This is a genomic window from Symmachiella dynata, from assembly GCF_007747995.1.
In the GTDB taxonomy this organism is placed as follows: domain Bacteria; phylum Planctomycetota; class Planctomycetia; order Planctomycetales; family Planctomycetaceae; genus Symmachiella; species Symmachiella dynata.
In genome coordinates, this window is the sequence record NZ_CP036276.1 from 1 (window position 1) to 115,343 (window position 115,343).

Here is a 115,343-nt window from a genome sequence, read left to right on the forward strand (position 1 = left end):
ATGAGCGTCAGCCCTGCAAAAGCCGAAACTGGTCGAATCGTTTCGAGGCCAATGCGCGTCGATTCGCACCTGCTGGTTTTGCCTGAGAACGCATTGGCATTCACGGCTGTCGAAACGCTTACAAAAACGCCGCACAGCAAAAACGCCCAGATCGTCTTTATTTATGGGCCTTCGGGGGTGGGGAAAACGCAACTGGCGCAGCATTTCCTGCAGCGGGTTCGCTCCGCCGACCGGCGTCCCTCGGTGATGTTCAAGCATGCGGCTGAGTTCATCGACGAATTCATCGAAGCGGCCCAAGCCAACAACATTCCGCAATTTCAACGATCCTTCGCAGCGATCAACTGTTTGGTGATCGAGGATTTTCAGGCGTTTGAAGGCTCCCCGGAAAGCCAGCAACAATTAGTGGCGCAAGTGGACCGCATCATCGGGCGGGGCGGGCAGATTTTGTTCACGTCGCGAAAAAGCCCAAGCGAACTCAAAAACAGCAACGAAAAATTGATCAACCGCTGCATTGGCGGTGTCTGCGCAGCCATACAACTGCCCGGTCTCTCAAGTCGCAAACAGTTATTGGCGCATTTCGCCAGCGTGGAAATGATTCCGCTCCCCGACGCGGCGGCGGAGATGCTGGCGGCGGAACTGTCGGTCTCGCCGCGGGAACTGCGGGCAGCGATCATTCAGGTCGAAGCAGCAGCGCGTTTGGGAGGCTGCCGGATCGACACACCGTTTGTCCGCAATTACCTACAGCATGAAGCGAAGCGGCCCGACCTGGGTTTATCGGACATCACTCGAGCTGTGGCGCGGCAGTTTGATATTTCCGTCAGCCGGCTTCGTTCCAGAAGTCGCAACCAGGAGTCAGCATTAGCGCGGCAGTGCGCGATGTATTTATCGCGTGAGTTGACGGAAAAGCGGTTGGAGGAGATTGGCCGCTATTTTGGGAATCGGGATCATGCGACGGTCGTCTACGCCTGTCGTCGGATCAAATCACGAGCGTTGGAGAGCGCGGAAATACGTCGCCATATTACCCAAATTCTCCAAGCTCTCGACACTTCTGCGGGTCCAGATTGTTAGTAACTTGTTGAGGAACTGTCGGTGAAATTGTGGTGAAAATGCGTGTTGATTTCAGTGCCTGAGTCACCGTCGATAACTGGCCAGTTGTTGACATTTTCTCCACGATTTTTCACCCAATTCTCAACAATCTCTAAACAGCGACATCAGCTGGTTGACGTTTTTTAAGTGTTTTCATATCATACACTTTCGTAAAATGATTGCCAAAGTTTCCACAGCAAAATAGGCGCCTTAATACTACTACTGCTAGTTTTAAATTAGCTATAAAGAAAAGGCGTCTTTCAGAGCAAAAATTGTGGGCAAGATGAAGTCGGGCAATGAGTCCGATTTGTGACTTCCCAATTTCCGATACCTATCGTTTTTATCAGGTAACCGTGTCGGCATGAAACTCACTTGTAACTGCGCGATTCTCGCAAACGCATTTCAGACCGTCAGCGGCGTCGTTCCTTCAAGAACTCCCAAAGAGATTTTGAAGAACGTGAAGCTGGAAGTCTTTGAAAATTCGATCGCCTTGATTGGAACGGACCAGGAAGTTGGCATTCGTTATGTGATTCAAGATGTCGACACGGCCGAAGCGGGCGAGTTGTTGTTGCCGGCCAGTCGGATCATCGCCATCTTGCGCGAGCTGCGCGACGATACGGTGATGTTGGAGTCGACCGGCGACACCGTACGCATCAAATCGGGGCACAGCGAATTTGAATTGCCGTTGGAAGATCCTGCTGAGTTTCCTTCCATCAGTGAATTCGACGCTGAGAATTATATCGTGGTTGAAGCTGCGACGATTCGACAGATGATTCGTCGAACGATCTTTGCGACCGATACAGAGAGCACACGTTATGCCTTGGGTGGGATCCTGGTTGAAACCGAAGGCGATACGATCAAACTGGTCGCGACCGATAGTCGTCGCTTGGCATTGATGTCGGCGAGTTGCAGCTACCAAGGGGAGCCGCCCTCACCGGAAAGTCCGCCGGTCATTCCTGCGAAAGCGATGTCGATGATCGAACGTTCGCTTTCGGATGACGACAAGGAAGTGCACATTGCCATTCGCGACAACGACATTTTGATTCGTTCCGGGCAATCCACGATTTATAGTCGTCTCGTCGAAGGTCGTTTTCCGAAGTACGATGCGGTGATTCCGAAACAATCAGAGGTTTCATTGCAGTTAGTGGTCGATCCGTTTTATTCGGCTGTGCGGCAGGCGCAGATCGTGACGGACCAGGAGAGTCGCGGGGTCAATTTCAATTTTGCACCAGGTTTGTTGTCGTTGGACAGCCGGGCTTCAACCGTGGGGCAATCGCGCGTGGAAGTGCCGATCAGTTACGACGGTCCAGAAATCAGCATCACATTCGATCCCCGTTTTGTGGCTGAATTTTTACGGGTGTTGGAACCGGAAAAACAGATCACGTTGGAACTGACCGACGGGGAAAGCGCGGCTGCATTGAAGACGGACGACGGTTACATCTACGTCATCATGCCGTTGTCGAGGGATCGTTAAAAATCATGGCAGCGCAAAATGGACCGGTGCATGTCTCGGCGGCTTTGAGTGAATTGATTCAGCGTCGTGGCTATGCGCGCACATTGGGCCAAGCGCAATTGCGAACTGTTTGGGAGGAGGTCGCCGGAGCGGACGTCGCCAAGCAGACGCGGGTCACAGGAATTAATCGCGGCGCTTTGCAAGTGGAAGTTTCCAATTCCGCATTGTTGAGCGAATTGGTTTCATTTGGTCGCCCTGGTTTGTTGAGAGCGCTGCGTGAACAACAACCGGAGTTGAACATCAAGGACTTGAAGTTTCGACTCAACGGCGGCATCGGCAAGTGAACGGCGGGATAACAGCTGTTCACACGACCGATTCCTCGCATGCCTTTCGGGACCGCCGGACGGTCCGGGCAAGAATGAGTCCATTGGCTTGGACGGAGAATAGACATTGAGTGAAGCATCAGAAAAACCAGCCCCGCAAGGGGGAGCGGAATACGGCGAAGCCCAGATTCGTGCGCTGGAAGGAATCGAGGGGATTCGCACACGGCCGGCGATGTATATCGGCGACACCGGTACGCGGGGCTTTCACCATTTGGTTTACGAAGTGGTGGACAACAGCGTCGACGAAGCGGTCAATAAACATGCTTCGAAGATTTCTGTCAAAATCAACGCCGACGGCAGTGTGACGTGTCGGGACGACGGTCGTGGGATTCCGGTGGGGCCGATGCCGGATGTCGACAATCGGCCGGCCGTCGAGGTGGTGCTGACGCACATTCATGCCGGAGGGAAATTCGATCGCGACAGCGGCTACAAAACCGGGACCGGCGGATTGCACGGCGTGGGGATTACGGCCGTCAATGCGCTGAGCGAATGGTTGGAAGTGGAAGTCCGCCGCGAAGGCTTTGTGTGGATGATGGAGTTTGCCCGCGGTGAAGTGACGACGCCGTTGAAAAAATTGGGGGCGACCAACAAAACCGGCACCAAGCTGACCTTCAAGCCCGATACGACCATCTTTGAAGAGTCGAACTTCAACTATGACACCTTGCACAAACGGATGCAGGAGTTGGCATTTTTGAACAAAGGCATCCGGATTCAAATTTCCGACGATCGCACCGACCAGTCGGAGGAATTCCTGTATGAAGGGGGGTTGGTGCAATTTGTCGAGCATCTCAACCGCACAGAGACTCCACTGTTTTCCGAAGTGATCGAAGTTCATGGCGAAGTCGAAGGGGTCGAGGTTGAGATTGCGCTGCAGTACAACGATGGGTTTTCTGAAAACGTTCGCACCTACACCAACAACATCAATACCATTGAAGGAGGGACGCACCTAAGCGGGTTTAAAAGCGCGCTCACGCGTACGCTCAATGCCTACGGCAAAAAGGCGAACCTGTTTAAGGATACGACTCCCAGCGGTGATGACTTTCGCGAGGGATTGACTGCTGTCATTTCCGTGCGTGTTCCCGATCCGCAATTCGAGGGACAGACGAAAACAAAACTGGGCAATAGCGAAGTCGAAGGCTACGTCACGACTGTGACCAACGATGCGTTGATGAAGTTCTTTGAAGAGAACCCCTCAACGGCCAAACGGGTCTGCCAAAAGGGAATGCTCGCGGCCGAAGCACGGGAAGCAGCACGCAAGCAACGCGAAATGGTTCGTCGTAAAGGTGCGCTCACGACCGGAGGACTGCCGGAGAAATTGCGAGATTGCCGGACGAAGGAATTGGCGATCAGCGAATTGTACCTGGTCGAAGGTGACTCGGCCGGCGGCTCGGCCGACACCGGCCGCGACTCGAACACCCAGGCCATCTTGCCGCTACGGGGTAAAATCCTCAACGTGGAGAAAGCGCGGCTGGTCAAGGTTCTCGACAACGCTGAGATTTCAAACATTTTTAAAGCGGTCGGTGTACCACCCGGTGCGGAACTTGAGGATGTCGAAAAGCGGCGGTATGGCAAGATCATTATCATGACCGACGCCGACGTCGATGGCAGCCACATTCGCACGCTGTTGCTGACGTTTATCTTTCGGCACATGCGGGAGTTGGTCAAGTCGGGCTGTATCTATATCGCCCAGCCGCCGCTGTATCGCGTCGAGCAGAAAAAGAAAAAGCGTTATGTGCAAACGCAAGAACAAATGATGCAGGAGTTGGTCACGTTTGGTTTGGATTGCAGTACGCTGCATGCCGCAGATGGAACCGTCTTCGCGGGTGATCATTTGACAGAGATCGTGGGCATGATCGCTGAACTCGAAGAACCGCTGGAGACGTTGGAGCGACGCGGAATTTCATTGCGGCACTTGGCCGCTGAGCACAAAACTGATAAAGGATTGTTACCGCGTTACCGGTTGTTTTTGGGACGCGAGCAACATTGGTTCAATGACCAAGAGGAAGTGGATGCCTTCTTAGCGAAGTGCAAAGAGGAGATCGGCGGCGAGTTGAACGTGGCCGACGAAGCTCTGACCGATCCTGGTGAAGAAAACGGTGAGAAACAACCTGTCGCCAAGACGACGTTGCAAGTGGTCGACTTGCACGAGGTGCGCACGATCAATCGTGTGTTGACGAGCTTGTCCGGTTTTGGACTGAAGTTGGATGACTTCGTTCCGGCTGAGATCAAGGATGGCGTCGTTGTCTTTCCGTTCCACGTCGAGCATGATGACAAACAGACCGACGTTGCGAGCTTGCGGGAATTGCTACCAACGCTCCGCGATATCGGCGAAAAAAGCAAAGGTCTGAAACTGACGCGGTTTAAAGGTCTGGGCGAAATGGACCCCGAAGAATTGTGGGAAACTGCCATGGATTCCAGCAGACGCGTCTTATTGCAGGTCACCATGGAGGACGCTACAGCTGCCGATGAGATTTTTCGGGTGCTAATGGGGGACCACGTGGAGCCTCGCCGCGATTTTATCGAAAAACATGCCTTGGATGTGCGCGACCTGGATATTTGATGTGCTGATCCCCGTCCCGAACCTGTCTCAATGATCACAGACAGGCTACAGGCTGGTCTTATTTCGGTACCGAACTCGGATTTTTGCCTTTTTATCGGGCAGGATTCCTGCTTTTGGGTAGTGGCTCGGTGCGGGTTGTTCCAGGGTTTCTACTCAGGCTTTCTGGGATCATCGGAGAACTTTATTGCTTATGGGTCGTTGCATCAATTAAGATGAATACTTGATGAAACCGGCCGATTTAGCGATGATCCATTCGTTCCTAGTCAGCGTTCACACATCGATCGCGACTGTTGCGACATTAAAACGAATCTGGCTGCGTTCACTTAACCGCTTTATTTCCAATTGTTTACGATCAGATGAGCGTCAAAAGGCTTGGGATAGTTGGACTTGGATTGTTGGGAACTGCTCTCGCTGAGCGGTTTGCAGCTGCTGGCTATTCTTTGCTGGGGTATGACCTGGACCCGGCTGCTCGTGACCGATTGAAAGCAATGGGAGGGCAACCGGTCCGTTCGTCACGCGATGTGGCGATGGGATGCTCGCGGATCGTGTTATGCCTGCCAAATTCCGATGTCGTCAAGCACGTCATTAAGGAAATGTTGCCTGTGGCATGGAGCTCGACGATCTTGATCGACACGACCACCGGCTTGCCTGAAAAAATGGTTGGTTTGTCGAAGATGGTTTCCAGCCAAAACATCGGCTATTTGGATGCGACAATCGGTGGTTCCAGCGCACAGGTTCGCGAGGGAGACGTGATTGTCATTGCCGGTGGTGAGCGCAAAGCGTTCGATGAATGCGGCGAGATCTTTGATTGCTTCGCGCGAGAAAAATTTTACGTCGGTCCCTGTGGTACGGGTGCCGAAGTGAAGCTGGCCGTCAATATGGTCCTGGGTTTGAATCGCGCAGCCTTGGCCGAGGGTCTGAAGTTCGCCGAGTCGTTGGGGCTGGATCCCGAAGAGGTGCTGAAGATCCTCCGCGTGAGTCCCGCCTATTCAACGGTGATGGATACCAAGGGGGACAAGATGCTTGAAGGCGATTTTACGCCGCAAGCCAAGTTGTCGCAGCATCTCAAGGATGTCCGTTTGATGTTGCATATCGGCGTTAAAAATGGGGCGAAGCTGCCGTTGACGCAAATGCACAAACGGATTTTGAAGAAAGCGGAAGTGGACGGTTACGGTGATGAAGACAACAGCGCGATCATCAAGGTGTATGATCCGTCGCCGAATGATAAATCGTGATGTCATGAACAGGTGACACCACTTGCAGAGATCACAATCGCCCGCGGCTACGCCGTGGGTTTTTTGCGTTTCAGGATGCGTACGATGCGAATCACCCAAGTTTTGGAGCGGACGGCGGCGATGAAGTCGTCGATTCGCAATTCCGTGATCGACTTTTCGCAGATGACGACATCTTGCGTAGCTGTGGTGACCGATGTCGTGCGCGACGGTCAGCCGGTGATTGGCTACGGTTTCAATTCCAACGGTCGTTATGCTCAAGGGGGGATCTTGCGCGAACGGATCATTCCGCGCTTATTGGCGGCCGATGCCGAGGCATTGCTGACGGACGATCAAACGAATATTTGCCCCTTCAAAGCACAGCAGGTGATGCTGGCGAATGAAAAACCGGGCGGACATGGCGAGCGATGCGTGGCGGTCGGCACGGTGGATATGGCGCTGTGGGATGCGGTCGCTAAGATCGCCGGTCAGCCGTTGTATCGCCTGTTGGCGGAGCGGTACAACAACTCACAAGCGGACGAGCGGGTCTATGTGTATGCCGCGGGGGGATACTACTATCCCGGCAAGGATCGTCGCGGTCTTCAAGAAGAATTGCGGCGTTATTTGGACATGGGGTATGACGCCTGCAAGATGAAAATTGGCGGCGCTACGTTGGACGAGGATTTGCGACGCATCGAAGCCGCCTTGGAAGTCGTCGGCAACGGGAAGCATTTGGCGGTGGATGCGAATGCGCGTTTTGATGTCGAAACGGCTTTGCAATATGCTGCGGCACTGGCGCCGTTGGGGCTCAAGTGGTACGAAGAACCGGTCGGGCCATTGGACTATGCGGGACATGCTGCTGTCGCAGCGGCGTATGAGGGACCGTTGGCGACGGGTGAGAATTTGTTTTCGATGGCCGATGCCCGCAATCTGATGCGGCACGGTGGACTACGGCCCGATCGCGATATTTTGCAATTCGATCCGGTGCTGAGTTACGGCCTCGTGGAATATCTGCGGACGCTGGAGATGTTGGCCGAGCAGGGCTGGAGCCGTCGTCGTTGCATTCCTCACGGGGGGCACCAATTCGCACTGCACATCGCCGCAGGGATGGGACTAGGGGGCAACGAGTCGTATCCAGAAGTCTTCCAACCGTTCGGCGGTTTCGCCGACGACAGCCCGATCGAGAACGGTTACGTCACATTGCCGGACCTGCCGGGGATTGGAATGGAACTAAAAGCGGAGTTGATGCCGGAGTTTGCGGCATTGGTGGCGGGGACGGTGTAGTCGGCCCAATCGTCGCATGCTGGTCGTTCGTGACCGTGCGCGCGTATAATTACGTAAGTGTTATTCACTGTCTCTATGGGTTTGAAGAACCTTTTCAATATATATGAACGGGATGTTTGCTGATGCGTGTGCAACTCGATTATGGGAAGACCGGGCTGGATGTGGAATTGCCGGATGACCGCGTGGCGGGGCTGTTGCAGACCCAGGATGCGGAGCCGCTAGCTGATCCACAAGCGGCGATTCGGGCGGCGATTGCGGACCCGACTGGCACACAGCCGCTCTCCGAGTTGGCGCGTGGGAAACAGACGGCCTGTATTGTCGTATGTGACATTACGCGGCCGGTCCCGAACAAACAGATCCTGCCGGAGTTGCTCTCGACGATTGAACAGGCGGGGGTGCCGCGCGAGGGGATCACGATTCTTGTGGCGACTGGGCTGCATCGTCCCAACGAAGGAGACGAGTTGGTCGAATTGGTCGGAGCGGACGTTGCGGAGAATTACCGCTGCGAGAATCATCACGGTAAAGTGCTCGACGAACATACGTATCTGGGAACCACCGAGCGGGGCGTGCCGGCTTGGATTGATACGCGGTATATCGAAGCGGAATTGAAGATCACCACGGGATTGATCGAGCCGCATCTGATGGCCGGGTATTCGGGGGGTCGCAAATTGATTTGCCCCGGGATTGCTGCGTTGGAAACGGTCAAGATTTGGCACGGACCGGATTTCTTGGAGCATCCCAAAGCGGACCAGGGTTTTCTGGAAGGCAATCCGGTACACGAAGAGAACACGTTGATCGCCAAATTGGCGGGCTGCGATTTCATCGTGAATGTCACGCTCGATAAGGAGCGTCGCGTGACGTCGGTGGTGGCCGGTGACATGGAAGAGGCGTTTCTGGCAGGTGTGTCGTTCATCGAAAAACATGTGAAAGCACCGCTGCCCGAAGCGGTGGATGTGGTCGTCACCTGCAGCGCGGGTTATCCGCTAGATACGACGTTTTATCAAGCGGTTAAAGGGCTGACCGGAGCGTTACCGATCGTCAAACAGGGGGGGACGATTGTGATTGCTGCCAGTTTGACCGAAGGGATCGGTAGTCCGGAATTCCAAAGTCTGTTCGACGACAATGCGTCGTTGGAGATCTTCATGGAACGGATTTTAGGTAAAGAGTATTTTGTGATGGACCAATGGCAACTCGAGGAACTGGCCAAGGTCCGCCGCAAAGCAAAAGTCAAATTTGTCACCGACGGTTTGCCGGCCGAAACGATCAACGGTTTGTTTGTCGAGTCGGCCGCCACGGTTGAAGAAGCGGTCGCCTCGTCGCTCACAGAATATGGGCCGGATGCTCAAGTGGCGGTGATTCCCCAAGGTCCGTATGTGCTGCCGACGGTTGGTGCGTGACGGTGTGTCGTTGGCAGCTTGTGAGGTTTTGTTTCACGGGTGACGCGTTTTGCACTGCTGGGCAAGCCAGCAGTGGCACCCGGTGAAGTGTTTGCTGCCGGAAGGGGAGTCATCAATTCATGCCACAATGGTACGAACAACTGCGCTCGCAAATGCCGGTGACACAGAAGTGGGCGTACTTCGACCATGCTGCCGTAGCGCCGCTGAGTTTGCCTGCGCAAAGGGCGCTGCAGGAGTGGGCGGCGGATTTGGCGGAGAATGGGGATGCGAATTGGGGTGTGTGGCGCAAAGAGGTGGAGCGCGTCCGCCGCACTGCAGCCAAATTATTAAATGCCAAACAGGCTGAGATTGCGCTGATTCACAATACGACCGAAGGGATCAATCTTGTTGCGGAAGGGTTTCCGTGGAGGGCAGGGGACAACGTTGTGCTCCCTGCGGGTGAGTTTCCCACGAACTTGTTTCCCTGGTTGAACCTAGCCGATCGCGGTGTCGAAGTGCGGCAAGTGAAGACGGAGAGGGAACGATTGGATCTGGCAGCGGTCGCAGCGGCGTGTGATGAACGGACGCGAATCGTGTCGGTCAGTTGGGTGGGGTATGCCACCGGTTGGCGCAACGATCTGGATGCGTTGGTGGAATTGGCGCATGGGCAAGGGGCCTTGTTGTTCGTCGATGCGATTCAAGCGCTGGGTGTGCAACCGTTGGATGTCGCGCAGACTCCAGTTGATTTCCTTGCAGCGGATGGGCACAAATGGATGCTTGGTCCCGAAGGGGCGGGTGTCTTCTATGTGCGGCGTGAGCATCTTGAACAATTGCGGCCGTTGGGCGTGGGTTGGAACAGCGTGAAACAGGCGGGGGAGTTCAGCGACAGTCGTTTGGACTTGAAGGAGACCGCCGGGCGGTATGAAGGGGGTTCGTACAACATGCCGGGCATCGCGGCGCTCGGTGCATCGCTCGCGCTGTTGAGCGAATATGGCGCTGCTGCGATTGCCGAGCGTATTGACGAGATCGGCAATCAGCTTTGCGATGCGCTCACCCATCGCGGGGCGACGATTGTCAGTTGCCGCGAACCGCTTCGTCGTTCGGGCATCGTTGCTTTTGATTGGCCGACAACGGAGCCGCCCGTCGAGATTCAGCGCCGCTGCCGAGAGCAGGGTGTGATCCTCAACACGCGCGGCGGCCATCTGCGGGTCAGTCCGCATGCGTACACCAACGCGGATGATATCGCGCAGCTCTGCGCAGCTTTGGAAGCAACGTCGTAACGGACGTGTTTCGCCGCCGCAAAATAGTTGCGACCGCTGCATTGCTTGTGGTCCCTATCATCCGCACGAGCAGACAAAATTGTTTGATACGTGCCGCAGGAATGCGTGGGCTATAGTTGTGAGTGGCAGCCGCGAAAGAATGCCGAATCAGCAGCGTTTCAGACTGAATTTCTGGCCAATTTCGTAGATGTCACGCCGATAAAAGATGCAGCGGGCGGTGCCGCTGCGCGCCCTGGTTATGAGGGCGATTCTCGTCTCGGAAAATTGTGTGTGTCGTTGTGGGAGAAAAGTGATGGCGGGCTTGCTGAACGGAAAACAATCAATGTGTCGGGTCGTTCTGCGGACGTTGGTCGTCACATTGCTGGCGTATTTTTGCGTAGGTCTGGGCACGACGACAGCGGCGGATCGTAAAGCGGATGGGGTCAAAGATTTCCCGAAGTATTCGGTGTTTTCCAAAGGCATTGAGAAATATTTCGGTCAGAAGCGGGGATATCGCGATGGCGATATCATTTCGCAGTCGGAGGTTCGCGAAGTGTTTCGCAAGTTGAAGTCGATGGGCTGGGTGGTCACCGACCAGAAGGAGATTTTGGCTCAGGTCTTGCCGGACAACGATTACATGGTCCGACAACTGCGCACCAAGAAGGGCCGCGTCTTCATGGCCGATCTGTCGAAGACACCCGCGGCGTATGACCGGTTGGAGCGGTTTCTGCGGTTGCCGTTGAGTAAGCGGGAATTTCGCGGTTTGCTCAACGGGCCCGATGGCTACAAGATGTTTTCGTATATGGTGACCTCACGCGGCGGCAAGGCATTGGGCCGGCAGCTTTCCAACATCAAACAAGGTCGCAATTTCAACAAGCCGACGGGGCATATTTACACCGTCGACCAGTTGGTGAAGCGACTCTCGGAAAGTTATGCGAACTACGTGGTGGGCCTAAAGCAGGCGGCGACGAAGAAATAACTTGTGGGATCGAGCCAGCCAATGCTCTCCCTAAGGTCTACCGACTAAAGCCTATGGACTCTTTCTCTCTCCGCTATTGTCGTGAATCGTAGTATCGGTTGAGAACGCGTACGCGGTAGACTTGGTGGGCGATGACGAAACCGATGACCCCCAGGACCGCGGCGTAGATCATGCCGTAGTGGATGAGAGCGATTTCTTCCGGGCGCAGCCAAGCGAATACGGCAAAGGCCATGATGGTCACGATCGTGGTGAACACGACCAATCGCACACGGAAGAACAAACCGGCGGCGGCGATGATCATGGGATAACCGATCAGTAGCGGTCCGACGGGTGGGTCGACGATGGCGAGTAGGATCGTCAGCAAAATGGCATCGGTCGCGCACCACGCAAAGCGGGCGAAATTGGCGAGGTGTTCTTGGTTGAGCATCCATTGAAACATGAACGCCGTTAGGCCCCATAATCCGAGCAACACCAGTACGTCACGGTGAAAGCTCCAATCGTATCCGTTGTAAGAATACTTGGCCTGCACGACGAGGATGGTCAACAACAGCGCCCCCAGCCGCGAAACCAAGGCCGGTTCGCGACGAGCCCAGCGGCGCAGTTGGTAGGCGAGTCCCACCGGCCGGGCTTCGACCGGCTCGCGTTTGAGAAAGCGGACCAAGTCGTCAGCTAGCGCATTCGCAGAGGCATAGCGTTTTTCGGGACGTTTTTCTAAGCAGCGCAGACAGATCAGTTCCAAATCGCGGGGGATGTGGCGATTGAGCTTGGTGGGCAAGGTCGGTTCTCCTTCGAGGACCTGCACCAACGTATCGAGTGGGTTGGGTTCCTGAAACGGCGGTCGACCGGTGAGCATTTCGTAGAGAATGGCGCCCAAGCTATAGACATCGCTGGCGGCGGTCACCGATGAGGCTTGACCGGCGGCTTGTTCGGGCGCCATGTAACTGGGCGTGCCGACGATCGTGCCGGTGCGGGTGAGGTTTTCTTCGGTGTTGAAAACTTTGGCTAATCCAAAGTCGGTGACGATCGGTTCGCCCTCGGGATCGATCAGAATGTTTGCCGGTTTCAGGTCGCGGTGCACGATGCCATGTTGATGCAGATAATCGATGGCCTGAGCAGCTGCGACAATGAACGCCGCTGCTTTTTCCGGAGCATAGATCCGCTTGGTCAAAGCTTCGGCCAAACTGGGACCTTCGACGAAATCCATGGCGAAGAAATGCTGTCCGTGTACCTGTCCGACTTCGTGCACGGCGACGATGTGCGAATGCCGCAGTCCGCCGGCGGCTTTGGCTTCTTCATAAAACCGGTGCACGTCGTCGTGCGAAGCGAGATGGCTGGAGAGGATCATTTTCAGCGCCACCGCTCGGCCAAGATCCGCTTGCCAAGCTTTGTAAACAACGCCCATTCCGCCGCGGCCGAGTTCCGCTTGGAGTTCATATTTTCCGAAGGGGCGGGGAAAGCCGGTTTGGAGTTGAACGCTCTCGGAGACGTTGAGGGGATTATCGGGTGGTGGGTCGGTCTGCAGGTGTTGCTGTTCGTAGTACACCAGCGTTTGTGATGAATCGTCCGCAGGAGGGGCTAACGAATCCAATCCCTCGAGGCATTTGAGCAACTCAACCAAGTCGGGGTGGTCCCGTTTCAATTGCGCCTGCTGTTGGTAGTCGCCGCGATTGAGCGCATCGTTGTAGGCATTCAGACGGGCAAAGAGGAGTTCCTCGTCCGGGTCGAGAGAATCGTCTGCGGAGGGAGCATCTGTATTCGACATAAATCACTGCCTATCTGTCGCCGGTTGTGTCGCGCGCCGATTCAATACTACTCCCATACTAAAACAATTCCTAGACGTGCGGCTTAGCCGCTTGGTGCGAGCTTCCGCTCGGGTTGTTATGGTCGCTCCCGTTGGTCGCTTTGGTTTTTGAGTCAGGGATCACCGCGCGACTTGAATGTGTCATTTGTCGGTCGATCGTTGAAACCGCGTCGCGCGTACCGATGTGGCTCAGCGGGAGCTTCGCCCTCCCGGATTGATGGTCGGTGCAATCTTCCTCACGCACAACGCAATTGTGACTGTTTATGCGACGTGCAAGTTGCATTGACGTGATCAACGGTTTTTCGAGAATGGAACTTCGCAATCAATCGAGGCATAGACAAAGGAGATGCGGGGCATGTTGATTGGCATCATTTCTGATTCGCACGATCACCTACCGAGACTGGAAGCTGGGCTGGAGCGGTTGCGAAAAGAAGGGGCTGAGTTGTTGATTCATCCCGGAGACATCATCGCGCCATTTGCCGCTAAGATTTTGGCGAGTTGGCAAGGCCCGTTGCATGTGGTTTATGGGAATAACGATGGGGAGCGGCGCGGACTGAAATCGGTGTTGCCGCAAATTGTCGATGGTCCGCTGCTTGTCGAATGCAAAGGGAAACGGATCAGCGTCGACCACTATCCCCCCGACGACGAGCATCCGCCGGTCGACGATGTGGATGTGATTCTGTTCGGGCATACGCACGAGGTCGTCAACGAGCACCGCAACGGCACATTGTACCTCAATCCGGGTGAAAACTGTGGATGGGTCCGCGGGGAATCGACAGTTGCTACGCTCGACACCGACAGCCTGAAGGCGGAGATCATTCGTTTGGAGGCGTAGACGGGCAGGGTAATTGGTTGTGGTGGACCATGGTCAAAAAACGAGTCGCCTGTATGTTCTGGTTGTCGCCGGTGTGGTACAACCGAATTGAGCAGTTGATTGCCTGAACCCCTCCTTCCACACGATTTGCTGAGACCGACCGTTGATCAGTCCTCCCGACAATCCGCTTGATGATCATAAGATCTACATGGCCAAAGCATTGGATCAGGCGCGTGCGGCCTATGAGGAGGGGGAAGTTCCGGTCGGGGCGGTGATTGTGCATGGCGGGCGGATTATTGCCGAGGCACACAATCAACGCGAAGCGCTGAATGATCCCACCGCGCATGCGGAGATGATCGCCATCACCCAGGCGGCTGAGGCGTTGGAATCGTGGCGGCTGCTGGATTGCGTGCTCTATGTCACGCTCGAACCCTGCCCGATGTGCGCCGGAGCGATTGTGCAGGCACGGATACCGGCGGTGACGTACGGGACGACCGATCCCAAAGCAGGGGCCTGCCAGTCGCTGTATACGATCACCAGTGACCCACGGTTGAATCACCAGTCGACGATCGTGGGGGGCATTCTTATGGAGGAGTGCCGGGACCTATTGAGACAGTTCTTTGCTGAACAGCGGGCGCTGGGCAAGAAATAATCCCGTTCAGCTGAATCGTGGAAAAGTCCCTCATCGAGGCGGTTTCCGTGGCGGTAGTCTATGATTCGGTACGTGGAGCGTTATAATTTCCGGCGCAGCTGCGCGATCGTGCAGCGGATTGACCGAGCGTGCCCATCTATAAAATAAATGGAGTGAATTGATGATGAAGTTACAACGCCTTTCTGTTCTGTTTTCCGCAGTCGCCATTGGCATGTTTACCATGGCCGGTTGTTCCGGGGAACCGGATATCGAACACCCCGACGTTCCCACCAACACCGAAGGCCAGCATGATCATGGCCACGAGGGTCCGCATGGTGGGCATATCATTGAATTGGGCGACGAACAATATCATGCCGAGTTGACGCACGATGAAGCGACCCACAGCGTGACCGTCTATATCTTGGATGGCAGCGCGACAAAGGCGTCGCCGATCGAAGCCGAATCGTTGATGATCAATCTGGTCGCCGACGGCAAGCCGATGCAATTCGCGCTGGCAGCCAAGCCGCTGGATGGCGAAGAGGGAGCCTCCTCACGGTTCACGTTGGAGAGTGAAGAGCTGTTGCATGAGATCGAAGAGGAAGGTTCTAAGCCGCAGCTGCGATTCACCGTTGGCGAACAGCAGTTCAGCGCCCCCATTGAGTTGGGCCATCACGATCATGATCACGGACACGCGCATGACGACCATGATCATGGCGAAGAGGGGCACGACGATCATGACCATGACGATCACGACGACAAACCAGCACCAGAGTAATCGTCCGCGTTACAGCCGTCTATAGATCGATTAAGAACTCGCCGCGCGTTCTCCTGAGAGGACGCGCGGTTTTTTTGTGCAGATACATTCCTCCCGGCAATCTTTCATAGCAATCAAGTGCATTTCGCCGTGGGGTAACACTCATCGGGTGGCAACGATTGCCAACGGCAATCGGTGTGCCGTAGGCACAAGACGCAGCAGTTTCAGCTGTCCCTGCCGACGCGACTCTACTCGTTTCAGAACGCGGAAATGGCGGCTTCTTGCGGGCTACGCTCGTCCCGATAGCGGAGTTCTCGCGGCGACCCGGTGTCGGGTGCGTTGCGACGCACCTTTCTCGCGTAGGAGGTCAGATTGTCACATCGCGATGTGGAGATGCTCGACAGTGGTTGTGCGAAAACCCTCACCCCGGCCCTCTCCCAGAGGGAGAGGGAGGTAGGATTGGGCGAAGAGATGCGCGCGAGAACGATGTCGAGCAACTGGATTGCGACCGGGGTGGCTACTTCAAAAGCCACTGTTGCAACAGAAGCAAGCCGCCGCTGCCGCTGAGCGGAATTGCCAGTGCTCGGAGGAGATAGTCCTCTGTCCACGCACGGTACGCACCGCGGTCCTCGCTATTGAGCGCCGCAACGATATCCTTGTAGTTGGTGTTGGATTTTGAAACGCCTGTTGGGGGATAAGCTTGATAGTCGGTGAGGATGCGAACGAACTTTCGTCGTATGATTTGTGCGTCGCGTCGCATGTACAGCGCTGCCCAAAACAACGTCACTAAGAGGACAGCCCACAGAACGATGATCGGTACGTTAATTCGCCAATCATCGAATGTGCCGAGTTGCGCAATATACATCACCAACAAAATGATAAACGGATATTGCAGTGTCTTACCGACTTCGTCGGTTCTGCGCGCGATCAGTTCTATCAACTTGCGAAACCCGACGACGTTGTCTCCGGTGCTCTGCAGCTTATCAATCTCTTTGATGGTTTTCCGGCAACGTCGCACGTGGATCAAAACGAACTGCGTCAACCAGATTAACATTGCGTAGGCAGCCAGTAGACACAACCACGCAACCCATCCGGCAACTGGACCGCGATAAGGGAGAAAGGGCCATGATTTCGATCCGAGCAACAGTAGTATGGCCACAAAAAACAAACAGGACAGGATCGCGGAACCAACAGCGCTGCTCCGCAACGCATGAAAAGTGGGCAGCGAATCGAACTGAAACTCTTGAAACGATTTCATCAGGTCCTCTTCGAGGTCTGATTTTAGGTTGTGGCTGTTTTCTTTGAGCTTTAGGTAGGAACGAATCAGCAGATATCCGCTGGTCAATGCCGAGAGAGCGAGCAAAATTGTCGATGGCCAGATGCTGATCCCTTCGAATAGGTCAAATGGTTCACCGTCGGCAGCGCGATGCTGGTGCGTGATGAGTAGCACGACACCAATGACCGCACTGAGAATCAAAATGGCGCTGACCATGTAGATCCAGATCGATCGTGGAACCTTTTCCTCGGCCGTATCACCAGTCTCTGTGGTGAGACGAAGCGGGATGTGAATTCCGAAGTGACTCAGGAGCATTGTCCACCCGGTCGTCCAAAGGTCGGCAACACCGCTTCTCACAGCCCGCGCAGTCTGCGCGATGTCCTTACGGACGTTGAGTTTGGGGGGCACCACGATCGCGACCAGAATGGCAAACAGAATCGCCGAGGTGATGAGCTTTGCTGATTTGTTGAACAGTCGGTCCAGGGTGAGCGACTCGCGGGGGCTGGGGGGATGGAATTTTGCTGAAAGGCTGCCCTGTGGCTTTTCTTTCCAGCTGGAAAAGATTTTGTCCCATTGTTTTTTATTTTTGGCAGCCGGTGAAATGTCGCCTCCGGTGGTTGTCAATTGATAGGGACCGTGGCGACCGATTTCAAACAGCAATGGTTGCAGCGGCTGAAATGTATCGCCCGGTTCCCAGAGATAACGTGGGGCGCCGACGAAACGATCGGCCGGAAAATTGGGGGCCGTTAAGAGTCCAACAGCCCGCCGGTCATCGGTTGCCAGCAACGTGGCCAGGAAATAAGAGGTTTGATAGCTGTTGCGAAACGGCGGCACGTCTCGCTGTAGGTCGGAGTGCAGCGTCAAACCGAAGTGCGACGCGACGATCACATTACGGGTCGTAGGATACTCCGTTTTTCTCCAAAAGTTTGCGTCGAGATCGGTGGTGAAAAAATGGGAATTTGGAAAGTTCTTGCGTATCGCACGCAAGATCAACAATTTGTCAAACACGTCGCTGCCCACAACGCCGATGGCGGTGATACCCCGCTTGCCGCTGTCCCGCAATTGTTGGTCCACTTCGGTGAGATGCCGTTTCAAGCGATCGAGATAGTCGTATTGCGATTTTCCTTCCGGTTCGATTGTGTCGTAGACCGGTCGGCCACCGTGATCCAGTTCATGTCGTTGCTTGTCATTCGAAGCTTCGGCATTTGCTTTTTGGTTGTGTGTTTCACCGTCTAACCCGCGGAGGTAAGCCACGGTTGTCAGGCTGGTGCTGCCGTCTGGGTTGGTCCCAAAAATGGCGCTATAATTATCGATGATCGCGCGGCCATATTGTGTGTCCCGTTCGGCAATCAGCACAACGTGGCAGTCGTTCTCACTTGCCCCGTCTGGTGGCCAGGTGTTGCGGAGTTGCAGTTCATGCTTGACTGCTTCGGCCAGATGCACGTCGGTACCAATTGTGCGGAAGACGATTACCCCTGAGGCGGTCTCAGTTCCGTCCGTAAAGGCGGTGAGCGCACCTTCTGTATTGGGGGGATCGGTATTGCGCAAGTATTGGTGCGCGATCGTGGCCATCGGTGAATAGATGCGGACATTGTCGACTAGGTATTTCCGATCGCCCAAATAGCCGCAAGGCAAAGACTTGGCTTTGCCTGACGCATTCAAGGCGGCTGTATTTTGGGCCGTTGGATTTTTGCTGAAGCAGTTCGGGTTGTCATTTTCGTACGCCATATCGAGCAAGACGTCGGATGTGGAGGGACCCAAAATGCGCACGTGCGCATGGATTTTTTTGTCCTTATCCTCATTCGGATCGGGCGAAAGTGATTGATCCAGGATTTGAGCAATCGTGGCCAACGGCCGGACGCCGAGTTGTCGTTCGTCGATCCAACAGACCAACACCGGGGTTTTGGGAATCGTCATTGATTCGCGGTCGCAAAGATTGCGTCCCGATTGACACGTGCAGCCGCTTGAACCGTCGACCACATCCGGGCAGGTGGTCTCGGTCGGTTTGTTATCCTCGAAAAGGCCGTTGGCAAGATTACCGACGTATAACTCAATCGGAATCCTAAATGCGACTTCCTCCGTCTTAGCTGCACCGAGACTGTCGACTTGAATCGGTAGTCGGACATAACTGAGCCGTTTGTGTAACTTCGGGCGATAATCACTCAACGACAAACCCGACACCACGGAATACCGAATTCGCATTCGACGTTCCCGGTCATCGCCATAACGGTCGCCCGGTATTAACACGGGCAAAACCACTAGGTTGGCGACGGACTTGGCGGGACCTTCGCAATCCTGCGTCGCCAAGGCGGTCCGCATCTCTTTGGGAAACTCTTCTTGGACCGCGTCGCGCAAGTATTTCCGCAACAACTCGGGTGAACCGTCGCATGGAGAATCGGCCGGCGCACAAGGATCGGTCTTCTGCTGAGTTTCATAAATCACCGACAGCGGATCTTCCCACAGTCGCGCGTCGACTGCTTGAATGCCCTTTAAAGTCGGGGGTGCGGGAAACCCAGTCGTATCGGCAGCGGGGGGACGGGCGGTCTTGAGTTCGGGTGTGAACGTCACGTAGCCATAGATAACCATCACGATGGCAATCGTGCTGGGAACGACCAAAGACGTCGACGGTTTATCAGACATCGGGGCAGGACCTCACGATACAAATTCAGCGTGAGGACCGTAACGAACGCTGCCTGCGTCGTCGAAACGATCGAAATCAGATGAGTTCGTTGCCGATTGCGAATGGCCGAAGCCATTGGATGGAAACCGACGAGACGAACAACTCTGTCCAGTGGACTATGGATGGCCCCTGGAATCAAGCACTTTTTTTCAAATGTCGCCGGCAATGCATTTAGGGAATGATCAAACTGCCATCATCGCGGAATTCAAATGCTCCCCAGGCGACTTCCCACAGATGGCCGTCGAGGTCACTGAAATAGCCCGAATACCCACCCCAAAAGGTATCCGCCGCCGGCTTTTCAATCGTAGCGCCTGCTGCTACTGCTTGCTCGAGCACCTGATCAACCTCTGATTTTTCACGCACGTTGTGCGCCAACGTGATGCCGGAGAACTGACCCCGCTCCGGCACAAGATCGGGCGAAACGTCCTTGGCCAATTTGTCTAACGGATAAAGTCCCAAGCAGGTGCCACCGGTTCGAAAGAAAATCACCCCTTGATCGGCCGTGTAGCTCGTGGGAAACCCCAGCCCATCGCGATAAAACTTCAGCGATGCATCGAGGTCATTGACGCCGAGCGTGATGAGACTCACACGAGGTTCCATCTGCATTTCTTCCCGTTAGAACATGGATCACCGAAAACGACGGCAAAGCCGTCGGTTTGGGTCTTACGAACCAGCAACCACTCCGTCGTCTGCCTACTGCCCTCTGTCTACTGCCTACTATTTCCTAGCCACCGACCACTCTTCCTTCACCCGTATCAACCACAGGTCGGCCACCTGACGAACCATTACCGCTAAGGCTCAACTTCCACCGGTACCGCTGCTCCCAGTCCCGCTGGTGTGGCGATGTGTCGCCTTAACGACTTCGTTGTGGACGAAAGGACTTCCAGCCGTTCGGTGTGCGTTTCGATTGCTGCGCAGGTCGATTCGAGATCGGGGAACAATCCGGTGGCGATTTTGCTTTGTGCCAGGGATTGGGCTAACTCGGTGATTTCGCGATTCAGCCCCTTGCGCAAACGGCGGGTGAAGAGCATCACCAACGTGCCGGACCAGAGCACCAAAAAGATCGCCGCGGTGACGTAATAGTCCATCGACTTGGGTGGAGCATCATTGACCGGCATGTCGTAAAAGAAATTGCGGGCCGGCCAAAACAGAATGTAACCGACCATCGACATCAACAACAATTCGTACCACCAACGCACAAAAAACCCGGAGTGCTTGTCTGCTAACCGGTCGATGAGTTGATCGACACGTGTCGTGGCGTCCCCGAGGAATTGATCCTCGAGCCGCGCTGCTTCGTTACGAAGCGAATCCAAATTGCCGGGTTGGGCGAGTTCGGGATCGAGTTTTGCGGATTGGACATAGCCGTTGATCACGACCTGTGACTCGCGGAGAGCGGAATCGTCGAGGCCGAATGTTGACAACCGTTCTAAGCGGCTTTCTGCGCGGTGTTCGCTCCGTTTTTCCGCTAACCAACGAACGCCTTGCGCAGCACCGATCAATGCCACCTGCGCCGAGGACCGTGCGCGAAACAATGTAAAACTAGCGATGAAATTGCCGAGGCCGTTGTACAGCCGCAGCACCGATGAAAACGGGCTCATGCCCCAGTTTTGCGTCACTGACGAAATCAACCGCCGCTCCCACAGATTGCGGCTGGAGAGCAATTCGTCGCACAATTGGTCCGACATCTTGCCGATCAGTTTGTGCCGCTGCTCTTGGAGAATCTCTTCCAGTTCCTGAAGTTGTGGTTGATGGGCGACAATGTTTTTCTGGCAATGATCGAGCGCCGACTGTACGAGGTCCACCAGATTGGCGCGGCGGATCAATGTCCGTTGCGAGGCTGCGAGTTGTGTGGTGAGCAGGTCCTGCAACCGGCCGAAATCACCTGAGGGGCGTTGCCCTGCTTGTTGTTCTCGTAAGGCCCGCAACGAATCGACAAAGAACACATCGGGGACTTCGTACCGGCCGTCGAGTTGTGAAATCCAATCGTTGCGAATGTCTTCGTCGACGTCCGCATGCGTTTGCACAAACAACAATCGACAACCGGTGGCGGCTTGGCCGAGTTCGTCGACGACGCGGGCGGAGCGATACTTTTGTTGCGTCGACGTGTAAATCAACACGTCGCAGTGCGGCAGCAGTTGATGCAGTTGTTCCAAGTTGCTGCCGGCGTTGGCCGCTTCGCTGGTATCGGGGTCGGGGCAATCGATGACGGCGATATCGCGGAGCACCGGGGTATCGCATTGGACAACATCGAGTTTGTCTAACGGCAGGCCGAGCATCTCGACGTCGGTTTGGGAATGGACGAGCAACATCGGGCGAATGGTGGTTGGCCGTTGGCGGGCACTGGGTGAGATTTCGCGGCCGACGAGCGCATTGACCAGCGCGCTCTTGCCGGTTCCCGTGCCACCGAACGTGGCGACGACCAGTGGCGATTCCAAACGGACGCGCAAGCCTTCGATCCGTCGTAACAAGCGGCGAACCAGTGCCTGCGATTGTCGCAGCGGTTCCCAACCGATTTCCGGCTCGACCCACTCGTTGAGTTTGGCGACAAGTTCATCGACCTGCGCGAGCATTTCGAGTTGGGCAAGTTCCGGAGCGGTCATTGGGTGAATGCGTCCTCTTGGGCAACTTTCGGGGAGGCAAATTGCGATCAGGCAATTGCCGCACCTGATTGTACCTTGTTAATTCGTTGCTGACACCGGGGATCTTAAGTGCTGGCCGAAAAATGAGATAGATCCATTTTCGAGTTCTCGCCGACTGTTGATGTTGCAAGGCTAATCATAACAAAGACTTGTAGCAAGAAGCGATATTTCGATTCCGGTGGTCGGCAATCTTGTTTTTGTTCGTGGTTTGTACCGCTTTTGCCATCCAGACTGCACTTTGAGCGCGGGCGGCTTCGTGGTACGCTCCGCCCGTCTCTCCCCCGTCAAAAACCGGTCTATTTGCAGGCTCTCGCACGTCATTTCCGTTGGCGGCAACCGAAAAAAATCGGCGGTCTGCATCAGGATCAGTCAACACTTTCGGCAGTTGGGCTATGAAGCCGTCGTTGGTCAACCAAATGCTACCGGGCGTCCACGGGACGTTGGTGATCGCGGTCTGCGCTGCTTGCCTGTCGCTCGCCGGTTGCCAGATGTTCGACGTGGAGACGTTGCGAAACCGCTTTGCAGTGTTGTCGGATCCAACCCCGGCGACGTCTCGACTGACCGATGCGATTGCCGATACGCTCAATGCCGATGCCTGGACGGCGAATCATGAATGGTCGCCGGTCACGGAACCGGGATCGCCGCTGCTTGGTCTGCGGGCTGCGCCGGAGCTGCCGCGGTGGTTGTTTCGTCCAGCGGTCGCCACCGGCAAGCCCTTGTTCATGGTGGAAGATGTGATTGCTGCTTATTACACCGAGGGCAATCAGGATTCGGTAGCGGCATCGACGGATCCGCGCTCGGCAATCGAACGGGAAGCGATCACGCAACTGTCGATCATTGCCCATCGCGACGATTTGGTGGGGTGGAATGCGGCGATCCTGTTAGCACACCGCGACGCCCGATCCGCGCGGCCGTTTGTGACGGTCTTGGCGCAACTGGTTGGTGATCCACCGATGATTGGCGACGACCGCAACGGCGAGAACAAGAAATCTACAATCGTAATCGGAAAAGCACCGCGGCCGATCTCTCCCGATATGCGGGCCGCCGCAGCCGAGGCGTGGTGTCTGGTTTTGGCGACCGCTGAAACCGATGGCGAAACGGCGATGGCGCTGCCGGGGCATTTGCTGGACGACATGCGACGTGGTCGAGATGCGCGGCAGATTTTGAAAGACGATTTGCCCATGTCGGTGGAAGGCGAATTGATTCGCGGTATTGGTCGCCGGGTTGCTCCGGTGCGGATTCGCGAACTGGCAGCACTCTTGAATCGTCCGCCGCAGACCGGTCCGCAAGCTTCCGGTGGTGACTTGCGGCGACAGGAATTGCATCGCGCCGCTATCGACGCATGCGTGCATTATGCAATGACCCAACAAGCCGCATCTGAGGAGCCGGTAAACCTGCACGATGATACTGTCTGGCCGCGAACGTTGTGGAATTGTGAAGACGACAACGATCCCTGGGTCCGGAATGGGTTCGGGTTGTTGTTGGCGATCACGAAAGATTCGCGTGCTTTGGAGGTCTTGTCGAAACAGATTGCCGATTCCAATAGCGACGTGCAACACCGCGCGCTGCAAAATCTGGGCGTGCTGCAGAACAAAGAAGCACGCGGCGAATTACGAGAGTACATGACGCGCGAGTCATTGTTGCGCAAAACGGCCATTCAAGGATTGGCCGCCTTTGGGGATACGGAACTTGTCGGTTACGTCGGCGATGAAGATGCACGCGTGCGGGAAGAACTGGCGCGACAACTGGCGATGTTTCCCACCGCCGCATCGGCTGCAGCAATGGCTGACCTGTTGACCGACGACGTATTCTCCGTGCAAGTGGCGGCGGTCGAAGGGGTGAAACACTGGCCCGATGCGTTGCTGTTGCCGTTGCTATTGCACGCGGGAGTGGATGGAAATTATCAAACGCGGGATAACAGTTTGGCGGCCTTTGCCCGCCGGACGGGCGTCGTGGTCCCGCCGTTCCGCCCGGATGATGAGTACTCGTTGCGGTGCGACCGCGCCACGCAAATTGCGGCGACAGCGGGAATCGCCTATCCACCGCTGCACGAGGCTTCCCAGGCGCGGGTGGAATCACTGACGCGCGTCGATACCGAGCGGGTGGAGGAAATCGCCCAACGTTTAAAAACCGCTGTCAGTCTGGGTGGCGCGGCGGCTGGAGGCTTTGAAATCGAGTGGTTCCGACGTCTGAAACCGGAGGACATGTCGTCGGTGGAGAAGGTGTATCACCGTAGCGAACCAGCGGCGCGGTCTTTTCTGTTGCGCGAAATTCTCCCGCACTTGGCGCCCGAATACGATGCGCTGTTGCGGATGGGCGATGCGGACGTCAAACGCCGTCGCGCCGCAGCGGCGGACTTGCGTAAAATCGGAAATGCGCGCACCTTGCCGGATATCGTTTTGGAACAATTGTCTGAACTGTTGGTTCGCGAAGAGGACACCGTGGTTTGGCGCGATGTGATCGCCGCCGTCGAGCAGGATACCAGCGAACCGGTCACCCGCATTGTGCAACTGGCGGTCAATCATCGTTGGCCCGATGTGCGGCAGCATGGTTGCGACTATGTGTTGAAACATGGACGGCCCGATTTCGCCGTTTGGATGCAGGCGCTGTTTCAGGACTCCAACCCGATGGTGCAACTGACGGCGATCCGGGCCGTCGGACAATGTCGCAATCAACGGGTTCTGGAAGACCAGGTGGATGACAAAGGCAATGTGACATTGATTGGCCTCAGGCGGCTGATGACGTCCTTCACGGGTGAAAAACATATGGCGGTTGTCGGCAGCATGGCGCGGCTGTTGGATCCCGGCGGACTGGACGAATTGAATCGAATCAGTTATTCCGGCGATTGGCGGACGCGTGTTGCGGCCATCAATGTGATGGCGGCCACCGGCCAGACCCGTTTTGTGGACCGATTGATCGATGTGCTGTGGCTGGACCGAGAGGCACGGCCTGAAGTGCATCAAGCAGCGCTGCGGGCGATTGAAGCCTTGATTCCGGCCGAAGAACACCCGGCGGAGTTGAATCGTTTGGCGACTCCCCAGCAACAAGCAGCGACTTGGCACGGTTGGTGGGAGCAACGTCGGCGAAAATTTCCGACAAATTCCCCACAATCGGCCGGAAACGGATATAATCGGCCACAACCAGCCGGACAGGCGGCGATGGCAGGCGCCATATCCCGTTGATGCCTGTCCGCAGGATTAGATTTGATCATGACCTTTTTGAAATGGACGCAACCCTGTTTTGCCGTTGGCAGAACGAAAGGATAAATCTCATGAGCGATGCTTCCGACAATCCGCAAAGCGAAAGCTTTCAAATCGAGTATCACGGCGGCTGCGTGTTGATCATCCCGGCGACGGACGTGGAGTCGATGCAATGGGATTTGATCGAACAGGCGGCCGACATTGTGATGACGCCGTTGCGGGACCTGGAAGTCCCGATGGTCGTCTTCGACCTGAGCGAAGTGAGCTACTTCGGCTCGGTCTTTTTGTCGCTGTTATTGCGATGTCACAAATTCGTCAAAAGCGCCGGCGGAGAATTGGTCCTGTGCGGCGCGAGCGAAATGGCCAAGGAGTTGTTGTCGGTGACAGCTCTGGACACGCTGTGGGCGATCTACGAAGACCGCGAAGAGGCACTGGAAGCGCTGGCGGGGTGACGGGCGGCTAGGGCCCGTGAAACTGGCGCCCCGAACGACATGGAGGTGAAATGCGTCGCAATCATCTATTTATGCTGGCAATCGTCGCATTGTTGTGTTCGTGCGCATCACAATTCGACCGCTCGCCCGATTGGGAAAAAGCGAGCGGAGATTGTTACTTCTATTGCGAAAAGTGCGGAAGTCTACAGGGTGGCATTTTCACCAAGGGTCCGATCAAGGAATTTGCCGGTGCTGGCAAAGAAAGCTGCATTCACGAATGGCAGGAAATCACACGCGAGCGATTTAAACAGCTGGGGACGGAACTTCATGACTGTGATTGGTCGCAGGAAATCCCTTTTTTCAGGGACGACTGGCCCCAGGCGCCACGGCCGTTAGAACAAATGCACGATCTTCCGCTGATGACTCCGGAAGATTCGTATGAGTTGGAGCAGCCGTAAGCGAGACGAATCATCGCTCGGGCCGAAGCAAACAAAAAACCGTCGACGAAATCTCGTCGACGGTTTTGCTCGTGGCATCCGCTATGGTGGAGTCGCCGCTCAAACGCGTGAACCGTTTTCGACCCCGATGTGGGGACCGTCTACTTTGTGTCCACTGGAATGCCATGAAGTGTCACGCGGTGGACCATGCGCGGCCCGCTTGAGGCGTTGGTCGATTTCGTCACCGAAACGGACATTGTGGTAGGCGGTTGCCTTTTCTTTGCCTTGTTCGGTCAATACCAAGCACGTTCGGCGACGGTCGCGGGCTAACGTTTCGCGGGTAATCAATCCACGGCGTTCTAAGCCGCGAATGGAGAGGGCGAACGAGGCGCTGGCGAAGTTCTTATTCAAGTCGCCGGCCTTAATATCGTTCTCCGGATCGTCACTGGTGTGGAGATGTTGTCCCCAGGCTTCGTACAAGTGAATCAAACAATCACAACGGTCGTTGCAGGCTGCGATATAACGCAGCGTAAATATCTGCTGGTAAGATAATCCTCGAGACATTATATGGTTCCTCCGCGCAATGAAACGAATAAGGGGCTATTAGAAAGTCCACCGGACCACTCGCGGGCACGACGTACCCGCGAGTTGGTCTCATTTGGATAGCGGTGTGCCCGCACGTCCTTACACATCACGCGACGGAGGGAGGCTCAACCGGCAGAAAAACTGGCAAGATTTAGCGATTTTCCGAGAAAATCGTGGCGTTGTGCCGACAGCCGCTCCCCCGTAGGGGTTGCACATTCTAGCCCAGGGTAAGCGGCAAAGCCGCGCCACCCTGGGTGGGAAGGGTATCGACGTCGCCCAAACCCTGAAAGGGTTTTTCATTGGGAAAAACGGCCGATATCGGGGTGAATCAACGAGTGGACAACCCCTTCAGGGTTGGGCAAAGCTGAGGACGCGATCAAACCTAGGGTGCGCTCACTCCGTTCGCGACCCTAGGCTATGATGTCTAACGCCTTCGGCGTAGAGCTTGTGCCCAAAGTCCGTGTCGTGATCAAGACCGATAGAATCGGCATTACCGCTAGTGATGTGCGTTTCTCAATTTGTCGCAAGCACTCGCACACTCAGCGCTCGATTCCCAGCACGATCTTGCCGACTGCTTGGCGGTTGATAAAGACGTTCAGCGCCTCGACATATTGCTCAAGTGGGAAAACCTGTGATATCAATGGCTTGAGGCGGCCTTGTTCGTACAGGTCGAATAGCTCTGCGCAATTTTTTCGGCAGAGTTCCGGTTCTCGGCGGCGGAAGTCGCCCCAGAAGACGCCGACCAGTTGGCAGCCTTTGAGCAGCGCCAAGTTGGTGGGGTATTTGGGGATCGTGCCGCTCGTGAAACCGACGACGAGAATCCGCCCTTTCCAATTCACGCAGCGGGTTGCTTGATCAAACAGGTCTCCTCCGACTGGGTCATAAATGACATCGGCTCCTTTGCCGCCGGTCAGATTCTTGACTTTGTCCTTGAGCGCTCCATCGCCGTAGTTGATCAACTCGTCCGCGCCGTGCTGTTGGGCGATCGCCAATTTTTCATCGGTGCTCGCGGCGGCGATGACGCGTGCGCCGAATGCTTTGCCGATCTCGACCGCAGCCAATCCGACCCCGCCGCTAGCGCCCAGCACCAACAGCGTTTCTCCGGGTTGCAAATCAGCGCGTTGTTTGAGAGCGTGATATGAGGTGTGGTAGATCAACCCAAATCCGGCAGCTGTTTCGAAGTCCATGGCATCGGGTATCGGGTCGACCGCTGTTGCGTCCGCCACGACGCGCTGAGCCATGCCGCCGATTCCCGGCAGTGCCATGACGCGATTGCCGACCTGAAAGTCGGTCACGCCTTCACCCACCTGGGCAATGGTCCCGGCAACTTCGGCTCCCGGGATGAATGGGAACGGGGGTTGGAATTGATACTTTCCGGCGATCTGCAGCGTGTCGGGAAAATTCAAACCCGCAGCATGGATATCGATCAGCACTTGCCCGGTAGCGGGTTGTGGATCGGGGATCTCTTCGAGGGTTAAGTTTTCCGGCGGTCCATAGGATTTACACAACACGGCTTTCATAGCGACTCACCTTGCCTTTCCGGCGGTACCCGAATGACGATGCCTATTGACGCAATGTCATTGTAGGCACTGTCGCGACGAAGTCCCATGCAGGAGACGATCGTTTATGCGGACTCGTGATGGTGCCGCAACAAACGTGCGGTCACTATTAAGCCGACCGCTGCGCCTATGGTGCAGAGCAGGGCATCGGACACGTCGGGGGTGTGGTGGCTGTTGGGCACTTGCGCGACCTCAATCAACATGCCCAGCGCCATGGTATAGATCAGGCACGCTGTCCAGAGCATCCAGCGGGTTTTGCGCGTGGCTGTCGGATAGTAGACCGTCCGCGCCAAGATCGCGCCCAGCGGCAGGAAGAGCAAGGTTTTTCGCAGTATTTCTGTCAGCGCGCGGAATTGGGAAACCGTCAATAAACTGGCGCCTGGGACGCGCAGCATCTGTTGAAATCGTTCACGCACCAGTGTGCGGTCTTCGATCAGTTCAAAGGGGAGTGAAAAGTATATGACGAGGATCAGCGAATAAATTCCCGTGATCAACAGCCAATGCCAAGTTCGCAATCCCGAGTATGGCGCTGTTGCTGATTGATTTCGCGGCATGAGTGCATGCGTGATCGCCGCCCCGCTGGCGACGCCGATCGTGCCGGTTATCAAGTCGGTGGCATCGGTGAAGCGGGACATGACCGGCAGTTGGCAAAGTTCGACCAGGAGCACGATTCCCGCCCCGACGAAGATACTCTCAGGTAACGACCGTAGCGTTCGTCCAGGTGGTAACCAACCAATGGCCGCCAAGGCGCCGACCGGCACGAAGACTAAGACATCGGTGGAGAATTCGCCGAGCGTCTGCCAATTCCATTGCGTTTGTGAAAAGGGAATCAACACAAACCGGTTGCTGACGAGTTTTTCGTAAAGTTCTTCTGGATGGATGGTCAGATTCAGTGGCAGGACGGCATAAATCACCAGCCCTGCGAGATAGGCCTGCAATAGCCAACTGATCTGCCGCCGGGTTCCGGTTTGTCCCGAATAGGTCCGTAACCAGGTCGTAATGGTTTCGCCGGCATACCACCACAAACCGATCCCGATCATGGCGCCGAGGCATTGCGCAATGATGTCGGCGTTGGAGTAGTAACGTTTGGGCAGCCAAAGTTGTCCGACCTCGAGACAAATGCTCAGTGCCAAACATCCGACAAGAATCGTGGGGATCGATAGCCACCAATGCAACGGGCGGCGGCGATCGACACTCGAGGCGCCCAACAGGCAAAAGCTGATGGGCACAAACAACAGCACATTGGTGGCCCAGTCGGAGCGGTCGATGCGTCCGAAGGCAATCAGCGGCTCGGCCCGGATGATCTCCCAGGCCTCAGCGGTGGAGAGCGTGATGGTTTCAAACGGCACCCAGGATCCGTACACCGCGATGGTTATGAAGAACAAAGCCAATGCGGCGTAGTGAGTGCGCCGCGGAGCAGGAGCGACGACAGGGCTGGGCATATTACGAGTCCTACCTCACCGCCGGTCCGGGTCGCGGAGCATCGGTTCCAGTTCTTCGACGAAGTCGTTGACGTCCTTGAATTCCCGGTAGACCGAGGCGAAGCGCACAAAGGCGACTTGATCGACGCCGCGGAGGATATTGAACACACGCTCGCCGATGTAGGGTGAGGGGACCTCGCGTTCAAAATTCTGATAGACGTCCGTTTCGACTTTGTTGACGATTTCCTCGATCTGCTCGTCGCTGACCGGTCGTTTGAAGCAGGCCTTTTCTAGTCCGGCGCGAATGTTGTGCCGATCAAAGGGGACGCGGTTGCCATCCTTTTTAATCACCTTGAGGGGCGCTTCTTCGACTTTTTCATAGGTCGTAAAACGGCGGCCGCAGTCCAGGCATTCGCGTCTCCGGCGAATTGCGTGATCCTGACTGGCTCGTGAATCGGTGACTTTGGTTTCGTCGTGGTGGCAAAAAGGACACTTCATGAGAAGCGTACTCCGCATATCTACAGGTCGTTTCAAATCCGACGGATGCGTCACGCGAATGTTGTGATTCACAGTCGCGACGACAGGCGCACCCAGGTTTTGAAACTGGATCTAGGCAAACTCGAGAACATTTCTCCATCGGAAACGGCGCCGGATGGGTTTCCGGTGGAGAAATCTCCCAACTCGTTATCCGCCAAGTACTAGCGTAGCTGATGCGCAGACTGTTTTCCAGAGGGATTGCCCCCGTCAAGCTCGGGCGACCGTTTCTGACGTGGAGAACGTCGCTGGCAGAGCCTCGTGCCGGAGCTGCTGTTGCACATATGTCAACTAAAAATGGGCGTCGCCCTGGGGGGCGCGCCCATTTGGTCTGGAAGCAGCGACGCGGTCTGTGACCGGTGTGCCATGCGAGGCGAGAGAAGAAAAAGGTGACGGTTTCAGGGTCGGTGAATTTTACGAGTCGACTTGAGGGGATTGGGGAAGTGAATTCGTGGGGTGGGTTAAAAATCTCTCAACTTAAGGCACAGTGAGGTCTCTCAGGTCTCACCATGTTTTTGTCGGATCAGCGGGGTGACCCGACCACTTCTACATTAGAGGAGCCCGCAAAAAGCGGCCTTCCACAGAAACCGTCACCAATGGGTCTATAACGTTGTCTTGTACAAAATTTCGTTCAATCAACTGTCTGTTTGTATTGGATTCCGCCAGGATGCATTTCTTGATGGGATCGCTGTGTACGACGGCAAGCCGTCGGTTTGGGGTTTTACGTTCCGACGCTTTCCAATTTGGATTTCCTTACGCGCACTGTTTGAGCCGGACTTCTTCGGCGTTGAGTGAGACGATGGTAATCCCGAATTTATTGGCCAGTTGCACGACCTCTTGTTCGTCGAGCAGGATGGTTTTGTCACTTTCGATGGCCAATACTTTGGCCCCGGACTCATGCATGATTTGTATTGTTTGGATGCCGACAGTGGGAACGTCAAACCGCATGTCCTGTTGAGGCTTGGCGACTTTGACCACGGTGAACCCCCCTTTTTTGCACAACTCCCCAGCCCGACGGATCGCCTCGTCTGTCCCTTCGATGGCTTCGACGGCTAACACGGCTGTTTCGCGGACGGCGATACTTTGGCCGACATCTAACCGGCCCATCTCCTTGGCCAACTCCCAGCCAAAGTTGATATCTTTCCATTGCGAAGGGCTAGGTCGTTTTTTCGTGAGGAATCCATGTTTCACGACGATCTCCGGACAGTAATTCAGGGCGGATTCAAAAATGATATTGTCGCGCGCGAACTCTTTGATCACGGCTAACAATAAGGTGTCGTCTTTTTTATCGCGTGCGGCGTACGTCATCAACATGTGTGCGGCCCGCCAGTCGGGAATCATCCGTAACCAGCGGTAGGGGTGAAAGAGCACGACCTTTTCGATCTTGCCGGCCATGACCGCACGATCGACGCCGACTTTTTTGAAACGGCGAATGGCTTTGCCGACCTTAGAGATGGCCACGCCCACATACGTGTCGCAAACGTCGGCCAACTCCTCTGAGGCCATGCCGAGCACGCCAACAGCGTGTACGGAAATGCCTTGCCGCCGCGCCGCTTGTGCGAAGACGAAGGGGAACCGACCCGCGCCCGCCAGCAAGCCGATGCTTTGCGGCGAACTTGATGGTATGTTGTTGTTGGAACTATCCATGTCGCTGTGATGAACTAACAAGTGTTTTTTTGGATTTTGTGAACGAAGCGTGAATGACCTGTTATCCCGCCTTGGCTAACGGTGAGTTGTCGTCACCCAATTGCGATAACAATTCCGCCACGTCTTCAATTCGTGATTCCATTTTTCGCACGCGCCGCGCCATTTCCGGCAGCTTTTGCATGGCCATGATCGAACGCATGCCGTCCCGTTCAGGCTGCACCGGCTGTCCGACGTAGGCTTGTCCGCCCGGCAGATCTTTGTGTACGCCCGACTTGGATGCCAGCTTGGCGCCGTCGCCGATATGCACGTGATCGGCGACACCGACTTGGCCGGCACACATCACATAGTCGCCTGTGGTCACCGATCCGGCGAAACCGACCTGTGAGGCAAACACGTTGTGCGCGCCCAGCACGCAGTTGTGGCCGATCATGATTTGATTGTCGAGTTTGGTACCGTGGCCGATTTTTGTCGCACCAATCATGGCCCGGTCGATCGTGGTCCCGGCACCGATTTCGACGTCGTCTTCGATGATCACTGTTCCCAGTTGGGGAATTTTTTCAAACGCGCCGTTTTTGAATTGGTAACCGAATCCGTCCGCTCCCAAGACAGCGGTCGCATGCAGGATCACGCGATCGCCCAGTGTGACTTGATCGTAGAGCACGACATTGGCATACAGCGTACACCCGTCGCCGATCTGGCAACCGGCTCCGATCGAGACGCCGGGATGAATGTCGCAATTGCTGCCGATGATCGTCTCAGCCCCGATCGACGCGCCTGGATAGACGTTCGTCCCGGGACCGATGGTGGCGGTCGGGTCGACATAGGCTTGGGGGGAGACGCCGATTTCGAGTCGCGGCCGCCGCGGTCGGAAATGTTCCAGCACGCTGCAAAAGGCGGTCAGCGGATCCTCGACAAAAATCAGCGGGATCGACAGGGTTGCTGTCGTGGCGGCATCGGCCAACGACTTGGAGATCAACGCAGCGCCGGCGGCGCTTTGCGGGAGGAGCCGCAAGTTGGCTTCGTCGATCGCAAAGGTAATGTCTTGGGCACAGGCGTCGACTGTCGATTGGGCGCCGGTGATTTCTTGGCCGGCATCGCCTTGGACCTCGCCACCGACTAACGCAGCCAATTCAGCGATTGTCGCGGACATCGATGGATTCCTTTCCATTTCAAACGAGCGACATCAGTTTTGTCGCCATCGTCCGTGAATAATTTGAGTGACTCGAGTATCCCGTTGAGAAAATTTGGTAAGCCTCGTCCGTGTGGGCTAGATGCTTTCCAATTTCTCCAATGTTGATGAGAGACATTTTCAAAGGGAGCCGTCACAGGTACAGGGACCGCGCAGGACTCCGCTCATGGGGTTTGTACGCGAAATCTCAAAAGTAACGCAAGACCTGTTTTGGGATCAGCCGCAGTTTCCGTGATTCGGGGCTAGAAACGGCCAACGGCGATTGCCCGGCCGCCGCGGATTTGCGATACTGGGTGATTATCTCAAAAGTTGTCCGCCTCCCGGCTGGGAGCGGTCGTTTTTAGTGGAAATGAATATCGTCATGCCCGTCAGAGGAATTCGCGGCGCCACGACCGTCGACATCGATACCCCCGAAGAAATCCGTGCCGCTACGCGCGAATTGCTGATCGCGGTGCTCAAAGCCAACCAGGTTGAGCAGTTCGACGAGTTGGCGTCGGTGTTTTTGACGACTTCGCACGATTTGACCTCGGCCTTTCCCGCCGCAGCCGCCCGTGAATTGGGTATGGACCTGGTCCCGTTGTTGTGCGCTACGGAAATCGCTGTCCCGGGAGCGATGCCCCGCTGCATCCGCGTCCTGATGCACATCAACACCGACCGGTCGCAACAAGAAATCACACACGTCTACCTGCGCGAGGCTCAGAAACTTCGCCCGGATATGAGTAGCGCTCAGTAGCGATGATGTGTGAGTACGGGTGGAGGGCAATCGCACTGCTGGGCAAGTCAGCAGTGGCACCCGACGTTTGGTTTGTTACCGGCGTCTAAAACGCGGCGTCGACCGATATCTCGCCGATGATGGCTGTCTTGGTGCTCCATTCGATGTGCTCGTCGGAACCACTCTCGGGCATCTCTTCGAAGGGGATTCCGCGTTCGTGCATGACGTTTGTCAGGTCGGCCAGTGGATCTTGTGTGAGATCGGCTGGAAATGCGGCATCGAGCCATTCGCGGTGTTTGCGGACCAGTTGCAGGTTTTCCGGCGGCACCTGCAGCAGCACCTTGGCCCGGTTGACGACTGTTAACCAAGCGGCTTGGGTCAAGATTTCGTGGGCGCGGACGTCGCTCAGTGAGGAGAACGCCGTTTTGTCGGCGGTCAGAATGGTGACGTGTTGTTCTCCCGCCGCAACAATCGCCGCCAAATCATTCCGCTCGTCCGTTGCATCGGCTGTGAGTGCCGCTCCGAGAGTCAGTGTTAAGCTCACAAACTGCTCGGGGGTCATCTGCTCGCGCCGCAGCGCGCGCATAAACTGTTTGTTGATCGGCAGTTGCCGGGCGATGAGTTCCACTGACCAGCGGTCTTCGAAGGCGTCGTTCTCTTGGCGAATCAAGTCTTGAATCGGCAGCGTGCGTTCCTGCGTCCAGTGGGGCCGCGGAAGCAATGTCGAGGGAATCTCCGGGAGCTTTTTGTCCGGCAGGCTGTTGATGATCGATTGGAACGATTCAAACTCTGCGGGCGAAACCTTTTCGTCGATTCCCTTGGTGGTGTGCACAATCTCTTCGCCACCACAGCCGCAGGTGAAAGCGGTGAAGAGTGCAAAAAGCACTGTCGATCGAAATACTGGTTTCACAATCTCATTCCTTCAAACATCCCAGAATCCACAGCGAGAATCAGCCGGCGATTCCCGGCCCGTCGCGTTCGCTGAGGAAGTCAGCTTTGCCTTTGTTAGACGATATCGGAATTCGGCGCGTCTGACCGCCATCGCAGGGGACTTTCTGCACCCACTGGCGAGACTGTGCGGAACGTCGAGCGGCGCAATTCGCCTATGGCGAATATCCCGATCCTGGCGGATGGGGTGGTCTTGCGGTCTGTTCGGCCTACGGCATTTGAAAACCGTGCACGCGCATCAGCATGGCGATTCCCACCGCCAATTGCAGGACGAACACGGCAGCCCAGCGACTGCGTTTTGGCAGGGAACTTGGTTCACTGTCGATGGCGAGGCTTCCTGCGGCCAGCCACACCAGCCAGGGCATCAGCAGGATCCACAGCCGGGCTAGCTCGCCCATGTTTTTGCCGCTGATCCACAATAGTCCCCCCACGCACAAACAGGTCCAGACGAGTCCGGCGAGTCGCGCGCGATAACCGGGGCGGAGCATTCGCAGTCCGCCGAGGATCGCACAGCAGGCTAAAGGGATGCCGGCGGCGATACAAAACTCCAGTGGATTCACGGCCAACCATTTCCAATAGGTGCGGGGGTATTCGGCATAAAAGCCGGCATGGTTGCGATAATTCCAAATCCAAACCGTGAGTAAGTTGATGCCGGTGACCCACCACAGTGCGACTCCCGGCAAGAGGAATCCGATGGCTGCCCAGGTCTTGCTAAACCAAAGTTTGGCCATAGCGCCCGGCACGCGCTGTTCCGGATTGCACAACCAACCGCGCCAGAGTGTGATGATGCCCAATCCGACCCACACCGGAATGATCGCCAAGCTACAACTCAATCCGATCAACAAAATGCCGCCGGCGAGTAGACTTCTCCAGGCGGAACGTTGTTCCCAGCCGGTGAGCCAGAAGTACCAAATCAAAACCCCCAGCAACGGATAGAGCGCGTCCGATTTGGGCAGAAACAACGCCAGTGCCGGGACTGTCGGCCACAACGAGACCGCGAGCCAGGCGGTCTGCTTGGTGAAGTCTCGGAGGATCAGCAGGAACAACGGGATGACGGTTGCTGCCGCCGTGAATTGCGTGAGCAGCGCCGCCAACCAGATGGCGGCTCGATGTTCGGGACGCATTGCCTGCGGGGTGCTTGCGTACTTTTGGGCGATGAGGTCCATCGCGTCGGAGAACGACGCCGGTTCGGTAAAGCGAAGCCATGCGGTCAGGTTGGGGGACGAGCGGCAAGTTTCGATCAGCCAATGATAAGCGATGAACAGTCCCGGTGGATGCGTTCCCACATGCAGCACGTCTCCCTCGGCCATCAAGGTTTCGTAGCCGCTGAGGAATTCATCGAAGTCTTGTTCATGATCTCGGGCCATGGTGAAGTAACCCGATGCGCCCGGATAGTAGAGGACCCAGGCGGTCTTGGAAAATCGCCGGTCCGCCGGCGCCGCGTCTTGTGCCACCCACAGCCAGCCAAATCCGAGCAGGACCATTCCGCACAACCACAGTCCGGTTTCGAGACCCCGGCATTTGGCGATGCGGGCTTCGCCTGTCCAGACATAGGTAAAATAAATCGCCCCGCAGACGCCAGCCATGATGAGGGTCAAGCCCCAATCGAGCGGGGGACCGATGCGATCCCACACCCACTCACCGGGAATACCCAGGGGAATGTCGGTGAACCAAATTGCGCCCGTGACGAGGAGCGACAATAGGGTGAGTAAGACGATGAAGCGAAAGGATTTCATTTTCACATTATGAATGACGCGGCCCGGAGATCAAACCACTATTGCTCTTAGAGGTAATTGCCAAGTCATGGACTTCTGTTGCCTACTAAAAAAACCCCGCCGTGTGATGGCGGGGTTCGTGCGTTTCTTCAACAGCCGCGACCGTCAGTCGACGGAGCGGATTTGAACTTGGGAATTGAGCGTCTTGCGAATCCGCTCTTGGCAATCCTGCAAGTGGGCGCGGGAATAGTCGTCCAATTTCAGGTTTTCCTTACCCAACACGGCTGTGATTTGGCGGTCCAAATCGGCCAGATGCAAGCGGGCCAACGTCCGTGCATCTTCGGGCATATCCACGCCGCTCAGTCGAAACGGGCTGGTCAGTGTCCACATGGACGTTCCCGGCATATTGACGACGTCGGCGAATTGCTTGACCGCTAAGCGTTGCAGGTTGCGGCGGAAACTGGAGATATACGGTTTACGATTCGTAAATTCGCCTCCGGCTTCTTGGGGTTGCCACTCGCTGAAACAGGCCTGGACCAAGGTTCGCAGGTGTTCGGCCAACGTGTAGACATCAGCCCCTTCGGGGACCTTCAACTCGCTGTCGAGCAGTCGGGCCAACGTGATTTGGTGCAAGAGCCGGTACAAAATCCGCGATTGCATCATCGCCACGAATTCGTGAATCGGATAATCCAAGCGGATGTAATTCCGGACGCCCCAGTGATTCCACCGCGTGGCTGCCAGGTAATTCAAGATCTCCGGCGGGAAGTTTTGCGTGCTGAAGGCCGATTCGGCCAACAGTTTCATCGCGGCTCGTTGCCGTTCCGGTTCGACCAGTTCATAGGGAGCCCGTGCGTCCTTGGAACCTTTGTGGTCGCGGTTGACGTACACGCCGCCGGGGAAGCGTGCGGCGAAGTAGGCGGTTCGCCAGTATTCGCTGAACAACATGCCAAATGCTTGGCGGGCACGTTGGTAGCCGTCGCCATCTTCCACGGTTGTCTCCACAACTTCCGGCCAGAGACTGGCAGCGGTTGCCATTTGCCGTTGAGCAAATTCCAACGGGTCTTTGCCCAAGTCGAAGCGATTTGACAGTGGATCGGAATCGTAACTGCGGGTGTCTTCATCGGTGGCGAAATCCAAAGCTGGTTCGGTGGAACGCGCTGCAACGGCTTTGAGTTCATCACCTTTTTTGTCGGAGTAGCCGTATTCGATGGCCCAGTAGTCATAAGGTCCGATCGTTTGCGGGAAGTACAAACCTTGCTTTTGTCCTTTGGGGACGATATTGGCCGGTGTGTAATCCATCACGCTCGACACGGTTCCTTCAGCGGCCCCTTTTTCGGGATCGTTGATTTCTTCCAGTGTCTTCCAGGCGCTCGCTTTGAAGTTGTGCCGTAACCCGAGCGTGTGCCCGACTTCGTGCATGACGACTTCTTTGAGTGCTTGGCCGATGAATTCCTCGGGGAGTTCGCCTTTTTTCACAGCGCCGGTCCGCGACATCAATACGGCGGCCGAAAAGCCCATTTGGTGTTGCAATCCGTTGCAAAGCGAACAACCTTGGCCGGGTAGATGACGGTGTTGCGTTAATTCATGAGGTTGCGCCGCACTCTTGTGCCGTTGATTGAGGAATTGGCCGATCGGCAATTCCTCATTGGTCAGCGGATCGCCCCCCATCATCATGGCGACGTCATTGGAGGAGAACGTTTCATATTTGGTCGACCAATATTTCAGGAAATCGGCGTCGAAAATGATATCGGCGTCGAGGATTTCGCCCGTTTTGGGATTCACCCGTGACGGCCCCATCGCGAAACCGGCCTCAGCTGTGATCCAGCGGAAGGTGTTGTAGCGGATGTCTTCGGGATCGAAGTCGAAGCCTGCTTCTCCCTGCCGTCGGACGTTGATTGCTTCATAATAGCCGAGCTTCTCGAAGGCTTTGTTCCATTCCTTGAATCCCTCCAGGACATAGGGGAGCCAGCGGTGGGGAACGGTTTCTTCGATGAAGAAGGTAATTTGTTTCTTGGGGACGGAGGTCGGCCCTTTGTCGTCTTCTTTTTGCAGATTCCAGCGATTGATGTAACGAATAAAGTGCTCATCTTCGTCGCTGGAGAAGTCCTTAATCACTGTGGTGAAATAGCCCACGCGGTCGTCCGCGAGACGCGGCTTATAATCCGATTTCCCCAGTTCGCTGATGCTGTGATGGACTTGCACGGTCACACCGCGGGGATCGACAATCGCATCGGACGTGCCACGGCCTTGATAAACGGCGGCAACGCGCAGTTCGACGTTTTTCTCAAACGCCTTGACCTTCTCCCAGGTCGACCGGTCCGAAGCAAAGGCATAGCCAATCGAACGGCCGATGCCGGCATCGTCGCTCATGAAAATCTTGGACACATCGACCAAGTGGCTGGAACGGTCGGTATCCAGAATCGGCAATGCGTAGAGGACGCTGTCGCTGAACGCCAGTTTGAGGGCGTCGGCGGTTGGCCCCTTTTTGCTGGCTTTGTAGCGGACATTGCGGCGAATCACGTGGATTTTGTCGCCTACTTTTTTGAATGTCCAGAGTGCGTCGTCGCCGAATCCCCAGCTCATGCCTCCGAGAACGGAACCGACGCCGATGCCTTTGGCGATCGAGGTCGAGATCAGATATTCCTTGCCCAGGTCGCTGGCTTTGAGATCGACCAAAAGTTTTTGGTCTTTGTGGTACATGGTCCACATGCCTTCGATCTTGGTTTTATCCTTGATCTGTTTGTCGAATTTCGACTCTTTCTTAGCCGCCGCGGCCTCAGCGGCATACAACGGGCTCGAAGCGGCCAATATGGCGATAACGAGCGACCAGGCGCATGGTTTTAACATAGTCTTCACTCTCCAAATATTCGTGAGACGCGACGATCGGTGAACCCGAAGGTCGGGATGTTGCCCAATCTGGGAAATAGGGGGGAATCGCACCAATCGGAATAAGTCGTGCGTTTGCTCTATTCTACGTGACAACAATACTTTATGCCACTGGAAGTTGGAATGTTGGGGTGGTGATGCAATTTCCGTGACATGGACAGTCTGTTGTATAAGTACGACAGGATGTAAGCGTTTGCGCGGTAAGATCTTTGGAAATTTTGTAAGAATTTCTAGCCCACCGCGGTTCGTTTGAGCGAGTCACCATCCCAGTCCGTTGCCACGGATCTTGTCCTAACCTGCTGTCCAACATAAGATTCCGTTCGAACCGCTTCTCAGCACACCGCCGCCGACTCTTCGCCGTGTCCGGTGAGAAGAGGCAGCATTTCGTTTACAGCAGTGCGGCAATTGGCGTAAACTAGTGTTCGACCGCCCATTGGGAGATGCCTCTGTTTCGTGAGTTTACAACTACGGGGGGCAGTGCGGAGGGGAAATGAACGACAGGAACGAGGCACATGCGGATGCGGGATATCTATAGTCATGGGGAATTTCGGTTGTCGATCGAGATTTTCCCCCCCAAAACCGAAGCGGGTGATGCTGCGCTTTTTGAAAATCTGCAACGGTTGGTCGATTATCGTCCCGCCTTCGTTTCTTGTACCTATGGCGCTGGCGGCAGCACCCGGACGCGGACCATCGATCTGTGCGCCGAAATTCAAATGCGATTTGCTTTGCCCGCGACCGCTCATCTGACGTGTGTGGGTGCGACACGTGAGGAATTGCATCAGTGGCTCAACGAAGCGCGGCAACGGGGGGTGAAAAACATCATGGCACTCCGCGGCGACGCACCGGCCGGGGCGGAGACCTTTCCGCATGTCGAGGGTGGGTTGCGGCATGCCAACGAATTGGTCGAATTGATTCGCGGTGAATTACCTGATCAGGGAATCGGTGTCGCCGGGTATCCGGAAATCCACCCTGAGGCGCCCAACGCTGACGAGGATCTGGTGAACCTTCGCCGCAAGGTCGACGCTGGTGCCGATGCGGTGTTTACACAGTTGTTTTTTGCCAACAAGCATTTTTTCGAATTTCGCCGTCGGTACGAACAGGCCGGGATTACCGTACCGCTGATTCCAGGCATCATGCCGATTACGAATTTCGAGCGGATCAAACGGATTACAAAAATGTGCGGCGCGGCGTTTCCAGAGACATTGGCAACCAAACTGGAAGCAGCCCAGGACGACGAACAGGCGCAATTTGATATCGGTGTGGAGTACGCCGTCGGGCAATGTCGCGAGCTGATGGACAACGGCGTTCCCGGCATTCATTTTTATGCCTTGAACAAATCGAAAGCCTGCGAAGCGATCCTTAATGCGCTGGATTATCAAACGGCGACATGAACCGATATGCGGGCACCGATGTCAGAACCTTCGAGCAGGCTAAACTTCTGTTGAGCTGTTTTCGGGGGATGGTTATTCGTACTACATAGAAAGGTGCGTCGCGACGCACCCTACGTGACTGCTCGCGACTTAGGGTATCCTCAGATTTCAATACGAGGGTGCCACTGGCTTTGCCAGTGTTTTGCAAGCATCGCACACTTTTGAAGTTGCACTGGCGAAGCCAGTGGCACCCAGTCTAAATAATAAAATCGTGACAAGCCATTGGTTGTCGTACATTGACGGCTCGGCGGGAGTCTCGCCCTCTCGGAGTCTTTACATTTTTCTAATTCGCGCGTTTTTATGGTCGCAATTTTATGGCATCTATGACTGCTGTTTCCGATACCGCCGCTCAACTTCGTGAGTTGTTGCAACAGCGAATTCTCGTACTTGACGGTGCGATGGGGTCGTTGATTCTCGCCGAACGTCCCAGTGAAGAGGATTATCGCGGCGCGCGGTTTGCCGATCACCATAGTGATTTGAAAAACTGCAACGATATTCTGGTGCTCACACAGCCGGCGATGATCGAAGGGATTCATCGGCAATATCTTGAAGCGGGCGCGGATATTATTCTGACGGATACCTTCAATGCCAACGGGGTCTCGCTGAAAGAATACGACCTAGAGCAATACACCTACGAACTCAACAAGACGGCGGTAGAAATCGCGCGGCGGGCGACCGAAGAGTTCACGGAGTTGACGCCTGACAAACCTCGTTTCGTCGCCGGCAGCATCGGTCCCATGAACCGGTCGTTGTCGGTCTCCCCGGATGTGAACGATCCCGGCAAACGGTTGGTGACCTTCGACGAAGTGGTTGAGGGATACACCGAGCAACTGCGGGGGTTGATCGATGGTGGAGCGGATATTTTGTTGCCGGAAACGGCGTTTGATACGTTGAACATGAAGGCTTGCCTGTTCGCGATCGATAAGTATTTTCGCGAACACGATGTCAGCCTACCGGTGATGATTTCCGGGACGATCACCGACGATAGCGGTCGCACGATGACCGGCCAAACGATCGAGGCGTTTTGGACCAGCATCTCGCATTTCGACATGCTCAGTATTGGGTTGAACTGCGCGCTCGGTCCGGAGAAGATGCGGCCCTACTTGGAGTCGATTTCGCAGATTGCGCCGTTCTACGTGAGTTGTTACCCCAATGCGGGGCTGCCCAATGAAATGGGCGAATTCGATATGACGCCTGCGGAGATGGCCAAGACGCTGCGAGAATTCGCTGACAATGGTTGGTTGAACATCGTGGGTGGTTGTTGCGGCAGCACACCGGCGCACATCCGCAAAATCGCCGACGCGGTCGCTGACATTCGACCCCGACCGGTTCCGACAGTTTCCAAGTGTTCGACCTACAGCGGCTTGGAACTGCTGGAGATTCGTCCTGAGACGAACTTCATCATGATCGGCGAGCGGACCAACGTCACCGGTTCGCGAAAGTTTGCGCGGCTGATCAAGGAGGAAAAATACGACGAAGCGCTCAGTGTCGCTCGCGATCAGGTCGAGGGGGGCGCGAACATGATCGACATCAACATGGATGAAGGTCTGATCGACAGTGCAGCAGTGATGGCCAAGTTCTTGAATCTTGTCGCCGCTGAGCCAGATATCTCCCGCGTACCGATCATGATCGACAGTTCCAAATGGTCGGTCATCGAAGCGGGCTTGAAATGCGTGCAAGGCAAAGCGGTCGTAAATTCAATCAGCCTCAAGGAGGGGGAAGAGCTCTTTTTGGAGCAGGCGCGTAAAATTCATGCCTACGGCGCCGCCGCTGTTGTGATGGCGTTTGATGAAGAAGGCCAAGCGGCCGATGCGCAGCGGAAAGTCGAAATCTGCAAACGTGCCTATGACCTGCTGACACAAAAAATCGGTTTCCCGGCTGAGGACATCATCTTCGATGCCAACATTCTGACCGTCGGAACGGGGATGGAAGAGCATGCCAACTATGCTGTCGAATTTATTGAAGCGGTCCGACAGATCAAACAACAATGTCCCGGTGCGAAGACTTCCGGCGGCGTGAGTAATGTTTCGTTCTCGTTTCGCGGCAATAACGTTGTCCGCGAAGCCATCAACGCGGCGTTTTTGTATCACGCGATTTCGGCCGGGTTGGACATGGGCATCGTCAATGCCGGCCAATTGGAGGTCTATGAAGAAATCGAGCCGACGTTGTTGGAGTACGTCGAAGATGTGCTGCTCAATCGCCGTGAGGATGCGACGGAGCGGCTGATTGATTACGCCGAGCAGATCAAGGATCAAGCGACAGGTCAGGCCGAAGTGAAAACGGCCGCTTGGCGCGAGGAATCGGTTGAGGAACGGCTCAAGCATGCATTGCTCAAAGGCATTACCGATTTTATTGACGAAGATACAGAAGAAGCCCGGCAAAAATACAGCCGCCCGCTGCACGTGATTCAGGGACCGTTGATGGACGGTATGGCGGTCGTGGGTGAGCTATTTGGTACCGGAAAAATGTTCTTGCCGCAGGTCGTTAAAAGTGCCCGCGTGATGAAACGCTCAGTGGCCTACCTGACGCCGTATATGGAGCAAGAGAAAATTGATCTGGGCATCGCGGACGAAAAAGCCCGCGGCACGATGGTGATTGCCACCGTCAAAGGGGACGTACACGATATTGGCAAAAACATCGTGGCGGTCGTGCTGCGCTGTAACAACTTTGACATCGTCGACCTAGGCGTGATGGTCGCAGCTGACAAAATCATTGACAAGGCGATCGAAATCGGCGCCGACCTGATTGGACTGAGCGGATTGATTACACCGTCGCTCGACGAGATGGCGCACGTTGCCAAGGAGATGCAGCGGCGTGGATTGAAGATTCCGTTGATTGTCGGTGGAGCGACGACGAGTGCGAAACATACGGCCGTTAAAATTGCGACGCAATACGATCAGATCGTTGCGCATGTGGGCGATGCGTCGCTGTCGGTGCCGGTGATGGAAAACATTCTCGATACAGATAAGAAGGCGGAGTTCGATGCGAAGAACCGCGCTGCCCAACAGCGTGACCGCGAAATGTTTGCCGCACGGCAGCAAAAGAAACTGATTTCATATGACGAAGCGGTCGCGGCGCGATTTCCCACGGATTGGTCGAGTGCCGAAATCCAACAACCGAGTTTTACCGGCACCAAGGTGCTGAAAGATTTTCCGTTGGAGAAGATCGTTCCCTTTATCGACTGGTCACCCTTTTTCCAGACCTGGGAACTGCGCGGCAAGTATCCCAAAATCCTCGACGACCCGAACATGGGCGTCGAGGCGCGTAAGTTGTTCGACTCGGCCCAGGAATCCTTGGCGGAATTGATTGCCGGGAAACAACTGCATGCGGCGGGTGTGTATGGTTTTTGGCCGGCCAATTCCGTGGGCGATGACATCGTGCTCTACACCGACGAATCCCGCAGCGAGGAGGTCACGCGGTTCCATACGCTGCGGCAACAATGGGAGCGGAAGGGGCAGGAGCATTATTTTGCGCTGTCTGATTTCATCGCTCCGCTGGAGAGCGGCCGCATCGATTACCTGGGGGCCTTTGCTGTGACGGCTGGTTTGGGAATTGGTCCGATCGTGGCAAAATGTGAAGCGGAACTCGACGACTATCAATCGATCATGACCAAGGCGCTGGCGGATCGCTTGGCGGAGGCGTTTGCCGAGTTGCTGCACCAGCAAGCGCGGCGGGATTGGGGATTTGGAGCTGTCGAGGAACTATCGAGCGACGATTTGATTGCCGAGAAATACCGCGGCATCCGACCCGCGCCGGGTTACCCCGCCTGCCCCGACCATACAGAGAAGCGGATTTTGTTTGATCTGCTCGATGCGGAAGCGCAGACGGGTATCGAACTGACGGAAAACTTCGCCATGCTTCCCGCAGCGGCTGTGTCGGGACTGTACTTCGCGCATCCGCAGGCACGGTATTTCTCCGTCGACCGGATTACCAAAGATCAAGCCGAAGCGTACGCTGCTCGCAAGGGGATGCCGTTGGCGGAAGTTGAGCGTTGGTTGTCGCCGAATTTGGGGTATGAGGCGTAGTCACGGCGCTCTCTGTGCAGGTTGAGCGACTCGGGTCGCTGTGCGCAAATATTGCTTTCGGTACTGGCGTCGTTTAAGCTGGGGGTCTGCGCAGTGGGGCAACAGTCGGGGTGGTTGTTGCATGGGCACTGAACGCTTCGATCACCGTCAATCCGCGCGAAAGGCTGCTTGCAATGATGCGACTCTCAACCACGGGCCTGATCCTCTTGCTGTTGACGGCGGTGCTGCCTGGTACCGGGTTTTCTGCTGGGGAAGAGGCGGCTGTCACCCCCATCTCCAAGGTCACAGTCTATCCGCTGGCCTATGGGATACGGGCGGGTGATGACACTCCGTTTGGCGTATGTCATTCCATACCGATTACGGTCGGGGGAGCTCCTGAGGGCGAAATTCGTATTGGAATTTTTGAAGACAAATTGTCCGGCGCCAGTCCCATGTGGCGTGCGGCAGCCTGGCAGGCTTCACTCACAGCGGCGCAGTTACTCGATTTTAATCCGCAGGCGATGCAAGCCACGTTCACGGTGGAAGGCAAGATCGACGGTCCCAGCGCCGGCGCTTTGTTGACGATTGGTGTGCTTTCGGCCGTCCTGGGTGATCCGCTGCGCGACGATGTGACGATGACCGGCACGATCAATCCCGATGGCATGATCGGTCCGGTGGGTGGGATTCCGTTTAAGATCGAAGGGGCTGCCCGGGCGGGCAAAACGACTGTGTTGATTCCCGCGCACAGTCGGTTGGAACTCGACCCGCGGACCAAAGAGATCGTCGATCTGATCGGGCACGGAGAAAACATCGGGGTGAAGGTCATTCCGGTCAATGACATCTGGACGGCTTACAAGATTTTCACGGGCAAGCCGCTTCCCCGTCCGGAAGCCAAGGAGTTGCCGACGGTCTCGCCGAAGATGAGCAAGCATGTGCTCAAACATATTCCCCGGTGGAACAAGTTGTACAAATCGGCCCGTGAGAAATATGTCTCTTGGCCTGATTTCGGGCATCCCGAGTACGCTAACCAACAGTTGGCTTCGGCGGATAAAATTAACAAACAAATCAATTCGCTGTTGGTCGAAGGACAGTTCGCACCCGCATACTGGGACGCCGCGTGGTCGGCCGCCTTGGCTTGGGTGGCGCATGAAGTTGGACGGTATCATTACTCCAACAACGCCTATGGCCGCGATGCGGCTGTCAAATTGATGTTCCAAGACCAGTGGTTGGAAAAGGAAGTCGACACGACGGCGGCGGCCATCCGTTTTTATCGACCGCTGACGTTCGATCAACTCTCGATCTATATGGAAGCCTGCAACGCGTTTTTCACGGGGCTGTGCTACCGCAGTCTGGCAAATGTCATCCGTGAAAATTTGCCGGACGATCCGGACGTCGCGGGTGTTTGGATCGTGGCGGTTGCCGAACAGCACGTTGTCTGTTGGCTGAACATGAAGCTGGCTCGCGATTATCTCGAACTGGCGGATAGTTATGAAGGAACACCGATTCCCGAAGGCGCGCCGGTGAATGAACTTTCGAAATTCTTTTTGCGAAGTACTGAAGCTGGGTTGTCGATGGTCAACGAGCTTGAGGTGAAGAAGGTCGCCAAAAAATACAAACTCAACAACGACGCAGCCATTGCCGCCTTATCGCTGAGCGACCCGGCATATGCCATGGCCCAGTTGGGCATGAAACAGATCATTCCCAGCCTGCCCAAGTATTTTGGCGAAGGAAAACAACTGGAATACGCGCGATTGGCAGCGGCGATTGGACTGCATACGCGGGCGGCGATGCTGATCGCCAAATACTACTCGCTGGGGGTGGAATTGGACGACAACTACAATTTCGTGCGGCTCAAACGTGAGCGGGCATTGGAAGATTGGTTGGACGACTCGAAAGACCAAGCTCAACGCGCGATTACCGGGCTAGGCGATGCCGGCATCGATCAAACGACTTGCCTGCAGATTTTCTCCATCGCACGCATCTACGAAGGTCGCAGCGCCACCGATCGGATCGAAGCTTTGGGGTATTACTTCACCACCAACGTGCTAGCACAGGTGCTGCAACGGTTAGCTGCCGGCGACCATGTGCCCGAACTCGATGTGCCCCAGCCAGCCCCGCTGCCCGCCCCCCTGCCGGCGCCGATTCCGCCACCCTCTGAGGAATAAACCTCCGCGCAAAGTCTGCCGGTTGTTTGATCAACTGCGTTGGTGCGGACATCGCCTCGGATTTTCGCCTTTTCATCGATTGAGGACACAGCCATGTCGCCTTGGGAACGCTATCAACTGCAACATTCGCGGAGGACGTTTCTGGGTCGGGCCTCGGCCGGGATGGGGACGTTGGCTCTCGGCGCGTTGCTGCAACCGTCGTTGTTCGCTGCCGGCGCGAGCGATGCCGATTCGGTCCCCCAATGGAACGGCGTGGTGCAGCCGCTACATTTTCCGCCCAAATGCAAACGCGTGATTCACCTTTGCATGGCGGGGGGCGCTTCGCATTTGGAGACGTTGGACTTCAAACCCAAGCTGGCGGAGCTGGACGGGCAGCCAATGCCCAAGTCGTTCACCGAAGGCCAACAGATCGCACAACTGCAAGGGCAGCGTGACAAACTGAAATGCCTCGGCCCGACGCACGCCTTTCAAAAATTCGGCGAATCGGGTCAACAGATCAGCAGTATCCTGCCGCACATTGGGTCGATTGCCGATGACATTTGCATCATCAATTCGATGCAGACGGACCAGATCAATCACGATCCCGCGCATACGTTGATGAACACCGGCACCAGCATTCCCGGACGGCCGTCGATGGGATCCTGGCTGCTGTACGGGCTGGGCAGTGACAGTCAGGATTTGCCGGGCTACGTGGTGATGACGTCTGTCGGCGGCGGGCAGTCGCAGCCGATCGCTTCGCGGCAATGGCATAGCGGATTTTTGCCCAGCCAATTTCAAGGAGTCGAGTTTCGCTCCAAAGGGGACCCAGTGCTGTACGTCAACAGCCCCGGCGGCGTCGCCTTAAAGCAGCAGCGTCAAGTCATTGATGCGGTGCAGCAGCTCAATCGTCTGGGCAACGAAAAGTTTCACGATCCGGAAATCGCCACGCGGATCAGCCAATACGAGTTGGCGTTCAAGATGCAAACCTCGGTTCCCGACCTGATGAACATCGCCGGTGAGCCGAAACATATTTTGGAGATGTATGGCACCGAAGGGGGGGACGGTTCGTTTGCGTCGAATTGCCTGTTGGCCCGTCGTTTGGCTGAACGGGGGGTGCGGTTCATTCAACTGTACCATCGTGGCTGGGACCATCACGGCAACATCAAAAACGGAGCAGCGGTCACGGCCAAACTGGTCGACCAAGGCTCAGCGGCGCTGGTCAAAGACCTCAAACAACGCGGCATGCTGGATGATACGCTGATCATCTGGGGTGGCGAATTCGGCCGCACCCCAATGGCGCAAGGCACAGGGCGTGACCACCATATTAAAGCCTTCTCCACGTGGTTGGCCGGCGGCGGCATTCAAGGGGGCATCACCTACGGTGCTAGTGATGAATTGGGTTACGCGGCTGTCGATAAGGTCACGCACGTCAATGACCTACATGCCACGATGCTGGCGCAATTCGGAATCGATCACGAGAAGCTAACGTACCGCTTTCAAGGTCGCGATTTCCGCTTGACCGATGTGCATGGGCATGTTGTTCAGGATATTTTGGCGTAGCGGGCGGTTAGGTTGTTTCATTAAAAAAGGCCGCGCGCAGAGACGCAAAGAAAAAGAGGGTTAACAATTAAACCTCTTTGCGGCTTCGCGTCTTTGTGTGAGGCATTTTTCTTTTCTTTTTGGAAACGAACAGACGCCATGACGAATCAGATATCCAACCGTCGTGAATTGTTGCAGTCGGGGGCGCTGTTGGCGGCGGGGGGATTGTTGGGAGGGGTGGCGCCGGTTCGTGCTGCGGAGGCGGCGCCGGGGTTTGATGTTCCGCCAATTAAAATCACCGCGGTGAAGACCTATTTGTTACGGCACACTTTGCAGCGGGCGTTTGGGGTGTCGGTGTCGGTTCCGTTGGATAAAACGCGTTCGGCGCTGCTTGTGAAAATCGAAACCGATACGGGACTCGTTGGGTGGGGCGAGACCGCTCCGGTGAATGGGACGCAGGGGGCGATTGATGATCAACTCGGTCCGCGGCTGATCGGCAAGAATCCATTGATGCATCGGCAATTGTGGCGCGCGTTGTGGGGTGCGAATTTTGGTGATGCGCTAGCTGTGGGAGCGTTGGACATAGCACTGAATGACCTGCGCGGCAAGGCCTTGAATCTGCCGGTCTCGGCGCTGTTCGGCGGGCGGCTGCGGGATCGTGTTCCGGTGTATGCCTCGGCGATGAATTATGTCGCTGGGCAGGAGCCGGAGACTCAATATCCCCGGGAAGCTGAGGCCCTGGTGAAACAAGGTTTTCGCGCGCTGAAGATGCGGCTGGGTCGGTATTCGGTCGCTCGCGAAGCCCAGGTGGCCGCAGCGGTTCGGCAAGCGGTTGGCGCTGATGTGAAACTGATGGCCGACGGCAATGCGGCTTATACGTTGACGTCGGCACTGCGAATGGGTGAGAAACTCAACGATCTGGGATTCGAATACTTTGAAGAACCGTTGCCGCAATCTCCCAAGTATGCCGGTTATGATGAACTGCGGCAGAAGCTTCCGCTCGCTTTGGCGGCCGGTGAAGCGGTCGACTCGCGCGGCAGCGCCAAGCAATTGATCGACCGCCGCGTGATGGACATCATTCAACCCGATGTCAGCCTGTGCGGGGGGATTGGCGAGGCGTTGTTCATTTCCGAACTGGCCGCGCTCTCGGGAATCCGCACGATTCCACACTGTTGGGGCGGCGCGATTCTGATCGCTGCCACGGTCCACCTGCTGAGCCTCATGCCCGACCCACATTGGGGCTTCCCGACCGACACGCCGATGCTGGAATTGGATCAATCGGAGAACCCTTGGCGAACAGAGATCGTCGCACAGCCGTTGGAACAGCGGGAGGGCTTTGTCGCGGTTCCGACCGGGGCGGGGTTGGGGATTGAGGTGGATGAAGCGGCGGTGGAGCGGTATGCGGTTTGATTCTTTCAGACGAGGATTCGGAGTATGAGATTCATAATCTATTGTTTGATTCCGCCTATATCGCTTGTCGTTTGCATGGGAGCAGGTTGGGCGATTGATTCGATGGGTAACGGCCCATTGATCGCAGGGGTGTCGCTTTATCTTCTGAGCCCGGGATCGTGGAGTGCGGCTTTATTACCGATCTTCTATATCAGCAATGTCGCTTTGAGCGAAAACAGTCGAATCACGCGATGTCGCTTTGTGGTGATCGAGATCGCATTGTGTTTTAGCCTTTGGTCTGCGTGCTACAAAATAGCGGTGCCCGGTTGGCGCTAGTTGTGTAGGTCAGGCCGCCGCCTGACGCTTGGGCCTTGGAGGTCCCACGTGAAATTCGTCAGGAGGGAGCCTGACTTTCGGCGATTTACCGAACGAACGTCGAATACGAGAGGGCATTGTCTCATGCTTTGGACTGAACCAATAAAATCGACTCTAGGAGGGTTTTCCGCAAACTGCCTGGAGCGCGTGGTGTTCGCCACATACAAATCATACATGCCTGACTCCAGGTCGATGTGTAATGACTTCGATTTGCAAGTAATCTATATAGGTGCGCCGGATAAATTCTATATTGTCAGGATGTACATCACGCGCGCCAGCAATATAGAGATAGCAATGCTAAGTTATGGGGCTTTATACTTCGACGACCTGTTTATTGACGATGTGTCGGGTAGGCAGATGGAGGGAGTTAAGTATCACTTTGCAGATGAGGGGGGCAATTTCTCGTTCTACTGCAATGAGGTTGAGGTGAAGTCAATCCATGAATATGAAAATGATTCATTAGGGCGGCAACTCTGGCCGCCTGACGCATCGGCCGGTGGACGTCCCACGTGAATTCGTCAGGCGGGAGCCTGACCTACGGGTTAAGGGAGAATCACGCGTTGAAATTTTGGAACGTTCTAGTGTTCATCGTGGCTATGATTGTCGCGATTGGTGTCGGGCTGATGTTGTATGTTTCTGGATTTGCCGGAGTTGGATTTTCCGGCGGGATTCTTCATTTCGATTTTCACGGAGGCAATACGTCGGGGTCAACCATACTGTACATTGAGCTGCCAGGTTTCGTGTTGTGGGGTGCTTTGGCGATTGTCTGCTTTGGGGTCTGGTGGATAGCGCTCCGATTGTGGAAAAGGTCGCATTAACGCGCCGGCGACTTACGAAACCGTGTTGAACGGCGTCTCACTTACTGTGGAGTAACTAGGAAAGGGTGTCACATGCTGTTTCGAATTCAAGTCGTTGCATGCTGCCTGATGATGACTGCGGGGTGTGGAGCGCAGTCACCCGAAGCCAAGGCGTTGCCGTCGGCGAAACGTGAAGTGAGTACTACTCGTGAAAAAAACGATCAACCCAAAAACGGGGAAGATGGTAAGCCACATGCTGCGGAGGAGGCGGCGGTTTTAAAAAACGGCATGTTATTGGAAGAGGCTTTGGATTTGCTCAATTCTGTAGGAGTAGATCCCACATTGTACGAACCCGCGATCGATGTGAAAGGAGCTGTGGAGTGGAAAATGTTTCTGTTGGGTGTGCGAGGAAATGACGAGTTTTTTCTTTTGGCGACCCGAACCGCTGGAGAAGAAGACTTGCGCATTCACGACATGTATTGGTATATCAACGGAGTTAACGATAGGAGATTAGCTAAGGGAGCCAGAAAACATGTTCATCAGAAGGTCAGTGAAATCTCCCTGAGCGAATTGGTAGACGAGCTATCCATCCAAGTTCCGTAGATCTCCCAGCTGTCCGGCCTACTATCACCGCTCCTTCAAAAAAACGAGACGAGAGAAATGATCCAAGACGTTTTTCCGTATCTCCGCATGCGAAACGCCGGGGCTGCGATCGAGTTTTATACGACGGCCTTTGGTGCGGTCGAGGAATTTCGTCTCATGGATCCGGGCGGACGTATCGGGCATGCGGAGTTGAAGTTTGGGACCTTCACTGTGATGTTGTCCGACGAGTATCCGGAATATGGTATTCAAGGCCCCGAGGCGTTCGGCGGCTGTGGGACCTCGATCCATCTGCATGTGGACGATGTCGATTCCATGACGCAGCGCGCGGTATCCGCCGGCGCTAAGATCGTGATGGAACCGAAGGATCAGTTTTATGGTGAGCGGACATCCAAGATACTCGATCCGTTCGGACACGAATGGCTGCTGGGCTCGCACATAGAGGATGTGTCGCGGGAAGAAATGCAGCGACGCTTTGATGAGTTGATGGCCGAATAACGGCCCGTGTCCCGCGGCCACTAGCTGCTGCGGTTGATCGGCGTGTTGGCCGTCACCCCCTCAGGTGTGAAATCTGACCGACGAGGCTTTCGTCGGACGCGTGGGGTGTGAGACGTTCCCAATGCTTTCCTTAGGCGAGTTTGGCTGGCGCCACCATTCGCCGTGTTTGCTGAAATCTCTCAACCAAATTGCGCGCGTTGAGATTGTGCGTTTCTACGTTCGCAACGAATTCATAGGGAACTCTTCATGGTTGCATCAATTCTTCATCTGGCTTGGATAGGTTGCCCCTGAAAGATGATGGAATGGTGGTTCACGACGTGAATAGTGCGCAGTGAGGGACTTATGAAAAGACATGTGATGGTTGGTCTTGCGCTGGTGGTGTTGGGAGCGATTTCCGGCTGTGGAGAGAGTGGGCCGGATTTATCATCGGTGACCGGAAGCGTGCTCTATCAAGGCAATCCGGCTGCCGGAGCACTGGTGATTTTTAATCCGGTCAGTGGTGAAAAGGGATCTCTCAAACGTCCGAGCGCGCAGGTGGCGGACGACGGCAGCTTCCAATTGTCGACGCTAGGTGCTGCCGATGGTGCGGCGCCTGGGGATTACCTGGTGACCGTGCTCTGGCTGGAAGGAGGCGGGGGTTCAGAAGGTGAACAAGGGTTGGGTGCGTCGCAAAGATCGAAAGCGGGCGGGCCGGATCGACTGGGGGGCCGCTATTCGCGTCCGGAAAGTTCAGGTCTGAAAGCCACGATCGTCGCAGGCGAAAACGTGCTTCCGCCATTTGAATTGAAGTGACGGTGGATTGAAGTGACCGTGGTTCGAGCCACTTATTCCGTTCGCGGGCCGAAGAGATGCCAGTGCGAGAGAGTCGTGGTCGCGTCGCTCTGCTTGCAATTTTCGATTTCGAGCACTGTCTCCGTGCACCGTAGCTGTGCACCGTACAAGAGGTTTGAAAAAACCCACAGTCGCATTCCGCTGATTTAGATCAACAAGTCTGCCCAACAAGCATATCTGGGTTTTGATATCGGTATTAATAACATTCTTTAACTTTGAGGAGGAATTTCGTATGAGAACGCAGCTCGAACGATCCCGCTCGCGGGGTTTCACCTTGATCGAACTGTTGGTGGTGATTGCGATCATTGCGATTTTGATCGCCTTGCTCCTGCCAGCTGTTCAACAAGCCCGCGAAGCAGCCCGCCGCACGCAATGTAAAAACAATCTCAAACAGCTCGCGCTGGCAGCACACAACTACTACGACTCGCACAGTTGCTTTCCGCCTGCCGGCATCCACACGGTCGACATCGACCCCACGTTGGCGTGGCACTCTTTTCATACGTACATCCTGCCGTATATCGAGCAAGGGAATTTGTACGAAACCATCGCGATCGACCAGACGATTTATGCCAATTTGCCCGCTCCGGTTTCACCCCTGGATATCCGTGCCGGTGAGCAGCAGATCAGCACCTTTCGGTGTCCCTCGGAGCCGGGCACTGGCATGGGTGATTATGAAGGACAGATTCCTGGAATTCCCGAAGGAGTCGTTGTCCTGGCTACAACCGACTATGCAGTTCTTGACGGACTGGGGACCGCGTTCGCCGCACTCATTAGCCCGGATACTCCGAGTGGTGAAACCGGGCTGATTCGATTCAACCGTGCGATGCGATTTCGCGATGCGACCGATGGAACAAGCAACACAGCGTTGCTCTGGGAAGATGCCGGACGTATGGATGTGTGGGAGTTGGGCAAGAAGGTGGCGGGAGAGAATTCCAGCGGAGCATGGATGGATATGCAGACAGAATTTTACATCCACGGTTCAAATCTCGATGGTAGCGGTGGTCGCTGCGCCATCAATTGCACCAATGAAGATGAGATCTATTCGTTTCACACGGGGGGAGCTCAGGTTGCCATTGCTGACGGCTCGGTGCATTTCATTTCGTCGAGCGTGGACTTTGGTGTGATCGCGGCTTACGTGAGTGCCGCAGGTGGCGAGATTCCAGGCGCCGCCTTTTAAACGGCACGCGGGCAAGTCCGGTGTTGAGGCCGGACTCGGATCGGCTCCCATCCCAGTGGTTGTACTGCGGATGGGAATCGCGGTCGCAGAACAGGCTTTATTCGATGTTGCCGTCCTTGCTCTGGACAATCGGCAGCAATCGTGAATCCTGCAGGGCCGCTGTTCGATGGCCTAGGCCTGCCAAGTATTCGGGATTCGAGGCGAACGCCATGAAATCGGCCAGCGATCGTTGCTTGACCAGCATGACCAAATCCCATTGTTCATGATCGGGGCCAATGAAAAATGGCCCGCCGGTTCCCATGAACATCAATTCGCCGCCACTGCTTTTCAAAAATGGTTGTGCATGGTCGATGTACTTTTGAAAAGCTGCTTTTCCGGAGATGGCGGCCTCTGGGGCGATCTCCGGATGGGCTGCATAATCCGCGATGTCTTTGAAGCGGAGAAGATTGAGCATCACGACTTCACCGGTCAGACCGCGAGAAAACAGCTGGGCACCGGCTTGTTGTGTTGGTTCTAAAAAGTATTCGTCCATGCCTGCTCCTGGTGATTTTCAAAAGTACGCCGCTTGTGGGACAACGGCATCGATATCAGGTTCGCTATGAGGGGCATGTTGGATAGATCAAGCAGTCACCTGACGCAATACACCGCTGGATGTCCCACTTTGTTTCGTCAGGCGGGAGCCTGATCTACGGGGTTTTTGGTTTTTGTTTGCTATCCGGTTCAAGCAGGGTGGCGATTGTTTGGGTGTAGATGCGGTGGCCGAAGTCGTTGGGGTGGTTGACGCCGTTGCCGGTTTGGTCCCAGTCTTGTTTACGGTTTAAAATCTCGGTCCAGATCGATGTGACATCGGCCAGGGCGATGCCCGGTTTGCAGAGTTGGGCCAGGGCGTCGCGGTAAGCGGGGAATAGTTCTTGCTTCAGAGCGGTCCAATCGCGATTGCCCAGCATCGAGGCGACCAGGATGAATTCGGTTTCGGGGAGTTGTTCACGAATCAGGTCGATCATTTTTTGCGTGTTGGCTTGATACTCCTGAGCGGACCGACCGGAGGAGTCGTTCATGCCGAATGCTAGAATCACCAGGTCCGGTTTGGATTCGATGACCTTGTCGATTTGCGTTAGCCCCCAAGTCGTGGTCGTGCCGCCTACAGCTAGGTTGGTGAGTTCGACGGGTGCACCGAAACGCGATTCTAAGTGGATCTGCAAAAGTTCGGGATAGGCGGGTTGAAAGGGAGGAGCCTTGCCCAGTGCTGAGGAATTCGCCCCGGCGGAGATGCTGTCGCCGATGAGCACGATGGAGAGGGGTTGTTTGTTGGTCAATTTGCCGACAGTTCGCGGCAGCGCCTGCGCGTCGAATTTGGGGAGGGGGGACTTCCATTGATCCGCTGCGTGTTCGTAGGTGATGCAGGTTTGCATGTCGGCATATTCCAGCACGGCGCCGAAAAAGATCTCGCCGTTACCGTCGCGATGCGTTAAGCGAAATCGTTGCGAGCCGGTCGGGCGGCGCAGGTCTTGGGGAGTTCGCGAGGCGATTCTTGAACCGGCCGGTAAAACGATCTCGCGCGAACCAGGTTTCCAGGTGTAGTCCCGTCCTTCTTCATAGGTCATGTCGCCGGCGGAGTTCTGGACGGAGACGACTTTGGTTACGGGGAACAGCAGACTGGCTTTGGCGCCGCCGGTCTGCGGATCTTTGATGAATAAGACCGATTCCCCTTCGACGCGGTCTCCCTGCCAGAAGGGCCGCAGGAGTTCGGGGGCGTATGTCCAGGAACCCGGTTTCGGCTCCTCGGCATAGACGACGGCTTGCATGGCCAGTAGCAGCATGATGACTGGGCGAATACGGCGCAGGTCTGTCGACGTGGGGAGAAAGCGTTGGGGAAGCATGATGTGCGTCTTCTAGGAGCGGAATTCGAAAGGGTTTTCGGTACGTTCGTCAATGTACGCGACGGTTCAGCGGATGACAACGCCTTTGGCCCTGCGGACCAGAGTGCTTGACTTGCTGTGAAACGGACGATCAATGGCTTACACTTTTTTAAGCAACCTTTGACGATTCCCCGAACTGAATTCACTGAGGTAAATCAGCGACATCATGCCGTTTTGGAAATATCAATCGCGGGCCATTCTGGCCGCGCTCGTGGCGACCGTTTTTAGTGGCACTTTGTTTGCAGCAGAAGAAGCACCGCTGTTGCGGAATACCGAAGCGGGTTCGCCGCCGTCGGCCGAAGAGACGGTGGAGCGGATTCAGGTTCCGGACGGGTTTCAGGTCACGCTGTTTGCGAGTGAACCGGACGTCCAACAGCCGATCGGCATGACGACCGATGAACGGGGCCGATTGTGGGTTGCCGAAAACTATACCTATGCGGAGCACCCGCTGGGATTCGACAAGACGCAGCATGATCGCATTGTGATTCTGGAAGATACTAATGACGACGGTCAATTTGATGTTCGCAAGGTCTTTATCGATGACCTTCAAAAACTGACTAGTGTGGAAGTCGGCATGGGGGGCGTCTGGGTGTTGTGCGCGCCGCAATTGCTGTTTATTCCCGACCGAAATCACGACGACGTTCCCGACGGACCACCGGAAGTTGTGCTGGATGGGTGGGATGAAGGTTCGGTCCGGCACAATATTGTCAACGGATTGCGCTGGGGGCCGGATGGTTGGTTGTATGGGCGACATGGGATTCTGGCGACGTCGTTTGTCGGTCCACCCGGTGCTTCGGCGTCTCAACGCCGCAAATTGAATTGCTGCATCTGGCGGTATCATCCTACGCGCAAGGTGTTTGAGGTGGTTGCTGACGGCACGACGAATTCCTGGGGATTCGATTTCGACGAACATGGCGAGATGTTTTTCATCAATACGGTGATCGGCCATCTGTGGCATCTTGTGCCCGGCGCGCATTACCGCCGCATGTATGGAGCCGATTTCAATCCGTACGTTTACGAACTCATCGAGCAATGCGCGGATCATTTCCATTGGGACACGGGGGAAGTGTGGCATCAGATCCGCAAAGGGGTCAGCGATACCACGTTGGCCGCCGGCGGAGGACATGCGCATAGCGGGCTGATGATCTATCAGGGGGACAATTGGCCCGAGCGTTATCGCGGGACGATGTTGACGCTCAACTTTCACGGTCGGCGGATGAACAACGATCGTTTAGAGCGTGACCAAGCCGGCTATGTGGGAAAACATGCGGAGGATTTGTTCATTGTCGACAACCCTTGGTTTCGGGGACTCGATTTGATCACGGGGCCGGATGGGGGTGTCTTTATCGCCGACTGGTCCGATAGCGGCGAATGCCACGACAACGATGGAATTCACCGCACATCAGGTCGGATCTACAAGATGACCTATGGGCAGCCGCGGTCGCTTGTTGGATTGGATCTGGCCAAACTGAGCGACTTAGAACTTGTCGCACTGCAGTCTCACGAGAATGCATGGTATGCCCGCCAATCGCGACGGCTGTTGCAGGAGCGTGCTGCTTTGGGACAGGAGATGCCGCAGGTACGTAAGGCGTTGTTGAAAATGTTCGCTGACGATACCGACGTAACACACCAACTGCGAGCGATGTGGTGCCTGTATGCGGTCGGCGCGACCAATGAGGAGTGGCTCCGCTCACAACTCGATGATGACAACGAGCATGTCCGCGTGTGGGCCTTACGTTTGTTGGCGGATGAGGGCATGTTTAGCGCACCGACGATTGTGAAAATGCGCGAACTGGCTCAAGCCGATCCGTCGGGCTTGGTGCGGTTGTATTTGGCCTCTACGTTACAGCGGCTGCCGTTGGAAAGTCGTTGGGACATCGCGGACGCATTGGCGCAACATGCGGCGGATGCCCAAGACCGGGCCTTGCCGTTGATGATTTGGTATGGAATCGAACCGGCGATTCCCACCGATCCGGGTCGATCAATCGCCTTGGCGGAACGGAGTAAGATTGGGTTGTTGCGACGGTTGATTGCTCGTCGACTGACCAGCGATTTGGAATCGCAGCCCGTAGCGGTCGACCAATTGCTGCAGCTCATTGGGGCAGGGAACGATGCCGAGTTTCAATTGGATATTTTACAGGGCATGAATGGCGCCTTGCGCGGTTGGCGAAAAGCACCGCAGCCGAAGACCTGGCCCCGTGCGGCGGAGATTGTGTTTTCGTCCGCTCCGGAGAAGGTGCAAGAACAAGCCCGGCAATTGGGGGTGGTGTTTGGGGATGGCCAAGCGATTTCGGAGTTGCGCGACATTGTGACGGATACCGATGCCGATGCGGAGACGCGGCGGAACGCCTTGCGGTTTTTGGTCGATGACCGTTCCCCCGAGGCGTTGGCGTTGCTGAAACATGTGTTGGGCGATTTGGTGTTGATGAATGAAGTCCTCCGCGGCTTTGCGGCGTTCGATGATCCTCAAATCCCGCAACTGATTTTACAGCGGTATGCCCGACTCGAACCCAGTGCGCGGGAAGTGGCCATCGCGACACTTGCTTCGCGTCCTGCTTCCGCAAGTGCGTTACTGAAAGCAATTGCGGATGGAAAGATTGAAGCCTCGGCAATTTCCGCATTTCATGCACGGCAGATTCGCAGCTTTAAAGATCCGGCGCTGAATGAAGAGCTCACCAAACAGTGGGGCGCTTTGCGTGATACCTCCGAAGAGAAGGTGAAACGCATTGCGGAATTGAATGCGGCGCTCGCTCCTGAAAAGCTACAAGCCGGCCATGCGGGTAAGGGGCGCGTGCTGTTTGAGAAAACGTGCAGCAACTGTCACGTGCTCTATGGTGCGGGAGGACGCGTCGGTCCGGACCTGACCGGTTCCAACCGGCAGAATTTGAATTACCTGTTGGAAAACATTGTCGATCCCAGTGCTTCGGTAGGGCAGGAATTTCAAGCGTCGGCGATTGTGCTGAATGACGGCCGCGTCGTGACCGGTGTTGTCATGGCGCAATCGGACCGCACTTTAGAGGTGCAAACGGAAAAGGAACGCTTAGTGATCGATCGATCGGATGTGGAAGAGGTTGTGAATCAAAAGATGTCTCTCATGCCGGATGGTTTGCTGAAGCAACTCAAAGCCGAAGAGATCCGCGATTTATTCGCTTACCTCACCAGTCGATCTCAGGTCCCGCTGCCGTCGAAACCGTGATGGCCTTTGGGCATTGCAGGCGGCCACCACGTTGAATTCGCTGGTCGGTGCTTCTCCTGTCGGGTAGAATGACAGGAGAGGGCAATGACTTTCATGAACACTCCAAGGTGACTGATTTGATGGTGCGTGCAATCCGATTTTGCGGATGTCTGATCTTGTTCGTGGGCGCTGCGGTTTTCTATGGAATAGAACTGCAAGCCGAGGAGCCGAGCAAACCGACCGGCGCTAAACAGGATTCCACGGAGAAAGTCTCGTTTCGCCGTGAGATACTGCCGTTGCTCTCCGAGCGATGTTTTCTTTGTCATGGACCGGATGAAGGGACGCGCGAGGCGGAGTTGCGGTTGGATCTTGCGGAAGAAGCGACGCGGGATCGCGATGGGACTTTTGTGATCAAACCGGGAGACCCCGCCGCCAGTGAAATATTGGCCCGTCTGACGGCTGACGATGAAGCCTTGATCATGCCTCCGTCCGATTCGGGGCATGAGCCGTTGTCGAAATCACAAATCGAAAAAGTCCGCCGTTGGATTGCCGAAGGGGCCCAGTGGTCGCGGCATTGGGCCTTTGTTCCGCCGGAGCGGTCGGATGTTCCCACGGTAAAAAATTCCGCTTGGGTGCGCAATCCCATCGATGCATTCGTACTGCAGCGGTTGGAACAAGAACAGCTTGCTCCGACTGCCGAAGCCAAACGGGTGACATTGTTGCGGCGGTTGAGTCTGGATTTGATCGGGCTGCCGCCGACTGTCGATGAGATCGACGCGTTCTTAACAGACGAATCGCCGGCTGCGTATGAGCGGCAAGTCGAACGGTTGTTGGCCTCGCCGCACTATGGAGAGCGTTGGGGGCGGATCTGGTTGGATGCGGCGCGTTATGCCGATTCGGATGGATTCGAAAAAGACAAACCGCGCGAGGTGTGGTTCTATCGCGATTGGGTTATCAAAGCATTGAACCGTGATTTGCCTTACGACCAATTCATCATCGAGCAAATCGCAGGCGACCTGCTGCCGAACGCTACGCAAGATCAGATTGTGGCGACCGGTTTTCTGCGCAATTCGATGCTGAATGAAGAAGGGGGGATTGACCCCGAAGAATTTCGCATGCAAGCGATGTTCGACCGCATGGATACGGTTGGCAAATCTGTGTTGGGTCTGACGGTGCAGTGCGCGCAATGTCACAGCCACAAATATGATCCGTTTACCCATCACGATTACTACAACATGTTCGCGTTTTTGAACAACTGTCATGAAGCCCAACCGACGGTCTATACAGTTGCTCAACAACAGAAACGGGACGACATCTTTCGCCGGATTAACGAGATCGAAGAGCAACTCCGCGCGACTACTTCGGATTGGCGAGAGCGGATGGCGGCTTGGGAAGAACAGGTTCGGGGTGATCAACCACAGTGGACGATGCTGCCGATCGAGAACGCCGGCAACAATTCGCAGCGGTACTTACAGCAGCAGGATGGCTCGTTATTGGCGCAAGGTTATGCTCCGACGCGCTCGACGGGTCAGTTTTCGGTGACCACTGATCTCCCGAGCATCCGCTCGTTTCGATTGGAAGTGCTCAACGATCCGAACCTGCCGGCTGGTGGTCCTGGTCGCGCGATGAACGGGTTGCTGGCGCTGTCGGAATTCAAAGCTCAGGCGGTCAGCATCGATGATCCACAGCAGAAAACCGACATCAAATTTACGCGGGCGACTGCGGATTTCAGCAATGATCACCGGCAGCTTGGTCCGCCATATACCGATGGGAAAGATCCCAAGGCGGGTATTACTGGTCCTGTGGAATACGCGATCGATGGCGATCAGAAAACCGCCTGGGGAATCGATGCCGGGCCGGGACGCAGAAATCAGCCGCGCAAAGCGGTCTTCGTTGCCGAAAAAGACGTTGCTTTTCCGGGAGGGACCAAACTGGTCTTCAACTTGGCACAAAGTCATGGCGGTTCGAATAGCAACGACAATCAAACATTGAACCTGGGGCGGTTTCGTATTTCAGCAACCGATGTGGAAGCAGTCGCAGACCCACTCCCGGCTGCAGTGCGAGAAATTCTTGAGGTGCCGATGGAAGACCGCACCGAATCGCAAATGCGTACGGTGTTTCGTTATTGGCGGACTACGGTCGCTGACTGGAGCGCTGAGAACGAGCAGATCGAAACTCTCTGGAGCGAGCATCCCGAAGGGACGACGCAATTTGTGCTGCGGGAACGTGATACCGAACGTCCCACACATCTGTTGGACCGCGGCGATTTTCTCAAACCGAAAGATATCGCCGATCCAGCTGTGCCGGAATTTCTTAATCCGCTCTCCCAAGGCAAGCCGGTCAATCGACTGGCCTTTGCAAAATGGCTGGTGGATCCGCAGTCTCCCACGACGGCGCGCTCGATTGTGAATCGGGTCTGGCAAGCGTATTTCGGGACCGGTATTGTGGATACCCCCGAAGATTTGGGATCGACCGGGAGTCCGCCGTCGCATCCTGAGCTGTTGGATTGGTTGTCGGTGGAACTGGTGGAGCAGGGGTGGAGCCTGAAACATCTGCACCGTCAGATTGTGCTTTCCAATACCTATCGACAAGATTCTTCGGTCACAGCGGAACTACTGGCCCGCGATCCGGCGAATCGCCTGCTGGCTCGTGGCCCGCGTTTTCGTGTCGATGCTGAAGTCGTCCGCGATATTTTTCTTGCGGCAAGTGGACTGCTAGAAAAGAAAGTGGGTGGCCCGAGCGTCTTTCCGCCGGCGCCGGAATTTCTCTTTCGTCGTCCGGCCAGCTATGGCGATAAGACTTGGAATGTGGAAACCGGCCCGCAACGTTATCGCCGCGCGCTTTACACCTTTCGCTTTCGTTCCATTCCCTATCCCGCTTTACAAGCCTTCGACGCACCGAGCGGCGAGATCGCGACCGTGCGACGACCGCGATCCAATTCGCCACTTCAGGCACTCACAACGCTCAACGAACCGCTGTTTTTCGAATGTGCGGAAGGGTTGGCGCAACAAACGATTGCACACGGTGGCGAATCGGACCAGGACCGATTGGATTACGCGTTTCGCAGTTGCGTTTCCCGCAAACCAACACCGGAGGAATCCGCCACGCTGCTTGAATTTCTCGATGAGCAAACTCAGCGACTCCAGGACGGGTCACTCGATCCGAAACAGATTCTGGGGAATCAGCAGGGGGACACTTCCGAGCTGCCGGAAATTGTTGAACAGATTCAATTGGCTGCCTGGACAGTCGTGAGTCGCGTGCTGCTCAACCTTGACGAAACCATCACGAAAGAATGAATGATCCGATGCCCTCTTCATTAAATTCTGACAATCTGAACCAACGCCTGACTTCCCGTCGCTGGTTTTTACAGGAGTGTGGGATCGGACTGGGTGCCGTTGCGCTGGGGCAACTGCTGGATCAAAAGGCCGTTGCAGCCGATGCGCTCGCGCCCAAGCAGCCACATTTTCCAGGGCGGGCGAAGAACGTCATTCAATTGTTCATGGGGGGTGGCCCCAGTCATTTGGAGCTGTTTGATCATAAACCGGCGCTCGCCAAGTTCGATGGGCAACTTCCCCCGGCCGATCTGATTAAAGATTACCGCGCGGCCTTTATTAGCCCCAATTCCAAACTGTTAGGCCCCAAGTTTAAGTTTTCAAAACATGGGGAATGTGGGGCGGAACTCTCTGAACTGTTGCCGAATATGGCAGAGGTTGTGGATGAGATTGCCATCGTCAAATCGATGGTGACCGACGCGTTCAATCATGCGCCGGCGCAGATTATTATGAGCACCGGTTCGCAACAATTTGGCAAACCGAGCCTCGGAGCCTGGACGACGTATGGACTGGGATGTGAATCGCGCGACTTGCCGGCGTTTGTGGTTCTCAGCTCGGGAAATAAAGGTCCCAGCGGCGGGAACGCCAATTGGGGCAGCGGGTTTCTGCCGACCGTTTATCAAGGCGTATCGTTTCGCAGCACGGGTGAGCCAGTCTTGTATCTCTCCAACCCCGCCGGTGTCGATCAGCAACTGCAACGGGACTCGTTGGATGTCATCACGCAGCTCAACGAACGGAAACAACAAGAAGTCGGTGATCCGGAAATCGCCACGCGGATCAATTCCTTCGAGATGGCCTATCGCATGCAATCCAGTGCTCCGGAGTTGATGGACATGAGCAGCGAGCCGCAGCACATTCTGGAGATGTACGGTGCGGAACCGGGCGTGCCGTCATTTGCGATGAACTGTTTACTGGCGCGGCGGATGATTGAACGGGGCGTACGGTTTGTGGAAATGTTTCACGAATCATGGGACCAACACGGTGGATTGGTCAAAGGTCTCAAGCAAAACTGCGCCGACACCGAACAAGCCTCCGCCGCCCTGGTCAAAGATCTCAAACAACGCGGATTGTTGGATGAGACGTTGGTGATTTGGGGAGGCGAATTCGGACGCACGCCGATGGTTCAAGGCAGTACCGACGGCCGGGACCACCATCCCAATGCCTTTTCGATGTGGCTCGCCGGCGGCGGCGTCAAGGGGGGCGTGACGTTAGGGGCCAGCGACGATTTCGGCTTTAATGTGATTGAAGACCGCGTCCACGTTCACGATTTACACCGCACGATCCTGCATCTGCTGGGCTTCGATGGGAATCAGCTCACGTTTCCCTATCAGGGACTTGATCAACGCTTGGTCGGCGTCGAACCGACGCGTATCGTTAAAGAACTGTTGGCCTAATTGCGTGCCTGTCGGTGATTCGAGCATTTCTCTGTTGAAGTTGGGTTTTCGCTATTGGGGGCCGACTGCATTCTGGCCCATCCGTGCGCATGCGGAATGTTCCTGTTGTGTTCGGGAATGGAATCTCTGTATATTTCGGCTCGTCTGAAATATTCCTGTGAACGATTCGTCGTCCCCTACCCTAGGAACAAAATATGCCTCGTCGTTGCCGCCGTTCCATGTTTGCTGTTATTGCCGCTTCATCAGCATTTGTTGTGATGCTGGCCGCTCCCGTTGCCGATGCGTGCACGCGTGCGCTCTATTTTGGCAAGCAAGCCCAAACCGTGACCGGTCGCACCATGGACTGGAGTGAAGATATGCATTCCAACATGTGGATCTTTCCACGTGGATTGGATCGCGAGAGCGGACTGGAGCGAGGGGGGCTGAAATGGACCAGCAAGTATGGGAGCGTCGTGACTTCGGTCTACGAAGGCGCTTCGGCCGACGGGATGAATGAGAAAGGGCTTGTGGCCAACTTGCTGTACCTTGCCGAATCGGAGTACACCGACCCGGGTGACAAACGGCCCGCACTGGTCATTTCGTCCTGGGCTCAATATGTACTTGATAGCTTTGCCACTGTTGAGGAGGCAGTCGCTGACGCCCGCAAAGAAGCCTATCGCATGGTCACCGTCACTCTTCCCAACGGCAAAAAAGGGAATGTGCACCTCGCGATCTCCGATCGATCCGGCGACTCAGCGATTTTCGAATACCTGGACGGCAAACTGGTGATTCATCACGGCAAGCAGTATCAAGTCATGACCAACTCACCCTCCTACGATCAGCAACTGGCGCTGAACGCCTATTGGAAAGAAATCGGCGGAACCGTGATGCTCCCCGGGACCAACCGGGCTGCCGACCGTTTTGCGCGGGCGTCCTTCTACATTAACGCCTGCAAACAGTCCGCCAATCCTCGCGAGGCGGTAGCCAGTGTCTTTAGTGTGATGAACAATTGCAGTGTGCCGCTGGGGATTACCACGCCGAATCAACCCAACATCTCATCGACATTGTGGCGCACCGTGGCGGACCAGAAAAATCGGGTCTATTACTACCAAAGTACAATCAGCCCCAGCTTGCTGTGGGTGGATTTGGCCGATATCAACTTCGAATATGGGTCGGGCACCCGCAAGCTGTTGATGGATGGGAACCCGAACCTCGGCGGCAACCAAACGGCCAACTTCAAAGAGGCTGAGCCGTTTAAGTTCCTCGCACCGTAGGGACGTGCCCTGATTGTTGCGTTGTCGTTCGACTGGGTTTGTAGTCGTGAATTCGCTGGTTTGCTTTGAGCGATCGGTTGAAAACGGGTGCCACTGGCGGCTTGTCCGCCAGTGCAAACCGTGTGACCGGCTAATAGACTGCCGAGCAAGCCAGCTGTGGCACCCGACCTCTTGGATGTGGTTTGGTTTTACAGCGCGCTCTGTGTCCGACCGATTGCCGGTCTGCCATACCTGGGGCCAAATCGTGAAGCCGGTTCGTTGCTCTAGCGTCCTTACCAGTTGGACGCGCACGTCGGGCGTGGTTATTCTCAGCGAGTCCCTGTGTGAACTCCAAGGAGAACAACCATGCATTCTGTTTGCCTGTTGATTGCCGCTCTGAGCATCGGCTTGGAGCGGCCCGATGTTGAATATCAGGTGTTTCAGTTTCCAGCGAATCAGATTCCGCGGATTGATGGCGACGCCGACGATTGGTCGATCGTTCCCGAGTCGTACACGATTGGTACGAAAGAACTGCGGGAGACGGTGATTGGCCTGGGCGACAAGCACGATCCGGACAATCTTGATGTGCAGGTCAATGTTGGCTGGGTGAAAGGGCTGAATCGGCTCTACTTTCTGTATGAAGCCCAGGACAATTATTGGGACTTTGCCCGAGGGGATTTGCACAACGATATATTCGAGATCGTCGTCGACGGTGATTTGTCGGGCGGACCGTTGATTCGTCAGATGCATCCCAATCCCAAGCTCCGCGACAAATTGGACACGCATTTTCAGTTTCACGGTGTGCATGCGCAAAATTACCACATCTTCACGCCCGCCGAGGGGAAGGACTGGGCCATGGTTTGGGGCGCGCAGCCCTGGATCAAGGACTTGCCCTACGCCAACGCAGCTTGCAAGTACAACTTCAAGCATGGCGAGAGCGGGAAACTTGTGCTGGAATTTTTCGTAACGCCCTTTGACTACGCTCCCCCGAACCCCGCCCGGTCCGTGCCGTCGAAACTTGTGGAAGATAAAAAAATTGGCCTCTCTTGGGCGGTGCTGGATTACGACGACGAACAGGCCGAGCGCTATTCCGGTTTTTGGAACCTGTCGCACAAGACGACCATGTACGGGAATGCTTCGGACTTGGTCGCGTTTCGATTGATGCCGTTAGAAAAGCGATTTCGCAAGCCGGTCGAAGCGGATTGGTCATTTCAGGTGATCAACCGCGTGAATCGAGATGTGGCCTTTCGCGATCGTTCGTATGGCGACATCACATCATGGCGGTGGGAGTTTGGTGACGGGACCTCCTCGACCGAGCGCCACCCAACCCACCATTACAAAAAGCCGGGCGAATTCATCGTGACGCTGCACGTTGAGGGGCCGAAAGGCAAGGCGAAGCTCGCAAAAATCTGGGACGTGACGCTGCCGTAGCAGGCGCGAATTGAGTGCGAGTCATCACAATACCGCGCTGCAATTGCCTTTCCGCGTCCCGGGAGGGCGAAGCTCCTGCTGAGCCGCATCGGGCAATTAGCGTGGTAAAAGGTGTAGCTTTCCATAGATGAGGCAAAGCCGAAGGGTTCAGCGCGGCTCGACAGGAGTCTCGTCCTCCCTGTTTTGAGATGGCACCCCGCACTGCGCTACAAAGAGTTTATGTGTTGGGAGAAGTGTAATTGAAATAATTGGTACAGGCTGAACTTTCGTCAGGATATGTCTCGAAAACCTGCGGGAATGTTTCTATTGGCCGTCGCAACGAACCACGATCCACCGACTAAGTAAACGCTACCCTGCAAATGCGTGGGCTGTTTATTTGCGAATTCTTTGTCAAGGACGACAAAATGTTGCGAGTCGTGCGACCATCTCGTTCCACAGTTGCCGTTGGTTGTGGTCTGTTCCTTCTGCTTGCGCTCACTGCGACCCAGGAGGCATCCGCGCAAGGTTTTGGGCCGCGCATCGGTATTCATGGGCAGACGCGGCAGAATGGTGTCGATGACAATTATTCCGACCTGCGCGCCTTCATTCCATTTGGCGACGAAGAACGGTTGTTCTTCTTTGACACGCGACTCTTAGCCGACGAAAACTCCGATCTCGGCTACAATCTCGGGGGAGGTCTGCGCGGCTACCTCGAAGGCGCCGATGCTGTCTGGGGACTCAACGTCTTCACCGACCAGCGTCAGACTCCTTATGCAACTTACCGCCAGATGGGCTTTGGCTGGGAGTTGTTTTTTGATGAGCTGCAATTTCGCAACAACTTTTACATGCCCATCAGTCACGATCGTACGGTCCTCTCGACGTATTCGACCGGGATCGTTGGTGGTGGGTCACCGATGTTGCGGTTCCAGGATTACTTTTTGCTGTACGGCGGCACGTACGGGCAAGAGTCTGAGATCGAGCAATCGTTGCGTGGCTTCGACTTCGAGGTCGGGGGACCCTTAACGGACGACCGGATCAATTGGGGTGTGCTCAGCGGGTATGTCGGCGGCTACTACTACGATAACCCGAGCCTGCAAGACGCGCCCGGCATCACCGGACGGTTGAACGCCAATTTCTCCAACAGCATCGACGTGAACCTAGGGATTCAACACGACCGCTTTTTCAAAACGCAGGTCGTGTTCGGCATGACGATCTATTCCGATTTGTTCAAACGAGATCGGCCCATGTATCGCGATGTGGTTCGCGATCGTATGGATGATCCAGTTTATCGGAAATCGGTGATTACCGTCGCGCGGGGGACGATCGACGCAGGTCCCATCGATTTAGAAGAGCGTCTGAAAAACCCCGATGGGACCGACTTGCGGATTGTGCACGTCAACAGCGCCGCGGCGGATGGCGGAGACGGTACGTATGAGGAACCGCTCAATGATGTGAGTGGCGTGGAGCCGGTTTCGAAAGTCAACGACATTGTTTACTTGTACTCCGATAGCACTTTTGACGGCCAAGGGACGTTGCGACTGCGGGATCGCCAACGTTTGTTGGGCGAAGGTGGGGGCGCGGTTTATGAAATCGATACGTTGCAATTGGGCTTTGTGACGCTGCCGGCGGGCAATGGTTCGGGCGGAGCGATTCCGATCTTCCAGAATTCGATGGGACCCTCGGTCGCGTTGGCCAGCAACACGTGGGCGACGAACTTTACGATCAACGATCCGCAGTCTGGGGCGGCCATCATTGGAAACCATGCCGCAAACGCGTTGGTCGATAACGTAACGATCACTACAACAGGGGACAGCGTCGAAGGGATTTATCTGACCGGTAACTCATCGGTGACGGCGGGCGAGAATACGAACATCACCTCCTTGGGAGCCAGAGCCTATGGGGCTTACGTGCAAGATTCGTCTTCGTTGATCTTCAATAGCAGCAACAATATCAAGACGGCTGGACTGGAAGCCTATGGTGTGTATGCGGTCGATTCATCGTCGGTGACGATTGGTAATAAAAGTAACATTGAAACTTTGGGCGCCGAAGTTCACGGTATTTTTGCGGATGACAATTCCTGGGTGACCCTCGACGGTGGCAGCACGGTTTCCACCGCGGGGCTTGATGCGCACGGTATCTATGCCGAAAACTCCTCCCGGGTGTCCGTCGATGGCCAAAGTCGGATCTCAACCCTGGGAGTGTTTGCACACGGTATCGAAACGGTAGGGTCCTCGACAGCTACAGTCGACAACGCCAGCCGGATCACCACCTACGGCGGCTTTACGCACGGTGTCCGTGCAGCAGACTCGTCTAAGGTGACCATCGACAACGGTAGCGAAATCATCACCAAAGGGGGCGAAGCCTACGGGATCCTGGCCGAGGATTCCTCCAAGGTGGTGGTCGACCATGAGAGTACGATCGAAACAGCAGGGGCTGATTCACAGGGGGTTTATGCGGACAACTCCTCAACGGTCCGCATCGACAACGGCAGTCGCGTGACGACCGCTGGAATCTTGTCAGACGGTCTCCAGGCGATGGCTTCCTCCCAAGTAATTGTCGACAACAATAGTCGCATCAACACATTGGGAGCCGATGCTGTGGGCATCTGGTTGGATGATTCCTCGAAGGCCACTGTTGATAACGGTAGCGAGATCAACACATTGGGTCTCGATGCCTACGGTGTTTATGCAACCGACTCGTCGGAGTTGATCGTTGATAACGACAGCCAAATCAACACGGCTGGCATCGGGGCGTATGGTGTCTTTTTGGAAGATGGCTCGTCGGCCAAAATCGATCACATGAGTGTTGTCACCACCACGGGCGTGAGTGCTTACGGCGTGATCGCGGAAGATACGTCCTCGGTGACGGTCGACAATGACAGCCGTGTCATTACCCGTGGACTGAGCGCGCACGGTATCTATGCGGACAATTCTTCGGAGATCAAGATCGATAATGGGAGTCGAGTGACCACCAATGCCGGATTGGCTGACGGTATCCATGCGGTGAGTTCCTCCACACTCCTTGTGGACAATAATAGTCGTATCAAGTCCAAGGGAGTCGATTCGCTCGGTATCTTCCTGGATGACTCGTCGGGTGCCGTGATCGACAACGATAGTGAAGTGACGACCGTGGGACTACGGGGACTCGGCATTTTTGGGGACGACACGTCTTGGGCGATTGTTGACAACGGTAGTTTGGTCACCACCGCGGGGATTGATGCTCATGGTGTTGTGATGACGGATACCTCGGCGTTGACCGTCGACAATAGCAGTCGGGTGGAGACCGGCGGCGGGGGAGCGTTTGGCGTCTATTTGCAAGATTCCTCAACCGCCATCATCGACCGCATGAGCCGAATCAACACGTTGGGAGCCGCCGCTTATGGCGTCGTTGCTGAAAACTCTTCGGAATTGACGGTTGACCGCAGCAGTCGCGTGAACACGGCTGGGCTGGGTTCGCACGGCATTATTGCCGCCGACACTTCGGTGGTGACAGTTGACCGCAGCAGTCGCATTAATACGTTGGGGATTGGTTCTTATGGAATCAGCGCGATCGACAACACAACAGTCACCGTGGACAATGCCAGTGAAATTAACACGTTGGGATTAGATGCAGTGGGCATTTTTGCAGAGGATTCCTCGTGGGTCTTGGTTGATAATAACAGTATCATCACGACCTTGGGGATCGACGCGCATGGCCTCTATGGAATTGAAGGTTCGACGTTGATCGTCGACAATGAAAGCCGCGTGAATACCTCTGGCGGCGGTGCCTTTGGTGTCTTTTTACAGAACACCTCGACCGGCACAATTGACAATGAGAGTCGTGTCACCACTAATGGGGCGATTGCCTACGGCGTCGTCGCCGATGACACGTCCGAAGTCACAATCGACAATGGAAGTCGAATCACAACAAACGGGTTGGATTCACATGGTGTCGTTGCTAACGATACCTCGGTGGTACTCGTCGACAACGGAAGTGAGGTTAACACTCTCGGGGGCGGTGCCTATGGCATCGGTGCCTTCGACGACTCCACGGTCACGGTCGACCGTGCGAGCGAAATCAACACCGAAGGAGTGAGCGCCTATGGAGCCGTAGCGGCAAGCGGATCGACGTTGACGATCGATAACCTCAGCTCTGTCACCACCGACGGGTTAACTGCACATGGCGTTTTCGGATACAACACCGCTTGGGTGACGATCGACAACGGCAGTGTGATTACGACCAACGGAATCTCCGCACGTGGTGTTTCGGCGTCGGACGGCTCTACGCTGGTTGTTGACAATGCGAGCAGCATTACGACAAATGCCGACTCGGCATTGGGTGTCTATTTGAACGGGACAGCCGCGGGGACGATCGACACATTGAGCAGCGTGACGACGCACGGTGTGTTCGCCACCGGCATCGCGGCAGGAGGTTCGTCGACGTTGACGATCGACAACGCCAGTCTTATTACGACCACCGCCGCCGACGCAGTGGGGATCTTTACCGAGGACAGCGCCTGGGTGATGGTGGACAATGGCAGTCGTGTCACCACCAGTGGACTCCGCGCTCACGGTATTTATAGCGAGGATGACTCGACGCCCTTTGTTGATAACGGAAGTCAGATCTTGACCCATGGTGTATCCGCAACGGGCATCGAGATCGTGGATTCCTCCGAATTGACCGTTGGCAATGCAAGCACGATTACGACCAATGGGATTTCTTCGATTGGAATTTACGCACAGGAATCCACAACGGCGACGGTGGACGGATCGACCATTACGTCTTTACTGTCCAACGAGATCTATGCGGAACGCATACTTGCCGGGGGCGGCAGCCTGACTTTGCAGGTCACCAACAACGTGCTTGATGGAGGAAGTGGAACGGTATCGCTATTCCAAGCTCTGGGTGGATCGATCATCGTGGATGGTTTCGCCGACAAGGCCAGTTTCGCCGCATCCAACGGTATACCGACCGGCAATGTCACCGACATCGGCAACATTGTATTTGTTCCCTAACGGTGTCGGTATTCAGGCCCTCCGGCGCAGTGCCGGGGGTATTTACTTCTGCTGCGGCGTTCCCGGGATGTGGCGGGGGTGGGGATCGCCGGGTGGGGTGGCGCGTGTTAGGAATTCAAACAAGTCGGCCATTTCCTGTGGCTTGAGTTGAGACTCCAGGTTCTCTGGCATCATCGAGAGTTTGCTCACGATGCGTTCCTCAATCTGGTCGCGGGGGATGGTCTCCAGTTTGCCGCCTTGTACTTTGAGAACAATCCGCTGCGCGTTGTCCTCTACCACGAGACCTGTCACGACACGCCCTTTGGTCGTCACAATGATCGTGGCCCGATAGGCGGCGCCGATCACCAAACTGGGGTCAAACACATTAGAGAGTAACTGCTCATAAGAAGCCCGACCGTTGACGGTGATGTCCGGGCCCAGGTCGGCCCCTTTGCCGTGAATCGTGTGACATTGGCCGCACAATTTGTGAAACACTTGCTGCCCGGCAGCAGCGTCGCCGGGTGTTTTGCGGAGAAATGTTCGCATTTGGGCCAGTACCTTTTCGCGATTGGGATCACGCTTGGTCCGCACCGTGCCCCAGACCGACCGCACCGATTTGACCAAATCCTTATCTTTGCTGGCAAGCAGCTTGCGGACTTGGTTGACGTTGATTGCGTTGGCTGGGATTTTCTTTTCGTCGATAGCGGTGAGCAGCTTTTTGCTCCAGTGACCACGGTCGGTGAGTCGTTCAATCGCATCGGGTTGCAGATCCGGTTCTAAGCCGGGATACGCTGCCAGAATCACGTCCGCCACGCCGGGATCTTGCATTTGCCCCAATGTGGCGATGATCGCAGCGCGAAACTTTTGCGCATGCTGTTCGGGATCGGTCAAGATTCCCTGTACAGTCGGCAGGATTGTCTTGTCGTTTTGCGAGGCAAGGACCTCCAACGCGCGGATACGTTCCGGCGTGGGTTGTTCGGCCGATTCAAAGAGTTGGCGGCAAATATCCAGCGATGCCTTATCACCCCAGGACGCAGCCAAAATGACGGTATCAGCCTGCGGCGGCATTGCGTCGCCAGTGAGCAACGATTGCACCTGGGGTTCCAATATCGTGCGGAGTCGCGACAAGCGGTCGCCGGCCAATTCCCCGGTTTGAATCCGCTTGGCCAGCACAATCAAAGAATCATTGGGCGCGGCTTGGTCGCCGTCGGCAGCGATCAGGGTGCTATAGATCTGTGCCGCCGATTCCGGGCCTCCTTGTTCGACGGCCAGCAGGCGATCCAATAGCCGCGGCAACAAGGCCATGATGTTTCGATCTTGCTGGAAATCACGCTGCGTCAGCAACTCAATAAATTGCTGCGGATGTTCATCCAATCGGGGATGCAGGTTTTGCCAAACGATGTGTGGAATCAGTTGATCGTTGTCGCAATGCGATAGCACGTCCAACAGTACCGGCATCGTGTCGAGGTCGTCGATCTTCGGGGCGGCGATGGCCACTTGGAGTTGGACATCGGGTGAGTCGTCGCTGGCCAGTGCTGCGATCCGTTGGTCGATTTCGTCCGACACGTCGCCATAGTTTCCAGCAGCACGCACGCCCCATGCGCAGAAGGTGGCATCATCGTGATCCAACAGCCGGCGGTGGAATGGTTCTTCCAACGCCCCAGTGCCAATCAAGGCCCACAACGCGTGCAAACGGGTTTTTCGGGGTGCGTCGTTGTTGAGGCAAAGCTCCTGCAGCTTGCGGTTGGTGGTTGCGTCGTTTCGTTCCGCCAATAGTCGTTGCGCTACGCCACGAAAATAATCATTCGGTCCGCTTAACCGCTCGATCAACTCATCTCCCGATTCGCTTGCCATGTCAAACGACTCGGCACGCGGGGTGTTGTTGTAACGAATGCGATATAATCTGCCTTTCAGGCGATCGACGCCCGGCGTGTCGCGGCGCGCGTCCTGATAGCAATGGTAGCGATCGTACCAGTCGAGGACATACAGGCAGCCGTCAGGCCCAGTTTTTTGTGCCACCGGCATGAACCAGACATCGTTGGCCGTGAGGAAATCGGGGCGCGGCGTGGCGAAATAGGTCGAGCCCTTCCGCTCCAGCACATCGACATTGAGACATCCGCCATGGATATTGCCCATGTACAAACGGTTGCGGTACTCCGGGGGATAGGCGTCGCTGTCGAAATAGTGAATCCCGCAGTAGGCCGCTTTTTGATGCTTGTGTTTGACAATCGATTGCAGTTTCCAAGTGAAGGGCGGATAAGGGCCTCCTTGGCGATGGTAGTAACCGGTCTCGGTCAGATGCCACAGGTGGTCGATCACACACGCGCTGATGAATGCGCTGCCTTCTTCATCCCAGGTAACGCCCCAGGGGTTGCTGGTCCCTTCGCAAAACAGTTCGAATTCGCGCGTCCGCGGATTGATGCGAAACAACGCACAGGTGAAGTCGAATTCCTTGCCGTTTTGCCGCACATGACAGTGATTGAAGACGCCATTCAGGCCGTACAAATAACCGTCGGGGCCCCAAGTGAGTGAGTTGGGCAATTCGTGCGTGTCGTCGCGACCAAAGCCGGTGACGACGACCTCTGTCGTATCGGCTTTCAAGTCGCCGTCGGTATCGCGGAGGAATAGAATATCGGGCGCATTCGCCACCCAAACGCCGCCGTATCCCACCGCAATGCCCGAGGGAATGTTCAGCCCGTCGGCAAAGACCGTTGTTTTGTCGACGCGGCCGTCGCCATCGGTATCCTCTAAGACTTTGATGCGGTCGCGGCCCTTGCCGGGGGATGACCGTGGGTATTCCACGCTTTCGGTGATCCAAATCCGGCCCCGCTCGTCGAACGTCATCGCCACAGGGTTGATGATATCCGGTTCGGACGCCACCAGTTCGACCGTGAAGCCCTCGGGAACCGTCATCTTGGCAATCGCCTCTTGCGGCGAGAGCGGTGGCCCGGGGGGCTTGTCCTGGCGACGCGGAATGATCGGCGGCGCAGCCACAAGGGGAATTGCCAGTTGAGTGAGCGCGACCAAAAACAGCAGTATCAACCTCACCGCGAGCATACGTTCACCTCAAAGATGTCTCATATTGTCTGTGTTGTCGTTTTTCAGTCGTCACGAATTGCTGAGGACCTCACTTGGTCACACTCTGCTATTCAGCCTGTTCGCGAACCGCACTCAATCCGCCGGCCAACGCTTTTTGGTAGATCCACAGGTCGCCGCCAAACGCGATCATTTGAAAGCCTTGTTTGATCAGTGCGGTGGCGTTGTCCACACCCTCAGCCATGAAGCCGCCGATCTTGCCATGTTTGTGGGCGGCTTCGAGAACCCGGCTCACGGCGGATTTGAATTGGGGGTGATCGAATTGCGCGGGAATTCCCAGTGAATTGGAAAGGTCGAAATGGCCGATCCACAAAACGTCGATGCCCGGTACGGCAGCGATCGCATCGGCATTCTCAACACCCGCCGCCGTTTCGATTTGCGCAATCAGTTGTTGTTGCGAATTGGCGCTGTTCATTTTTTCAACAATATCACCACCTTGGTAGTCGTCGTGGGCGACGCCAAATGCAGCTCCGCGACGACCGGCGGGGGGATACTTCGAGCTGCGGACAATCAATTCCGCCTGTTCGGCCGTTTCCACCATCGGCACCATGACTCCCATCGCGCCCATATCAAAGATCCGTGCGATGAAGTGATATTCCGTGACCGGTACGCGGACAATCGGGACTGTTCCGTCAGGTGTCGTCGCCATCAACATGCGGATTGACTCGACGCTCCAACCGGTGTGCTCCATATCAAAGACAATAAATTCCGCCCCGGCAGCGGCAGCAATGCGAGCGATTCCGGTTGAGTTGAATTCAAAGACAAACGTGCCGAGCGAATAGTCGCCGGTGGCTAATTTCCGTTTCACAGGGTTCTCTTGCATGATCTTCCCTTCATTCGGAACTCGCAGTCCCGATCTGTGTGAGTGATTGGCACGATGTGTTTTTGCCACCGGAGCGATGGCGAGGAGACGTTGCCATCGAGGAAAAAAATCTCGCTCAGAAATGTCATCTACGAATCTGGTGGCACAGGTCGCAATCCTCGATAATACCATCTAAATTATTGATCAAACACCGATGGATCACAAGCAGCAACTGCTGTGGGTCTCTTGGACTTTCCTGCTCGGTTACTCTTAGAGGTTACAGAAATGAACAAATGTGGAGCCTTGGTTCTTGCGACCATCCTAGTTTTCCTGGCTGTCACGGTGCCTGCTTCAGCGGCAGATGCCACCGGGCGTCCACGGGTGATAGTGACGACAGACGGTGAAGTGGACGATCGCTGCTCGATGAACCGCTTCTTGTTGTACGCCAATGATTGGGATATCCGCGGGTTAATTCATTCCAGTTCGAAACATCACTGGAAAGGCAATGCGCAAGACCCCGGCCACAGGTGGAATGACGTCTCTTGGTTGGACAAGCAACTCGCCGCTTATGAAGCAGTTTATCCCCAGCTCAAACAACACGCACCGGGCTATCCCACGGCTGATGAGCTACGGAGCCAAGTGTTTGTGGGCAATATCGAACTCGAAGGGGATATGCGCGAAGCGACACCGGGATCGAATCGTATTGTCGAAGTCCTGCTGGAAAAGGACCCCTCGCCCGTATGGCTGCAGGCCTGGGGAGGTGCCAATACAATTGCCCGCGCGCTGAAGACGATTGAAGAAAAGTATCCCAACCGCGTCGAAGAGGTTTCAGCCAAGGCCAAAATCTTCTTGATCACACATCAAGACAACACGTATGACACGTACATCCGCAAACAATGGCCGAACGTGGAAGTCTTGCTCAGCAATTACCCTTCCTTCGGCGCCATTGCCTATGGCTGGGGCAAACTTCTGCCGAAGGACGAAAAAAAATATTTCGGACGCGTTTGGATGCGAGAAAACCTTTTAAAAAAACATGGCCCATTGTTGGATCTGTACGAACACAAGGAACTCCGCTTTCGCTCCGAAGGAGATTCCCCCGCATTTTTGCATGTGATCAACACCGGTCTGCGTAGTGATGAGCATCCCACGTATGGCGGTTGGGGCGGCCGCTTCTATCAAGCCAAGCCGCATTTGTGGAGGTCCGTGGATGGCAAGCAACCGGGACCGCATTCGATCAGTCGTTGGGCAATCGATTTTCAAAACGATTGGGCTGCGCGGGCCGATTGGTGTGTGAAAGACTACGAACAAGCCAACCATCATCCGGTTGTCACCCTTCGGAACGAGCAGGATATCACAGCCTCACCGGGAGCGAACATCGTGCTCGAGGCAGAAGCCAGCGACCCCGATGGGAACACGCTGCAGTACCAGTGGTGGCCGTATCAGGAAGCGGGCACGTATCCGGAGTCGCTGACGATTGAAAATGCCGAGGCGCCGCGCGCGACGTTTCGCGTACCCGACGATGCCCAACCGGGGCAAACCATGCACCTGGTTTGCACGGTGAGCGACAACGGCACTCCGCCCTTGAAGAAGCATCGACGCGTGATTGTGACCTGCGGACCAGAATGAGGTGACATCCGCGGGATGTTGCGCCTTATGGGCTCACCGGTGTGGAGATCCGTGCCTTCCAGGCGGGGTAAACATCCGTTTTCAAATGCACCGGCCAATTGCCGTACCAGCCATAGCCAACGCGGCGTTCGAGTTTGACGTCGGCCAGGCGATAGACTTTGATGCCGTCGCGATTACAGAAAAAGGGCCGGTTGGTTTCGATTTCGTAGAAACGGGTCCAAATCGGTGGTGCTTGTGGGTCCTGGACTTCGATCCGATCGATCTTGGCGGTAAAGCCTTCAAAACGGACCGGCGTGATCGGAACGGTCTTGATTCGTAGCCCTTCGATTTTGGATGCTTCAAACCAAGCCATTGCACTCTCGACAGCTTCGATGACTTCCGGGGACGGGTGGGGCAATTCCATCAAAAACCGGACCACGCCTGTGCTTTCTTGGGGCGTGATCGATGGGAGTTCGTAAGTTCGTGCGCGGACGGGTGCGAATGTGACATGGTCGTGCTGCTGACACCAGGCAGTTTTACGGCCATTGACTTCAATCTGGCATTTCAAGGTCGCGTCGATTGCCTGTTCCAGCGAGCGGTCCAACCGAGCGCGCAGTGGGAGGTCTAGCCATGCAAAGTCCGCGCTGCCGTTGCGGATTTTTAGCAGCAACCTCATCACTCCCACCATCACGTCGTCATTGAAGGTGATGGCATCGACATCCTTGCCCCGCCACCCGCCGGTCGGCCGTTGTTCTCGGAGAAGATAGTCCAAACCCTTCACCGCTGCCTCGCGATAGCGCGGCAGTCCGGTGGCTTGATAGACCCGGGCTAGGTACTCGATTTGTGGGTACGTGTTGCGGTTGTCAAACGTACTGCGGCCGAGAGAGCCTTTGCGGATTTTGCGGATTTCCTCAACATCGATCTCGGCCAGCCAATCCAAGTTAGCGGGCCATCCGCCATCGGCGTTTTGATATCGCAACAGGTTTTCCGCGATATGCACGATTTGCTCGGGGCGATACCGTTGGTCATTCCGGCCACGACCATCCTTCATTTGCCAGTGGTGAATGCTGTCTCTGAACAGGGACAAATCGATCGGCTCGTAGGTCCCCTGAAGAGCCTGTTGCAGTTTGGTGTCGGCTTCGTCAGCCCGGCAGGCGACATGGTTCATGACCGTACCGACCACGCAGACTGCGAGTACAATCGCACTCTGTCGATACCCTTTGAAATCAGGCCACATGCCTCGTCTCCTTCGTTTTTTGCGTCAATCTTGTGGGCAATCGTCCGGTTTCAGAAATTTCCTGGGCGCGTTGTCCGGTAGGGATCGCACGCTGCGACCGCAAGCGGTCGGTTTGGGGATTTTGAGAGTCACGCCAGAATATCTGTGTTTGATCGGTGTTCAATCTGTGGCTAAAAAAATGGCCATCTTTGGTTGAGGATCCGCTGTATTGCAATCTTAGTCGGTTCGTGAAAGGCTCACTATGCCTGCGGAAAAATCGTCGAGGAACCCATGACGCTCTTTCCAGGCTTTGAGGCGGGTGGTTAAGATACTGTCGGTGTCCGGGCTTGCCGGAACTGCCGAAGGAATGCGACCCGGACGTCCGATTTCCATCAAAACAGACGAGAACAACATGCGCACCAGCCATCGAATTCTCGCCGCGATTTTTATTGGCGGCGGATTACTCTTTGCCACGATTTACGCGAGACAACAACCGATGCCTGAATCAAACAAACCGGAACCGACCCCTCAAACCGATGCCGTCGAACCGGCGGGTCCCGCTGCGACGGAAGTTGCGACTTTCGGCGCCGGCTGTTTTTGGTGTACCGAAGGGGTGTTTCTGCAATTGAAGGGGGTCCAGTCGGTGGTCTCCGGCTACACGGGCGGTCAGGTGCCCAATCCGACCTACGAGCAAATCTGCACCGGCAGAACTGGACATGCGGAGGTGGTGCAGATAACGTTCGACCCGTCCGTGGTCACGTTTGCCGATTTGCTAAAAGTCTTTTGGCAAACCCACGACCCGACAACGCTGAACCGTCAAGGCAACGATACCGGCACGCAATATCGTTCGGCAATTTTCTATCACAGCCCAGAGCAACAACAACAGGCGGAAGCGTACAAAAAACAGCTCGATGAATCGGGGGCATTTGCAAACCCGATCGTCACCGAAATCGTGGCTGCTCAGGAGTTTTTCCCGGCCGAGGATTATCATCAAAACTACTATGATCTCAACGAGCAACAGCCGTACTGCCAATTCGTAATCCGACCGAAGATCGAAAAACTCAAGAAAGAGTTTCAGGACAAATTGAAAACCAATTAGCAACAGGTTCCCTGTGGGGGATATCCAGGCTGCGGTCAATTCTGTTCCCTGTGGCCGATGCCCCCTGCACGATTCGTCCCGACATTCCCAACCTCGACCCGCTCTGATTTTTCTACCGTGCTGACTAGGAATGACTCAACGTTATGCAGAACCTCCGAACGATTTTCGCCGTCGCTTCGCTTCTATGGATTCCCACTGTCGCGATGGCGGATTCGGCCATCAAACCGTCTCCGCAATTACCCGCGACGATGCCGTGGGACTTGGAAGCGCTCAGTCAGCCGCCTAGCTTTGAATGGGTTGATGAGCAGAGTCCCGTGCGGTCGTTGTTTTATGCCGGTGAACCGTACGGCGGCCAACCGACGCGGGTCTTCGCTTCTTACGCCACACCCGGCACGCTGGCGGGCGATTCGTCGCTCGACAAAAACCTGCCCGCTGTGGTGTTGCTGCACGGTGGGGGTGGAACGGCGTTCAAAGAATGGGCGGAACTGTGGGCCAAGCGGGGTTATGCCGCGATCGCAATGGACTTAGCCGGGCATCGGCCGGTTGAAGGAAAAAATCCGCACGATGGTCGCAATCGCACACGTCTGGATGATGGCGGACCGAATCAAGGGGATGAAGAAAAGTTCGGCAGCATCGACAAGCCGGCCAAGGAGCAATGGCCTTACCATGCGGTTGCCAACGCGATCCGCGCGCATTCGTTGATTCGCAGCTTTTCCGGCGTTGATCCCCAGCGCACAGCTGTCACGGGAATCAGTTGGGGCGGATACCTGACCTGCATTGTGTCAGGCGTCGACAACCGCTTCAAAGCTGCTGTCCCCGTCTATGGCTGCGGATTTCTACAAGAGAACAGTGCCTGGGTCCCGCGTATGGCAAAGATGGAACCGAAGCAACGCGAGCGTTGGGTGCAACTCTGGGATCCTTCAAAATACTTGCCGGCCGTCTCGATGCCGATCCTGTTCGTCAACGGCACCAATGACTTCGCCTATCCGCTGGATAGCTACATGAAGAGTTTCGACGTCGTCCCCAGCCCCAAGCAATTGCGCGTCACCGTGAACATGCCGCACGGCCATCCCCCCGGTTGGGCTCCGCAGGAAATTGGTCTGTTTGTGGATCAGCACCTGCGCGGCGCCGATCCGCTCCCGAAGCTCGACATGCTGATGGTCAAAGACGGCCAAGCATCGCTCCGCTGGCAAGGCCCCAAAAAGATTACCAAGGCAGAGCTGCATTACACGACCGACACCGTGGAAATCAACAAGCGGAAGTGGAAATCGATTCCCGCGAAGATTGAAGGGCAACAGGTCGTGGCCACAGCTCCTCCGGAAAACGCGACGGTTTGGTTTTTCACAGTGCAGGATGAGCGCGGCGCCGTCGTCAGCAGTCGCGTGACTTTTTCGGGTGAGAGCCCGTAGGTTTGGTGTAATTGGCATGAGCAACAAATACGACGATGCGATGAAACGGCTAGAGGCGGGTTTTCTATTGAGGTCGTCGCGTCGAAGCAAAAAACGCGGCACTTGTCAAAGATACGATAGTGCTCTTCCGTTAACAGAACACGACTTGCTGCAATTAGAAACTATCCTTCCTGATCCGATTCCAGACGGTTATCGGCATTTCCTGCAATTTTATGGCGATGCCTGTTGGCGATCGAGGCAATGGAAATGCCTGCTCATTGATGAGCCGGACATCACCTTGAACGTGTCTTATTTTTTTGGAATTCGCGAGAATAGCTGTTATCCATTACGGCCTGAATATGAAAACAATGTTGTTCAGCACGATATGCTGCCACGGCTATTGCCAATTGCCCAGGGCGACGGAGGGACGTACTGTATTTCTTTGAGCGGTGATGACCGAGGACAAGTATTTAGTTGGCATACCGACGACGTCGGTCAAGAGGTGCTGGATGGTGAAACTGTCGTGATTTCAGACGGGACGTGTTTTGTAGCGTATTCGTTTGATGAATTCCTGCACCAGATTTACCTTATAGATTGACGCTACAACCCGTGCGGCTCGGATATGAGTATGAGTACGACGCCCAGGGTAATCGCACCGTCATTCATGAGAACGTCATGCAGATCGGCTCGCCCGTTTACTACGATCACGCTCAATGCGACTGAAGTTGCCAATTCTCCCGCAAAATCAGCAAAATCGCATCGGAAGAATGTGGCGGATTCGCCTTTATGGCTCGATCATTTCCCGGCAGGTTCGTATCATTGGAGTGTGGCTTTGGTCCCGAAGGGTAGTCGGGGTCTGCCCAGCAAATTCGGGTGCTGCCGGGATGACAGCCTGCTCCCGCAACCGGCAGCAGCAGTGATTAGCGATTCAAAAAGAGCGAAACACGTTCACGGGATACTCAATAGACCTTGATGGCCAGTAGGCAAGGGGAATGACGATGGGGACGGCTAAGTTGGTTCTGGACGGTCAGGAATACGAGCTTCCAGTGATTACGGGATCCGAGGGGGAGCGCGCGGTCGACATCACCAGTCTCAGGTCCGAAGCCGATATCATCACGCTGGATTCCGGGTATGGAAACACCGGTTCCTGTGAAAGCGCGATCACGTTCATTAACGGCGAAGAGGGAATTTTACGGTATCGCGGCTATCCCATCGAGCAGCTTGCCGAATCCGCCACCTTCCCCGAAATCAGCTACCTGCTGATCTACGGCGAGCTTCCCAACCAAGAACAATTGTCGAATTTCCGTCAACAATTGACCTTTCACAGCATGATCCACGAAGACATGAAAAAGTTCTTCGAGGGTTTTCGGCCGTCTGCGCACCCGATGGCGATTCTCTCAGCCATGGTCGCATCGATGTCGACCTATTACCCGGAACTTGACGAAGATGACGACATGAATGTCATTCGTCTGCTCGCCAAAGCCAAAACCATTGCCGCCTACGCCTATAAAAAATCGATCGGCCAACCGTTTATCTATCCCCGGGATGATTTGTCTTACTGCGCCAACTTTCTGCACATGATGTTTGCCATGCCGACGACGACCTACGATGTCCCGCCGGAATTGGCCAACGCCCTGAACATGCTGTTGATTCTGCATGCGGATCACGAACAGAATTGCAGTACCTCGACGGTGCGGATGGTCGCCAGCAGCCAGGCCAACTTTTTCGCCTCGATTTCCGCCGGCATCGGCGCCTTATCGGGACCGCTACATGGCGGGGCGAATCAAAAGGTGTTGGAAATGTTGGAGATGATTCAGCAAGATGGCGGCGACTATATGAAGTATGTCAATCTCGCCAAGGACAAGGACGATGAGTTTCGTCTGATGGGCTTTGGCCATCGTGTTTATAAGAACTTTGATCCCCGCGCGACGTTCCTCCGCAAGGCGGCCGACGATGTGATCAAAACGATGGGTATCAACGATCCGCTGCTGAATATTGCCAAGGGCCTGGAAGAGGTCGCTCTCAGTGACGAATATTTCATTGAGCGTAAGTTGTATCCCAACGTCGATTTCTACAGTGGCATTTTGTACCGCGCCATGGGAATCCCCCCGGCAATGTTCACAGTGATGTTTGCCCTGGGGCGTTTGCCGGGTTGGATTGCGCATTGGAAAGAACTGCGGCAAGATCCCGGCAGCCGCATCAATCGGCCGCGGCAAGTCTACACGGGACCCAACGAGCGCACCTACGTGCCGATGGACCAACGCTAACGGTCTGTGATCAAACCCATGGGACAGCCTTTTTGTCTGCAGCAAACTGGACTGGGGAGTTTCACCAAGCGATCGATCCTGCGCGAATTTTCCGGCAATAAAGGACAGACATGAAACTGAGAATCTTCGGCATCAATGAACGATCGATGTTGGAGTCGCTACCGAAAACCAAACTGTCGGCTGAATGGGTCGACGATGAGACACATCGTTGGATCGATATCGAAGATGCCACGGCCGACGAACTGAAAGAAGTCTTCGCGCCTTACAAGCTACCCGCATCCATTCTCACAGCTTGCCTCGCCTCGGAACGGACGGCGCGGTTTATTTCGCGGCGCGATGCATTTTATCTTGAAGTGCCGACACATCTCGGCTGGGACGTGTACCCCAAACCGTACGTTTCCATCCTGTACTTGCCGACAACCGTGATCAGTATCCATCGCGACGTCGTGCATTCCATCGAGGACGTGATCGATGACTTAAACGAGGAGGTGCAGTTGTTCGAACGAAGTGCATCGGCATTGCTGTATCATTTATTGACCTCCATCGGCAAGAAAAACTTGGATGCCGCTCTCGATGTCCGTTCAGAGGCCGAAGAACTGGCGATGGAACTCGACCGCGACCCTGAGCGGATCGATCCTCAGCAGATTGCCGAGATGCGGAGAAAGATCAGCCACCATGCGACAGTGCACGACGACCATACGTATTGCGCCGGCGTCTTGCGAACCGTGGAGTCGAAATCGTTACAATTCACCGGGACATCGAGACTATTCAGCGAACAATTGCATCTAGCAGAAATGTCCGGCCAAATGATCGCGGGCGCTCAATCTCGCGTCGCAGACTTGCAGGGCACCTACGACGCGACCGTTCAGCAAAAAGTAGAAAACCGCTTGCGGATGTTGACGCTGCTTTCGGCAATCTTCCTGCCATTGACGCTCATTTCGGGCATTTACGGCATGAATTTTACCGACTTGCCCGGCATGGGGATCCCGACCGGATATCTGATTGTCATCGGCATCATGCTGGCCACCGTGTTCGGAATGGGACTGTATCTGAAGCGCAATGGTTGGTTTGATTAACGGTCGCGCACAGAGGTAACACAGAGTTCCAGCGTAACTTTCAAAAATCCCAAACCGACCGCTTGCGGTCGCATTGTGCGCCCCCCACCGGACAACTTGTCGATGTAAATTCGGATAGGAAACAAATGGTTCCTAGTTGGAGGATGATCTGCCAATGCTAGTCAATCCGCAATGATCACCCCAAAACCTCCAGCACAGCAGCGCCCATTTGTTCCGTCGACAGACTATTGCCGCCAGCGGCGATGTCGGCCGTGCGGTGGCCGGCGTCTAGGACTGCTTCGACGGCTGCGTCGATTACGGCGGCTTCTTCCGTCAAACCCAGCGAATGGTGTAGTGCCATCGCGGCAGCCAAAATTGTGGCGAGCGGATTGGCGATGCCTTTGCCGGCGATGTCCGGTGCGGAGCCGTGAATCGGTTCGTACAACCCCGGTCCTGATTCGCCCAACGACGCCGATGGCAACATGCCCAACGAACCGGGCAGCATACTTCCTTCGTCGGTGAGAATGTCGCCAAACATATTGCCGGTGACGACCACATCAAAATCACGCGGCCGCGAAATGAGGTGCATGGCCATCGCATCGACCAACACGACGTCGTATTCGATGTCGGGAAATTCGTCAGCCATCACCTGCGCCGCCACGCGGCGCCACAGTCGTGAGACTTCCAGCACGTTGGCTTTGTCGACCGACGTCACGCGGCCGCTGCGCAGTTGGGCCGCTTTGGCGGCGAGCCGCACGATGCGGGCGACCTCTTCGGTGTTGTAGACCATCATGCTATAAGCTTCTTCGCCGCTGGCATGCGGCTTGACTCCCGAGTCGCCGAAATAAATGCCGCCGGTCAATTCGCGCAGGAAGAGAATATCGGTCCCTTCAATGATCTCGCGCTTCAGCGGCGAAGCATCGATGAGTTGTTTGTATGGTTTGATCGGTCGCAGATTGGCGAACAGTTTGAGTTCTTTGCGGAGCGACAACAGCCCCGCTTCGGGACGGGTTTTGGCGTTGGGGTCGTCCCACTTTGGACCGCCGACGGCCCCCAAAAGAATCGCATCGGCGTTGCGGCAAGCGGCGAGTGTTTCGTCGGGCAGCGGCGTGCCGTGGCTGTCGATGGCGTTTCCGCCCATGGGGCAACTGGTGAATTGAAACGAGTGCCCAAACCGTTTGGCGACGGCTTCTAAAACCAGTTGTCCTTGTTCGATGATCTCCGGTCCAATTCCATCGCCCGGCAACAACACAATATTTGCATCCACAGCCATTCAACCTTTCGCAAGCAATAATTTACATCACAACGTCTCATGAATCCCCCAATGTAACGCTGAGGAGGACGAAACGCCAGAATGCGGGCGTTGGGGTTGAAAGCGGGACCCACAGGTCCGGCTACGCGGATCGTTTTTGGGACGTTCTGTTGGCAGCGGGTTTCAACCAATGCGGGCCGGTGAGTTCGGCGGCGGTTTGGGCTTGGTCCAGGCGCAGGCTGTGTGGGAAGGTGTCGGCGCGGTCTTCAACCCGTTCGATATTCGCGCCGAGTTGCCGCAACTTCAGTTCCAGCCGCTCATAGCCACGATCCAAATGATAAATGCGGCGGATGGCTGAATCTCCCTGGGCGGACAGACCGGCGATGACCAGTGCCGCACTGGCGCGTAGGTCAGAGGCCATGACGGCGGCGCCGCTGAGTTGACCGGCGCCGCTAATGATGGCCGACGGACCTTCGCGGCGAATCACCGCGCCCATGCGGGCCAATTCGGCGGCATGCATGAAACGATCGGGAAAGACCTTGTCTGTGATCACGCTGATGCCCGGTGCGCAGGCGAGCAGCGACATCAGTTGCGCTTGCACATCGGTCGGGATGCCAGGGTAGGGCAGGGCGATGCAATCCGCAGCGTGCAGCTCTCCATCGGTTGTGATACGGAGACGGTTTTCGCCCACGTTGGCAATCTGCACACCGATTTCTGAAAGCTTTTCGAGCACCGCCGTTAAATGTTCGGAGCGTACGTTTCTCAGCTCGACATCACCGTTAGTTACGGCGGCGGCAATCATCAACGTGGCGGCTTCGATCCGGTCGGGAACGATGCGGTGTGTTGTGCCGGTCAGTTCCTCGACGCCATCGATTTCTAAAAACGGCGTTCCCAGCCCGGAGATACGGGCGCCCATATTGTTGAGATAATTCCCTAAGTCGACGACCTCCGGTTCGCACGCGGCTGATTCGATTGTTGTTTTTCCGCGGGCTAAGGCAGCGGCGACCATGATGTTGCAGGTACCGGTGACGGTGCTTCCAAATGGTCCGCCCAGATAAATCCGTGCGCCGCGCAGTCGATCGGCTTCAGCGATGACGTAACCCCGCTCAACTCGAATATCGGCGCCCAAAGCGGCAAGGCCTTTGAGATGCAGATCGATGGGACGGTCGCCGATGTTGCACCCCCCGGGCAGCGAGATGCATGCGCGGCCGCGGCGAGCCAACAAAGGTCCCAAAACGCAGACACTGGCCCGCATGGTGCGGACGAGTTCATAGTCGGCGGCATGGGGCTGGGCATCGACGACTTCGAGTCGCAAGTCACCACTCGCATCGCGATCGACCTGCATACCCAGCTCGGTGAGCAATTTGCACAGCGTGCGAACGTCGACCAGATCGGGGACATCTTGGAGCACCGACGGCCCGTTAGCGGCCAATGCAGCCGCCATGATCGGCAAGGCTGCGTTCTTAGCGCCGTTGACCGTGACGGTTCCCGCCAGCGGCGTTCCACCGCGTATCACAAACATGTCCATCCCTGGACCTCCTCGACCTATCTGGTCAAGACTTGTATTTGTATCTTCAAAGCCGCTCTGCAACCGCGACGCGCGGGCGATGGGCTAAATCGTTGACGATCCGTGCCTCACGATAATCGCCGCTGGCGGCAATCAATTCAGGCAGAACGTTACCTTGTTCGGCGCCGATTTCCAACAGCAAAAACCCGCCTGATTTAAGACGTTGGCCGGCTTCGGCAAGAATCCGGCGGATCACATCCAATCCATCCGCTCCTCCTGCTAGCGCCAAATGGGGTTCGTGATCACGGACATCGGCATCGAGCTGGGCCAATTCGGCATCCGCAATATAGGGCGGATTACTGATCACAAAATCGAATTGTGCCGCCGAATCCAGCGGTGCGAAGAGATCCCCTTCGCGAAAATCGATGCGTTCAGCAACATTGTGCGCGGTTGCGTTCTTGACGGCGATGTTCAACGCGGCGGGGCTAATATCGACGGCCACAATTTTGGCGGCGGGTAAATTCGCCGCAGTGGCGACGGCAATGCAGCCCGAGCCGGTTCCCAGTTCGAGGATCTGCGTCTCTGGCCGGCCGGCCGCTAATGTCAGCAATTCCAGCACCAACGTCTCGGTATCGGGCCGCGGAATCAACACGTCGGACGAAACATGAAAATCGAGTCCGTAGAATTCGCGGTGTCCGACCAAATAGGCGACCGGTTCCGCCTGAGCGCGGCGGGTGACAAGTGCCCGCATGCTGGCGCGGACTTCGTCGTCAAGAACCTCGTCGTAATGCGTGTACAGCTGGATTCGTGGACAGCCGCGGGCGTGGGCTAACAGGATTTCGGCGTCCAGCCGCGGCGTGTCGCTGCCATGTTTCTTCAGATGCCCGGTGGTCCAGTCGATCACGCGACCGACGGTCCACGGCTGGTCGGTCCCGGTCGTCGTTCGTGCGTCTGAACTCACAGGTTAGTCATCCGATTATCACGGCCGGAAAGCGAAGCCGAAATGTGGGGCGGGTTGCCTGGGGGGCGATTACTTGCCGTTCTCTTCGCTGCCGAGGCTTTGCAAACGTTCTTGGCGGTCGAAGGCCATCAAATTCTCAATCAATTCATCCATGTTGCCGAGCATGATTTGATCCAGCTTGTACAACGTCAGATTGATGCGGTGATCCGAGAGGCGGTTTTGCGGAAAGTTGTACGTCCGAATCCGTTGGCTGCGATCGCCGGAGCCAATCAGCGTGCGGCGCTGTTCGGCCCGTTCCGTTTGCGCCTGTTGTTGTTTCATTTCCAACAACCGACTTCGCAAAACCCGCATCGCTTTGGAACGGTTTTTATGTTGGCTTTTTTCGTCCTGGCAACTGACGACCGTATTGGTGGGCAGGTGAGTGATGCGTACGGCGCTGGCGGTCTTGTTGACCTTTTGCCCGCCCGGACCGCTGGCAAAATAAGTATCGACCCGCAATTCGTCGTTGCTGATCTCTAGCTCGACTTCATCGGCTTCAGGCAGCACCGCGACGGTGGCGGCGCTGGTATGAATGCGGCCTTGTGTTTCCGTATCGGGAACCCGCTGCACGCGATGCCCGCCGCTTTCGAATTGCAGTTGCATGAAGGCGCCTTCGCCTGTCACCGAAAAGGTGATGGCTTTGATGCCCCCGACTTCCGATTCACTGCGGTCGAGCTCTTCCACCTTCCAGCGGCGATTTTCGGCCAAGCGTAGATACATCACGAACAGGTCACGCGCAAAGAGCGAGGCTTCGTCACCACCGGTGCCGGCGCGGATTTCCATGATCAAACTGCCCCGCGTGGCAGCGTCACCGGCTGTCACCAGGTCTTCCAGGTCCACCTGAATCGCCTCTTGGCGAGCGAGCAGTTCCTGCAGTTCGGCTTCCGCGTATTCACGAGACTCGTCGTCTTCTTCCTCGTCAACCATTTGACGGGCGGCGAGGACGTTTTCTTCGAGTTCCTTGTACTCGCGGACCATCAGCGCGGTTTTGGCTAAGCCGCCATGTTCGCGCTGGATCTTGAGCAGTTGAGTCGTATCGGAGAGGATTTCTGGATCGATGAGAAGTTTTTCCAACTCCTCGAATCGTTCCAGTTTTTGCTCCAAGCTGGGATACATGATTTTCACTTATCGCGACCAAGAGAGACTGGCGGAAGATCATCGCACATGGCGAGTCCCTTCGTTGCCGCCAAGTCTCTGGACCTGAAGGAAACGGCGCAGGCGTTTTCGGGCAATTCGCACACAACGGCGCGGACCCCGGCATGGCCGTGGGCGCTAACCTTCAGCCGCCGCTTCTTCGGTCTTGCTATCTGCCGCTGCGTCGTCTTTTCCTTTAGACGCTTTGCGGCGTTCGTCCCAACCATATTTTTGTTGGAATTTCTCGACGCGACCCGCACTGTCGACGTACTTGGCTTTGCCCGTGTAGAACGGATGCGAGGCCGCACTGACCGGAACGGTGATCAATGGGTAGGTCTTGCCGTCTTCCCATTCGATCGTTTTGTCTGACTTGAGCGTCGACCGCGTGAGGAATTTTTCGCCGCACGAAGCATCCAAAAAGACGACTTCGTGATAATCGGGATGAACGTCTGCTTTCATCGTAGTGCCACCATCTGTTGTTCAAGTACCGGGAAACCGCCGCATGGGTGTTTCGACCGGTGTCTAAATCGCCATTGAAGCGGACCGGCTAACCAAATAGCCGCCGACTTCAAAAAATTTGCGGAATATCCGGGCGCAGCTTCCGCCCGGGCAAGTCGTAGTGTACGCATGCCGACGCCCGACGACAAGCGACAATCGTCGCCCAGCGCCTTCCGCGACCAGTTTCCCACGGATCCCCTAACCAACCTGAGACGATTGGGAAGCGAAAACATGGGATGTGTTTGCTGTAAGTCTAATTAAAGCAAAGGCTTAAGCCTGATTGAGTCTCGCCCGAGAATTAAACGTCCGCTTGCGACCAGGTGCCATCGACTAACCGCCACATCCCCCCGCCGGGGTGTTGATCCTGCAGAGCGAGTGGTAGACGATGCGGGCGGATGTTGTCGTAGCACTGCAGCATTGAAAAACGGTGGATGCTCGCGGGAATTCCCACAGCGGTGAAGACCGGGTGTCCCGTCGCCGGGAAGGGGCCGCCGTGGTTCATCGCCGAAGAGACCGCCACGCCGGTCGGCATTTTGTCGTTGAGCAATCGTCCCACGTGCGGACGGACGGCTGCTGCTAGTTGGTCGTAGACGTCGTCGTCGCAACCGCCGGTGTCGCTATAAATCGCGCCGGTCAGGTTGCCTTCCAGGCTGTCCGCGATCGCGGTCATTTCGTCGATGTCTTCGGCAATGACCAACAGCGAACAATTGCCGAACGCCTCGGTTTGCAAGCCTTCCGGATCGGCCAGGAATTTGGCACCGTCGACTTTCAGCAGCGTATTCTGATGCGAGTAGCCGCTGCCCCCTCCCGATTCACCGCCGGCAATCACATGTGCCCCTGCGGATTGCAGAGCGAAGATGCCCGATGCCATGCTGTGCTGCACTCCCTCGCCAAGCAACGTCCCCACCGGGGCGGAGTTGAATTTTTCGGTGACCGCGGCGATGAATTCTTCAGCAGCTTCACCGGCCGGCAGCACCACAACTCCTGGATTGGTACAGAACTGACCGGTTCCCATCAGGCAACTGCCGGCGAACTCTTCGGCCAAGTCTTGGCAGCGTTCCTCCAAAGCGCCCGGTAGGACGAAGATGGGGTTGATGCTGGATAACTCCAGATAAATCGGCTTGCCGACTTTGTCGGCGGCTTCCTTGAGATACAAACCGGCCGAACGCGCGCCGGTATAACCGGTGGCTCCCATCATTGGGTGCGAGACCAGTTTTGCACCGTCGGCGTGATCGCAGCGATAGATCAATTGCACCAACGCCGGGGGCATGTCGGTTTCCAGCGCCGCTTGCAAGGCTTCTTCGGCAAAGATGCGCGTTGTGTTGGGGTGCGACGAATGCCCTTTGGCGATCACCGGATTTCCCGCTGCAATCGCTGCTGCGAAGTCCCCTCCCGAGATCCCGTTAAAAGCGAAGGGAAAGTTATTTGGCCCAAAGACCACCACCGGCCCGATCGGTCCGTACATCGCACGGATGTTGGTCGCCGTATCGATCGTCGCGGTCGTCCAGGTCCCTTCGCGGGCAGCGGCGGCGGCGAGACGGAGTTGATTGGTTGTGCGGGGCAATTCGATACCCGCCAACCGGCCATCCTTGGGAAGGGCGGTTTCGAGATTCGCAGTCGTCGCCAATTCTTCGGAACGCGCATCAATACGGTCGGCGTATTTCTCCAGGAATGCGGCAAACCGCGCCCCCGGCCAACCCCGCATTAGTTTGGCAGCCTCCGCGGCGGCATGAATCGCTTGTTCGATTTCCCCCCAAGGACTAACCGGGAAGAGATCCGGCAACGGTTCGGCCGTCGTGGGGTTCGATGCTTGAAAGGTCTCGGTGCCGGTCGAAGCCGTCCATTCGCCGCCGATGAGTACGGGGTGCGTGGTCATGGTCGTGGGTCCCATTTATTAATGACGATTGATCGTGGAATTTTCTGGTGGATCTGAACCGACAGCATACCGGGAGATGTTGGTGGGGCGAAAGGTATCGCTGAAAAATCGGTGAGTTTCGTGAAGCGAAAAGAACCACGAAAGAAACGAAACACCTAGCGCTGCAGAGCTGCAACCAAACAGGGTCGCTATTTTCTTAGCCACAGATTGAACACGGATCAAACACAGATTTCCGGCCGTGACTCCCCAAAATCCCAAACCGACGGCTTGCCGTCGCATTGTGCGTTCCGTGACAGACCACGCGCCGGCTTAATCTGTGATACGAAACAAAGGGGGTTTGAGTTAGTGGATGATTTAAAACGCGTGTGAATCCGCGAGGACCTACGGAAGCCGCCGCATAAAATACGCGTGTGGCGCGCAAATTATGACTGTTTGCAGTACGAAACAATGAACGAACCACGCCGGTTCACCGGTGTTTCCGCGCGGCGGTATTAGGCCCGCCGTTTACGGCGGGTGGGAGGAGCGGGTTGTTGGCCGCCGTTGAGCCTCGTTCACGAGGCTCCTCGCTGCCTGGGGTTTGGGGTCTGCGGTGAGGGCTGAAGCCGTTGCGTCGAGAATCCCCGTGAACGGGGATCGACATACGTAGGGAGCGGCGGATTGCAAAACCCACCGTAAACGGTGGGCCTATGACCCGCTTTCAGCGGGGCAAGTCCCGTAAACGGGACTGGAGTGCGGTCGGTCGAACAGTCTGAGCAGGGCGATGTTTGCGGCGACTTGTCGGGATAGGCAGAGTCGGCTGGATCTCCTAGAGTATGACTCTCGCTAAACCTGCCAGACTCCCTCTCAGCAGAAAAAAGACCATTGAATCCACTTCACACAATCGAACAACGAATCGCTCCGTTGAAGGACGCTTTGCTCAATCATCGCATCTACGCCGAAATTGATCGCATGGATGCGTTACGGCTGTTTATGGAACATCACGTCTTTGCTGTGTGGGACTTCATGTCTTTGCTCAAGGTGCTGCAGCGGCAACTTTGCTGCGTCGAAGTCCCGTGGATACCAGCCGCCGACCCACAGGGCTGTCGCCTCGTGAACGAGATTGTGCTTGCCGAAGAGTCCGACGAGGATGGTCGAGGCGGAATTGCCAGCCATTTCGAGCTTTATCATCACTCGATGAAACAGTGCGGGGCCAACACCGCTGGGATTGACGGTTTTCTGAACGAATTGCGACAAGGCTCCCAGAGTCTGGCTGCTTTGGAATCGCCAGAAGTTCCCCCAGCGGCTCGGCGGTTTGTGCAGCAGACCTTCAAACTCATTGAGACGGGCAACCTATGTGCCGTTGCTTCGGCGTTCACGTTTGGTCGAGAGGATTTGCTGCCGGAAGTTTTTCAACGCATCGTGGATGAGTTGAATACACAGGGAGGCGGCACCTTGGAAGATTTCAAGTATTATCTGGATCGACACATCAGCCTGGACGGTGACGAGCATGGTCCAATGGCGACCCGCCTACTGCAGTCTCTTTGCGGTACCGACGATTCACTTTGGAAAGCGGCTGAACAAGCCGCGGTTGATTGTTTGGTGGCGCGGCAAGAACTGTGGGATGGAATCTGTGATGCGATCAGCCAGAATGAGTCGTCGCGGTGAAGCCACCCAGTTGCAGTAGGCCCGGCTGTGCCGGACGATTGCGGGAGCGATTTGAATGAACTCTCGACCATGCTCCGAGAGCATCCGCCGGCCAACAGCGGCCAATAAAACCGGCCCTACACGAATGCGGTTTTAACCAGCCTGCACGCTACGAGACACCAGAAATTGGCGGAATCATCAGTGAGAATTCGTCGTACAGCGAAAAGAATGCATCAATCGCGTCGTTAACTGGTGTAAAGTTTTTCGGGTCTCGCACGCCTCCTACCGATGAGGCTTCCACATCTTCTAAGGTGACCTCCGGAACGATTGCTGGGATGTCATGCTCCGGACGAATTTCGTCCCGAATGTTCCAAAGCAGGCGGCATATCTCGTCTCGTTGAATTGCTCCTGACAACCATAGCTTGCGCAGGTATGAGGCGAAGATTGATGCCCCAAGGTAGTTCGTCGTCATGCCGGGGACATGGCATAGACCGCGCAGCATGTCTTCCGTAGATTGTGCGAACGATATGTCGATCATCCATTCGTAGGCGATGTCAGACGACGCGATCAATCCATCGACCCAGGCAGTGACATCCGTTAGCTGGACCAGACGACGATTCGAGTCAGAGTACTGAAGCGCTAGTCGATAAAACTCAGCAATATCTCGATTCGTGGGCGTCATGGTTCGTCTTTCTGTTGAACAGGCACTCCCCCTCACCAGTGCATCACAAACCCGCCGTCGACGTTGATCGTTTGACCGGTCACATGGGCGGCGCGATTGGAGGAGAGGAACACGACCATGTCGGCGATGTCCTCTGGCGTTTGCCATTGGCCGAGCGGGACCACGGCTTTGATTTTTTCTTCGGCCCAGTCTTCGTAACTGCGCTGTTGATCGGGCGGTTGCTGTTCGTTCCAGGCTTGCCAGACGCCGCGGTTGAGCGGGGTTTGCACCATGCCAGGGCAGACGCTGTTCACGCGGATGCCGTGCGGCGCCAAATCTTTGGCGGTGCATTGGGCAAAGTTGATCACAGCTGCCTTGGAAGCACTGTAGGGCGGATCGGTTTGCGAGCCAATTTGTCCGGCGACCGACGAGATAAAAACGATCGTGCCCGATTTGCGTTGCTTCATCGGTTCGGCGACGGCGTGGGCGACGTGGACGGTGCCCATGATGTTCACCTCGAGCGTCGCCCGCCAGTCAGACGGCTGTAAGTTCGTAAATGGAAATCCGAACTTTCCAGACCCGATGGCGGCGCAATGCACCACATGATCGATTGGCCCCAATTCCCGGGCGGTGGCAGCCGCCGCGTCCAGGACCTGGGCTTCATCGCAGATGTCGGTCGCAATACCACAGGTGGCGACACCGCATTCGCTCGCGAGATCCGCAGCAGCGGTGGTGACGTTTTTCGCCAGATCCCAAATGGCCACGCGGGCTCCTTCGGCGGCGAATCCGCGGGCGACGGCCAAACCGATGCCGCTCGCGCCGCCGGTAACGACGGCGACATGATCTTTGATATTCAGTTGCATCGAGGATTCTCTTGAATCGGGACGAAAAAATTAACTACGGCTGGGCCAAAGCGGTTGGCTGAGTATAAAATGCTAGAAGCATGACAAGCAATCGCTCACAATCCGATGACGGCGCACAGGTCGCAAAAAGCCCGCCTTTGACGGCGCTCTGGTGCGCGGTAGCAGTGGTCGTAGCGGCGCTAGGCATTTACCTCGCCGGCGTCGCTGCAATGAGCGCCTTTACGGGGATTGCGACGGACAATTTTTTTTGGCTTTGGTCGTTTCTAGCGCATATCGTGCTCGGCGCGGTCTTCACCGTAGGGGTATTGGTGATTGCGGTGCGGCGCTGTTTGCGTGGGTACCGTGAGCGTGACTGGCGGATGAAGTCCGTCTGGGCGGTGGTGGGCGTGCTGATTTTGTTTGTATTTGTTTCCGGCGCCGCATTATTTCGCGACGGCCGGGAGCTGCAAATCGCGAAATCGGTGTGGCGTCCTATTTTGTATGCGACGCACGTTGTCGTGCCGGTGCTGTTGTTGGGACTTGTGCTGGGGTTTCGCCGTTTAATATTTGGCCAGCGGCGCTGGGGGGTGATTCCATTCGTGGGGGCGACAACGCTCGGCGTGGCGGGCTTGGCATTTCTGCACGGGCAGGCACCCACGACGGAAGTCTCCGTGGCGCCCGAAAACGATAAGCTGTCCTATTACCCCGCGCTCGCTCGTACGGCCTCGGGTGATCCGATCCCGGCAACCGCGTTGATGCGCGATGCGGAATGCAAAACCTGCCATGCGGATGTGCATGCTGATTGGCAGCAGAGCGCGCATCACTTTAGCTCGTTCAATAATCCGGTCTACTTAGCGGCGGCACTGGAAACGCGGGCCGATGCGATCAAAAAGTATGGCAACGATCAATCGTTCAACTTTTGTGCCGGCTGCCACGACCCGGTCCCGTTGTTCAGCAATTCGCTCGATGCCGCTTTTGACGATCCACAAAACCCAGTCGCTCAGGCAGGGCTGACCTGCACGGCGTGCCATGCAATTACGGAAGTCGCACACGGAGCAACAACCACAACCCGAGGGAACGCCGATTACACGATCGCCCAGCCACGGCAATATCCACTCGCCGGCAGCGACAACGAAGTGCTAAGTTGGTTGCATCGGCAATTATTGCTGACCAAACCGGCAATGCACAAACAAACATTCCTCAAACCGGTGCACAAGACACCGGAGTTCTGCGGGACCTGTCACAAAGTGCACTTGCCCGAGAAACTCAACGACTACAAATTCGTGCGGGGACAGAACCATTACGATTCGTTTGTGCAAAGCGGCGTTTCAGGGTACGGGGCGCGGAGCTTTTATTACCCGTCGCACGCTGCCGAGAATTGTGCCACCTGCCATATGCCGTCACGGGAATCAGACGACCTAGGTGCCACCGATTCCCGTATCCGCAATCACCTCTTCCCCGCCGCTAATACCGGTTTGCCGGCGCTGCGCGGCGCGGAGGACGTTGTCGAATTGCATCGCAACGTTCTCGAAGGGGCATTGCGCGTTGATCTGTTTGGAATTCGCGAAGCAGGCCGTATCGACGGGCCGTTGCATGCACCGCTGCGACCGGAACTTCCTGAATTGAAACCAGGTGCGACGTATTTGTTGGAAGCGGTGATCCGAAATTTGTTGGTGGGACATCACTTCACTCAAGGGACAGCCGACTCGAATCAAATCTGGTTGGACATCCGTGTCACCGACGGCGCGGGAAAAGTGATCGGCCGGAGCGGCGCTCTCGACGAGGACCGGCGTGTCGATCCTTGGGCGCATTTTATCAATGCCTTTGTCGTCGACCGACAAGGAAATCGCATCAGCCGCCGCAATGCTCAAGACATCTTTGTGCCGCTCTACAACCACCAAATCCCACCAGGAGCCGCCCAAACGGTGCACTACCGTTTCACACTGCCTGAAGACGTCACAGGGCCGGTGACGGTGGATGTGCGGTTGCGGTACCGGAAGTTTGACCGCGAGTTAATGGATTTTGTCAGCCGTGATTTGCAGCGGCCTGAATTGGCGCAGTTCGATTTGCCGATTGTCGACATTGCTGAAGACCAAGTCGAATTTGCCATTGAGGATTCACCGGCAGAAATCGTCAATCTTCCGGTGGATATCCCCGTCTGGCAACGTTGGAACAATTTTGGAATTGGACTGTTGCTCAACGGACAAGCGGAATTACGGCAGGCGGAATCGGCATTTCGTGCGGTTCAGCCGCTCGATTTTGGGCAGGGTTCGGTCAATCTGGTCCGCGTGTTACTCAAGGAAGGACGTTTGGCCGAAGCGGCTGAACTGCTGGCGGGGCTGGATTCGCGCGACGATGCGTCTGTGAATTGGTGGACGCTCGCGTGGCTGAATGGCGTGCTGCAACATCGGTTGGGAAATTTAGAAGCAGCTGAGGCGCATTTGCGGCGGATTCTCGAAACCAAAGATGCCGAATTGGCGGAGCGTGGGTTTGATTTCAGTCGCGATTATGTCGTGCTGAACCAGTTGGGCGAAGTCCTCTTTGATCGCGCCCGGCTTTGCCGAGCCCCGTCGGAGGCCAAAGAACGTGAGAGATTCCTGCGCGCAGCGGCAGACATTTTCCAGCGCACATTGCAACTCGATACTGAAAACGTTGTCGCACACCACAACCTGTCTCAATTGTACAAGGAGCTGGGGGACGACGAATCGGCGCTGGCCTATTGGCACAATCACTTAAGATACAAACCGGATGACAGTGCCCGCGGCGAGGCGATTCGAGCCGCGCGCGAAAAATACCCCGCTGCCAACCATGCTGCCGGGGATGTGGTGATTTATGATTTACAGCGTCCCGGCGGACCGGGGCGCGATGCGGAGTAAGGACTCTCAATTCACGGAGACCCTTGATGCCATGAAAAATGTAAAACTTCAACACTGGCTGATCATGCTGCTGGCGGTCGTGATCGGGCTGGTGATGTTTTTCTGCCTAGCGCCGGTACCGAATTCCAATGACGTCGACGAAGCTCCACCGCCGCCCCCGCCTGTGGTTCCTGCGGAACCAGCAGCAACGTCGGACCAAACCCGCGCGCCGCCTCCAACGGCGCCGGTCCTGCCGGAGATTCCCTTCACCGACATCACGGAGGAAGCGGGTATTGACTTTGTGCACCAAAACGGTGCCGCTGGCGAAATGTTGTTGCCCGAAACCATGGGCAGCGGCGCGGCGTTTTTCGACTATGACAACGACGGCGATCAAGACTTGTTGTTGGTGAACGCCACCGCATGGCCGCACGCGCCCTCGCAATCCTCCACGGCGACTTCCGTTCTCTATCAAAACGACGGCCACGGGCATTTTGAAGATGTGTCCGCTGCCGTTGGGTTGAACCTGAACTGTTATGGAACGGGCGTCGCCGTTGGGGATTTCGATAACGATGGTTGGCGGGACCTGTTTATCGCCGCCGTCGGTCGCGATCATCTGTTTCGCAACAACGGTGGAGAGTTTGAGGAAGTCACGACCAAAGCAGGTGTCGCCGGCGAGGAAACCGCCTACAGCAGCAGTTGCGGTTGGTGGGACTACGACAATGACGGCGACCTCGATTTGTTTGTCTGCCATTACATTGATTGGTCGCGCGCGTCCGATTTAGCGCAGAATTTCTCGCGAACCGGCGGCATGCGGGACTATGGGCCGCCGCTCGATTTTGGAGGGACCTTTTCGAAGTTATTTCGTAACGATGGAGCGGGGCAATTTTCCGACGTCACCGCTGCCGCCGGAATCGAAGTCCGATCTTCCACGGGACGTCCGTTGGGAAAGTCGCTGGGGCTGATTCCCGTGGATGTGGACAGCGATGGTTGGTTGGATCTGATCGTGGCCAACGATACGGTGCGCAACTTTTTGTTTCACAATCAACAAGACGGTACGTTTTTGGAGATCGGGGTGCGGGCGGGGATTGCCTTTGACAATTCCGGCAATGCGCGGGGCGGCATGGGGATCGATGCCGGTTTCTTGCGAAATGACACGTCGCTGGCGGTCACGATTGGGGACTTTGCCAACGAAGCGTCGGCGCTGTTTGTGGCGCGGCGACCGCTGTTGTTTGCGGACGAAGCCACGATTAGCGGACTCGGCGCAGCAACGCTGCTGGATTTGACGTTCGGCACGTTTTATTTTGATGCCGACCTCGACGGACGGCTCGACATCCTGGCTGCCAACGGGCATATCAGTTCGCAAATCGAACGCGTGCAAACCAGCCAAACACACGCCCAAGCTCCGCAGTTGTTTTGGAATGCCGGTCCAGGCGCGCCGCTGGAGTTCGTACCGCTCACAGCCAAGCAGTGCAGCGAAAATTTTGTCAAACCAATCGTCGGCCGTGGCGCCGCTTATGCCGACATCGATGGCGACGGCGATCAGGACGTACTCATGACCGCTACCGGTGCACGCCCACGCTTGTTACGCAACGATCAACAGACCGGTCATCATTGGCTGCGGTTGAAGCTAGTCGGCACGAGAACCAATCGTGATGCGATTGGCGCCCGGGTGGATGTGCATGTGGGGGATACGACATTTACTAAGCAGGTGATGCCGACGCGGAGTTATCTATCGCAGATGGAATTGCCGGTCACGTTTGGACTCGGCGCGCGGGCCACCATCGATAAAGTCAACGTGCATTGGCCGGGCGGCGTCGAACAGGTCGTTGACGATCCGCAAGTCGATGCACTGAATGTCGTGACACAACCGCGGTGATGTGAGGACCCCAAAGGGGGAGTCCACCCTGGGTAAATCTGGGAGCATTCTCCGTGGTGGGCGGATTGAAATACCCCTTCAGGGTATGATCCTGATGGTCCCGTCGTGAACCTGGGGTGCGCTCACTCCGTTCACGACCCCAGGCTATGGTGAAAAACGCCTTCGGCGTAACAAGCTGGGTCCGTATAATCATTGTTACATTTCAGTTGATAGGAATCGCAGCGACCAACGGGAGCGACCTATACAAGTCGAGCGGTAGCTCGCACGAAGCGGCTGTGCCGCGTGGAGGTTATTCGTTTTCGCGTCGCCATTCGACTTGTAGCCGCTCGTAGTCTTCCAGCGTGTCTAGGTCGAGCAGAATGTGGTCGGAGGGGACGGGGAATTCTTGGACGTGGGATTCATGGTCGTGGACCAGCCGATTCAGCCCTTGGTGCGGGGGAATGCGTGGGACTTCGTCGGACAATTCCCAGCGAAACAGTGTCGGGTGGCCGCGACGGCCTTCGTGCGTGGGAATTAAAATTGGGGCCGCACCGGCTCGCCAGCTTGCTAAAAGAGACTCAACGATTTTCGCATCGACCAGCGGATGATCGGCGGGTATCAACATCCAACCATCATCGGCGTTGGGATGTCGTTCCGTGGCGAGATAGTCCAATGCGTATTGCACGCTCTGCCGCATGTCGGCGGGATCGTTTTCTGGGCAGACAACCTGTGCACCGGCCGCTTCGGCCGCTTCCTGCAGGGTGGTGTCGTCCGGGCGGACCACAACGATCACGTCGTCCACGCCCCCTGCGCGCAGGGCGCCGACCAATCGCGCAATCACTGTTGAACCGCCTAGCGGCAATAGCAGCTTAGGCCGGCCCATGCGCCGACTCCGCCCCGCCGCTGGTAGCACGGCATAAATCCGCCTGTGACTCACCGTGAAACTCTCCTTGTGACTAAAACGTACACCGATTCCGTAGGTCATGCTGTGCATGACGATGCTTGGAGAAGCGTTGCTCTGTCGCGATTCGTCATGCACAGCATGACCTACGAGCTGAAATCGACGCCAAGCTTACGACTTGGGCTTGTTCACCGTTGCTAACTCCTTGGCATAGGTTTCTGTCATACCGCGCAGCCGCTCGGCAATCAACATTCGCAGTTTTCCCGGCCGCAGCACCTCAGCTTGATCGCCGTAGCCCAGGATCCACCAAGATATTTCATTCAGTCCGTCGACGGTGACGGAAAAATCCATGGTTTCGTCGTCGTTCCAGGTCACTTTTTGTGTTTTGTGCCAGCGAACTTCAGCCACATTTTGTGCCACCATTTTCTGAAATCGAACCACGACCTGTTGGCTTTTTCCCGGCTCGCGAATCAAATGCCAAGCGTTGCCTAAATAGCGCTCTAGGGAAAACCGTGGAGGGATTGTGTAGGTCCGGTCCAGCAAATCGGCGGCCAATACCCGGCCTAAGTTAAACGTACGGACTTCCCGGTGCATCGTCGAACGGCCGATCACGTACCAACTGCGGCGAATGAATAACAGGCGATACGGATGCACGACGGTGGAAATGTTCTCCCATTCGGTCAAGCTTTGATACTGAATCCGGACACAGCGCCGCCGCGAAACGGCCTTTACAAACAGATCGTAATACGACCGGTCGGCGGAGAGGGGGTTGTGTGAATCGAGTCGGACCGCCAATGTTTGCGAAACGCCGTTGAGTTGGTCGCGGAGGTGTTGTGGCAGATTGCTGGCGAGTTTTAAAGCGGCGTTACGTGCACCGTTTTGAAACGGCACGCCGCCGTCTCCATCGGCCAGTTCGTAGCACAATGTCAGCAGCGCGAGTGCCTCGTCTAGGGTGAATTCCGTGGGAGGCAGATAGGTGTTGGACGGCAGCGAGTATCCTTGCTGCTGCTCATCGTATTGTATGTGAATGCCCCCTTCTTGGAGCGTATTGATATAGCGAAAGATCGTCCGCCGACTGACGCCGCACATTTCGGCCAATTGGTTCGCATTGTGATTTCTTCCAGATTGCAAAAGTTGCACCAAACGCAGCACGCGGTGGAGACGCTCATCGGCGGACATAGGCAAAGTCTTTTTGAAAATTCGAGCAAAATTTCCGCGGTCTCCCGCTAACGTAGACGGGAGGGTGTTTGAAGAGATCGATCCATAGTCATGGCCCGCCCTCAATTCATAACCCATTTTCGATCGCTTGTGTTATAGTAAACCCCAGCAACCGCAATGGGTGTGCGAGATTGAGGACTTGCTGGGTGCGACTACAAAAAATAATAACGAGTCCTACCCAGAATGCCGCTCCTTGATGAGACAAGGCGTTTTGTTCGCCGCAGGCGTTACACATCGCACCCCAAGGGGAGGCTGTTTGACAAGTTGTGGCGCCAATAACACGGGGGACGATCATTGAAAAGCGTCAGTGCGGCAATCGTGATTCTTTCGGGGGCAATAATCTTCAGCGCTGGTGTATTCGGGGATGCAGTTAGAGGGGCAATCCCTCAGTACCCAATAGGTTTTTTGGTCATGTTCATGGGGGTTGTGGGTTGGCTGAAAGCTTTTCGGTCTGAGGAGAGTGACAATTCCAATTAAGCGACGGCCCAACCGACGTTGGTATTGGACAACGGGTTCGCTGTACGATAATGGTAGATCCTGTCCAGCAGAGACCACTTGGTGGATGTTTCGCTTTGGTGGTTAGCGTAAAGCTGCCTGCAGTGAAACCGTCGTCCGATTAGACAACGGATCAGTATCGCACAAACAGAATAGAAGAACACAGTCACACGGCGGGTACGGGGAGCCTAGGCCATGTTGGAGAGTGGGGAGTCGACATTTCTTGCAGGTAAGCTGTCGATGCGCGCCATCCCGGCCGAAGTCACCGCTTTGATCGAACCGTTTATGCATCGACGGAGGTTTGCTACCGGGCAATTCCTGATGCAGCAAGGGGACACCGCCAAGTCGATCATGGTTCTCGATGAGGGTGTGGTGGAGATCTTTACGACGGACGAATCGGGGACGCGGCAGCATATTAACAAAGGCAGTCGCGGCGACGTGTTGGGCGAAATGGCGCTGCTCTCGGGCGAACCGCGCTCCGCTAGCGTGTTGGCTCTGAGCGATGTCAAAGCGCTGGTGCTACCCGCTGAACGTTTTCATGAATTGGCCCACGACCATCCTGCATTGAGCGTGGTCCTCACCAAACTGGTCGCCGACCGGTTGGCTGGCAGCGGTCCGGATGTGTTGCATGGCAAGACGTTCCACGACTACCGCATCGTGCGGCGCTTGGGTCGAGGCGGGATGTCGATCGTGTATGAGGCGATCGATCCCAATGGGCAACATGTCGCGCTGAAAATGATGAGCCACAGTTTGGTGTACGATGATTTTGGCCGCGAGCAATTCGAACGGGAAGTCCGGGCGATCGAATCGCTCAATCACGAAAACATCGTCCGTGTGTTTGGACGGTTCGCTGCATTTCATTCGTTCTTCATGATCATGGAACATTGCCGGGGAGCCAATCTCTCCGAAGTGATTAAATACAACGGTCCGTTGCCCGAAGAGGAAATTCGGAAAATCGTCGGTCAGTTGGCCGCCGCCGTACTCGCCGCCCATGATTCCGGCCTGGTACACCGCGACATCAAGCCGGCCAATATCATGCTCATCCCGGAGGGGACGGTCAAACTGATGGATTTTGGATTGGCCGCTCCGGTGATCGATGAATCTTTGTCTCAGTACGCCAAACACGTTGTGGGCACCCCCCGCTATATGGCGCCGGAACAACTCGACGGTAAACCGGCCGGGTTTCCAGCCGATTATTTTTCGTTTGGCGCCGTTGTCTATGAACTGCTCACCGGCAAGCCGCTCTTTGCCGAGCGAAAACTGTCCCAGTTACGCAAGCGCCATGCTCAATGGAATTTTCCCGACTACGATGTGCTGCGGCCGACAAAAAATGAATGGTCTCGCCAACTGCTGGCTGAGTGCCTGATTCGCGATCCACAAAAGCGGCGACCCGATCTCAGTGCAATCGCAAAATGGGCCGCTCCCGTCGATGCCGGCATGCTCCCCGGTGGCAACGCCGACACCGGAAAAACAGGTTGGGAGGACGAAACCATCATGGAATAACCGCAGCCAGAGCATTGGGAAGGCCAAATCCTGCCTCAAGCCTGTCCCCTCAAGCCTCAGGCCTTTCATCTGGCAATTTCCCGAACCTTGCGACTGGTTTGGCAATCCTCTATCTTGGGGCTTCGGTGAAATTTTGCTTCGATCGGCGGCGTCCGGTCGGTTTTTGGGCGTTTTGTCAAAGGACACGTTCCCTTGTTACGGACTCATACGTGCGGCGACTTGCGCGCTGCGGATGCGGAAAAGACTGTCACACTCTGTGGTTGGGTCGATACTTGGCGCGATTTCGGGGGCTTGGTCTTCTTGGACCTCCGCGACCGCTACGGCATTACGCAAATCACCGTCAACCCGGAACACGACGCCGAAATGCACAAACTCGCCCGCACTTTGCGGAACGAAGATGTCATTCAGGTGACCGGCGTTGTCGCGATCCGTCCCGACGACATGGTGAATCCCAAACTCGTCACAGGCGAAATCGACCTCAAAGCCCGCGAGTTGACACTGCTCAACCGCAGCAAAACCCCACCGTTTGAACCGGGAACCACCGATCCGCCGGGCGAAGAACATCGGCTGAAGTATCGCTTCATCGACCTCCGCCGCAAGCAATTGCAAGATGCGATGATCATGCGGCACCGGTTCACGAAACTGGTACGGGACTATTTCGACGAACATGGGTTTCTGGACATCGAGACCCCCATTTTGGGCCGCAGTTCGCCCGAAGGAGCACGGGATTACCTGGTCCCCAGTCGCGTGCATCCGGGCTGTTTTTATGCCCTGCCGCAATCGCCGCAAATCTACAAGCAAATCCTGATGGTCGCCGGATTCGACCGGTATATGCAAATCGCCCGCTGCTTTCGCGATGAAGACCTCCGCGCCGATCGCCAACCGGAGTTCACGCAAATCGACATCGAAATGTCTTTCGTGACTCGCGACGACATTTTGGAATTGGTCGACGGGCTGATTCGTTACATGATGAAAAACCTGCGCGATGTGGAGGTCCCGGAGATTCCACGGCTCGATCACGCCGACGTGATGGAACGTTACGGAAACGACAAACCGGATTTGCGGTTCGGCATGGAATTGGTCGACATCGGCGAAATCGCCGGCGGCTGCGGATTTGGTGTGTTTCAAAAAACAATCGAATCAGGCGGCCGCGTACGGGGACTGACCGCACCGGGCGCTGCCGAAAAATATAGCCGCAAGAAGATCGACGAATTGACGGCCTACGTCGGAGACTACCGCGCGAAGGGACTGGCCTTTTTCCGCGTCCAAGAGGGACAGCTCGATTCGCCGATTGCCAAGTTCTTCTCCGCTGACGAACAAAAAGCGATCATCGAAAAGATGAACGCTCAGCCGGGCGACCTGTTGTTCTTCGTCGCAGACAAAGCCGAAGTGACATCCGCCGCGCTGGCTGCATTGCGAAACCGTTTGGGTAAGGAACTAGAACTGTATGATCCCAACGACATGCACTTCAGTTGGGTGCTCAATTTCCCGTTGGTCACGCACAATCCGGACGAGGGCCGTTGGGATGCGGAACATCATCCGTTTTGTAACCCGGTCGCCGAAGATCTGGAGTACTTCAAAACCGACCCCAGTAAAATTCGAGCTGAGTCCTACGACCTGGTGATCAATGGTTACGAGTCGGCCAGCGGCAGCGTCCGTATTCACGACCCGGCCGTTCAACAACAGATCTTCGATCTGCTGGGCATCAATGCTGAAGAGGCGGAAGCGCGGTTTGGATTCTTGTTGGAATCGCTACGCTACGGTGCTCCGCCGCATGCGGGATTGGCGCTGGGGTTGGACCGTTGGGTGATGTTGTTGTTGGGTTACGACAACATTCGCGACGTGATCGCCTTCCCCAAAACACAAAAAGCCTCGGACCTACTCAGCGGCGCCCCCTCCACCGTCGACGACCACCAACTCCGCGACCTAAACATAAAAACCGACCTCTAGCGGCTCAGCCGCTTGGTGCGAGCTTCCGCTCGAGGGGGTTGGGGCGCTCCCGGTGGTCGCTGCGCTTTGTTCAGGTAGCGGCCCGGGAGGGCGAAGCTCCTGCTGAGCCGCATCGGTAGACTAGGCGTGGTTTGCAAAATCATTGGACGAATGAGACATTCCTATAGCGCGTGGTTCGGACGGAGCCTCGCCCTCCCAGAGACCATATTCGCCAAAGCATAGCGACCACCGGGAGCGGCCCAGACAAAACCGAGCGGAAGCTCGCACCAAGCGGCTGAGCCGCCCACTAGGTGGTGACGGTTAGGTATTGGACGCTGAAATATTGGCGGTCGTCGGTCCAGACGGTTTTTACTTGCCAACCGGCGCGGGCGGCGATGTTGGCGAAGCTCTCGAGCGTATGTTTGTGCGAGTTTTCGGTGTGGATGGTTTCGCCGGCGGCGAAATTGATTTTTTGGCCGGCGACTGTCACTTGTTGGTCACAGCTGCTCTCGAGGTGCATTTCGATCCGCGCGTGTTGAGGATTGTAGATCGCCCGGTGTTGAAATTGCTCGACGTCGAAGTCGGCGTCCAACTCCGCATTGGCGCGGTGCAATAGATTTTGATTGAACTGCCGCGTGACCCCTTCGGAATCATCGTAGGCTGCTTCTAAAACCGCCGGATCTTTTTGTAGGTCGACACCGATCAACAGGCATCCATCGCGGCCGCACAGGCGTGCCATGCCTTGCAGGATTTCGATCGATTCGTCGACCTCAAAATTTCCGATCGTCGAACCAGAGAAATACGCCGCTCTGCGGGAACCATTCACCAGCGAGTCGGGCAGTTCAAAGTCTCGCGTGAAGTCGGCACAGACCGGCACGATATCGATATCGGGACACTTTTCCTCAAGTGCTGCCGCCGACGAGCACAGGTGTTCCCGTGAAATATCGACAGGGAAGTAGACATTCGGTGCGTGGAGGTGCTCGAGCAGAATTTCGGTCTTCAGTCCACTCCCGCTGCCGTACTCAATCACGGCACAGTCAGAACCGAGTGCCTCGGCGATTTCAGCGCCATAGTTTTGCAGGATGCTGATTTCCGCGCGGGTAGGGTAATACTCCTCTAATTCACAAATCAGCTCAAACAATTGCGAGCCGCGTTCGTCGTAGAGGTATTTGCACGGTAATGTCTTAGGAGATTGGGAAAGACCCGCCAAAAGATCGTGTCGAAAGTCGCTGCTCCGTGGCGCGCAATCCATCAGGGCGATTTGACTCATTGAGGGGTCGCTTTCCGTAGAAAGTTCATAAAGATGTGGGTTGTTCCGCTTGCTACAGACATAATCACCCTACCGGATTCGTCGGGAAATGAAAACCGGCAGCGAATTATAGACATTTTTTCTCGACAAACACCCCGAGGGTCGTCAGGATGAGCAATTTTTTACCGACTCGCTTTGAACCTACTCAGATTAGCAAAAATGAGGGAGAGGCGAACAAGATGGACTACGCAAGCTTAAGGGACGCCTACCTTGCCGTTCGCCGCCAAAGTGAGGCGATCGTCGCGCAGCTCGAACCGGAAGATTGCGTGGTGCAATCCATGCCTGATGTCAGCCCGACACGTTGGCATTTGGCACATGTCACCTGGTTTTTCGAAACATTTGTCCTCAAACCGTTTTTGCCCAACTACGAATCAACGCATCCGGCGTTCGAGTATCTGTTCAATTCTTACTACAACACAGTAGGCCGACAATTCCCCCGCGCACAGCGCGGGTTGCTGTCACGCCCGACGGTTGCGGAAGTTCTGGACTACCGCCGGCACGTGGATCAGCACATGCAGCGACTGCTGGAGGATCCGCCGCACGATTTTGTCGAGCCGGCGCGGGTGATTGAAATTGGGCTCAATCACGAACAACAACATCAGGAATTGATGCTGACTGATATCAAGCATGTCTTTTCCTGCAATCCGCTCTATCCTGCCTTTCAAAATCGCGCTAGCGTCGAGGCTCAGACCACGCGGCAATTGGGCTGGCAACGGTTTGATGAAGGGCTTTACGAAATCGGCAAGACGGGAGACGGATTTGCCTTCGATAACGAATCGCCGCGACATCGCGTGTTTGTCGAGTCGTTTGAATTGGCGGATCGACTGGTGACATGCGGCGAGTTTCGTCAGTTCATCGAAGATGGCGGATACCAGCGGCCGGAGTTTTGGCTGTCCGCCGGATGGGCGACGGTACAGGAAAACCATGCGCTTGGTCCCGGGCCTGATTCCTGGCCGTCTGCCATGTATTGGCAAAAACGCGATGAGGATTGGTATCACTTCACACTCGACGGGATGCGGCCGATTGATCCGGCGGAACCGATGTGCCATGTCAGTTATTTCGAGGCGGACGCGTACGCCCGCTGGGCCGGAGCTCGTTTGCCGACCGAAGCGGAATGGGAAATCGCCGCTGCGGACCAGCCGCTTACCGGGAATTTTATTGAAAGTGGTGCGCTACACCCCCTGCCGGTCGCCCAGGACAGTCATTCCCGGCAAACCTTCGGCGATGTTTGGGAATGGACGGCGAGCCAGTACACCGCTTATCCGGGCTACGCCGCCGCCGACGGTGCGTTGGGTGAATACAACGGCAAGTTTATGTGCAATCAGTTTGTCTTGCGCGGTGGTTCGTGCGTAACACCCGCATCCCACATCCGCCTAACCTACCGCAACTTCTTCCCCCCCTCCGCCCGCTGGCAGTTTTCAGGTATCCGTTTAGCGAAGTAAAATTCGCAAACCGAATGCATTGTGGCTTCCACCCCATGTAGGGCAGGCTCCTGCCTGCCGCATTTACCAAGGCACGTCCAACGTATCATCCGGCAGGCGGGAGCCTGCCCTACGCTCTCTCGTTTGGTTGTGGCGCGACAAATTCGTAGGTCATGCTGTGCATGACGAATCGCAACGGATTTCCATTTACTCAAGCATCGTCGTGCACAGCATGACCTACTGGTCCGTCTATTCTAAAATGTCCATTATCTGCTATAAGTGTCATTCGTTGACTTTGAATTTCATACTGAACTCTAGGAGGCAAGGATGCCAGCTTCGAATCGGAAACGGGAAGTTTGTTTAAGTGAGACCGAACGTCGCGAAATGGAGCGTTTAGTTCGTAGTGGATCTGTACCCGCTGCCCAATTGCGGCGTGCGCGGATCTTGTTGATGGCTGATGAAGATCGACGCGGAGAAGACCGGAATCCAGATTGGTATATCGCCCAGACGGTCGGCTTGTCCGAAAAACAAGTAGGACGTGTACGGCAGAAATTTGTCGAAGATGGTTTGCTGCCAACCTTGAAACGCAAGCAGCGGACCACACCGCCGGTGTCCCCGAAGCTGGACGGCGCCGCAGAAGCCAAATTGATCACGCTGTGTTGCAGCGATCCGCCGGAAGGACACCAGCGTTGGACTTTGAAATTGCTGGCAGACGAATTGGGGCGGTTGCAGGTTGTCACTTCCGTCTGCCCAGAGACCGTGCGCCGTTGTCTGAAAAAAATCGCCTCAAGCCCTGGCAAAGTAAACGCTTTTGTATCCCAGAACGGGACCGCCCGCGATTCGTGGCCCATCTGGAAAAAGTTCTTGACGTCTACTGCGAAACGTACAACGAAACGCATCCGTTGATTTGCATGGATGAAGCATCCAAGCAAATCGTCAGCGATGTCAATCCGGCTTTGCCGATGAGCCCCGGCTGCGTGCGACGGGAAGATCATCATTACCAGCGTCAAGGGGTGCGCGCCTTGTTTATGTTTTACAATCCTCTGGCCGGTTGGCGACGCGTCAGCAGCCGTGCGAGCCGGACACGCATCGACTGGGGCGAAGAAATCGCGCAGCTGTTGGAAGAGGATTATCCCCATGCCCAGCGCGTCACGCTGGTGTGCGACAATCTGAACACGCACGACATTGCAAGTCTGTACTGTGCCTTCGATGCAGAGCGAGCGCATCGCCTGGCGCGTCGTTTGCGAATCGTGCACACGCCGGTCAATGGCAGTTGGCTGAACATGGCCGAGATGGAGCTGAGCGTCTTGACGCGTCAATGCATCGGCCGTCGCTTCGACAGCGCAAAACAGATGACGGCAGAGATCGACGCTTGGCAGCGAAGACGCAACCGAATCGCCACACCAGCACGCTGGCGTTTCAAAACACGAGCAGCAAGAATTAAACTGCAACACCTTTACCCACATACCTGACATTTTAGGATAGACGGACCACTACGTCCGTTGCGTTTAAGGTGACGTTGGTGTGCGCTGGCGTTTGGTTTTGGCGAGTTCGCGGAAATAGCGGCGAATGATTTTGGCGTAATCGCCGCCCGGTCGATTCAGCGCCGACTCAAGGATTTCGGTTCGCAATTTTCCGGGGAGTTCTCCCCAATGCCGACCGGAGAGTTTTTCGAAATCCTCACGAAGTTCCGCCAACTCATCGGCCGGAGCATTACTGCCGCTACCGCCTGCCGTGTTTCCTGGAGAACCGGCTTGGCCGGTCTGTTGCGACTGTTGGCCTTGGCTGCGGCGCGATTGTTGTTGGCCTTGTCCCGGTTGCAGACTTTCGGTCGCCTGTGACAGCGAATCGGCCGCCTGTTGCATTTTTTCCGAAGCACCTTGCTGTGCTGACTCTCCATTGGCTGGTTGGTCTTGAGAGGATTGTTGTTTCTGATCTTGCTGCATCTGCTGTTGTGCCTGTTGCATTTGCTGCATGGCTTGGGTGATGTCCTCAGCAGGCTGCGCGGGCATTTCGCTTGGGTCGGCTCGTTGTTCGCCGGCAAGTTGTTGAATCGCTTGCGCGACATCGTTCAACAGACTCGCAGCCTGATGTCCTTGTTGGCCAGCTTCTTTGGATTGATTTTCCTGAAGCGACTCTGTTGCCTGCTGCATCTGTTTGTGAGCCTGGGCGGTCTCCTGCTCCGCTTGGCGAGTCTGTTCCCCTTGCGGTTTGAGGTTGAGCGGCTCTGCTGCTAAATCTTGGGCGGACTCCTGCAACTGACGTTGCAACTCTTCTGTCTGTGCGGCCAAGTTCTTCTGCCCGAACTTTTGGGCTGCCTGTCGTCGCTGAGGGTCGTCGGCCATCTCGGCAAATTGCTGCGACAATTCTTGTTGCCGTTGCCGCAAAGCTTTGGCCTGGGCATTCAATGACTCCTGATCAGTTGTCATCTCTTGGGCCATGTCGGCTGCTTGTTGAGCGGCTTTGGCGGCTTGTGGTGTTTGGCCGTTTGCCGCTGCTGTGGCGGCGCGATGCGCTTGTTGTGCCATGTTGAGCGCCTGTTGAGCTAGCTTCGATTGTGGTCCGAGTTGGCTGGCTGCTTGCCGCGCGAAATCGACAACTTCACGTGCCAATTCTCGCTGCGCGGTGATCAGTTTGAGGTTCTGCTCCGCGGCTTCGTCGGTCGCATCGGTTTCCGCAACAGGGTCTTGTTCGATTGTGGTTGCTAATTCCTCTTGCGCATCGGCAATGCCTTGTGCTGCGCGGCCTAAGCGACCGAGTTCCCTCAACCGCGCTTTGCGGGCGGCTTCGAGGATTTCGGGATGTTGTTCAACAAGGTCCTTCAATTGTGCGGACAGTTCAGCGGCTTGTTTTTCCGCTTGTCGTTGTTGCTCGGCCAAGGTTTGCAATTCTTGCTGTTGCTGGGCCGATTCAGGTTGGGCGGCCAGTTCCGCTTGCCGTCGCTGCATTGCGGCGAGTTGTTGCGATAACTCTTGTGCCTGCGCTGCCATGCGGTTCAGATCCAACAGATCACGCTCAAGCGCTGCTAAACGTTCAAACCGCCGTCGCAATTCCGCCAACGCATCGTCGGCTTCATCCAATTGGGTGACCGATGATTGCAGGGCTTCTGTTCGTTGCTCGCCGGTTGAGGAGTTCGCCCGCGTGATATCGTGGCCCGAGGATTGCAGGTATTCTTGAGCGATCTTGCGTGCGGTCGGCGCCAGGCTCGAGAGGACCGGCCGCTTGTCGAATGTGTCGGCCACATGCTCTAAGCGTTGGGCGAGTTGCCGTTGTTGTGTGGCGAGCGTTCGCAAGACCTCTGGGGTGTCCGTCTCTTTCAGTAAGGCGACGCGCGCTTGTTGTTGCCGCGTTTCGTTGTGGATCACAGCCAATTCCTCCGCCAACCGTTGGTGTTCGCGAGCAAGTGATTGCTCTTTGGCCGAAGGGGCGTCGGGTTGGATCATCACGGTATGCGGTTCGGAGGTCACCCACTGCGGTCCGGGCTCCGGTCGGTTATCAGCGGCGCGGAGTCGGTAGGTGAATTGTGTGCCCGGCGATTGAAGCTCAGCGGGGAGTTCGACCTCGAATGTAGAGGAGACTTCTGTAGCCCCCAAATTCGCAGCGGGGGCATTGATAAGTTGCGATCCTCCTTGCGGGAATTCGATTTCCAGTTGCAGCCGGCTGACCGCGAAATCGTCGCGCACAGTTGCCGTGACTCTCAGTGGAGCACCGGGAGCGATCGAGATCGGCAGATCATCGTGCAATCCGATGAACTCAGGAGGGTGGTCGCGACGGATGCGCAAGCTGCGTGCGACGGTCGGCATGTTGTGGAATCCATGAGGATCGACGAGCAAAAAGTCAAACGGACCTCCCTGGTCGACGGTGAACTCCAAGCTCGCCGACCGGCCATCGGCGACCATTGTGAATGTGTGACGGACGATGTCTGGGGGTATCTTCTCGATGTCGTTGGCGGCAAAGACTTTCGCCAAATCGTGACGATTGCCTTGTAACCATTCCGCGGTGACCACTTTGTTGGGGAAGGTCAATTCCCCGCGCAGGCGGCTGTGTTCAAAGACCGTGATCTCGCCGACCGCGCCGTCGTGCGATTCTGCCGGCAGTTTTGTGTATTCCGGTGGTTGGACATGCAATATGCAGGTGCCCATTTGCGGAGGATCGACCACGCGGACGATGTAGTTTCGTGAGCGTGCCTTGCCAGCGGCGAATGCGAATCGGAAGTCGTCTTGTACGTGGGGAATCGTCACCAGAAACGCCTCAGCGGTGGGACTCCACTTGACCGGCCGCACAACGCCGGCTTGCGGTCCTGCGGTGAATTCCAGTTGCGCCTCGCGTGGCAACGGATCAATTCCCTGCCGGGAATGCGGAACGGCAAGCAGCGTCAGGTCCTGTCCTCGTGCAGCGACGCGGTTTCCACCAGGGACATCGAAATAGATATCGCCCGCACGCTCATGATTTCCCCACGGAACCAAAAACCGCGTGAGCATCAGCCGATAACTGTCCGGGGCAAACAGTGCCGGTGCGGCCAAAAGCACCACTGCAGCCAGGCCGAGCAGTCCAAGACGCACGCTCTGCTTTGCGGGGGCGGCGGAATCGAAGTCGATCGGTTCGGTGGCCTGCAACGTCTCGCGGGTGAGGTGATTGAGCATCAACGCTGAACCGCGCCAACTCGTGGGGGTTTCAGGATGCGTGAGTTCCACCAGCGAGGAAAGCCGTTCGCCCAGGGCGGGGTGGGCTGCTTCGACAACTGCCGCCAAATTCACACCGGCATAACGCTTCAGCAATGGGCGAATCACGAACCAGCTCGCCACGGCAATCGCCACAATTCCGGTGGCGCCCAGCCAGATAATGCGTAGGGCTGTGGGCACGTCGAACAATAAATCGGCGGCCAGTCCGACAGCGACCATCGCGCCGGTGACAGCCAGCAACAGTCCGATCCCGCGCAGCAATGCCAACCGCCGCAACCGCCGAGCCAATCCGCGCAGCTTCGCCGCTACGCCGTCGGGAAGCGACGTCAACGTTGCCGGAGGTTTAGGGGATTGAATGACAGTGGACATGGTGAGGACAATCGTCGGGGGACCTATGCTATTCGCCGAGGCAATACAACATCTCTCGCCGCTCGCCATCCACGGTTTCGACGACACGCATGTAAATACGGTTGCCGCAGATGGCCGGTGTGGCATAGGTTTCGTCGCCGAGTTGGTTTTTGGAGACGTTTTCTAGTCCCTCGGGGCTGACCGTCACGACGTAGGTCGTTGCGTCTTCGGTCGTGGCATACAATCGGCCGCCCGCCAACACGGGGGTCGAAGTGAACGGTCCGCCGATACGTTTTTTCCAGAGTTCTTCGCCACTGTCGCTCTTCCAGCAATAGACAATTCCTTTATCGGATACTGCATACAGATGGCCATCGATGACTAGCATCGAAGGGACATAGACGCGGGTCTTGTTTTCCCAAGCGATCTCACCCGAACCGTCGCCGCGGATGGCAGAAACATGGTTTTTGGGGTAGCCGCCGCTGGAAAAGACGAGGTTTCCATCGGTGGGAGTCGACGTCACACATTCGGTCGTCGCCCCTTCGACTTCCCAATTCTGCTTGCCGGTCAGCGGGTCATAGCTTGAGACAAGGTCGCAGCCGGTGAAGATCACTTGGTCTTTGCCGGCGACGTTGAGAATGATTGGCGACGCATAATTCGGCTCACTCGGCCGTTTGTGTTTCCAGGTAAGCTCACCGGACTCGCGATCGAAAGCGGCAATCGCCCCGCCCCCTTTGTTGTCGGCCGAGACGATCACTACCGAACCGTAAATCGCCGGCGACGACCCATAACCCTGATGCACGACATAATCAGTGACCTTTTTTTGCCACAACTTTTTCCCGTCGATGGTCAGTGCCGTGGTATAGACGGCGTCGTTGTTGAGAAAATTGATGAACAACCGCTCACCGTCGCAAGCAACAGTCGAGGATGCTTGCGTCGATTTCTTGTTGCCCTTATCGGTCAGGCCGCCGGTGTGGACGTCGGTTTTCCAAAGCTGATTGCCCGTCTCGCGATCGAAACAGATCACCGACTGGGTTTGTTGTTCTTCATCAGCAGTCGTGATAAAGACGCGGTCACCCACCACGGTCGGCGAACTGTGTCCACGGCCCGGAATGGGCGCTTTCCAGATCACGTTTTCGTCTTTGCTCCAGGTGGTCGGCGGCGATTGGCCGTCTGGGGCGATGCCGTTACGCTGAAATCCTCGCCACCAAGGCCAATCCGCTTCGGAAACAGAAATCTTGGCCGGCGTGGCGACAGCTGTGCCCGATTCCTGCTCCGCGCAACCGGTCGACTCGACAACGAACAACAACGCCACAGCCAAAACCATATAAACGCGGGGCATATCGACTCAGCTTTCTGTATTCTGTAGGCCATGCGGTGCATGACGGTTCTGTATTTGGTGAATCATGTTGGAGCTTCGTCATGCACAGCATGACCTACTTTTCCGTAGCGGCGGTTGCCTGTTTTATGGCGAAGTCGATCAATTCTTGGCAGTGAAAAAACCCGTCCCAGTAATTGTGGCCTTGCCCGTCGGCAATGACAAGCTGCGCGAGCGATTCGGCACCGGCGGCTTTGTAGCGTCGCACGAATTCGGCGGAGTTTGTCTCCAAGGGAACGACCTTGTCGCTGTCTCCATGAATGAAAAAGGCCGGGACACCGGCGCGGGCGAGTGCTTCTACATTTTCGATGGGATTATGCTTTGCGAGCCGGTTTTGCAGTTGCTCGGCGGTCAAACGGTATGCCCCTGCTGCCTTGTCCACACCGGGATAGGCGGTCAGGTCCAAGACGGGATAGATCCCGGCGATGCCGGCGACTTTCTCGGGGTGAGCGGCGGCCCAACTGGTGATCATCAAGCCTCCCCGACTGCGGCCCAACAGGCATGGTTTCTGGGCAAAGCCTTGTTTGGTGGTCAATTCACGATACAAGGCGTTGTACAACTTTTGTCCGCGCGGACTGCCGAACGACTCGCCGATATCAATCCCCGCCACGGCGACCCCGGCGGCGAGAAATTGTTCATGCATCCATTTTTCGTGGCGGTCAGGCAGCCCCGGTAACGTCGGTGCGTAGAGAATCCAAGGTTGCGGCTTGCGACGTTTTTCTCGCGGCGGATAGAAAATAAATGCCGGTCGATCGGCGACAAAGAACGATTTTCCAGGCAGGATTAACTCTTTGCGGGGCAGCAGGGACGATTGCGGCAAATCGCGCGTTGCCAACTGGCGGAATTCGTCCTCAAGCTGTTC

Annotated in this window: 76 protein-coding genes and 2 pseudogenes (1 of these 78 running past the window's edge); 46 read left to right on the forward strand and 32 right to left on the reverse strand. The window is 55.9% G+C overall.

Annotated elements, in window-relative coordinates:
* Positions 1–51 precede the first annotated feature (51 nt).
* The 9 genes from Mal52_RS29515 (at position 52) to Mal52_RS00045 (ending at position 11,591) form a co-directional block, all read left to right on the forward strand.
* Positions 52–1,068: a DnaA/Hda family protein gene (locus tag Mal52_RS29515; RefSeq protein WP_197534564.1), complete on the forward strand. Its 1,017-nt coding sequence runs from the start codon at positions 52–54 to the stop codon at positions 1,066–1,068.
* 379 nt (positions 1,069–1,447) lie between these two features.
* Positions 1,448–2,560, forward strand: coding sequence for a DNA polymerase III subunit beta (gene dnaN, locus Mal52_RS00010; protein WP_145373577.1), 1,113 nt, complete (start codon positions 1,448–1,450; stop codon positions 2,558–2,560).
* Between the two features lie 5 nt (positions 2,561–2,565).
* On the forward strand, positions 2,566–2,883 hold the full coding sequence (locus tag Mal52_RS00015) for a DciA family protein (RefSeq protein ID WP_145373578.1): 318 nt from the start codon (positions 2,566–2,568) through the stop codon (positions 2,881–2,883).
* Between the two features lie 106 nt (positions 2,884–2,989).
* Positions 2,990–5,482, forward strand: coding sequence for a DNA gyrase subunit B (locus tag Mal52_RS00020; RefSeq protein WP_145373579.1), 2,493 nt, complete (start codon positions 2,990–2,992; stop codon positions 5,480–5,482).
* A 356-nt stretch (positions 5,483–5,838) separates the two neighbouring features.
* Positions 5,839–6,717, forward strand: a complete 879-nt coding sequence (locus Mal52_RS00025; RefSeq protein ID WP_145373580.1) for an NAD(P)-dependent oxidoreductase — start codon at positions 5,839–5,841, stop codon at positions 6,715–6,717.
* A gap of 84 nt (positions 6,718–6,801) precedes the next feature.
* Complete coding sequence (locus Mal52_RS00030; protein ID WP_145373581.1) at positions 6,802–7,977, forward strand: mandelate racemase/muconate lactonizing enzyme family protein; 1,176 nt, start codon at positions 6,802–6,804, stop codon at positions 7,975–7,977.
* A 122-nt stretch (positions 7,978–8,099) separates the two neighbouring features.
* Positions 8,100–9,374 (forward strand): nickel-dependent lactate racemase family protein, encoded by a 1,275-nt coding sequence (locus tag Mal52_RS00035; RefSeq protein ID WP_145373582.1) that lies wholly within the window; start codon positions 8,100–8,102, stop codon positions 9,372–9,374.
* A gap of 119 nt (positions 9,375–9,493) precedes the next feature.
* A complete protein-coding gene (locus tag Mal52_RS00040; RefSeq protein WP_145373583.1) occupies positions 9,494–10,633 on the forward strand; it encodes an aminotransferase class V-fold PLP-dependent enzyme in 1,140 nt (379 codons plus the stop codon).
* 322 nt (positions 10,634–10,955) lie between these two features.
* Positions 10,956–11,591: a hypothetical protein gene (locus Mal52_RS00045; protein ID WP_145373584.1), complete on the forward strand. Its 636-nt coding sequence runs from the start codon at positions 10,956–10,958 to the stop codon at positions 11,589–11,591.
* A gap of 73 nt (positions 11,592–11,664) precedes the next feature.
* Here Mal52_RS00045 and Mal52_RS00050 read toward each other — a convergent pair whose 3' ends face one another.
* On the reverse strand, positions 11,665–13,353 hold the full coding sequence (locus tag Mal52_RS00050; protein WP_145373585.1) for a serine/threonine protein kinase: 1,689 nt from the start codon (positions 13,351–13,353) through the stop codon (positions 11,665–11,667).
* Positions 13,354–13,747: 394 nt separating this feature from the next.
* Between Mal52_RS00050 and Mal52_RS00055 the strand changes: the two genes are divergently transcribed.
* The 3 genes from Mal52_RS00055 to Mal52_RS00065 all read left to right on the forward strand — a co-directional run bounded on the left by Mal52_RS00055 (position 13,748) and on the right by Mal52_RS00065 (position 15,612).
* Positions 13,748–14,227 (forward strand): metallophosphoesterase, encoded by a 480-nt coding sequence (locus tag Mal52_RS00055; RefSeq protein ID WP_197534565.1) that lies wholly within the window; start codon positions 13,748–13,750, stop codon positions 14,225–14,227.
* A 142-nt stretch (positions 14,228–14,369) separates the two neighbouring features.
* Entirely contained in the window at positions 14,370–14,858 is a 489-nt protein-coding gene (gene tadA, locus Mal52_RS00060; protein WP_231962016.1) for a tRNA adenosine(34) deaminase TadA, read from the forward strand.
* A gap of 160 nt (positions 14,859–15,018) precedes the next feature.
* A complete protein-coding gene (locus Mal52_RS00065; protein WP_145373587.1) occupies positions 15,019–15,612 on the forward strand; it encodes a hypothetical protein in 594 nt (197 codons plus the stop codon).
* Positions 15,613–16,108: 496 nt separating this feature from the next.
* Here Mal52_RS00065 and Mal52_RS00070 read toward each other — a convergent pair whose 3' ends face one another.
* The 3 genes from Mal52_RS00070 to Mal52_RS00080 form a co-directional block, all read right to left on the reverse strand.
* Positions 16,109–19,507 carry a hypothetical protein gene (locus Mal52_RS00070; protein WP_145373588.1) on the reverse strand — a complete coding sequence of 1,133 codons (3,399 nt, stop codon included), beginning with the start codon at positions 19,505–19,507 and terminating at the stop codon, positions 16,109–16,111.
* 211 nt (positions 19,508–19,718) lie between these two features.
* On the reverse strand, positions 19,719–20,147 hold the full coding sequence (locus tag Mal52_RS00075) for a VOC family protein (RefSeq protein WP_145373589.1): 429 nt from the start codon (positions 20,145–20,147) through the stop codon (positions 19,719–19,721).
* Between the two features lie 191 nt (positions 20,148–20,338).
* Entirely contained in the window at positions 20,339–22,147 is a 1,809-nt protein-coding gene (locus Mal52_RS00080) for a GTPase family protein (protein ID WP_145373590.1), read from the reverse strand.
* Between the two features lie 431 nt (positions 22,148–22,578).
* On the opposite strand from Mal52_RS00080, the gene Mal52_RS00085 reads away from it, so the two are divergent.
* From Mal52_RS00085 to Mal52_RS00095, 3 genes are all read left to right on the forward strand, one after another.
* Positions 22,579–25,368, forward strand: a complete 2,790-nt coding sequence (locus tag Mal52_RS00085; protein ID WP_145373591.1) for a HEAT repeat domain-containing protein — start codon at positions 22,579–22,581, stop codon at positions 25,366–25,368.
* Positions 25,369–25,457: 89 nt separating this feature from the next.
* Positions 25,458–25,838, forward strand: a complete 381-nt coding sequence (locus Mal52_RS00090) for an STAS domain-containing protein (protein WP_145373592.1) — start codon at positions 25,458–25,460, stop codon at positions 25,836–25,838.
* Between the two features lie 50 nt (positions 25,839–25,888).
* A complete protein-coding gene (locus Mal52_RS00095) occupies positions 25,889–26,275 on the forward strand; it encodes a hypothetical protein (protein ID WP_145373593.1) in 387 nt (128 codons plus the stop codon).
* 99 nt (positions 26,276–26,374) lie between these two features.
* Here the strand turns inward: Mal52_RS00095 and Mal52_RS00100 are convergent, their stop codons facing one another.
* The 6 genes from Mal52_RS00100 to lpxD form a co-directional block, all read right to left on the reverse strand.
* On the reverse strand, positions 26,375–26,818 hold the full coding sequence (locus tag Mal52_RS00100) for a helix-turn-helix domain-containing protein (protein ID WP_145373594.1): 444 nt from the start codon (positions 26,816–26,818) through the stop codon (positions 26,375–26,377).
* A 560-nt stretch (positions 26,819–27,378) separates the two neighbouring features.
* Positions 27,379–28,359, reverse strand: a complete 981-nt coding sequence (locus Mal52_RS00105) for an NADPH:quinone oxidoreductase family protein (RefSeq protein WP_145373595.1) — start codon at positions 28,357–28,359, stop codon at positions 27,379–27,381.
* 104 nt (positions 28,360–28,463) lie between these two features.
* On the reverse strand, positions 28,464–29,840 hold the full coding sequence (locus tag Mal52_RS00110) for a VanZ family protein (RefSeq protein WP_145373596.1): 1,377 nt from the start codon (positions 29,838–29,840) through the stop codon (positions 28,464–28,466).
* A 15-nt stretch (positions 29,841–29,855) separates the two neighbouring features.
* Positions 29,856–30,317: a transcriptional regulator NrdR gene (nrdR, locus tag Mal52_RS00115; protein WP_145373597.1), complete on the reverse strand. Its 462-nt coding sequence runs from the start codon at positions 30,315–30,317 to the stop codon at positions 29,856–29,858.
* Between the two features lie 789 nt (positions 30,318–31,106).
* On the reverse strand, positions 31,107–32,021 hold the full coding sequence (locus tag Mal52_RS00120) for an LpxI family protein (protein ID WP_231962486.1): 915 nt from the start codon (positions 32,019–32,021) through the stop codon (positions 31,107–31,109).
* Positions 32,022–32,061: 40 nt separating this feature from the next.
* Positions 32,062–33,150: a UDP-3-O-(3-hydroxymyristoyl)glucosamine N-acyltransferase gene (gene lpxD / locus Mal52_RS00125; protein WP_197534566.1), complete on the reverse strand. Its 1,089-nt coding sequence runs from the start codon at positions 33,148–33,150 to the stop codon at positions 32,062–32,064.
* 400 nt (positions 33,151–33,550) lie between these two features.
* On the opposite strand from lpxD, the gene aroH reads away from it, so the two are divergent.
* On the forward strand, positions 33,551–33,922 hold the full coding sequence (aroH, locus tag Mal52_RS00130) for a chorismate mutase (protein WP_145373599.1): 372 nt from the start codon (positions 33,551–33,553) through the stop codon (positions 33,920–33,922).
* Positions 33,923–34,007: 85 nt separating this feature from the next.
* Here the strand turns inward: aroH and Mal52_RS00135 are convergent, their stop codons facing one another.
* The 3 genes from Mal52_RS00135 to Mal52_RS00145 form a co-directional block, all read right to left on the reverse strand.
* A complete protein-coding gene (locus tag Mal52_RS00135; RefSeq protein ID WP_145373600.1) occupies positions 34,008–34,811 on the reverse strand; it encodes a hypothetical protein in 804 nt (267 codons plus the stop codon).
* A 247-nt stretch (positions 34,812–35,058) separates the two neighbouring features.
* Positions 35,059–36,585 (reverse strand): hypothetical protein, encoded by a 1,527-nt coding sequence (locus tag Mal52_RS00140; RefSeq protein WP_145373601.1) that lies wholly within the window; start codon positions 36,583–36,585, stop codon positions 35,059–35,061.
* Positions 36,586–36,729: 144 nt separating this feature from the next.
* Complete coding sequence (locus Mal52_RS00145; RefSeq protein ID WP_145373602.1) at positions 36,730–39,411, reverse strand: zinc-dependent metalloprotease; 2,682 nt, start codon at positions 39,409–39,411, stop codon at positions 36,730–36,732.
* Between the two features lie 551 nt (positions 39,412–39,962).
* Here Mal52_RS00145 and metF point away from each other — a divergent pair.
* From metF to Mal52_RS00195, 10 genes are all read left to right on the forward strand, one after another.
* A complete protein-coding gene (gene metF, locus Mal52_RS00150) occupies positions 39,963–40,841 on the forward strand; it encodes a methylenetetrahydrofolate reductase [NAD(P)H] (protein WP_145373603.1) in 879 nt (292 codons plus the stop codon).
* 362 nt (positions 40,842–41,203) lie between these two features.
* On the forward strand, positions 41,204–44,905 hold the full coding sequence (metH, locus tag Mal52_RS00155; RefSeq protein WP_145380475.1) for a methionine synthase: 3,702 nt from the start codon (positions 41,204–41,206) through the stop codon (positions 44,903–44,905).
* Between the two features lie 173 nt (positions 44,906–45,078).
* Positions 45,079–47,049, forward strand: a complete 1,971-nt coding sequence (locus Mal52_RS00160; protein ID WP_145373604.1) for a S16 family serine protease — start codon at positions 45,079–45,081, stop codon at positions 47,047–47,049.
* Between the two features lie 93 nt (positions 47,050–47,142).
* Positions 47,143–48,588, forward strand: coding sequence for a DUF1501 domain-containing protein (locus Mal52_RS00165; RefSeq protein WP_145373605.1), 1,446 nt, complete (start codon positions 47,143–47,145; stop codon positions 48,586–48,588).
* Between the two features lie 138 nt (positions 48,589–48,726).
* Complete coding sequence (locus Mal52_RS00170) at positions 48,727–49,977, forward strand: mandelate racemase/muconate lactonizing enzyme family protein (RefSeq protein WP_145373606.1); 1,251 nt, start codon at positions 48,727–48,729, stop codon at positions 49,975–49,977.
* A gap of 438 nt (positions 49,978–50,415) precedes the next feature.
* Positions 50,416–50,844 (forward strand): hypothetical protein, encoded by a 429-nt coding sequence (locus tag Mal52_RS00175; RefSeq protein WP_145373607.1) that lies wholly within the window; start codon positions 50,416–50,418, stop codon positions 50,842–50,844.
* A gap of 377 nt (positions 50,845–51,221) precedes the next feature.
* Positions 51,222–51,731: a hypothetical protein gene (locus Mal52_RS00180; protein WP_145373608.1), complete on the forward strand. Its 510-nt coding sequence runs from the start codon at positions 51,222–51,224 to the stop codon at positions 51,729–51,731.
* 57 nt (positions 51,732–51,788) lie between these two features.
* On the forward strand, positions 51,789–52,226 hold the full coding sequence (locus Mal52_RS00185) for a VOC family protein (protein ID WP_145373609.1): 438 nt from the start codon (positions 51,789–51,791) through the stop codon (positions 52,224–52,226).
* A gap of 342 nt (positions 52,227–52,568) precedes the next feature.
* Entirely contained in the window at positions 52,569–53,018 is a 450-nt protein-coding gene (locus Mal52_RS00190; RefSeq protein WP_145373610.1) for a hypothetical protein, read from the forward strand.
* A gap of 271 nt (positions 53,019–53,289) precedes the next feature.
* Positions 53,290–54,234, forward strand: coding sequence for a DUF1559 domain-containing protein (locus tag Mal52_RS00195; protein WP_145380476.1), 945 nt, complete (start codon positions 53,290–53,292; stop codon positions 54,232–54,234).
* Positions 54,235–54,331: 97 nt separating this feature from the next.
* On the opposite strand, the gene Mal52_RS00200 is transcribed toward Mal52_RS00195, so the two are convergent.
* Both Mal52_RS00200 and Mal52_RS00205 read right to left on the reverse strand, forming a co-directional pair.
* Positions 54,332–54,766, reverse strand: a complete 435-nt coding sequence (locus Mal52_RS00200) for a DUF1330 domain-containing protein (RefSeq protein ID WP_145373611.1) — start codon at positions 54,764–54,766, stop codon at positions 54,332–54,334.
* A 154-nt stretch (positions 54,767–54,920) separates the two neighbouring features.
* Positions 54,921–56,114: an SGNH/GDSL hydrolase family protein gene (locus Mal52_RS00205; RefSeq protein ID WP_145373612.1), complete on the reverse strand. Its 1,194-nt coding sequence runs from the start codon at positions 56,112–56,114 to the stop codon at positions 54,921–54,923.
* A 205-nt stretch (positions 56,115–56,319) separates the two neighbouring features.
* Here Mal52_RS00205 and Mal52_RS00210 point away from each other — a divergent pair, with 205 nt between their 5' ends.
* From Mal52_RS00210 to Mal52_RS00235, 6 genes are all read left to right on the forward strand, one after another.
* Positions 56,320–59,349, forward strand: coding sequence for a PVC-type heme-binding CxxCH protein (locus Mal52_RS00210; RefSeq protein WP_145373613.1), 3,030 nt, complete (start codon positions 56,320–56,322; stop codon positions 59,347–59,349).
* Between the two features lie 119 nt (positions 59,350–59,468).
* A complete protein-coding gene (locus Mal52_RS00215) occupies positions 59,469–62,624 on the forward strand; it encodes a PSD1 and planctomycete cytochrome C domain-containing protein (protein ID WP_145373614.1) in 3,156 nt (1,051 codons plus the stop codon).
* A gap of 8 nt (positions 62,625–62,632) precedes the next feature.
* Positions 62,633–64,054: a DUF1501 domain-containing protein gene (locus Mal52_RS00220; RefSeq protein ID WP_197534567.1), complete on the forward strand. Its 1,422-nt coding sequence runs from the start codon at positions 62,633–62,635 to the stop codon at positions 64,052–64,054.
* A 194-nt stretch (positions 64,055–64,248) separates the two neighbouring features.
* On the forward strand, positions 64,249–65,307 hold the full coding sequence (locus Mal52_RS00225; RefSeq protein WP_145373616.1) for a linear amide C-N hydrolase: 1,059 nt from the start codon (positions 64,249–64,251) through the stop codon (positions 65,305–65,307).
* 345 nt (positions 65,308–65,652) lie between these two features.
* The gene (locus Mal52_RS00230) at positions 65,653–66,717 is read left to right on the forward strand and encodes a PKD domain-containing protein (RefSeq protein ID WP_145373617.1); all 1,065 of its coding nucleotides are present in this window, start codon (positions 65,653–65,655) and stop codon (positions 66,715–66,717) included.
* A gap of 404 nt (positions 66,718–67,121) precedes the next feature.
* On the forward strand, positions 67,122–71,690 hold the full coding sequence (locus Mal52_RS00235; RefSeq protein WP_197534568.1) for an inverse autotransporter beta domain-containing protein: 4,569 nt from the start codon (positions 67,122–67,124) through the stop codon (positions 71,688–71,690).
* A 42-nt stretch (positions 71,691–71,732) separates the two neighbouring features.
* Here the strand turns inward: Mal52_RS00235 and Mal52_RS00240 are convergent, their stop codons facing one another.
* Together Mal52_RS00240 and Mal52_RS00245 are read right to left on the reverse strand one after the other, a co-directional pair.
* The gene (locus tag Mal52_RS00240; RefSeq protein ID WP_197534569.1) at positions 71,733–74,726 is read right to left on the reverse strand and encodes a PVC-type heme-binding CxxCH protein; all 2,994 of its coding nucleotides are present in this window, start codon (positions 74,724–74,726) and stop codon (positions 71,733–71,735) included.
* An 88-nt stretch (positions 74,727–74,814) separates the two neighbouring features.
* Positions 74,815–75,588, reverse strand: a complete 774-nt coding sequence (locus tag Mal52_RS00245; RefSeq protein ID WP_145373619.1) for an HpcH/HpaI aldolase family protein — start codon at positions 75,586–75,588, stop codon at positions 74,815–74,817.
* 264 nt (positions 75,589–75,852) lie between these two features.
* On the opposite strand from Mal52_RS00245, the gene Mal52_RS00250 reads away from it, so the two are divergent.
* Complete coding sequence (locus tag Mal52_RS00250; RefSeq protein WP_145373620.1) at positions 75,853–77,193, forward strand: DUF1593 domain-containing protein; 1,341 nt, start codon at positions 75,853–75,855, stop codon at positions 77,191–77,193.
* A 25-nt stretch (positions 77,194–77,218) separates the two neighbouring features.
* Here Mal52_RS00250 and pelA read toward each other — a convergent pair whose 3' ends face one another.
* The gene (gene pelA, locus Mal52_RS00255) at positions 77,219–78,409 is read right to left on the reverse strand and encodes a pectate lyase (protein WP_145373621.1); all 1,191 of its coding nucleotides are present in this window, start codon (positions 78,407–78,409) and stop codon (positions 77,219–77,221) included.
* Positions 78,410–78,800: 391 nt separating this feature from the next.
* On the opposite strand from pelA, the gene msrA reads away from it, so the two are divergent.
* The 5 genes from msrA (at position 78,801) to Mal52_RS00280 (ending at position 84,218) form a co-directional block, all read left to right on the forward strand.
* Entirely contained in the window at positions 78,801–79,487 is a 687-nt protein-coding gene (msrA, locus tag Mal52_RS00260) for a peptide-methionine (S)-S-oxide reductase MsrA (protein WP_197534570.1), read from the forward strand.
* 143 nt (positions 79,488–79,630) lie between these two features.
* Entirely contained in the window at positions 79,631–80,896 is a 1,266-nt protein-coding gene (locus tag Mal52_RS00265; protein WP_145373622.1) for an alpha/beta hydrolase family protein, read from the forward strand.
* Between the two features lie 16 nt (positions 80,897–80,912).
* Positions 80,913–81,473, forward strand: a complete 561-nt coding sequence (locus Mal52_RS00270; protein WP_145373623.1) for an SMI1/KNR4 family protein — start codon at positions 80,913–80,915, stop codon at positions 81,471–81,473.
* Between the two features lie 400 nt (positions 81,474–81,873).
* Positions 81,874–83,142 (forward strand): citrate synthase, encoded by a 1,269-nt coding sequence (locus Mal52_RS00275; RefSeq protein ID WP_145380479.1) that lies wholly within the window; start codon positions 81,874–81,876, stop codon positions 83,140–83,142.
* A 110-nt stretch (positions 83,143–83,252) separates the two neighbouring features.
* A complete protein-coding gene (locus Mal52_RS00280; RefSeq protein WP_145373624.1) occupies positions 83,253–84,218 on the forward strand; it encodes a CorA family divalent cation transporter in 966 nt (321 codons plus the stop codon).
* A 175-nt stretch (positions 84,219–84,393) separates the two neighbouring features.
* Here Mal52_RS00280 and leuB read toward each other — a convergent pair whose 3' ends face one another.
* From leuB to Mal52_RS00310, 6 genes are all read right to left on the reverse strand, one after another.
* A complete protein-coding gene (gene leuB, locus Mal52_RS00285; protein ID WP_145380480.1) occupies positions 84,394–85,464 on the reverse strand; it encodes a 3-isopropylmalate dehydrogenase in 1,071 nt (356 codons plus the stop codon).
* Positions 85,465–85,591: 127 nt separating this feature from the next.
* Positions 85,592–86,977 carry a UDP-N-acetylglucosamine 1-carboxyvinyltransferase gene (gene murA, locus Mal52_RS00290; RefSeq protein ID WP_145373625.1) on the reverse strand — a complete coding sequence of 462 codons (1,386 nt, stop codon included), beginning with the start codon at positions 86,975–86,977 and terminating at the stop codon, positions 85,592–85,594.
* Positions 86,978–87,023: 46 nt separating this feature from the next.
* A complete protein-coding gene (gene prmC, locus Mal52_RS00295; RefSeq protein ID WP_145373626.1) occupies positions 87,024–87,917 on the reverse strand; it encodes a peptide chain release factor N(5)-glutamine methyltransferase in 894 nt (297 codons plus the stop codon).
* A 69-nt stretch (positions 87,918–87,986) separates the two neighbouring features.
* The gene (gene prfA / locus Mal52_RS00300) at positions 87,987–89,072 is read right to left on the reverse strand and encodes a peptide chain release factor 1 (RefSeq protein ID WP_145373627.1); all 1,086 of its coding nucleotides are present in this window, start codon (positions 89,070–89,072) and stop codon (positions 87,987–87,989) included.
* Positions 89,073–89,228: 156 nt separating this feature from the next.
* Entirely contained in the window at positions 89,229–89,549 is a 321-nt protein-coding gene (locus tag Mal52_RS00305; protein WP_145373628.1) for a type B 50S ribosomal protein L31, read from the reverse strand.
* Between the two features lie 337 nt (positions 89,550–89,886).
* Entirely contained in the window at positions 89,887–91,464 is a 1,578-nt protein-coding gene (locus tag Mal52_RS00310) for an aldehyde dehydrogenase (NADP(+)) (protein WP_145373629.1), read from the reverse strand.
* Between the two features lie 861 nt (positions 91,465–92,325).
* Between Mal52_RS00310 and Mal52_RS00315 the strand changes: the two genes are divergently transcribed.
* A complete protein-coding gene (locus Mal52_RS00315; protein ID WP_145373630.1) occupies positions 92,326–93,108 on the forward strand; it encodes a DUF3050 domain-containing protein in 783 nt (260 codons plus the stop codon).
* Positions 93,109–93,256: 148 nt separating this feature from the next.
* On the opposite strand, the gene Mal52_RS00320 is transcribed toward Mal52_RS00315, so the two are convergent.
* Both Mal52_RS00320 and Mal52_RS00325 read right to left on the reverse strand, forming a co-directional pair.
* Complete coding sequence (locus tag Mal52_RS00320; protein ID WP_145373631.1) at positions 93,257–93,769, reverse strand: hypothetical protein; 513 nt, start codon at positions 93,767–93,769, stop codon at positions 93,257–93,259.
* Positions 93,770–93,801: 32 nt separating this feature from the next.
* Positions 93,802–94,611, reverse strand: coding sequence for an SDR family NAD(P)-dependent oxidoreductase (locus Mal52_RS00325; RefSeq protein ID WP_145373632.1), 810 nt, complete (start codon positions 94,609–94,611; stop codon positions 93,802–93,804).
* Positions 94,612–94,691: 80 nt separating this feature from the next.
* Between Mal52_RS00325 and Mal52_RS00330 the strand changes: the two genes are divergently transcribed.
* The gene (locus Mal52_RS00330; protein WP_145373633.1) at positions 94,692–97,466 is read left to right on the forward strand and encodes a multiheme c-type cytochrome; all 2,775 of its coding nucleotides are present in this window, start codon (positions 94,692–94,694) and stop codon (positions 97,464–97,466) included.
* Between the two features lie 31 nt (positions 97,467–97,497).
* Complete coding sequence (locus Mal52_RS00335; RefSeq protein WP_197534572.1) at positions 97,498–99,321, forward strand: FG-GAP-like repeat-containing protein; 1,824 nt, start codon at positions 97,498–97,500, stop codon at positions 99,319–99,321.
* A gap of 289 nt (positions 99,322–99,610) precedes the next feature.
* Here the strand turns inward: Mal52_RS00335 and Mal52_RS00340 are convergent, their stop codons facing one another.
* Entirely contained in the window at positions 99,611–100,237 is a 627-nt protein-coding gene (locus tag Mal52_RS00340; RefSeq protein WP_197534573.1) for a nucleotidyltransferase family protein, read from the reverse strand.
* A 135-nt stretch (positions 100,238–100,372) separates the two neighbouring features.
* On the reverse strand, positions 100,373–101,380 hold the full coding sequence (locus Mal52_RS00345; protein WP_197533603.1) for a helix-turn-helix transcriptional regulator: 1,008 nt from the start codon (positions 101,378–101,380) through the stop codon (positions 100,373–100,375).
* 729 nt (positions 101,381–102,109) lie between these two features.
* On the opposite strand from Mal52_RS00345, the gene Mal52_RS00350 reads away from it, so the two are divergent.
* Both Mal52_RS00350 and aspS read left to right on the forward strand, forming a co-directional pair.
* Positions 102,110–103,417: a protein kinase domain-containing protein gene (locus Mal52_RS00350; RefSeq protein ID WP_145373637.1), complete on the forward strand. Its 1,308-nt coding sequence runs from the start codon at positions 102,110–102,112 to the stop codon at positions 103,415–103,417.
* 192 nt (positions 103,418–103,609) lie between these two features.
* Complete coding sequence (gene aspS / locus Mal52_RS00355; protein WP_145373638.1) at positions 103,610–105,367, forward strand: aspartate--tRNA ligase; 1,758 nt, start codon at positions 103,610–103,612, stop codon at positions 105,365–105,367.
* Positions 105,368–105,653: 286 nt separating this feature from the next.
* Here aspS and egtD read toward each other — a convergent pair whose 3' ends face one another.
* Complete coding sequence (gene egtD / locus Mal52_RS00360) at positions 105,654–106,616, reverse strand: L-histidine N(alpha)-methyltransferase (RefSeq protein ID WP_145373639.1); 963 nt, start codon at positions 106,614–106,616, stop codon at positions 105,654–105,656.
* Positions 106,617–106,834: 218 nt separating this feature from the next.
* On the opposite strand from egtD, the gene egtB reads away from it, so the two are divergent.
* The 3 genes and pseudogenes from egtB to Mal52_RS00370 form a co-directional block, all read left to right on the forward strand.
* Positions 106,835–108,097, forward strand: coding sequence for an ergothioneine biosynthesis protein EgtB (gene egtB, locus Mal52_RS00365; protein WP_145373640.1), 1,263 nt, complete (start codon positions 106,835–106,837; stop codon positions 108,095–108,097).
* Between the two features lie 429 nt (positions 108,098–108,526).
* Positions 108,527–108,790: pseudogene (locus Mal52_RS30080) on the forward strand (helix-turn-helix domain-containing protein); the annotation flags it as partial.
* Positions 108,673–109,548, forward strand: a pseudogene (locus Mal52_RS00370) (IS630 family transposase); the annotation flags it as partial. The pseudogenes Mal52_RS30080 and Mal52_RS00370, both read left to right, overlap by 118 nt.
* Positions 109,549–109,584: 36 nt before the next feature.
* Here Mal52_RS00370 and Mal52_RS00375 read toward each other — a convergent pair.
* From Mal52_RS00375 to Mal52_RS00385, 3 genes are all read right to left on the reverse strand, one after another.
* Positions 109,585–113,127: a hypothetical protein gene (locus Mal52_RS00375; protein ID WP_145373642.1), complete on the reverse strand. Its 3,543-nt coding sequence runs from the start codon at positions 113,125–113,127 to the stop codon at positions 109,585–109,587.
* Positions 113,128–113,155: 28 nt separating this feature from the next.
* Positions 113,156–114,445 (reverse strand): outer membrane protein assembly factor BamB family protein, encoded by a 1,290-nt coding sequence (locus tag Mal52_RS00380; protein ID WP_145373643.1) that lies wholly within the window; start codon positions 114,443–114,445, stop codon positions 113,156–113,158.
* A gap of 94 nt (positions 114,446–114,539) precedes the next feature.
* A protein-coding gene (locus Mal52_RS00385; RefSeq protein WP_145373644.1) for a sulfatase-like hydrolase/transferase crosses the window boundary here: on the reverse strand, positions 114,540–115,343 show its 3' portion. It continues 1,536 nt past the right edge of the window; 804 of the gene's 2,340 nt are visible here — the last part of the coding sequence; the start codon falls outside the window, past its right edge; it ends in the stop codon at positions 114,540–114,542.

Coding starts and splice junctions, on each gene's coding strand:
- Mal52_RS29515 (WP_197534564.1), top strand. CDS start 52: ATGCGCGTCGATTCGCACCTGCTGGTTTTGCCTGAGAACGCATTGGCA.
- dnaN (WP_145373577.1), top strand. CDS start 1,448: ATGAAACTCACTTGTAACTGCGCGATTCTCGCAAACGCATTTCAGACC.
- Mal52_RS00015 (WP_145373578.1), top strand. CDS start 2,566: ATGGCAGCGCAAAATGGACCGGTGCATGTCTCGGCGGCTTTGAGTGAA.
- Mal52_RS00025 (WP_145373580.1), top strand. CDS start 5,839: ATGAGCGTCAAAAGGCTTGGGATAGTTGGACTTGGATTGTTGGGAACT.
- Mal52_RS00030 (WP_145373581.1), top strand. CDS start 6,802: ATGCGAATCACCCAAGTTTTGGAGCGGACGGCGGCGATGAAGTCGTCG.
- Mal52_RS00035 (WP_145373582.1), top strand. CDS start 8,100: ATGCGTGTGCAACTCGATTATGGGAAGACCGGGCTGGATGTGGAATTG.
- Mal52_RS00040 (WP_145373583.1), top strand. CDS start 9,494: ATGCCACAATGGTACGAACAACTGCGCTCGCAAATGCCGGTGACACAG.
- Mal52_RS00045 (WP_145373584.1), top strand. CDS start 10,956: ATGTGTCGGGTCGTTCTGCGGACGTTGGTCGTCACATTGCTGGCGTAT.
- Mal52_RS00050 (WP_145373585.1), bottom strand. CDS start 13,353: ATGTCGAATACAGATGCTCCCTCCGCAGACGATTCTCTCGACCCGGAC.
- Mal52_RS00055 (WP_197534565.1), top strand. CDS start 13,748: ATGTTGATTGGCATCATTTCTGATTCGCACGATCACCTACCGAGACTG.
- Mal52_RS00065 (WP_145373587.1), top strand. CDS start 15,019: ATGATGAAGTTACAACGCCTTTCTGTTCTGTTTTCCGCAGTCGCCATT.
- Mal52_RS00070 (WP_145373588.1), bottom strand. CDS start 19,507: ATGTCTGATAAACCGTCGACGTCTTTGGTCGTTCCCAGCACGATTGCC.
- Mal52_RS00075 (WP_145373589.1), bottom strand. CDS start 20,147: ATGGAACCTCGTGTGAGTCTCATCACGCTCGGCGTCAATGACCTCGAT.
- Mal52_RS00080 (WP_145373590.1), bottom strand. CDS start 22,147: ATGACCGCTCCGGAACTTGCCCAACTCGAAATGCTCGCGCAGGTCGAT.
- Mal52_RS00085 (WP_145373591.1), top strand. CDS start 22,579: ATGAAGCCGTCGTTGGTCAACCAAATGCTACCGGGCGTCCACGGGACG.
- Mal52_RS00090 (WP_145373592.1), top strand. CDS start 25,458: ATGAGCGATGCTTCCGACAATCCGCAAAGCGAAAGCTTTCAAATCGAG.
- Mal52_RS00095 (WP_145373593.1), top strand. CDS start 25,889: ATGCGTCGCAATCATCTATTTATGCTGGCAATCGTCGCATTGTTGTGT.
- Mal52_RS00100 (WP_145373594.1), bottom strand. CDS start 26,818: ATGTCTCGAGGATTATCTTACCAGCAGATATTTACGCTGCGTTATATC.
- Mal52_RS00105 (WP_145373595.1), bottom strand. CDS start 28,359: ATGAAAGCCGTGTTGTGTAAATCCTATGGACCGCCGGAAAACTTAACC.
- Mal52_RS00110 (WP_145373596.1), bottom strand. CDS start 29,840: ATGCCCAGCCCTGTCGTCGCTCCTGCTCCGCGGCGCACTCACTACGCC.
- nrdR (WP_145373597.1), bottom strand. CDS start 30,317: ATGAAGTGTCCTTTTTGCCACCACGACGAAACCAAAGTCACCGATTCA.
- lpxD (WP_197534566.1), bottom strand. CDS start 33,150: ATGTCCGCGACAATCGCTGAATTGGCTGCGTTAGTCGGTGGCGAGGTC.
- aroH (WP_145373599.1), top strand. CDS start 33,551: ATGCCCGTCAGAGGAATTCGCGGCGCCACGACCGTCGACATCGATACC.
- Mal52_RS00140 (WP_145373601.1), bottom strand. CDS start 36,585: ATGAAATCCTTTCGCTTCATCGTCTTACTCACCCTATTGTCGCTCCTC.
- Mal52_RS00145 (WP_145373602.1), bottom strand. CDS start 39,411: ATGTTAAAACCATGCGCCTGGTCGCTCGTTATCGCCATATTGGCCGCT.
- metF (WP_145373603.1), top strand. CDS start 39,963: ATGCGGATGCGGGATATCTATAGTCATGGGGAATTTCGGTTGTCGATC.
- metH (WP_145380475.1), top strand. CDS start 41,204: ATGACTGCTGTTTCCGATACCGCCGCTCAACTTCGTGAGTTGTTGCAA.
- Mal52_RS00160 (WP_145373604.1), top strand. CDS start 45,079: ATGATGCGACTCTCAACCACGGGCCTGATCCTCTTGCTGTTGACGGCG.
- Mal52_RS00165 (WP_145373605.1), top strand. CDS start 47,143: ATGTCGCCTTGGGAACGCTATCAACTGCAACATTCGCGGAGGACGTTT.
- Mal52_RS00170 (WP_145373606.1), top strand. CDS start 48,727: ATGACGAATCAGATATCCAACCGTCGTGAATTGTTGCAGTCGGGGGCG.
- Mal52_RS00175 (WP_145373607.1), top strand. CDS start 50,416: ATGCTTTGGACTGAACCAATAAAATCGACTCTAGGAGGGTTTTCCGCA.
- Mal52_RS00180 (WP_145373608.1), top strand. CDS start 51,222: ATGCTGTTTCGAATTCAAGTCGTTGCATGCTGCCTGATGATGACTGCG.
- Mal52_RS00185 (WP_145373609.1), top strand. CDS start 51,789: ATGATCCAAGACGTTTTTCCGTATCTCCGCATGCGAAACGCCGGGGCT.
- Mal52_RS00190 (WP_145373610.1), top strand. CDS start 52,569: ATGAAAAGACATGTGATGGTTGGTCTTGCGCTGGTGGTGTTGGGAGCG.
- Mal52_RS00195 (WP_145380476.1), top strand. CDS start 53,290: ATGAGAACGCAGCTCGAACGATCCCGCTCGCGGGGTTTCACCTTGATC.
- Mal52_RS00200 (WP_145373611.1), bottom strand. CDS start 54,766: ATGGACGAATACTTTTTAGAACCAACACAACAAGCCGGTGCCCAGCTG.
- Mal52_RS00205 (WP_145373612.1), bottom strand. CDS start 56,114: ATGCTTCCCCAACGCTTTCTCCCCACGTCGACAGACCTGCGCCGTATT.
- Mal52_RS00210 (WP_145373613.1), top strand. CDS start 56,320: ATGCCGTTTTGGAAATATCAATCGCGGGCCATTCTGGCCGCGCTCGTG.
- Mal52_RS00215 (WP_145373614.1), top strand. CDS start 59,469: ATGGTGCGTGCAATCCGATTTTGCGGATGTCTGATCTTGTTCGTGGGC.
- Mal52_RS00220 (WP_197534567.1), top strand. CDS start 62,633: ATGCCCTCTTCATTAAATTCTGACAATCTGAACCAACGCCTGACTTCC.
- Mal52_RS00225 (WP_145373616.1), top strand. CDS start 64,249: ATGCCTCGTCGTTGCCGCCGTTCCATGTTTGCTGTTATTGCCGCTTCA.
- Mal52_RS00230 (WP_145373617.1), top strand. CDS start 65,653: ATGCATTCTGTTTGCCTGTTGATTGCCGCTCTGAGCATCGGCTTGGAG.
- Mal52_RS00235 (WP_197534568.1), top strand. CDS start 67,122: ATGTTGCGAGTCGTGCGACCATCTCGTTCCACAGTTGCCGTTGGTTGT.
- Mal52_RS00240 (WP_197534569.1), bottom strand. CDS start 74,726: ATGCTCGCGGTGAGGTTGATACTGCTGTTTTTGGTCGCGCTCACTCAA.
- Mal52_RS00245 (WP_145373619.1), bottom strand. CDS start 75,588: ATGCAAGAGAACCCTGTGAAACGGAAATTAGCCACCGGCGACTATTCG.
- Mal52_RS00250 (WP_145373620.1), top strand. CDS start 75,853: ATGAACAAATGTGGAGCCTTGGTTCTTGCGACCATCCTAGTTTTCCTG.
- pelA (WP_145373621.1), bottom strand. CDS start 78,409: ATGTGGCCTGATTTCAAAGGGTATCGACAGAGTGCGATTGTACTCGCA.
- msrA (WP_197534570.1), top strand. CDS start 78,801: ATGCGCACCAGCCATCGAATTCTCGCCGCGATTTTTATTGGCGGCGGA.
- Mal52_RS00265 (WP_145373622.1), top strand. CDS start 79,631: ATGCAGAACCTCCGAACGATTTTCGCCGTCGCTTCGCTTCTATGGATT.
- Mal52_RS00270 (WP_145373623.1), top strand. CDS start 80,913: ATGAGCAACAAATACGACGATGCGATGAAACGGCTAGAGGCGGGTTTT.
- Mal52_RS00275 (WP_145380479.1), top strand. CDS start 81,874: ATGGGGACGGCTAAGTTGGTTCTGGACGGTCAGGAATACGAGCTTCCA.
- Mal52_RS00280 (WP_145373624.1), top strand. CDS start 83,253: ATGAAACTGAGAATCTTCGGCATCAATGAACGATCGATGTTGGAGTCG.
- murA (WP_145373625.1), bottom strand. CDS start 86,977: ATGGACATGTTTGTGATACGCGGTGGAACGCCGCTGGCGGGAACCGTC.
- prfA (WP_145373627.1), bottom strand. CDS start 89,072: ATGTATCCCAGCTTGGAGCAAAAACTGGAACGATTCGAGGAGTTGGAA.
- Mal52_RS00305 (WP_145373628.1), bottom strand. CDS start 89,549: ATGAAAGCAGACGTTCATCCCGATTATCACGAAGTCGTCTTTTTGGAT.
- Mal52_RS00310 (WP_145373629.1), bottom strand. CDS start 91,464: ATGACCACGCACCCCGTACTCATCGGCGGCGAATGGACGGCTTCGACC.
- Mal52_RS00320 (WP_145373631.1), bottom strand. CDS start 93,769: ATGACGCCCACGAATCGAGATATTGCTGAGTTTTATCGACTAGCGCTT.
- Mal52_RS00325 (WP_145373632.1), bottom strand. CDS start 94,611: ATGCAACTGAATATCAAAGATCATGTCGCCGTCGTTACCGGCGGCGCG.
- Mal52_RS00330 (WP_145373633.1), top strand. CDS start 94,692: ATGACAAGCAATCGCTCACAATCCGATGACGGCGCACAGGTCGCAAAA.
- Mal52_RS00335 (WP_197534572.1), top strand. CDS start 97,498: ATGAAAAATGTAAAACTTCAACACTGGCTGATCATGCTGCTGGCGGTC.
- Mal52_RS00345 (WP_197533603.1), bottom strand. CDS start 101,380: ATGTCCGCCGATGAGCGTCTCCACCGCGTGCTGCGTTTGGTGCAACTT.
- Mal52_RS00350 (WP_145373637.1), top strand. CDS start 102,110: ATGTTGGAGAGTGGGGAGTCGACATTTCTTGCAGGTAAGCTGTCGATG.
- egtD (WP_145373639.1), bottom strand. CDS start 106,616: ATGAGTCAAATCGCCCTGATGGATTGCGCGCCACGGAGCAGCGACTTT.
- egtB (WP_145373640.1), top strand. CDS start 106,835: ATGGACTACGCAAGCTTAAGGGACGCCTACCTTGCCGTTCGCCGCCAA.
- Mal52_RS00375 (WP_145373642.1), bottom strand. CDS start 113,127: ATGTCCACTGTCATTCAATCCCCTAAACCTCCGGCAACGTTGACGTCG.
- Mal52_RS00380 (WP_145373643.1), bottom strand. CDS start 114,445: ATGCCCCGCGTTTATATGGTTTTGGCTGTGGCGTTGTTGTTCGTTGTC.